The following is a 115,343-nucleotide window of genomic DNA, read 5'->3' on the forward strand; positions in this document are numbered from 1 at the left end:
ATCGGAAGATTGTCGGTCAGGGGATGATCGGTGACTCGAGTCGCCTCGTCGCGCTCGAGATCGTAGACCCAGACGTCTTGGGCGCGACCGCCGTGGGTCCGCTTCCAGGTTCGCCATTCACGCGAGATAGGCGTATAGACGATCTTGGTACCGTCCGGTGAGAACATGCCGCCGCCGGATTCGGGAATCGCCAGCGGTTGCTCCAATCCGCCGTCCACCGGAACCGTGTAGAACCGGCCCATGCGTACGCCCCAAGGCAGTCGATTGGCACGAAACAGAATGTGCTTGCCGTCCGGCGACCAATCCATCACCTGGTTGTCGAAACCGCCGCGCGGCGGCATGGGACCGACATCATTATAAAAGGTTAGTTGGCGCGGGACCCCGCCTTCGCTGGGCATGACGTAAACTTGCCGCGTGCCGTTGTATTCGGCACTGAAGGCGATCATGCTTCCGTCCGGTGAAAATTTGGGGAAGAGCTCCCGTCCCTCGTGAGACGTCAAACGACGTGCGACACCACCCGCACTGGGCACCACGTAGAGGTCTCCGGCGGAGACAAACACGATTTTATCCTTGTAGATATCGGGAAAACGCAAGAGGCGCGCATCACCCTCGGCCGCAAACGCAACCAGACTCGAGCATGCGGCAAGAAAACAGCATAACAAGCGCAATAGAGATCCTCCTCTAAATCTTTCCAGGCGATCGGCGATCGTTTCATCACTTCTCGAGTGCCACCGTCACCCGCAACTTCGACCCATAACTTTGACCTGTACATGCACGGCCGGCTCGGAGATAGCATTCGGAACATCCGTCCACATCGAACGAGCCATCGCGAAAAACAGCCGGTATCTCGGGCTCTCCCAAAAGACCGAATCGCGCCGGACGGACACTTTGTGAACCGAAACCGGCATCGCGTCGACACCCCCTCGATCAATCGCCGCATTCGATGCGGCCACCTCGGATTCCCAGGTGTCGCGACGCCCGTCGAAGGGACGAACCAAAGGGCTTGTTTAGCACATCCCCAGTTCGCGGTTCAAGCGTCGACGCGGACGAGCCAAGACCCCGCTCACGCCATCTAGACGCGTGGAACGGAGCCCAAACGGATCAAAAAAGATGTGGCAAAAACCGAGTTCCCCTCCGGACACACGCCAGCCGAGGTCCTGTCTTGGACCACCATCGGAGGCTTTTGGGCGATCCGCCGGGCAGGACCCCGCCCTTGCCTGGAAATGGCTTGGCCTGGCAACCGCGCGGTGCTAGATTGGGTTGAATCGACAACCACCGCATTTCCAGGAGTCTCCAGATGAAATTGTACGGCAGCTACACATCTCCCTTTGTCCGCCATTGCCGCATCGCCCTCATGGAAAACCAGGTTCCTTTCGAATTCGAACCTACCGATTACAGCCAAAGCGCCGCGAATTCTCCCACCAAACGGGTGCCCTTTCTACGCGACGGCGAGCTCTTTTTCACCGATTCTTCCGCCATTCTGCACCACGTGCGGTCCAAAGCGGACAAGTCCTTCCTGGCCACACCCGGCGAAACGGAACTCTACGCCCTGGCCAACACCGCCCTGGACACCGCGATCAACGTAGTCCTCCTGGAAAAGGACGGCATCACGGAGGAACGATCCGCGTATGTGGCGCGCCAGAAGTCCCGCATCACCACCTGTCTCGAGGCCCTGAATCGATCGGACTTCGGCTTCGAAGGGCGACCCAGCGACGCACAGTGGCGCGTGGCCTGCCTGCTTGCCTGGGCGACCTACCGCAACCGTTTCGACTACGGCCGGTACAACGAGCTCTGCGGATTCCTGGCCAGGGTACAGGGCATCGCCGAGTTCCAAGAGACCGCCCCGCCGCCCGCATAACCGCATCGTTCCATCAGCTCCCCCCTCACAACACCCGGTTTTTGGGGGGAAACATTCCGCGCTATCGCTTGACTGCCGTCACGGCATAGTACCCGAACAGGTGGCGCGACATACCCAGGATCAGACCCAAGGTCGGCGCCAGGGCGTTGCCCCAACGCTCCTTCGAGAGCGCGGCACGCTTGCCATGACGCAGCCGCTCGACGGCCATTTGGGCCAGGAACCGCGCCGTCACCGCGGGAATGTGAAGCGCCGAGGGCGCCACGCGCCAGGATAGGTCCTCGACTTGGATGATCTCGAACCCGGTCGCGGCCATGCGTTCGAGAAAAGCGTCTTTCACCGCGAATGTCTCCAGCGCCCAGCGGCGGTGACATCCTCGCAGGCACCATTTCAGAAACGCCGAGCGCGGCGCCCGTTTGAGCATGCCGTCGAAGACGACCAGGCGACCGCCAGGCTTCAACAGGCGGTAGGCCTCGGCTAAAAAGTCCGCCTTGTCGCGCCCCGAAGCGTGGCAGGCGCTTTCCAAGGCATAGGCGCCGTCGAAACCGGCGTCCCGCAAGCCGCTGGCCGTGTAATCGGTGCAACGGAACCGAACCCGGTCGGCGAGGCCGGCCTCACGGGTCATGCGCTGTGCTTCGCGAACCTGCCAGGGCACGATCGTGAGTCCCGTGATCCGCAGATCGGCCGATGCACGGGCCGCGAACCGCGCGGTGGCGCCCAGCCCACACCCCAGATCCGCCACCCGTCCGCCGGTCACGCCAACCCGAGCCAGGACCTCGCCGTTCATGCGCTCCAACATGGATTCCCGGCGGAACGGATTCATTCCCGCGGCATACCAGCCGAAGTGCATGTTGTACCCCGCACTCCAGGCCCGGTAATCGCGTGTCGCCTCGGTATAGAAGGATCGAAGGGACTCGAGGAAATCGTCCCGTTCCCCGTGGAATCCGGTGGCCTCGTCAAAGGCCTTCGCCTCGTCGCCGAATGCTTCTCCAGATTTGAGCTCGGGGCCGATAGGGGCGCCGGCTCGATGCGGTCGCCGGACAACCTTCAAAGCCCTAACGTGGGCGGGCGGCCGCAGGTCCGGGACCGTGCTCGGACTCGAAGCAGGATTGAGTACGGGAGCATCCAAACCGTCGGGCAATGCGGGAGCGGGTGCAGACGAAACCATAGGCCACCTCCAGAGCGAACACGTTCAATCCACTCGTAAAAAACATCTTATTTTTTTGAACATGTTCAATATAGTCCAAGGGTAGATCCTGGACAAGCGTTTTTTGAACATGTTCAACATTTTTGAGATGACACCCTTCCCAAAGCCCGGAACCACTTCGGCCAGACCCCCTCGGTCGGCGATAACCGATCGCTCGAGTTCCGCCCAAATCCAAGGGGTATTCCTGATAGGTTCCTGCTCTATAATGAGATCGATCCCCTCAGTACAGCTCGATTCGTCAACAGGTCGGAGGATGTATGTGTTCGTCTCATCGCGTCAGAATGCCGTGGATGCTCTTAATGGCACTCCTGATGGTTGGCTCGCCCGTTCAGGCCCAGTCGGGCGGTGAATTCTTCATCGAGACCAAACTCAATTTTCGGGACAGCGAAGAAGCCGTCTTCCCGATTCCGTTTCCCTTTCCTGGCAACTTTCTCCCGCCGGGCGCCGAGCGCGGCACGGTGGAGACGGTCGACCCGGGCGAACACGGCGAGGTCTCGCGAATCACGCTGAGCTGGTTCCAGCAGGTCAACCCGAATCTCGCGGTGCGCTTGAAACTGGATACCATCGACAAATACGATCGCAACCCCACCTCGGAGGACACCCAAATCGACCTGGACGAGGCCTGGCTGCGCTACGGCCAGGAGCCGCCGGACGACGTCCTGCCGGAAGGTACGAGTTGGTACGCCAAACTGGGGAAATTCGGAAAATTCGAGCGCCAGGACGACCGCAACCTGGAGAGCTACGGCTTGCTCAGCACGGCATTCAACCGGTTCGAGGATGCAGGCCTGGAGCTCGGCGCCCATTTCGGCCGCCATTTCTACGTGCGCGCCAGCTACATGGTCGGCAACCCGGTCTTTTTTCGCGATGTGAACACGCTGGCCGGTGACAACGGAACCGAGGACCGCGATCCCGACATTCGGGACAACCCCGAACCCGAACTCCAGAGCGGTTTCCCGATTTTCTACGACGCGGAGCTTGAGGATCTCGATTTCGAAGAGGCGGAAACCGGATTCGCCGTCGGCGCCCGATTCGGCGACGAGGTGGGCGACAAGGTCGTTCACTTCATGGTTTTCGGATACAACCGCGACCTGCGCGACTCGGTGAACATGACCGGTTCGTTCTACGGCGGCGACCTGGACTTGTTGGACGGAGTGGTCGAGTTGGATGCCAGCTTGAGCGGCGGCCTTCCCATCTCCGGCCGCAAGAAATCCGAATACGGCGCGAACCTCTGGCTGTACCTGAACCAGTTCACCTTCTTCGGCCAGTACGTGGACCAGGAAATGGCCGAGTTACCGCGCGACGGCTACGAGATCGAGGCGTCTTATTCCTTCGAGTTACCGCTGATCGGCTCGATCGGCGGCAAGCCGATCCTGCCTTGGATCAAGCCGGCCGCGCGCTATTCGGAGATCGACAACGATTTCACCGGGATCGGCTCCCTCTACCCCGCGCCCACGACCTGGTGGGATTGGAAGAAGTTCGACTTCGGCTTGAACGCATTGCTCTACCCCGGACTGTTGATGACGGTGGAGTACGCCGACAACCAATTCCTGCGCGGAGGCGTCTGGGAGCACGCCGACGAGTTTCTGGTCACCCTGAGCTGGAAGTGGCGCCGCAGTTGGGGCGATCTCGCTTCGGAGTGAGGCGGGCGGAGGCATAATGTCTCTCTAATGCCTGGGTTCCAGCGGGAGCTTGAGCCAGACAACGAGTAGCTTGATAGTCGTTTGAATCAAATATACCTCTTGGCAGTTTCACTGTCCCGAGCTTCCCCAGTCACAAGTTTGTAATTCAGTCTGGAAGGCTCTCTTCGGGCGTCCTTCATATGGGTCTACCAATACACACTCGCCTCAAGCGACCACTACCCGATGAGTTGTCTTTGGTGTTGCCGAATATGTCGACGACGATTCCAAAGTATGATTTTCTTTACGAAACATAAGTTTGTAGTCGTCCAGGCGCCTATGTGCCCAGGTCTTCAATCCCTTGCGACCGAAGAAGTACCAATTGTGTCTATCGTTTTCGCCTTGAAGACATGACTTTCGAGTGACCATCTTAAAAAAATGCGGAAAGCAAGTGAGCAACAACATTAACTTACTCCTCAACAATTTGGTTTTATTATATTAATAAATAAAAGCGTTTCACCAGGAAGCCATGGTAGTTAAGTCGAATTGCACCGCACTCACCTAGGTTCGGTCGAGCACGAAGAACAAAACATAGATTTCACGAACACCATCAAGGGTGTCGGAACCTAAATTTCACCGATCTGAACTGAAAGAAGCGAGACTATGATTAACCCAGCGAATCACCGAAAAACCGATCTTCGAGCCAAGTCTCCAAAAAAGTAGCGATACAGTTCTCAGATACAAATGGATGAGCTTAAATAGGTCCTTTCGTCAGTTTCAGATTGAACGGGGGGCCATTGAGGGAGTTCGCTTTTACTTTTTGGAACTCAAGGTCTATTTTTTAGAGTCAAGACCTCTTCGAATTTCGCATTCAGTAATAGGGGGACATCCTCGCCAAGTGAGTTCCAATTCAAAGGAAGGGGCACTCGCCGGACATGGTAACCCTCTTTGTCAACCTCATCCGGGCCAGGTGTGAAGAACACCTCAAGAAGCCACGCCATACACCAACACACCCCCCAAAGAAAAAACACCCATTTTGTAAACTCTGCACAGCGAGCCAACAAACCTCACTCACACCATAAAACAACGAGATGACTCTGGATTATGTCTGATATTCATATATCTCCACAAACGAACCTTAGAAACGACACCGAACATTCCTATTCTTGGTGGAATCGTTTGCTCACACAGCACTTTTTCCAGGAAAAACAAGCAGGGCGTTCCGTTTATCTCACCATTTCTCCCTCACTCTTAGAAAGGTTGTATCGACTACATACACAGAATGAAATCCCTCAAGGTGAGGAACGAGGGTATCGATCCTTTCTAAGAGCTATGAGAGCTCGAATCTCGGAGAAAGGTTGGGATACTAATCAATCTTTCCCCCCAGAACCTCCAGAAGGATTGGCTCTTGCGTGTTTACAGATATTGGCTGCTTTCCACATGAAGGCTGATGAAAAGAAATCGGCAAGAGCCTATTGGATAAGATTAAAAGAGATTCTCGAAGACCCTAAAAAGGGTTATATGACTGTTGGATTGAACCCTGTCATTCACCAGAATCTATGGCAAAACTTGGAGCACTGGCTTAATTCTCAGAAAGGGCGTGTAGGCAAATTGCCACCGGTGTGTCGTGGCCATAAGCATATCGCTAGGCCCCTGACCCACACCTTTCTCAGGGAAACAGACCTAGAAGCGATACCTACTTTTTTGGATAAACATAAGATCAATCTAGAAAATAGGCAACGTGCGTTCCGTCAAATAGATTCTACTCTCATCATAATATCAAAACGCTCTCATAATTTATTTTCAAAACACTTACAACAAATACTCAAACATAATCAATTAAGAAGTATCGTTGTCAAACAAATCCTAGATTTCGGTATTGAGTGGGCCACCAGTCATCCCTCCGGAACCTGTCAAGATCTCGTACCGCGAAAACAGGCGAAATTTCGGCACTCAATTTGGTTGCGCTTTTTTCGATACGGTCAGTGGTTTTTCGACGCAGGCCCTTCCGGAAAAAATGAGGGTGAAACGGGTTGGAAGAACCTCAATATCTATCTTGAACAAGCATTTGAGCCCTGCCATCGAGATTGTGCTTTTCTGATTCTACCCTGGAGCGCCAATACTGGGCGGTTCATCTCTCGCAGCTATGCCTATCCCGACAGTCTGGTTTTGGTGTTGGTTCCTTCGGCTTACCTGATGGGGTGGCTTTCTCTCCCACCAAATGCACAACTCATTCATATCTTTGGCAGCGGCATCAACCAAATCGAACTGCAAGGTTGGCCAAGAAGATGGTCTGGCCTCGTGGTCCAACTCCCACCCACCCTTGAAAGCCTTCCAACAAACTGGAGACAGGTCCTTCGGTATCGCAAGGCCTTCAGTTGCAAGGGAGGATTGCGTTTAGAGCCAGGGGTCTGGATGCAAGGAGCCGGTCCACGAATTTGTCAGAAACCTATAGGCATTGGTGCTCAGCTCACCATAGATGGTCACATCTTTTCATCCAATCAATTGGAAACAGGTAGGCTACCTATCTGGCAAGAAACGGGGTGTCATTATGTTGAGCACTTGGGACACAGACAAGAGGTCCGCATTCGTACCACACAAATCACTCCCAGCAATGAGACCCTCATCGGTTGGTCATTTAGAGAAGGAGCCTGGCCAGAGCCCAACACTGTAGGACAAGTACCCAATCCATCAGCGATCCACGGTGGACGATATCCCCAAGCCAAGCCGCTCACCAATAGCGGACCGATCACTAACCATCCTACTCCACAAAATACAGATTCGATGCATTGGATCCAAAAAGCTTTGCTCCTTCGTGGCAAAAAATCATGCTTACTCATGTCTCCATTGGGCACACCCATTTCTCCCTTGCTCAGCTGGCTAGATCAAATAGGATCCCGCCGCTTTCTACCTATGAAAAAGGAACTTCGATGACAACATCCCCCATCTATTTCGGTCACATTTGGAAGACCTGGGATCAATATGCGCAAATCGATGTGCTCGCAAAAAAACAAACCCGGGACACAGAGTGGGCGATCCTCGATACTTACGAAGTGACAAAGGAGGTAGGTGAGACAAAATCCGTCTTTTTGCCCAAAGTAAATCTAAATCATTTTAGCCTTCACTCTCTCGTTCAATTTGAAATTGAACCTATCCCCCGAAAACTCAAGGAAAACCAGGATTCTTTCCAAGTTAAATTGGTAAACTGGGAACCTCAAATTAGCCGCCAGGGTGCCTTCATACTCGAATCATTCGAGAATGCACTAGTCCGCGATGAACTCCACGAGATTCTTCAAGACTTTGTCTGTAGGAACGGGATCCCCAACAACAGTAAAATTTATGTGGCATGTACCCATTCAGGTGAGCAATCACTCGCAGGACCCTTCCTCATCGCCGATGGCAAATGGAAGGCCAAGACCCCTTGTCGACCATTTGTTTTTCCTTTAAGAAATATCTCACTCCAATCAGTCAAGTCGACCTACTTCTCCATTCCTTTTTTTCCTGAAGAGCCTAGCCAAAAGCTCGGCTCCATTTTAGACCTGGACTCTCCCGCAGAAAAAGGGAGGTGGATAATTCTCCGATTCAAAAGAGCAGGATTATCGCAGGCACTCCAGGTATTGGACCAGCAGATTCCCGACTGGCGTGATGCATTGAGAATGGAGCTGGAGCGCAACAACGTTACAGAACAGGCACTATGGCAACAACGTTGGAACGATTTTAAAAACCTTTTCACATACCTCGTGCAAGAACAAAAACTGATTGAGGAGTTGCTGCAAACGCCACAGGTACAAGCTTGGCGCCAGCAATTTCTCGCGAGACAAGAGAAGGTTGTTCGGGACGAAGCAAAATCCAACCAAAATTCCTATTTAGAGAAACTCAAGGAGCAAATGGAAGCAGATAAAACAGTGTTAGAGGCCCAAATCCAGAAGGAACAACACAACCAAAGGAAGAAACTTCAGCAACTGGAACAGGCCTGTCGCAAAGCTCAAGAAATGAGAGAAATAATTGAACGCCAAATCCAGGATCGACAGGAGGACCTGCACGCCCTAGCAGAACTCCAACACGAGAGTCGAGATCATTGGCAAGCAGCCAAAAAACGCCTTTTTCAAGATTTCCAAGCTTTTCTCATTTGCCAGGGATCGGAGATTAGAGAAAACCCACTCACACCTACCACGACAGGTTGGCATCCATCTCCCTTCAACCCTTCCACCGACGATTCCTGCGTCGATGAGAAAGAATTCGTGAATCGAATGCTATTTGATAATTTCGCAGCCTGTTGGCCAGGCGTAAAGCAATCCCAGGCTCAATCGCTGCACGCCGCAATTCTCAACTGCCGTTTTACCTGTCTCGGCTCGCTAGCATGGATAAAGGCGTATGCTCAAGCCATCGGTCCCGCCTCTCATTTAGAGATTGTCACTGTTCCGCCAGATTGGCTTTGCTTTGAAGATGCTTGGCAAGCCCGTTTGGGCCCGTTTTTCCAGGGTTTGGTCAATCACGAAGATCGGCTTTTCTTTCTCGTATTTCAGGACTTTAATCGTTCCCTGCCGGAATGCTGGGCTCGTCCCTTGATGGACCTGGCCAGTGACCTTCTGCCGGGTTTGCCTAAACTGGACTATGCCCACTGGCCAGCAAATTTACGGATTATCGTTATCCCAGCAAAAGACCAAGCCGCACTGCCTTTTTCCGAACCGGTCAAAGCCTATATGGCTCAGATCCCCGAAAGGGCATTCGGCACTACCTTGAAACCTCTACCCAAAGGCCCACAACCCTGGGTTTCGGCAAGCACCTGGTTGGGTTGGACAAACCGCGCATCGGTATCTCCAATCGATTGGCGAGAGGTACTGTTTGAGCCAGTCGACCTCCTGCATCGAGCCCGTACCGAAACGGAACGCCTATGGGCTTGTCTGTGCCGGCTAAACCAGAGTGGTGATAACCCCACTATTGAAAACTTAAGACGCAAGGCTCTAAAAATGAGGGGGTTTAAGCTTCCATGCGACCGCAATTTAACCCTTGGATGATGTTGTTATTCTGGGTAAGTGAACGGGTTTCGGTCTCTCATAGTCAAGCTGAAGAAGCCTGCCTCTATTTGGCTCGTAGTAACGGTAAATTGGGTCAGAACCATAGTAAACGCTACTGGTTGATCACTTTCATGGGCGAACTGTACCGATGGGGTCATGTGGAAACCGACGGGATTCGCTGGCAAGTTACAAACCCAACCTGGGTCAGACTCGAGCATCCGAGTGCAGATGGAGCGCCACGCTTTCTCTTGGTTGGAGCGAGAGATCCAGGCCAAACATCCGCCTTCCGAAACAAGTGGGGAGATGATTTCAAGGTCCAGGAATCCCCTGAGCACTGCGCTGCCTGGATAAAAACGGGTGTGTGTCAAGGCTTTCCGCACAATCCAACCTGCCACTGGATTAAAAGGTTACCCTCCATCACCGCTGGCTTGGATAAACTGCCCGACCAAAATCTTCCACGATCGTCGAACCATTGGGAGATTTTGGAGGTTCGCAACAGATTCCGCCCGACCTGGATACCTCTTGAAAAAGAGATTCCTCGCTCATCCGGGCTATTCCGGGAGGGCTTTCAACAATTCCTGGGTTTGGAAACTATCGGCAAACCCTTCCAGTGGCGCTACCTCCGGCACGATGAACATCGCAATTTGGGCGCCTGTTACTTTTTGCAGCGTGAGGGGCGCATACGGGTTCGCTTCGCATCCGCTTCAAGCACCTGTTTCATTTCCCGCCACGAGCCATTGAAAATCCCCATACTCTTGGACCGACTACTCAGGTTCAGTAGTGGTCAACCGCCTCGTTTTTCGAAGTTTGGTGAAAACGAACACTACTACGAATTCGAATCCGTCACGCGCTCCACAGCCCAAGAGGTCGCCCGCATTCTAGAAGTCGAATTAGAGGAACAATAATGATAGACAGCCCTATTCAAATCGCCAGAGATCTAAAAAACATATACCTCAAATACCTAAAATCGTCATTTCCTTTGCGCCATCCTCTGTTGGAGCGTGAACGACATACCCTGCTGGCAGAGACGGGGGTGTTGGCACAGCCTCCCATGATGGAGCCTATAAAAAAATACCAGGGCGATACTACACTGACGGAAATGGGTTCACTGTATCGTGACCTGGATGGTTTGACACGGCAAGGCTTGTTTTGGAATGAAAGTGGCCAACCCAGAGCATTGTTTCCCCACCAAGTCCGTGCTCTGAAAGCGGTTGTGGAAGAAAAAAAGCACATGGTGGTCACTACCGGCACCGGTTCGGGCAAAACCGAATGCCTGTTTTTGCCAATCCTTCAGCATCTCCTTGCTGAGAAACGCGGCGAAGATCTTCGGAAGGAAAGACACCAACCAGCTGTACGCGCCCTGTTTCTATACCCCTTGAATGCATTGGCCGAAGATCAGATGGTACGCCTGCGCAAAGCATTAAATACTCAGGCAGTTCGTCATTGGTTAGACTTCCATATGGAGCCCAACTTTCGCATTCGTTTCGGGCGTTACATCGGGCAAACCCCAGTTTCGGGTGACCGGTCGGAGACTAAAAAGAGCGAATTGAGAAAAGCGCGCAAAAAGGAACAGACAGACCGCCAAAAGTTATCGGCATTCAAAGATAAAGATCTCTACAGATTCGAGGCGTTATCGTTGCGTTCTTGCGACCTGGATCCAGGCAGTGCAGAACTTTTCAGCCGTTGGGATATGCAAGATAGGCCCCCCGATCTTTTAATCACCAACCACAGCATGCTCAACATCATGCTGATGCGCGCGATCGAAGCCGATAGCATTATCGCCAAAACCCGCGACTGGTTGGCCGGTGATCGTAGCCGGCTGTTCCATCTGGTAATCGACGAGTTACATATGCATCGCGGAACACCGGGAAGCGAAGTCGCTTACCTCCTTAGGCTATTGCTTCATCGACTGGGATTGCAGCCCAATTCTCCCCAGATCCGAATTTTGGCATCTAGTGCCTCCTTGGTGGAAAGCGATTTAGAGTGCCGCCAGTATATCAATGAAATGTTTGCTCTGGGCCTGGATGCTACCGATCGCGAAGCCTTTGTCCAAAAAGTCTGCTTGATCGGCGATGAAGCCACCACCTTTTCGGGAACACCCCAGCCTTTCACACGGCAACAGGCTCTAGCCTTTCAAAGCCTTGCAGCTGTTTCGGAGGGGTCACAAACTGTTAACGAGTTTTTGAAACGGGTGAGTCAAAACAGTCGAGATGCCGACTCAAAAATCGAGAACATGGCAACCGCCATCCGCCATTGGAAAGTGCCACAACATTTCCTCCAGCTTTGTCAAAAAGGTCCTACAACCCTGGAAAATATTGCCGCCAAGCTGTTTGGTCCCTTGAAGCTAAACGATGCCCTCCTGGCCGCCGAGGGCTTTGTAAACAGCCTGCTCCTAAGCAAAGACGACAAAGACAAATTTCAAACCAATCTGATGCCCCTGCGCTTTCATTTGTTTTTTCGGAGCCTCAATGGGTTGTGGGCCTGCACCAACCCGAACTGCGATCTGGTGGTTGATCCCCTGCAGGGTCAACGCCCCTTCGGCAAACTGTATACCAAGCCACGAATGGTCTGTGGCTGTGGCTCCCGAGTATTAGATGTCCTGACCTGTCGTAGTTGTGGCGAAGTTTTCCTGGGCGGATACAAATATCAGGAGGGCGAGCAAGCAGATCCTTGCCTGGAAAGGAGTTACAAACTAGTCCACGATCAACCCAATTACGAGAGAGCCCAACCCCTAAGTGGATTCCAGCGGGCTTATGCCAGTTACGCCGTGTTTTGGCCCAGTCAAAAGCCACCGCATAAAAAAACGTGGAAACGCAGGAGTAGAAAACACTCTTGGGAGCGCTCGAGCCTGCTTCCCCGCAACGGAGCACTGGAAATAGGACTCAAAAACGGACCTAATCTAGATTGGCAATCAGGATGGGCTTTCCAAATTGACGAGATCAACAAGCCCGATCCAGACGGGAACGTTGCCCCGCCATCAGCGTTTCCAGCCTGTTGCCCCAACTGTGAGGAGCAATGGATACCACCTCGCCTTCAAAAAGATCGCCCTTGGCAACAGGATCCTTCACCGATTGGCTTCCACTTTACACCGGCGCAACGTCTCAACCAAATATTGGCCGATGAACTCCTGCGCCATTGGGGCGAAAACCGCAAACTCATTACTTTCACTGACAGCCGCCAAGAAGCGGCCAAGCTCTCGGCTGGCTTGGAACAGTTTCACGCCTGGGATTTGGTGAGGCACTTTCTTGTCCGTAGCCTCGATCAGGTCACCAGTGAATTCGATGCATTCCTCAAATACTTTGAACTCGGCCCTAGAGCATTGAACACACAAGAAAAGCAACATTATCGCAACTACCAACGACACAATCCCAACAATGCTCTTCTTTTGCGAGATTATTTTGAAGAGATGCTGGAACCGGGCTCGAAAGAAGAGCGAAACGCCAAAGAGCTGATATCCAAAAGCCAAGGACCCTTCGCGATGGGGCCCATTTCCCAAATGGTGGGAAGCAAATTGCTGGCGTTGGGCATTTGTCCGGGGGGACCCAAATCTAGTTTCGCCGAGCACAAATGGTGGGAGCTTTACCAGTTTGAAGTCGATAGTGTGCATAAACGGGACGATCTGACACCACAGCAAAAAATCTTGTCCGATAATATTTCCAAAACCCTTTTGGAAGAATGCGTCAAAACCCTATTCGACCAAAAAAGACGTTCCTGGGAGATGTTGGGCCTTGGCCGGGTAACCATCGACCCACAACTCCTGCAAATGTTCAATCCCTCCGGGCTAGAAATTGTGAAATGGAGAGGTTTGATCGATCTCGCTATTCGCATTTTGGGAGAACACAGGAGGATTCTGTTTTCGACAATAGAGAAATACCCCCAAACTGGATTTCTCCGCGAAGCCTTTCCCAAGCGTGTCAAACACATCATCCGAAGTCTGGAAAAGGAAAATGGCCTGGTGAATCTGGCCGACACCCTGCGTAGCTTCATGGCAACCCATGGCCTGATTGACAACCGCGAAATCTTGCTCAAACCGCAGAACCTTTTTCTGATACCGGCCGTGCCGAACCAACAGACATGGCTTTGCGCCAATTGTCACACTTTACACTTGGTTCGCGATTTGGCCTGGTGCAGCAATTGCCTTCAAATGCTGCCGGAGCAGGGTCAGAAGCTCGGCAATCTGCTTGCCGAGCAGGACGATTACTACCGCTATCTGGCGTATGCGCAACAAAACCCCTTTCGCCTTCACTGCGAAGAACTCACTGGCCAGACCGACAAAGCCGACACTCTCGATCGCCAACGTTGGTTCCAGAATCTTTCACTGAATGATCGACATGAGCCAAGCCAGGTCTTCGATATTGACTTGCTGAGTGTTACCACAACCATGGAAGCCGGCGTCGATATTGGCGGCCTAAAGGGAGTGCATCTAGCCAACATGCCGCCCAGGCGCTTCAATTACCAACAACGAGTAGGCCGCGCCGGCCGGCGCGGCAGTGCATACTCCCTCGCTCTAGTAGTGGCGAGAGGACGCACTCATGACGAGTTCCATTACGCTCAACCTCGCAATATGACGGCAATGAAGCCACGATCCCCCTATTTGGACATGAAGCGCCACCAAATATTGCGGCGAGTCTTGGTCAAGGAAATTCTGTTTCAAGCTTCTCGTGATGCTGGCTTTTCGAAAAGTATCGGTTATTTCGAACCACCTCATGGATCTTTTGGGAATGCCAATCATTGGCGATCCCACTTTCGGGAGATCGTAGAGTACTACCTTAAAAATCAGCGTTCGGAAATGGAACAAATCTTCACAGCGTTGGCACCCTACCCCGAACCCAGCATCGATAGGGACACCATCCTGGAAGATATTCTCGCGAATCTCCTAGCGGATATCGACAGAGTGGCAGATGATGACAATCGCTATCCCCAGGAACAGCTCAGCGAGCGGCTGGCCAATGCCGGTATTCTTCCTATGTTTGGGTTTCCCACACGTACCCGACGCCTTTACACAAACAGGCCTGTAAGTTCGCTTGACCAACACGCCATTGATCGCCCCATGGAAATGGCAATCGTCGAGTTCGCTCCGGGCCGCCAGCTGGTCAAGGACAAAGCGGTATACACGGCGGTAGGCCTGGCGGCCTACGAACGCAGTTTTAGAGGGATATGCGAAAAAGGTGGCGTCCCCGGATTAATTCAACTCCTATCAGATTGTCCCGCTTGCAGATATGTTTTCATTACCGAAACCTCTCAACTACCATATGGCTTCAAAGTCGAACCCAATAGGAAATCCCTTGAACCGCCATTTGGTTTTTGTCCTAATTGCAACTATGCGCAGTTAATCCAAGCAAAATCAATTCAGCCCGCCGGGTTCGTTTCGGAGCCGGGGACTCAGCTCGATTATGATGCCAAACTTGATTTTTTTCCTGGATCAGCTGAATTGCGCATCTCAGGCAACTCTTGTTCAGAATTGTTGCCAGATAGGATCCAAAACCTAAATATTCGTTCGGAAGAAGGTCAGGCTGTTGTCACCAGCTTAGATACCTCTCTGGAATTCAAGTTCAAAACTCTGAAGAAACAAAACATCTGGGTGGCTGTCGATTTCTTGACCCCGCAAAGCATTTGGCGCGACCAGATCCCGGAAAAAGACGAAGGAACTGCACTTCGGCTGGCCGCTGTTCATTCAACTGATACACTGTTGTTGCATTTCCATCGAATTCCCAAGACCTTGGATCTGACCTTAGTGGGTCCGAAGTCAACACTCGCCGCACACGCAGCATTCCAGTCTTGGGGCGATCTCATTTGTCGGGTTGCCGGTAAATTCCTGGATGTGGACCCTTCCGAAATTACCGCCAATTACCGAGCCATCAAGCATCAGGGTATCATGACCGGAGAAATCGGATTGGCGGATACTCTGGAAAACGGGGCGGGCTATTGTCCCCACCTCCATCGCCACCTACACGAAGCTTTGATCGAGCCATTACAACCCGGCAAAGAGCAATACCAAACTCTGTTGGTCGGTTCCGGCCTAGCAATATCGGGAAGAAGTGGCGGCCACGCGTCCCAGTGCAAGGGCTCCTGCTATGATTGCCTACGCGGCTACGACAATATTCGTCATCATCCAATCTTGGACTGGCGTTTGGCAATCGACTTGGCTCACCTCGCCAACGATAGAAAAGCGGCTATCGACTTGGCCCAACCTCATTGGGAAGGAATGGACGAACTAGCGGCTAAAAGCATCGCAGCTGTGGATCCCGACTGGAAAGCAGAGAAGGCTGGATCGGTTTGGATTGTCAATACCGGCAATCGAGAGCGTGGTCCCTTCCTCCCCAAACACCCGCTGTGGTCTGAATACCATCAACAACTGATTGACTGGAAAAAAGAATTCGGTCTCAGATCCAATTTCTTCTCTATCTTCGAAGCTCTTCGTCGCCCTGGCCGTGAGGGGCTGCGCCTCCAATAGGCTTAATGAACAACAGTTATGGGCATGATCCAAAACCTGTACCAGGATACTCTCGACAAAGATGGCAGCTTTTTGTCGCGGCCTTTACCTCAACCCGGGCATGATGGGTCGAATTTGAAATCAGCCAACTCGACGCAGGTGTAACAATCAATCAAAACGTTTGAATCAAAATCTTTAAGAGTAAGATACTTTCTCTTGAAAATGGAACCTCCATATTGGAATTCCTAAGAGATATTCATCCGGCGACAGGACGCCCCCGGATGAATCACCCTAAATCACTCCGATTCGAACACGAAGCGATCTACGTTGAAGTTGTTGCGCGGTGCCTCATCGACCGCGAAGGTCATGACGTAGGTGCCCCGCTCGAAGTAGAAGCTCGACGCCACCTCGAAAGAGGTGTAACGGGAATGGCTGCCCGTCTTGGGTACCTCCACCACCTCGGTGTCGCCCGCCCCCTCGAACTCGAGATGGAAGCGGCCGGCGGGCTTGTAGGGCGAGGCCACCTCGGCCGTGATGCGGTAGTAACCCTCACGCGGAAAAGTCACCGCGTAGCGAACCCACTCGGGGTACCGAATCCAGGCCAGCCCGAAACCGCCAGGCTCGCCCGTGGCCTTAATGTCCACCCCCTCGCCGGGACGGTAATCGCCCCCGCGATTGACCGCGTCCACGTCGTGGTAGGCGAAGCCCTCACCGCCGTGCAGGCAATCTTCGGCCTCGACCACCAGGGTCACCGGATCCAGCGCGTCGCGCTCATCGAGGTACGCCACCAACTCTCGCGGCCGATCGGTTTGAATCATGTTGAAGCCCTTGTCCAGGTGCCACCCCCAGCCGGAATCCGGACCCTGCATGGAACGATGGTCTGTCCGCCCGCCGCAGATACTCGACCACAGTGTGCTGACCCACAACCGGCTTCTCCCGCGGATCGAGTCCAACACAGCAGGGTCGACGACGAAACTGGTCTCGCTCGAGAACGCGAGGATGATCACTTCGGACGCTACCTGATCGAGCATGTCCGGCACGGAATCCAAGTTCCCGCCGCCCACGCGATGCATGTACAGTGGACGTGGCTCTTTACCTTCTACGAACGCCGCGACCTGGCTAACCGATGCGTCGCTCTTGAACAGGCAGTGATCCACCATGTCGTGAGCCACCAACAGGTCGTACACCTGGTCGCGATAGCTCCACGACTTGTCCGGGTACAGCAACGCACGACCCCGCACCGCCTCCAGCGCCTCTTCCAAGGTCGGCACGCGGTAGTCGGTAATGCCGGCGGAAGCACCACCAGCCCCTCCTTCAAGCGAAGGGCGCGCACCTCGGCCAGGGTTTTGGAACCAACCGTTCTTTCCCCATCCGTGGTGCGGTTGACCTGGTAATCGTGCATCAGCACCAGGTGACCATCGCTGGTTTTCTTGAGGCCGACCTCGACGATGTCCACACCGAGCGCGATGGCGTTCTCGATCGCGGGAATCGAGTTCTAGGGAAAGGCTCGCCAATGACCGCGATGGGCGATCGACATGTTCCTCGCCTCGCGCGAGCGATCGAGCAGGTCTTCGTGAATCTCGGCGAAGGATCGCGTCGCGGCTTCGGCGGAAACACAGAAAAACGAAAGCAAACTGAAACAGGCCGACACTAAGAACAATTGAAAACAAGTCATGAATATCCCTTGCTGAAATGAATTGAAGATGGTGTCGCGGTCACGGATCACCGCCAGGGCGGAGCATAGGCAACGGCGAAGACCGCGTTTCGCGCGCATGAAATGTTCTGTTGGATATCAAAAAAGATCGCCATCGGGAATCCGCCACACCGGTACATCCGAGGCCGCCCGGCTGGTTGGGTAGAGCATTAAATGTAAAGCCTGGTTGACATTTCGACAACGAGACCTTACACTTAACAGAGTCAAGCTTGCTTTACTTTTTATCAAGGAGATTCAACACATGAAACAACCCGGCCCCGCGACCGATTCCTATTGCCAAAGTCCCCAACGCGATCGCCACAACAAATTCCGCTTGAACGGCTGGGGACTCGCCTGGGTCGCCTCCTGGCTGTTGTCCCTTTACGGCATCAAATTCCAATGGCTGTCGTCTTCCGCCCTCGCGATCACCGCTATCGCCGTCACCACCGCCCTCGGCATCGCGATGATGTTCGCCTACCGCCGCTACCTCCGCGAAACCGACGAGCTGCGCCGCAAGATCGAGCTGGATGCCCTGGCCCTCGCCGTGGGCGTGGCCCTGGTCGGTAGCGTCGCCTACTCCCTGCTCGTGCGCGCCGGCATCATGCTCGAAACCGGCATCTCGGTGTTCGTCATCCTGATCGCCGCAACCTACGTCGCGGGCGTACTCCTGGGCTATCGGCGGTACGCATGAAGAACCGCCTCAAAATTCTCCGCGCGGAACGGGACTGGACCCAGGCTCACCTGGCGCAGCACCTCGACGTCTCGCGCCAGACCGTCAACGCCATCGAAAAGGGAAAGTACGACCCCAGTTTGCCGCTCGCCTTCCGCATCGCGCGCCTGTTCGGCACCACCATCGAGGACGTGTTCCAGTACGAGGAAGGCCAGACCTGAACGCATCGGGGAAGAACGGCTCGGGTGGTTCGGAAAGGCCATGGATCCCCATGCGGGATCAAGAACCCGTGTCCAGGCCGTCACCCTGCAAGGAGAAATGAGTATTCATTCATACACTTGCGGGCTTCGAAAAAATCGGGATAACCCACACAACATCGGTACTGACGGGACTTACAGTCTACACCCGGTTTTCCGTCTCTTCCGCGTCCTCGTTTTTTATTTCGAACACTCCATTTCTCGGCACTCACTAAAATTGACATCCGCTCCACATCGGGCTATGCTCTGGGTCTTAGAATTCACACATCAAACCGTGAAAGTCCCTTCCAGCTCTGCCGTTTGGAGCTGTATGCGATCGAATTTAGGAGTGTTTCGTCATGAAAATACCTTCAATGCTCCTCAAGAGGATGTATACCTTTGCCTCTCTGAGAAATGACGCGGAAGGATGCCGTTTCAGCATCAAGAATCGTTTGGCAGACGCCGTTCTGTACAAACTGATCGAAGTCAAGATCGATGGTCAGGCAATCGATCTGGAAACGATCACCATTCAGCTCGAAGATTCCACGCGAATCATGGCCCCCAAGGTCACCAGAGACAACCCGATCGATTTTCCCATCCGCAAAGTGCTGCACGTTCGGATGGGGGGGCTGAAGGTTGCCACGGGCAAACACAAGATCAGCCTGAATTTCGAGTCCTCTTACGGCGCCCTGTCCTTCGCGGTCGAAGACAGCATCGCCGACCGTCCCCTGGATCGCGTGACGGTTCCCTACGACAAGGAAAATGACTACGCTCCCAAAGCGATCGCCGAACGGCGCAAGTTCATCGAAGAATTCGGAAACGGCACGCTGGAACACGTATCGCAATACAGCTTCGACCCCGAACTCCTGCGCGGCAATATCGAGAACTTCACGGGTGTGGCCCAGATCCCCATCGGGTTCGCCGGCCCGATCAAAATCAACGGCGAGCACGCCCAGGGCGAGTTCGTGGTGCCCCTGGCCACGACGGAAGGCACCCTGGTGGCGTCCTACAATCGCGGCATCAAGGTGCTGAACCTCTCCGGCGGCGTCAAGTGTACCGTCGCCGCGGACTGCATGCAGCGCGCGCCGGTGTTCATCTTCGAAGATGCCCGAGCCGCCCGCGAATTCAAGATCTGGGTGGACGAAAACATCGAGCCGATTACGGAAGCCGCCGAATCCACCTCGCGCGTCGCCAAGCTGCAGTACATCGACACCTACCTCGCCGGCAAGTTCGCCTACCTGCGTTTCAACTACGAAACCGGTGACGCCGCCGGACAGAACATGGTCGGTCGCGCTACCTTCGCCGCCTGCTCCTGGATTCTGGATCACGCCACGAACATCAAGAAGTTCTACCTCGAGTCCAACCTGGCCACGGACAAGAAACACTCCCAGGTCAACATCATGCGCACGCGCGGCAAACGCGTCATCGCCGAAGCGGTCGTCAAGCGCGAGGTACTGATCCAGCAGATGCGCGTCGATCCGGAAGGGCTCTATTACCACTCGAACATCTCCAACGTGGGTGCCATGCTCTCCGGCGCCAACAACAACGGCGCCCACTCGCCGAACGGCATCACCGCGATGTTCATCGCCACCGGGCAGGACGTCGCCAACGTAGCGGAAAGCTCGGCCGCCATCATCTACTCGGAACTGACCGCCGAAAAGGACCTCTACATCTCCATCACGATTCCCTCGTTGATCGTGGCGACCTACGGCGGCGGCACCGGTTTGCCGACCCAGCGCGAGTGCCTCGAGTCGATGGATTGCTTCGGCCGCGGCAAGGTCAAAAAACTGGCGGAGATCATCGCGGCGGTCACGCTCGCCGGCGAAATCTCGCTCGGTTCGGCCATTTCGTCCCTGGATTGGGTGTCTTCGCACGAGACATACGGCCGCAATCGTTGATCGATCCGGCTGAGGCGAACCGGCGCGGCGTTACGGAACCGCGCCGATCCGCCATTTGAATTCAGCCGGTTAAACCAAAACTTCAGCTATATAATAGGGGGGCACCGGGCGCACAGGCGAGCTCGGTGCCCTTTTCGTTTTCCCCATTCGATTTTGTGATCAAGGATGGCCTATGCAGGGCCCCGATTCGGTGGACAGTGCCGGGCACCCACCGGAATCTCCAGACGACGAACCATTCGAACTGCTCGAAGAGAAGGCGGTTCCCGGGCTGCTGCGCCGGTTCCTCACCACGCACCACCACCTGCTGGGCCTGCTGTTCGGCGGATTCGCGGCCTTTGTCCGAATGGGTAAGAAAAACGAACGCAAGGGTTGCCTGTTCTGGGTCATTCGCCTGATCTACTGGTGTGGCTACCCCTTTCTGAACAAGAAGATCACCACGCTGCCCTTCCCGGTCCAGCTCCGCCGACGCCTGGAACTGCTGGGACCGACCTACGTCAAACTGGGCCAGGTGCTCAGCCTGCGCGAAGACATCCTGCCCCGCTCGATCACGGACGAGCTGAAAAACCTGTTGGATCGGCTGCCGGCGGTTTCCTTCGAGCGCTATCGCGAGTTGATCGAAGAAGGACTGGGTCGCAAAAGCGAGGACATGTTCGTCTGGATCTCGCCCCGTACCCTTGGTTCGGCCTCGATCGCGCAAACCCACAAAGCGCGAACGGTGCGCGGTGAGGAAGTCATTCTCAAGGTCGTCAAGCCAGGCATCAAAAAGACGCTGAAGACCGACGCCACCCTGATCGCCTTCCTGGGCTCGTTCCTCCAGATCATCCTGCCCCAATTCCAACCCAAGAAAGTGCTCAACGAATTCACGGACTACACCCTGCGCGAGGTCGACCTGCGCCTGGAGGCCAACAACGCCGAGACCTTCGCCGCCAACTTTCGCGACCTGCCCGACGTGCGCTTCCCCAGAATCTACCGCGAGTACAGTTGTGAAAGCGTGCTGTGCATGGAGTTCTTCGACGGCGTCAAGCCCGACTCGGCGGCAGCCCGCGAACTTCCCGAACGCGATCGCTACCACCTGATCGAAATGGGTGCGGCGGCCATCATCCGCATGCTGTACAAAGACGGGTTCTTCCACGCGGATCTGCATCCCGGCAACCTACTGATCCTCAAGGGGCACCTGTGCGGCTTCATCGACCTGGGGATGGTGGGTCGCTTCGAAGACAACCTGCGCCGCACCATGCTCTACTATTATTACTGCCTCGTCACGGGCGACGCGGAAAACGCGGCCCGCTACCTGACCTCCGTGGCCCAGCCGGCCCACAACGGAAAACCCCGCGAGTTTCAACGCGCGGTCGAGGACATTTCGCGGCGTTGGCAGCGAGCTTCCAACTTCCAGGACTTCTCCCTGGCCCAATTGATCATGGAATCGGTCAACATGGGCGGCAAATACCGCATGTACTTCCCGATGGAAATGGTGCTGATGGTCAAGGCGCTGATCACGTTCGAAGGCGTCGGCAACCTGCTGATGCCCGGATTCGACGTGGCCGAGGTATCCAAGAAAGAGATCAGCAAAATCTTCATCGGCCAGTTCCACCCGGTACGCCTGCTGAAGGAGAGTTTGCGCGGCGCCCCCGAAGTGGTCGACGCCCTGGTCAAGGCGCCCCTGCTGATCACCCAGACCCTGCGCTTCATGGAACACGCGACCCAGACCCGCGAGGACGCACCCCTCGCCGGTGCACGCGGCACCCTGTTCGCCGGGTTCTGCCTGTTGTCGGGCACCGTGGTGTTCGTCGGTGCACCCAACTTTTGGCCACTGGGCACGGTGCTCTTCCTGAAAGCCGCCTGGCTGGTCTTCCGCCGAACCTGAGCGCGCCCCCACCTCTCGGGCACCACACCAATCGCGGCGAAATCGCACATTTCGTGTAAGATGGCCTCTCGAGTCCGTTTGACGATCGGAGGTTCCGTGACCGCTTCACCCGCCAGTCCCCTCTACCGACTGCTCGGCTATGCCACCCCCTGGCGTCGCCGCATCCAACTCGCCTCCCTGTGTTCGATCCTCAACAAGGTATTCGACCTGGCACCGCCGCTCCTGATCGGGGCCGCCGTCGACATCGTGGTCCAACGCGAACAGTCCTGGTTCGCCTCGATCGGCGTGGTCTCCCTCGATGCCCAGCTCCTGCTGCTGACGATCCTCACCATCCTGATCTGGGGTTTGGAATCGGCCTTCGAATACGCGTACAAGGTCATGTGGCGCAACCTGAGCCAGGAATTGCAACACGCGACCCGCATGGATGCCTGGAAGCATCTCCAGGAATTGGAGATGGCCTACTTCGAGCGCAACCACACCGGCCAGATCATGGCCGTGCTCAACGACGACGTGAACCAGTTGGAGCGGTTCCTGGACGGCGGCGCCAACGAACTGATTCAGGTCACCACGACGGTCATCGTCATCGGCGCCATCTTCTTTGCCGCATCGCCCCTGATCGCGGTACTCGCCATGCTGCCGATGCCGCTGGTCGTCTACGGCGCCTTCCGTTTTCAGCACCGCCTGGCCCCGCTCTACGCCGACGTACGCGAACGCGTCTCGCAACTCAGCGGCCGGCTGGCCAACAGTCTCGGCGGCATCGCCACGGTGAAGAGCTACGTGGCCGAATCCTTCGAGGTCCGCCAGCTCGAAACCGAATCCAACGCCTACAAAACCGCCAACGCCGCCGCCATCCGAACCAGTTCGGCGTTCGTCCCCGTCATCCGCATGGTGATCCTGATGGGATTCACGGCGACCCTGTTCCTCGGCGGCAAGCTGACCCTCGACGGGCACCTGGACGTGGGCATCTACAGCGTCCTGGTGTTTTTGACCCAACGACTGCTGTGGCCTTTGACCGGCCTGGCCGAAACGGTGGATCTCTACCAGCGCGCCATGGCTTCCACCAAACGCATCATGGACCTGCTGGACACCCCGATCGGCATTCAATCCGGCGGACAGCCCCTGAACATCCACCACGGTGGCGGCACCATCGAATTCCAGAAGGTGCGCTTCGAGTACCTCGACGGGCAGCGCGTGCTCCACGACCTCGACTTCACGATCGCCGCCGGCCAGACGATCGGGGTCGTGGGCGCCACCGGCTCGGGCAAGTCGACCCTGGTCAAGCTGATGCTGCGGTTCTACGATCCCAGTGCCGGCACGATTCGGGTGGAAGGCAGGGACTTGCGCGAGGTCCAATTGAAGGAGTTGCGCCATGCGGTCGGCCTGGTAAGCCAGGACGTGTTCCTGTTCGGCGGCACGGTTCGCGACAACATCGCCTACGGCACCTTCGACGCCACCGACGAAGCCATCGAGGCCGCGGCCCGCATGGCCGAGGCCCACGAGTTCATCAGCGAGCTTGCCCAGGGCTACGACACCATGGTGGGCGAACGGGGCCAACGTCTGTCCGGCGGCCAGCGCCAACGGCTTTCAATCGCCCGGGCCATTCTCAAAAACCCGCCGATCCTGATCCTCGACGAGGCTACCTCGGCGGTCGACAACGAGACCGAGGCCGCGATCCAACGCAGCTTGGAGCGGGTCGCACACGACCGAACGACGGTCGTCATCGCCCACCGCCTGTCCACCGTGCGCAACGCGGACCGCATCCTGGTCCTCGAGCGCGGCCGCCTGGTAGAGCAGGGCACACACCAAGCGTTGCTGGACCGCGACGGCGTCTACGCCGGACTGTGGAAAGTGCAGACGGGTGACCGGCACGCCGCCGGTATCCAGACGTCGTGTATGGACCGGGGCGACTGAGCGGCGGGCCACCCAGCCATGCGGCGGGTGGCCTCCACAGGATTCTCGATACCGCACTCCCGCGACAGCCGTTCGGGACACCCAAACCCAGGGGAGCCTTGATGCCCGGTGCCGCATCCCCCCAGATGAATCCAACGCCCCCTTCTCCCCGGGGGAATGGACGATGCCGAGACCGGCACACCGGCCTTTAGAATCACACTTGCCCTGTCGACAGGAGTTCTAGAGTTCCTGCTTGGAAATGACGTAAATTGGATGGGAATGACACCATCGCGACTCAGGATTTATTCACCATATTACGGGTGGGTTCATGATTTTCCCCGGCGACGGCTCGGTCAACTCTCAGAGAATTCGCGATTGGATCCTGTGTTTGGCGATGCTACCGGCGTTGGCCTCGCCGTTCGACCTTTTCGGCCAGGGCGAGTACCTGCGGTTCGACCGGATCGGCGATGAGGAGGGCCTCTCCCAGACCTTCGTCATTCATATTTTTCAAGACACCAAAGGATTCATGTGGTTTGGCACGGAGAGTGGCCTGAACCGCTACGATGGTTATAAAATCAAGGTATTTACCAACGACCCGTTAGATCCCGCCTCCCTCACGGATGACAATATCCGCACCATTCACGAAGACCGGGAGGGCGCGCTTTGGATCGGCACCAACCACGGGTTGAATCGATTCGATCCAGAGACCGAACAATTTCGGCGATATTTTCATGACCCGACCGACCACCGAAGCTTGAGCGACGACTCCATCTATTCCCTTGCAGAGGATCCCGAGGGCGCGCTTTGGATCGGTACGGGCAACGGGTTGCATCGGTTCGATCGGGCACATGGCCACTTCGATCGGTACGTCGATGACGCGGTCATCCCACACTTCTCGGGCCTGAACAAAATTCTATGCATCCTTACGGATCGCAGCAATCGGAAAGCGCTCTGGATCGCGACGCCAAGCGGGTTACGCCACTTCGAGCCGGATCAGTCCCATCCGGGCGATGCATCGGGCGACTCCCCTCGCGGTCGTTACGTGACCTACCGGCACGATCCCGGCAACCCCCGCAGCTTGAGCCACGACATGGTTTATTCGATCCACCAGGATCGAGACGGCCATCTTTGGATCGCGACCGGTGACGGATTGAACAAGTTCGATCCCGACTCACCGGAAGCCGGCTTTCTCCATTACCGCCGGGATCCGGGCGACCCGGGCAGTATCGGTAACGATTGGATCCGGTGGATCCATGAAGACCGATCCAGGCACCTTTGGATCGGGACCAACGACGGATTGGATCGCTTCGATCCCGAAACCGGCGAATTCGTTCACTATCGGCATCACCCGAGCACGCCACACGGGTTGAGCCACAACACGATATACCACATCTACGAAGACCGGACGGGCGTGCTTTGGTTCGGAACCGGCGGCGGCGTGAACCGGCTCGATCTGGCGCGCGAGCGCTTCAAACACTACCGCCACGACCCGACCGATCTCGACAGTCTTTCCCAAAACCATGTCATGCACATTTGGGAGGACCGAAAAGGAGTGCTCTGGGCCGGGACATCCGGTGGCCTGAACCGGATCGACCGAACCAACCGAACCGTAAAGCACTACCGCCACGAGCCTGGCAATCCCTCCAGCCTGAGCCACGACCAGGTCTGGGGTGTGCTCGAAGACAAGAGCGGCACGCTGTGGGTCGGCACCGACGATGGCCTCAATCGGCTCGATCCCGACTCGGACACTTTCGTGATTTATCGTCATGATCCTGCCGATCCCCAAAGCTTGAGTCACAACGAGATCTGGTTTCTCTACGAAGATCGTTCGGAAACACTGTGGATCGGGACCAACGAGGGCGGACTCAATCGGCTCGATCCCGACCGAAAGCACTTCCGGAGCTACCGACACGAACCAGGCAACCCGGCGAGCCTGAGCCGCGACATCGTGAACGCGATCTACGAGGACCGAGACGGCGTACTCTGGGTCGGCACCTGGGGCGGCGGCCTGAACCGATTCAACCGGGAAACCGAACACTTCGACGTGTTTCGGCCCGAGGCCGGTGATCCCCATAGTTTCAGCAACTCCCGGGTCAACGTGTTTCACGAGGCTCGCGACGAAAACGGTGGCGCTCTCTGGATCGGCACGGACAATGGGCTCAACAAGCTGGATCGCGCATCCGAGCGGTTCGAAATCTTTTGGAAAAAGGACGGCCTTCCTTCCAATGTGATCTACGGGATCCTCGGCGATGACCACGACGGATTATGGGTGAGTACCACCAGGGGCCTCGCCCGGCTCGACACCACCACGAACAAATTCAAGACCTATCTACCCCAGGATGGCCTGCAAGGATATGAATTCTACTCCGGGTCATGTTACCGAAACCCCTCCGGTGAGATGTTTTTTGGCGGCACCAACGGCTTGACCAGCTTTTTCCCGGAACGGGTGAAGGGCGAGGATCCGTTCCCGCCCCCCGTGGTAATTACGGATTTTCTCCTCTTCAATCGGTCCGTCCCGCTTCGAAGAACGGCGGCGCGTTCGCCCTTGGCCAAGCCGATCCAGGAAACCCGCGAGTTGGAGCTTTCCTACCGCGACGATTTGATTTCCTTCGAATTCGCAGCTCTTCACTACGCTGGCCCGGAAAGAAACCAATACGCCTACAAGTTGGAAGGTTTCAGTGAAGACTGGGTCCATACCGGTGCCCATAAGCGTTTTGCCACCTTCACCGACCTGGATCCGGGCACTTACCTATTCAGGGTGAAGGCCAGCAATAAGGATGGGTTGTGGAACGAAGAGGGTACCTCCCTCAGATTGACCGTGTCGCCTCCCCCTTGGCGAACGTGGTGGGCTTACGGCCTCTACGTGTCGGCTCTGTGTGGGATGCTCCTCATGGCCGCTCACCTGGTCCATCGAAAGAAAAAAATGGCCGCGCTGATGCGACGAACCCTGGAACGGAAAGTCGCGCAACGGACCAACCAATTGGCCGAGGCCAAGGAGGCGGCGGAGGCGGCCAACCAGGCAAAGAGCCGGTTTCTCGCCAACATGAGCCACGAAATCCGCACCCCCATGAATGCGGTGATCGGTATGAACGAGCTGCTGCTAGCCACCGAACTGGATCCCGCACAACAAGAGTACGCGGAGATCGCGCGGGAGAGCGGGATCTCCCTGCTCCACCTGATCAATGAGATTCTGGACTTTTCGAAGATCGAGGCGAATAAGCTGGTCTTGGAAGAAAAGCCCTTCAATCTGTTGGAGTGTGTGGAAGGTGCATTGGATGTGGTCACCCCCGAAGCGACCAAAAAGGATCTGGAATTCGTCTTCCATCCCGAATCGATGATGCCGCAACGGTTGATCGGTGATAGCGCCCGATTGCGGCAAGTCTTGGTCAATCTGTTGAGCAATGCCGTGAAATTCACCGAAAAAGGCGAGGTCGTCTTGACCATGGCGGCGCGGCGCGACAAAGCGCCGCAAATCAGGGCGGAACTCGAACCCGAGGGGGGTCCAGGCGAGTTGAACCGTTTTTGCCATTTGGAATTTTCGATCCGGGATACGGGGATCGGCATTCCGAAAAGTTACCTCCCCAACTTGTTCAAACCATTCAGCCAAGCGGATGCCACCAATGCCCGAAAATACGAGGGCACGGGTTTGGGGCTCACCATCAGCAAGCTCTTGAGTGAAAAGATGGGCGGTGAGATGTGGGTTCGTAGCGAGGAGGGGGAGGGATCGGTTTTTTCCTTCAGCATTCGAGGACGCACTGTTCCCGGACAAACCGCGGATCGTCGGGAAGAAACAGCGGGCCTTTTCGAGGAAAAGCGCCTCCTGGTCATCGAACACCACGACCTCAATCGCGAACTGTTGACCCGCCTAGCCCGCGACTGGGGAATGCGGGTCGGTCAGGCTGCCTCGCAGGAAGGGGCGTTCGCGTGTATCGAACGGGAAAATCCCGATATCGTGCTCTTGGATATACAGTTGTCGGCAACCGATCCCTTGCGGTTGGCCGAGGACATCAAAAACCGGCGACCAGAGATCGCTCTTCTCCGATTGACTCCCCTGCTCCGGCAAAGAGAGGGCATCGAAAACGATCTTTTCTCGGGGACGGTCGGTAAACCCGTCAAGCCGGCCCAATACCGCCAGGCACTGTGCGAAGCGTTGCGTGGTACGAGCGTGATTCACGAGGAACGAACGGCTCCGGCTTCCCGGTTTGACAACACGCTGGGTGAACGTTTCCCATTGGACATTTTGCTGGTGGAAGACAACGCCATCAACCGGAAACTGACGACCGCCCTGCTCGAACGAATGGGTTACCGGGCAGACTGGGCCGGCAACGGATTGGAAGCGCTGGAAGCCATGCAAAAACGTCGTTACGACTTGGTGTTGATGGATATCCAGATGCCAAAGATGGACGGCCTCCAGGCCACGCGCGAAATCAGGGCGCTTGGAGAACAGGCGCATCAACCCCGAATCGTCGCGCTAACGGCGAACGCCATGCAAAAGGACCGCGAGGCCTGCCTGGAAGCCGGCATGGACGACTACCTCACGAAGCCCATCGATATCGATGATTTGACCGCCGTTTTGAAAGGTGGCACCAACGGCCGTTCCCCGCTCGAAAACCGTCACCGTTAGGCTCATCCGCACCCTTCACGGGATGTTCGACCGAATGGTGATTTCGAACCGTGCATGGATGGTCACCGTGCCGACGCCCCCTCCTCATCGAAGCGATCAAGGCTGCGCAGATACGAAACGCCAAAGAGCGAAACATCGATAGAAACAGAGATTTCGAAATGTGTTGCGTGCAGGGCCGGTGTGGCACGGCCGGTGTGGCACGGCCGTTGTGCCACGCCAGTTTGGGTCGAACCGGAAAGGCCACTGGCTGTACCAATCTGCTTCGCTCTTTTATCACTCTATAATGCGAAGCCTGGACCATTTCGAAATGTCGGGCCAGCGACCCAACCTGCCGGGCATGGCGCATCTCTCGGCATTCGGGCACGCCAATCGGATTCGCTCCCGCAGGAAGGAAGCCAGGCCCGATAGCCCGAGTCGTACCGCGAAGTTCGACCCGGGCCATGTCGGGTATCGATCAACCGCTGCTGGGCTTGGCTACCAGCACGATGCGCTCGCGCGCGGAAACCACAACGCCGCCGGGACGTTCGACGGTGATCGCATAGAGTTGTGGATCGAGCACGTCCAGCGGTGCCCGGATCGGAATGATCACTTCATCCTGACCGGCGGGCACGTCGAAGACTCCGCCGTCGATGGGATAGCGCTCGTCCCGATCCTTGTCGAAGATCCACAGTTGGTATTGAACTTGGCTGGGATCGTTGGCGGCCAACCCACGAATCCGCATGAAGCCCGTCTGATCGTCGGCCGACCACACCACGTCGCCACTGGCTCCCTTGGCCGCGTCGTCTTCGGTGGCACTCCAGGGCAATGGCGTCAGGGACGGCCGCGAACGCAGTAGGTCTTCGCGAGAGGTCGCTACGATTTGCTCGGTTGTGGGTTCCGGCGTCACCACCGGCTCCGTGGTTCGGTCCTCCGGCAGAAAGGCGATGGCCGCCAGCACCGCGGCGACCAGCCATCCGGTCACGGCCACCATCGGCGAAAGGCCACGACGCCGCTCGCGCTCTTCGGGGCCGGGAAATGGCGTGACGGAAGCCGGTTCCGTCGCATCTCTCGGTGGCGCGGCCGGACGCTCGTCGGTGGCCTGACCGAAGAAGAGGTCCGCATCGGCAACCAGTGCATCGCGCAGCTCGTTCGGCAGTTCGGCCGCTGTTTCGTCTTCGAAGCACAGCATGGCGGCGGCGACGGCCAGCTCGGCCGCCTCGGCCTCGCCACTGCCCTGCTGGGTCAGCAAGCCTTCGAACGCGATGCGTCCGGCACGATCGAGATCGCCCGTTGCCTGGTCGGCAATGAGTTCCTGTAAGTATTGAGGGTTCGTTCCAGTCATCGTGCAACCCTCCTTTCCGTTTCCTTGCCCATCATGCTCAGCTTCTCCCGGATGGTGACGAGACCGCGACGAATATGCGACTTCACGGTGCCGAGTGCGGTGCCCGTCACTTCGGCGATTTCGGCGTGACTCATGCCGGCGTGCAACGACAACCACAAAATGCGGCGCTGGTCCGGATTCATTTCGTTGATGGCGCGGGAGGCGATCGCCACATCGGTGGCCTCCTCCATACCGGGAGGTCGGCTGAGCTCCGGCGTATCCGCCAGACCGACCTGCTCCGGTCGCCGGCCCGCGTGACGCACTCGATCGATGAGTCGTCGCCGGGCGATCATGGCCACGAAGGTTTTCTCGGAGGATTTTTCCGGGTCGAAGCGGTTCGCGTTTTTCCAGATATCGATGAAGATCTCTTGAACGGCATCCTCGGCATCGGCAGGACAGAGCCGCCTGGCCAGGGACCAGATCAACCCGCCGTAGCGCTCGATGCAGAGCTTCACCGCCGCCTGATCGCCGTGCGCGATCCGCGGTAGCAGGGGTGGTATCGCGGTCATGGATACTCCAATGGAAGATGTTGAAACTGTGGCGCCGAAAGCGGGCGGCACGGACCGGGACAGCTTTTCGTCCCGAGGGAGTGGTCCGGGAGCATCCAAGAACTCGACCTGGGGGCACGTGCTCTGGGCGCAAACCGATTTCGGGTCCGGGGCTTGTCGGTCTTGTGAAGGGGAGAACGATCGAATTCGGGTAACGCCGCCATTATAGCGATAAATCCTCGCCGACTCAGCAACGGAACCCATTTGGGCAGGATGGAACGACACATATATCGAACAACCGGGATCCGCAGGGCCACCGCTCAGGCCGGGAACCCCGACGGGAACGCCAAGGCGATGCCTCGACCGCGAACCGCGGAATCCCGCCGAGAGATCTCGGCGGGGTTCCTCACTGGGATTCGTTGGGAAAACTCTCACCCGATGACGAAACCAGATTCACCTCGCCGGGCTCGGATCGCCCCCAGGGAAGGAAGAGACCGGCCAGGAGTTTCTGGGCTTTGACAAAGCTGTTGGGGTACCCGATCAGCGATTGTTCGGCCATGTCGGAAGGATGAAACATCTTCCGTTTCACGGCAAAGGCCTTCAGGTCTGCGACCGCCTGGTAGTAGTTGAATACCCGGTCGGCCTGGAGAAAAATCGGCGTCTGGAAATCCACGAACTTGCGGCAGGCCGACTGGGTCATGGCGTAGGCGTGTCCGCCCACCAGTTTGCCGATCTCGTACAGTTCCGAACTGTAAGGCCGCATCAACAGCCGTTCCAGGAACCTGCGATTCACCTTGTGCCAATTGAACAGGCCCAACTTGTGGTAGGTCAGGTAGACCTGTTCCTGAAAGCGGGTCTTCGCGGTGGGGTACTTCTCGCTGTAATAGCCCAGCATCAGCAGTTCCCAATCGTCGGGCAATTGGCCCACCGTCTCCGAAAACGCCGCAAGGTTGGCGATGTCCGGCGCCACGTCGTCCTCGAAAATCAGGATGCGCCGGTAGCCGTTGTCGATGGCGTCCTGATAGATCGCGCGGTGAGACATGGCGCAGGCGATTTCGCCGAGGCTCATGGGACGCGAGGTTCGCTTGGTGTGGCGGTGCCGCTTGTCGTCGTAAAGGCCATCCCGAATCAGTGCGTCGACGTCCAAATCGAATTTGTCGACGCCTCGGAAAAAGTGCCAATCGAACCCTTTCAGCACTCGGGCGATTTCTGTTTGGCGCTGGATCGCGCGATCCAGCGTCAATACGTAAATGTGGTCGAAAAAGGCATTGAACGAACGAAGGTCGGGAGAGGTCGGTTCGGTCAACGATCCACCCCCCTCCCCCGCTGCCGGACAGCCTCGACGAGGTTGCCGTTCCGCCCTTGTCGGGGGCGCACAGAGGTCAGGGGCCGACATCCGGATACAGTTATCCTGTGCAGGCCATTAGCTGAATTCATAACACATTCTCCATCTCGCATGTTTTTGCGCCGTCACAAATTCATCCTGCACATCCATCCTTAAGATTGGATGAAGAGAAACGGAATTGTGAGTTCAAGGCGATCAAAAAAAGAAAAAGACGTGACCTCATCGATAAAAACGAAGGAATGAGAAAGGCACGTATCGAAGCTCGCCACAGCCAAATACATCAATGCCGCAAGCGATCTCAGCGCTATTTCAATACAAACGAGGTGAAATACACAAATAATTTCCATCTAAATTCGCGCGAACCCATGATTTAGGAAATGATCGAAAAAAGGTCAATCGGCTTCGGGTCTCGAAAAAAATAACCGACCGAAACGGTGAAACAGGCGAGAGATCACCGTTCGCGCCGATTTGGGCATCGGGCCCGTGGGCGCTTCTCTCCGGTGCCGTCGTTGCTGTCCGTTCGGGGCCTGGGCCCGAAACTGCACCTTCACGTCTGCTTGGGCCTCGCGGATTTGCGCACTGGTCACCCGCCCGATCGAAAGACACCGATCGGCCAGGGAGATCGCATCGCGACAGGTCACCCCGGTCTCGACCGAATGCTCGCCGGCTCGGTAGACCTGGCCCCCACTCCAATGGAAAAAGGTCGTCCGAGGGCCTCGTTTCTCGTGAAGGGATTTCGGAAGCGCCAAGACGCGCTGGAAGTGTTCGATCGCCGCTCGGGACTCGCCCAGATGATGGTGGGCCCAACCCGCGTTACCGAGGGTTTGGGCCATCTTTTATCCAGCTTGCTCGTGTTTTTCGAAAAGAGTTGGGGCCGCCATGGCGGCCCCAGCCTTCAGAGGTAACCCAGCTTCTCGAACACCAGTGCCATCAGGTCCCAGTATTCGTAGGCGACCTGGTTACTGGTCCCGATCACGTACAGGTCCCGCTCCAACCAGTAGATCATGAACGACCCGGTGAAGCCGTCGTGGCCCAGCAAGGTCAATCCGTTGCCGACGGCGAACAGGTTGAGGCCCAATCCGTAGTAACCGTCTTCACCGGCATCGATGTAGGTGGTCATCATATCCATCGATTCGGAGTCCTGAAAGAGACCGCCGTTGTTCAGCGCCTTCATGAACAAGGCCAGATCATTCGTGGTACTGATCAGGTTGCCACCGGCACCGGCAATCGACCACGAGTGGTGACCGGTAAAGTCGGTTTCGCCGATCAGGCAATGGGCAACCGGCAAGGCACTCCGCCCCGGTTCGGCGAACTCCAGCCAGGTGTTTTCCATGCCCAGTTCGTCGAAGATCCGCTCGCGCAGCATGCGGTGGAGTGATTCGCCGCCAGCCCCCTCCAGCACCGCGCCAAGCAACACGTATCCGAAATTGGAATAGTGGTAACCCGCCCCTGGCAAGCCGACCGCCGAGCCGTTTTCTTTCACATAGGCCAACAGCTTGTCAAACGTCCACAGCTCCTCGGGCTGGGCGAACACCCGCTCGAAGAGGTCGCCCACATCGTTGCCATCGTTGTCGATGTCGAAGGCCGCATAAGGAAGACCACTGCTGTGGTTGAGCAACTGCTTGACGGTGATCCGATCGCTGTAGTCCTGACCCTCGATGACGAGCAGGCCGTCGAGTTTCCCCGCGGGCAGGTAATCCGCCGCCGGTCGATCGATGTCCAACAGGTCTTCCTCCGCCAGCAGCAACGCCAGCGAGGCCACGACGGTCTTGGTGACACTGGCGAGGCGAAACGGATGCTGGGCACTGAGCGGCGCGTCCTGAAGGGGATCGACGAGGCCCGACGCGCCGTGCCATGACAGTCCCGAAGAAGGCGATTCCACTCGGAGAGTCAGGCCGGGAATCATTTCGTTTTCGCGAAGCACCCCGTCGATCAGGGCCTGCAGCGCTTCTCCCACCGCCTCGTTACCCTCTCCGGGCTGCCACGACTTGGCCGGCACGGCCACGATCTGCTGGTTACTGCCACTGAAGGAAAGGGCGATGCCGCCAATCTCGGCAGCCGCACTGACGCGCACCACCGCAACCTGTTCCGGGGGCGCCTCGAAAAAGTCCGCCACCATGGTGACCTGTTTGGCGTGCGCGGCCAAGGTTAGTGTCTCGACCGCGACACGTTCGCCAGCCGCGTTCAGGGCTTCCAAAACGAGGGGGTTGGGTTCATCAGTCAGATTGGTAATCGCGAATCCGTGGTGCCAATTCGGGCGATGATCCAAACCGGGAAAGACCAGGTGTCGCTGGCCTTCCAAGATGAGCGGCAAGCTGGTGGCGCCACCGCCAGAGATCGAGGTGAAGCATACCAGCCCCGTGATTTGGGGAGAATCGGATCGGATCTCGAGCCAGCCACGTTCGGGATTCTCGCCGGAAAACAGTTCGGTGATCGAGACCGCGTGTGTCGCGGAAGCGGCCAGCGCCAGCGAGACGTCGCCGCCTGGCCGACCTTCGTGGTCGTAGGCCAGAATGCGGAGGTTGCGCGCGGTCAACGTCGGATTGTGAAGACTGACATGGGTTTCCCAAACGCCTGCTCGATTCGTGAAGTGAGGAAGGAAGGTGCGGTGGTCTTGGCCGCACAATGGCCAAGCGAGGAGCATCATCACAGGTAGCCAATAAAAGCGATTCATACGGGTCTTTTTCCTTTTCGGTGAAATTTGAAGTTGGGAGCGAGGGGAAGGCGCTCGGTCCAAGTGGCGGACCTCTCCCAAGTCGCGACATTCCCAAGAGGCACATTACAATCCAATCTTCAAACCACTGATATAAATAGCCTTACTCTCACTACCGCCAAAAACCAGGCCAAAATCGTCAGAAAAAGGTTACGGCCGTCGAAAGCAATTCCTGACAGGATCCCCGGCTCCGCAACGCACCAAGGTTGGCGCCGTCCTCCAGCTTCAAGCGAACATGATTCATCGGGAAGTTTCGAAAGCGATCCAATTAATCGCCGACGTAGCCAGTTTCGAATAGTATTCCTGAGATGGATCGGTTTGGTCTGCCGGCTTCGATCAATAACCAGAATCAAAACTACGATTGAAAGAACCAGAGGCAATCGGCATGAAACAATTTCGGGAACCAACACTTGAAAGGTAGATAGGCATACTTTGATTAGATTACTGCCACTCCTTAAATTACCAGAAGGGAATTGGTGCGCCCGGCTCTCGCCCAAACCCCAAAAATTCACACCCTCACGAAAAAACACGTCTCACAACTTGACGATTAGTCCTAATCGACTTACGAATACTACATCGCATCAAAACTCGAGAGGACAACTGGCTCCAATGGATATCTTAAAAGTAGGGAGACAACCATGTCGTTGAAACCAGAAGATTTAATCTCGAAAGCAGAACCAGAGATCACAGCCTTCAAGCAAAATTTCAAAATCGCCGATGCCACCGATCTGGTGGTCGAATACAACGGAGAAAAACTCGGGTTCATTGATTTGGTGATGGAAGGCGGCGGGGTCAAAGGGATCGCCACCGCAGGTAGCGTTTATGCGCTGGAGCGACTCGGCTTTCGCTTTCGCAAGGTGGCGGGCACCTCAGCCGGGGCCATCAACGCGATTCTACTCGCAGCCGCCGGCAATCATGCCCTTGAGGTGAAATCCGATGCCGTCATCAAACATTTGACCAGCTTGGACTTCTATGAATTTGTCGATGGCGGCAGCGATGCACGGGCCTTGCTCAACTCTCTCAACGTGGATAGCGGTAACTTCTTCGGAAGGTTCTTCAAACGCGGCAAACGAGCACTGGCCCTCACTAGAAACATCAATGATCTTTTCGGCAGCCTTGGTATCAATCCTGGCGAGTCTTTTAGAGAAAAAATTTCGGATATTCTCTTTGAATTGAACAAGCACCAACACTTCACATGCCAAGAGCTGGAAAAACAACTAAAAGCGCACATTGATGTGTTACCGGATACGGTTCAAATCAAGCAAGATTTAATTTGTGAATTTCAACTCATCGTAGCCGATATTTCCAAACAAAGAAAAGCCGTATTCCCCAGGGATTTGCATATGTACTTCAAAAATCCCGATGGCATCCACGTAAGCGACCTGGTACGGGCAACCATGTCGATACCCATCTTTTTCGAGCCGTTCACACTGGAAGATTTCCACACGAGAGCTTCGAATTGGAAATCGGATACGAACATTACCTTCGTAGATGGCGGTGTCGTCTCAAATTTCCCCCTTTCCCTGTACGACACCAAAGGAAACGTGAGACCCAAATGCCCGACGTTCGGACTGTTGATCGACGAGACCAAAGGCGCCACAAATAACTACAGTCGAAAGGACAACGAGATCGACAATTTAGCCGAGTTGGTGATGGCCATGCACCAAACCATGCAGGTGTATGGTGATAAAGCATACATCGACAATCATCCTGGCGCCGAGGCACGCATCATTCGCCTCAGCAATTGGGTGGATCTTAACGGGAAAAAATATCCCATTAAAACTACTGATTTCGACATCACGTCAGATGAAAAAATTCATCTCTTTCTCAACGGAGTCAAAGCGACGCTCGAGAAATTAAAAACATGGAATTTCAAACAATATATCCAAAAATACCGCAAACCATAAATCACACACTACCAGGCTGCTTTTGCTCAACAATCGTCCGCGTCCATCCAGGACGAAAAAGCGGCCTGTCGTGTTTTTCGTAGACCTTCTCTAGAACAACGAAAAGACACGGCAAAGAGAAGACCCAACGGGATCGGTTCCTCCCCGCGGTGGCTCGCGATCGACATTTTCTGTTTGTCCACGAATCACCCGGATTGACACGAATGGACAGGAACCATGCATGGCGCACGACAGGTGCCTCGAGAGGGTATCGAATTTAAGATAAAAAATATCAATTACTTATGAATACTTTGTCATTTTGAGTCATGTGGGTTTGTGTTCGGTTCCGGGAATGACGTAATGGGCCTCGAATGGAATGACTGTATGCGCATTCGTGTGGGTCCGTGTGATTCGTGGACAATTTTTCAAATACCGCATGCGACGCGCGCCCCACAGGAACCAAACCATTCGACCTTTCAGGCAATGTTCTTATTCTGGGAGCCAACAGACTGATAAACACCAGAATGCGTTCCGGGAACCCATCGATGATGGCGATCCGATCACTGGGCAGGCCATGCTGGAAGTTTCCTTTTCGTGTTTTTTCGTGGTTTTAGTGGACAGCGTCGGTCGCTCCCCTGCTTGTCCGCAGCTTTCGTGGACAGAAGCTCCGCCCGTTTCGAGCCAGATGCTAACCTCGCTGGTTCAATCTGCCGAACAGCATACCAACACTTCCGATCCGCTTTCTTCAAAAGCCAACCACCACCGATTGCCAGGCTCGGCACGCGCTGCGACCGATCGCGGCGCGCCCACCGGCCACTTCGCGGAGGTTCTTCATGATCGCTGTACTTTTCGGTTTCGTTTTCTTTTGGCTCGGTCCCACCGAAACGACCCCTTCCGCGGATGTCGCCGCCCAGCTCCAGAGCGAGGACGACACCTGCCTGATCCTGCGCGACGGCCGCTTCGAAGCGCGCCTCGAATGGCAGGGTTCCCGGAACGAAGAGCCACGCCAGGCGCAAGGCGTCTCCCTGCGCGATGAAACCGGGTTCGACGAAACGGGCTACTTCTTTTTCGACGATCCCGAAAAAATCGAGGCGGTGGTCCGCGTCTTCGACGGCTGCCAGTTCAACGACAATTTCTGGGTCTTTGCCGGTGGCCTGACGAACGTCGCCTTCACGCTCACGGTGACCGACACCCAAAGCGGCGAAGCCAAAGAGTACACGAATCCTCTCGGCAAACCATTTGCGCCGATTCAGGATACCAACGCTTTTTCCACCTGCCCCGCAAAGCAGGCCGATGACCCAAGCACAATCGAGCGGTGGGTCCGCAAGGAGGAAACGCTGACCTTGCACGAGGGCCGCTTCACCGTCGACATCGACTTCGAGATCCCCGACAATCGGTCGGGCAAGGGAACCGTGGGTGTGGCCAAGGAAAAGTCCGGTGCCTTCTGGTTCCTGGACCAGTCCGATTTCAACGTCTACGTGACCATTACCGACGGGCGACCCATCAATGGTCATTTCTGGTTGAGTTTCACCTCGTTCACCGGCGCCATCTACAGCCTCAACGTCACCGATACGGTCACCGGCGTGGTGAAATCCTATCGAAACGAACTTCAAGAGACATCTTTCGGCACGGATTACTTCCTCACCAGCGCCGACACCGATGGTTTGCTGTACCCTTGGGTTTCGGACAACGACAGCTTCAACAGCGTGATCACCTTGAACAACAACAATTGCATCGAGGCCGATGTGACTCTGGAAGCGAATCGCGGCGATGGGCAAACCCAAACCGTGACCCGCACCATTCCCCCGAACGGGTTTCTGGAAGAAGCGGCCAACGATTTGTTCCCCGAGCTGAGCGGCGGCTCGGGATACTCGGTACTGACGACCAGTTCCACTCCTGGCCTCTTGGGACGGTGGGTGACCAACAACCTGCGAACACCTTCCCAAAGCTCTCCATCCCAAGGTGTTGCCGTCCAAATCCCCAACCTGATCACCAAGCCGCTGCCACCCAACGCCCGAGTGGGACAGAGCCTTCAATTCGGCTTCCTCCCGCTGCAGCCCGACTTCTTCGCCGGATCGGTCGTGGTCAACGTGGGTGACGCACCCACCGACGTGACGCTGTATTTCTATGCCAAAAACGGTGAGCTGATCACGACTGACGACCAGACGATTCGCGGCCTGGAGCCGTTCAGACCTTTTGCCGCCATCTCGCAAGACCTGGTCCCCAACCGGTCCGAAAACATCGCCATGATCGCCCACAGCGAGAGCCAGCCCTTGACGGGCGTGAGCTTCATCTTCAATCAGGACGGGGAACCGTCCATCGGCAATGCCGAGGCCCTCGATTTTGTCCCGCCACCGCAATGAGACCGCCATTTCGATACAAGTCGGAAAGGGAACCAACGAATCTTTCTGCAACTCACGGGTGACCTCGACCGAATATCCTGTGAGAATCTACACTATTAGGCATTGAATAAAAGAGCTGGTGCGGACGGTTTTCGCAAGATGTCCCTCGCCCGCAATTCCCGTGAAGTTTCCTCTTCAGAGCTGGAAGTCCACGAGACAGGCGGGCTCGAATCGTTCCGTTTCCCGACGCTCGAAATACCATTTCGTGCTCATCCCGCCAGGCCCACCACGACGTTGGGAGGGGTTTTTTTGGAGACGAGCATTTGGGAGGAAACACATGCGCATGCTGGTTTGGATGATCTGGTGTTCGTCTGCCCTGATGGCGGGCACGGCCGATTGGCCGCAATGGCGCGGTCCCGCACGCGACGGAACGGCCCCGGGGTTCCAGGTCCCGACGAAATGGCCCGAGGCGCTGCGAAAACAGTGGTCCGTTCCGGTGGGCCAGGGCTACGGATCACCGGTGACGGCGGGCGATCGTGCCTTTCTAATCACCTCGAGCGGCGAGAAGGAGCGCGTGCTCTGCGTGGATTTGACCACGGGCAAAGAAGTCTGGTCCCATGCCTACGAGATCGACTTCAAGGAGAACAGCTACGCCTTGAAATTCGGCAAAGGCCCCTTTTCCACGCCCCTTTGGCAGCAGGGCCGACTCTACACGGTGGGCATCACCGGCCAGGTGTTCTGCTTCGAGGCAAAGACCGGTAACATTCTGTGGCACAAGGCCTTTGACGGCGTGCTCAACGACCAACGTCACTACTTTTGCGGGAACTCGGTATCGCCGATCGCGTTCGAGGACCTGATCATCGTACACGTCGGCAACGAGACGCAAGGTCTCCTGACCGCCTACCACGGCAAAACCGGTAAACAGGTATGGCAGTGGCGCGGCGACATTCCGGGCTACGCCTCCCCGATCCTCGCGAAACTGCACGGAACGCCTCAATTGGTCACGCTGACGCAAAACCAGGTTGCGGGCCTGAACCCGAAGACGGGCGCGTTGCTTTGGCAACACGCGTTCCAGTCGAACTGGCGCGAGAACATCGTCTCTCCCGTGGTCTTCGGCGACACGGTGATCGTTTCCGGTGTGGAACGCGAGACCACGGCATTGCAGGTTCGGCCGCACGACGGCGCCTGGCAGGTGAACGTCAAGTGGCGAAACAAGGACGTGGTGATGTACATGAGTACGCCGGTATTGATCGATGGAACCCTGTACGGCCTGTCCCACAAGAGCAAGGGTCAATTTTTCGCGATGGACGCCCGAACGGGCGAGACCCAGTGGTTGAGTGACGGCCGCATGGGCATGAACGCGGCCCTGGTATCCTTCGGGCCCCAAATCGCCGGCGTGACGACTCATGCTCGGTTGCATCTGTTCAAGGCCGTCGGCGACAACTACACGCCCTTGAAAGACTACAAGCTGGCGGATTCACCGATCTGGGCCCAGCCCGTGTTTTTCAAGGACAAGGTCCTCGTCAAGGATCGGGACCATCTGGTCTTGTGGCAGTTCCCCTGACCCCGCGAATCATCGCCTGAACGCACCCGCCGAACGGGTGCCACGACCGATAGTCCCCACAGTTGAAATCGCCGGAAGAACCGGGTCACGCCCGGTCTTTCCGGCGCGGTTCGGCGGATGTTCAGTCACGGTAATCCCGCCCCACCAGGTCCAAGGCCTGGTGAACGGTGCGCCGCACGTGTTTCTGTTTGATCGGCGCCTCGAAGAAGCGGCGCAGCGCCGCGAACAGACGCCGTTGGGTGTCCTCTCCCAACAGCGGCGCCATGCGTCGGCAAGCCACCGCGGTCTTGCCGAGGTGGCAGGAAAGGATCGGCAGGCCCAGCCCGTGGTCGGCCAGCTCGGTACTGCAGGCTTGCCACGCTTGTTCCGCATCCACGGAATCCACGGCGGGCGGTGTCTCGGTATCCGCGAGGAACGCCTGGTTGCGACCGACGAAACACGCGAGCTGAAGCAGGCCGGCGGGCCACAGTTCGGGCTGCCGCCGAGCGTGGGCCACCAGGGCTTCGGCAAAGGTCAATGAGTGGGTGAAGTCGAGCCACGACACATTTTGACGAACGGGCACCCGCCACGAGAAATGGAGCTGGGTATCGAAGGCCAACATGTTGTTGGCGGCCTGATGAACCAACGCACGGAATACCGCCTCGGGCGGGTGCTCGGCCAGGGACTCGACCGTCCAGGACATGGCCGGGTTGGTGCGTAGGGCGAAGGGCATGACCAACGCGTCGGGCGAGGCTTTCGCGACCGAAGGCGGAACCAGTTCCAAATAATGAGCGTAGCGACGAAAATCGGGCACCCGATCCTCGCGCACGGCAAAACACAGGTAGCGCGCGAGCGGCCGCGCCACATGGGGCAGCACCGATTCGCCGAGGCGCTCGACGATACCGCCGACCGCATGGGTGTAGATCAGGGCGTGTCCGAACCCCATGTAATGGGACAGGGCGGCTCGTGCGAACACCGGCATCAAGGCCGACCAGCCGAGACCGCGATCGAGTGCCTCGTTGAGGGTGGCCACCGCCGCGTTCTCGTCCTCGCGACCCACGGCTCGGCAAAAGTCCGTTTCGTTCCAGGGCACGCGTTCTTCCGTGTAGGTGAAGGCGGGTTGGCGCAGGCTGTCGTCGGCGAGATGGTCGATGATTTCGCTGACATAGGCGATCTTGCGATCCGTGTCCTCACCGGCCTGATCCGCGAGTTCCAGCCAGGAAGGAATGGCGCCCAGGGCATGCGTCATACCGTATTCGAACCGATCCCAACTCCACCCGATGGCCGCGCGAATCGGTTCGTCCAAACCCAGTTCTTCGAAGTGAAAGCGTGCGAGGAGACGGGTCATGCGCCCGAAATCGCGATCGCGGAAGGCACCCTCGAGGTTCCCGAGCAGTTCGGCCTGAACCTCGTCTTTGGGTCGGGGAGCGACGTCGATCCAGATCCAGTCCGATTCCGTTTTGGTCGGGAAGGTCCTCAGGTTGTCCCCGTCGTAGAGATTGTTCCCGTCGTGCAGGTTGAACTTCCAATTGTGCCAGTGACAGGTGAGCACGCAGTTTTCATCGGCATGGCCGTCGGCCAGCGGATAGCCCTCGTGGGGACAGCGATTGGCGAAGGCGAAGACGCGCTCTCCCAAGCGGAGCACGGCAATTTGCAAGGGGCCGTGGCGGATGACCTTGGGTTTCCCCGCCGAAAGCCGATCGTGTTCTATCGCGCGAATCCAGTCCATGGTGACCCCCGTTTTTACTTTGAACCTACACCCAACGGCGGTCGGCTTGGGGTGGTTTTTAGTTTTTTTTACCACAGAGGTCGCAGAGTTCACGGAGAGCACACTGTTTTTCACAATCCTAAAGCTACCTGTGGAGGAGTGGAGTACATCTATGGCGAACGGTTTAGGGGGGTTTTGTTTTTTACCACAGAGGTCGCAGAGTTCACGGAGAGCACACTGTTTTTCACAACCCTAAAGCTATATAGTTCCACACAATACATCTCAAGTTGAAACCACACACTTATAACATTTTTACTAATCTAATAGAAAAATCACCTACCAAAAACATAAAAAAATCATTCACCAATACATATTTTACAAATCTAAAAAAATCATCAGTCAAATTCGACTCCATTATTACAGAAGCATACATTTTCACCAAACCAAAAAACAAGTTCACCACTGCAAAACTTCACACCCAACACACATTCAACAAAAAATAACTCAACCACTTTCAAGAATAATAAATTACAAAGGGTCCGTATATTCATAAACTCATTCTCCGAAAACCAATTTACGTGTAGTAAAACAGCAGAGAACAAGCGATCAACTTTAGTAAGTTATCAACTCCGTGTTCTTCGTGGCCTCTGTGGTAAAAAAAATCCCTCCCTCTAACCAAAACAAAAAAACAAAGGATGAGCGGCCAGCCTCAAAAATGACCGACTCCGTGTTCTTCGTGGCCTCTTATGTGACAAAACCTGTAAAGCTCGAACATAGGGCAGAAATCCCGATTTGGAGCATTGGTCAAAAGTCGGCCCGGCGGGCCAACCTACCGCGACGACGCCCCTCTCACAAATGCGGGAACTCCCAAACGATTCGCTTCGATTAGTTACCCACTTGAAACCCGGTGGTCCGACAATCCGGCCCCCGGCCTGGGCGGCGACTCTGTGGTAAAAAAAATCCCTCCCCCAACCCACGGACCCGGGTGTAGGATAGAGGCATCGTACCTGTACAACTCAAATCAAGAAGCATCGAGGAGGGTGTCGTGCGTTTTCTCCTTGCATCGTTCGTTGGGAAAACCCTGTGTTGGATGGTCTGCCTGGCCTGTACCGGCCTCGCCGGTTTCGCCGGTGAGAAGGTTTATTTTGTCGGCGGGGACAAGGAGGCCGGCAAGGCCGCCGCCGCAACCGCAGGCGCCAAATGGGTGAAAAGTCTGACCAAAGGGTTGGCCAAGGCCGCCGCGGACCTGAACGGCGGCAAAAACCAGGTGACGCTCAAGGTGGCCGCGGGCGCGTTCAAAGGGGATTTGGGCTCGGGGGCCTACCAACTGCCCCAGTTCAACAACCCCGCCGGGACGCTCACGCTGATCGGCGGCTACGACGCGCAGTTCGCGAAACGCGATCCGTTTGGAACGCCGTCCACCATCGAGACGATCGCCGACCGCAGCGCACCACTCTGGACCTTTGCCCGCAACTCCAAGCTGAAGGGCCTCGTCGTGGACGGCCTGGTCTGGGACACGACCGCCTCCAACCGTTACGACGCAAAAACCAACAGCCTCTTGAAGGGCACCTCTTCCACCCATGTCTTCATCAAGTTCAACTACTTCGAGACCGATCATCTCGAGTTTCGCAACAGTGTGTTCCTCAACGCGGCCCATCGCGTGATGGAACCCTTGATCCGAGCCGCGAGCCCCAAGGCCGTCGTCCGCTTCCACAACTCTATATTCCTGAACTGCGTGATTCCCTTGAAGTTGGAATCGGCTCACTTTCGCAACAAGCCCGCGCTGGTGGAAGTGGATCACTGTTCGTTCCTGTTGAATTGGGCCTACAATCCCGATCCCAATACCGGCAACCCCGCCGCACTGGAGATCGGCAACAAGAGCGCCGCACAGGAAATCAAGATCACGAACAACCTGTTCTACGCCAACTTCGGCGGCGCCATCCTGGCGCTCAACCTGCAAATGCCGGCACTGACCATCAACAACAACAATTTCGTGGGCAACGGCATGCTGCACGGCCAAAGCGAGCCCGAAGCCGTCGCCATGATCGTCTCCGCGGGCGGCCGCAAACAGCCGATTCCGGTGGACGCCATCGAGGATGTCCCGGCGGTGGACGAAGCCGAAGACAACGTCTCGATCGCACCGGGCATTCCCCTTTCCCTGGGCGAGGTGAAAACGGTGGATGCCAGCAAGGTCAAGGTCGAGAAGACCTGGATGAACGAGGTCAATCGGCTCCTGGGCCGCAATTTGTCGGGCGGCAAGGTGGCGATCAGCGACTACGCCCCGAAGAAAAGTTACGACCCCGCTCGGCCCCCCTTTGCCTCGAAGGACGAAGCCAAGGCCTACGGCGCATCGCCGTCGCTGGTGCGCTAACCCACGTTTCTCACGAGGTTTCGTCGCGAAGCAAGTGAGCTATTCCGTCGAGAGTCGAACCCCGGATGCATCCCGAGATCTCGGCATCGGTCGCGACCGACCGGGCCGCGATCCTCGGGGTCGCACCTCATTGGGACTCGGCCACCTCGAGCACCGCAAGGACATCGTCGAGCGAAGAACCGGCAAATGCGAGCCAGAACGCGTTGGGATCCGGTTTCCCCGCAAGGGTTTCGTAAGCATGGATCAGCTCGCGCCGAGCTTCGACGTAACAGGCCTGGTGCATCAGAAACACCCCCAACTTGGTGCGCACGATGGCGATTTCCAAGTGATCCGGTGGCAGCACTTTCGCGTAGGAGGCCAGGGCTTCGCGGGCATGTCGCTCCGCCAGCCCGTACTTGCCCTGGCGGTAGTACAGCGAGCCGAGGTTCGACAGGCCGGTGCCGATCCAATCGGGTCGGGGCCGTTCGGCTCCGCGATACACGACCAGGGTCTCCTTGTACATGGCCTCGGCGGTGGCGTAATCACCGCGGTTGAGCGCCACATTGGCCAGGCCGTTGAGCGTCACCGCGACGCGCGAGTGATGGGGGCCCAGTAGCCGCTTGCGGATGGCCAGCGCCTTCCCCAGATGTAGCGTGGCCTCGTCATATTTTTTAAGGTGTTCCAGGACCCCGCCGAGCAGTGCCCGGTTGGAAGCGGTGACCAGATGCTGGTCGCCGTGGTAGTGAAGGTTGATTTCGAGGGCTTGCCGATAGAGCCGTTCGGCCTTGTCGAAATGCCCCTGCATGCGATGGTTCCAAGCTTGGTTGATCAGGGTATCGGCGTAATTGGGGTGCTTCGTGGTGAACAACGACTCGTTGAGTGCCAGCAGCCGTTCGTTGATGGCTTCGGACAGGGCGTACTCCCCGTTGAGCGCCCGAGCGTTGGCCAATCGTTCGAGTGCCAGCGCATACACCGGCCTCTCCCCCTTGCGCGCCAAAACGGCCACCGCGCCTTCCAACAACCCAATCGCCTCTTCGAACTTGCGCGCGTCGGCGAGCACGAACCCCAGTGCGGACATGCCCTCGGCCACGCGCGGGTGATCCTTGGAAAAATGACGACGCAAAACCTCCAGAGCCTGACGGGTCAGGTCTTCGGCCTCGCCCGGTTTGTCCTGGGCCTGCCGCAACAGTCCCAGACTGGTCAAGCTGGAGGCGGTATCGGGATGATCCACACCCAATCGGGCCTTGCGCATCGCAAGCGTGCGCGCGATCAGTTGTTCGGCCTGTTCGAGCTTTCCCAGGGACCGGTAGATCTCGCCCAGAGTCTGGTAGAGCGACGATTGAATCTCGGGATCGGCATCGAAGGCATCGGCCTTGGCCACGCTCCGATCCATCAGTTCGGCGACGGTCAGGCTGCGCTCCGGTCCGGCGCCTTCGCCATCCTCGAAAAGATCCAGCATGAAGCGGTGGATGCGTGCGGATTTGTGCGCCTCTGCCAATGCGGCATCGCGGGCGAGACGAAGCCGCCAGGTGTAGAAAGCGGTCAAGCCGGCCAGGACAATCGCGACCAGCGCGACGGCCACCACGTCGCGGGTGTGCCGCTTCAAAAATTTCCCGAGCCGGTAGGACGTCGAATCGGGCCGCGCCATCAGCGGCTCGTGCTGGAAAAACCGATCCAAATCCTGGAGCAACACCTCGACCGAGGCGTAACGGCGCTTCAGGTCCCGATGCATCGCCGTCAGGCAGATCGCGTCCAGGTCCTGCCAATCCTGGTTCCCAGGCACCAGGACCGGCTTCAATCCACCTTCCTCGCCTCGCAGCGCCCGAATCGAAGGCTTTTCGGGTTCGGCCGTCAGCAGGCAGGCCTCGGCCTGGCCGGGCGAGAGCCGGGACAGATCGAACGGCATCCGACCCGTCAACAATTCGTAGAGAATGACGCCCAGCGAGTAGACATCGGTGGCCACGCCGATCTGCTCTCCGCGAATCTGTTCGGGCGACGCGTAGGCCGGTGTCATCAAGCGCAGTTCGGCCTCGGTTTGGGTCACGTCGGTGGTGGGATCGCGCAACTCCTTGGCGATCCCGAAATCGAGCAGCTTGATCCGCGCGGTTCCCGAGGCCTCCTCACGCGTCACCATGATGTTGGAGGGCTTCAGGTCGCGATGGATCACCGCGTGGCGATGGGCTTCCAGCACGCCGCGGCACACTTGGCGGAACAGGTCGAGACGCTCGTACAGATCGGCCCCGGTCGCGCGGCAGTGATCGACGAGGGTCGTGCCCTCGACCAATTCCATCACGAAATACGGCGTGCCGTCCTCCAGGGTGTTGGCTTCGTAGAGCCGCGCGATCGCGGGATGATTCAGACGGGTCAGGATTTGTTGCTCCCGCTGAAACCGCTCTTGGCGAGCCGGCGAGAGAAAGGGGTCCCGCAGGACCTTGATGGCCACGCGGGCATCGGGATCGCGGCGCACCGCCCGATAGACGACGCCCATGCCGCCCCGACCCAATATCGATTCGGTGCGATAGGGCCCGAATTGTGCGATGCGCGGCGCCGTGCCCTCGAGTACCGAACCGGCGGCTGCGGCAAGGCCGCGATCCATGACCGACGCCTCGCCGGCATCGACCGCCAACATGCCGCGCAAATTGGCGAGTACCAGGGGGGCCTCCTCGGTCAGACGCTCCAGAAACGCGGCACGCTCGTCTTCCGGAAGCGATAGGGCTTCGTGGAACAGCGATTGAATCCGCGCCCAGGCCGCCGCATCCAGCGTGCCCTTCTCGTTCATGGCCCCTGTCCCAGTTGAAAGGTCAGCCAGGCCCGCGCGGCACGCCATTGGCGGTCCACCGTGGAGCGCGACGTCCCCAGCATGTCGGCGGTCTCGGCAATGGTAAACCCGCCGAAGAAATGAAACTCGACCACCTTGCCTTGCTGGGGATCCAAACTGTTCAGGCGAACGAGCGCCTGGTCCAGCGCCAGCAGGTCGTCGGCGCCGGCGAAAGAGCGATCCCATCCGCCGCTCTCCCGATCGCTGAAACTCAGAATCGGCTGGTCGCCACCCCGCTTCTGGGCCGAGCGGTGACGGGCCGCATCCACCAAGATCTGGCGCATCGCGCGCGCAGCCATGCGCTTGAAGTGCAGCACCGACTCAGGCGATTTCTCCAACGTACCGGCCAAGCGGGCATAGACCTCGTTCACCAGGGCCGTGGGGTTGAGGGTCTGGCCGGCGTCCCCCTTTTTGACGTTGGCGGCCAGGCGCCGAAGGTGCTCGTAGGTCATGCTGAAAAGGTGATCGAGATCTGGAGTGGCTTCGCCGGTCATGTGCTGTTCCCGATATTGCGGACCTGATCCTAACGGTGATGTAGGGCGTCATGAGGGGATTGAGCGCATCATAGCACGAAGCGACCACCCCGCATCAGCGAGGCGAAAGCGACTGCAAATGCAATATTTCCACAAGATCGGATGCTGAAAAAAGTCCGAGACGTCGATCGGTCGCGGTATCGGCCCGACCGGCGCCGTGAAGAAATGGGATTTTCTTGACGTGACAGAACCCGCTTTTCCGCAGAGGAGGGTAAGCGCAAAGGATTCGGCTGCGCTCGCAGGCGGCGTCCGGACGCGGTCTCACACGCCCGACGCCGCCCATTCCCATCTTCGAAGAGCCCGGGAGGCTATGTTCATGACACGCGTATTCACTAGAAATCTGATCTTCATTATATGTGTATGGGTCGGCTTCGGCTCGTTCGGCCTGCTCGCCCAGGTGGATTTGGCCATTTCGGTTTCACCCAGCCCGGCACGGGTCGGGGAAATGCTGGACTTGGAGTTCACCGTGGTGAACGGCGGTGCGTTCGACCGTCAGGATCTCACGCTCGTGTTCGATCATCCGCAGGGGCTCGAATCCATCTCGGAAAGCTTGATCGACGGCGACTGCCCCAGCACCACTTGCGAACCAGGTGAGCAAATGTCGTTTCAAATCAGCTCTTTGCCGGCGGGTGAGGGCATCACCTTCTCTGTGCCGATGCGTGCGGCGGACAGTGCCGACGGCACCCAGATCACCTTGGAAGCCGAAGTCCTGGACGACGAAACCGTTCAGGCGACCGCCACGGCGACCCTGAACGTGGCTGACCGATTCCTCGAATTGGCCCTGACCGAAAACCGGGACCCGGTGGCTCCGGGCGGGACCATCGACTACACCCTGACCTACGGCCTCGTGGACACGAGCCTCGGGGCCGCCGGGGTCGTCCTGGATTTCGAGATTCCGGAGGGCACCCAGGTGCTCTCGGCGGACGGCGGGCAACAGACGGTGGGTCACGTGACCTGGCAGTTGGGGAACCTTAACCCGGGCCAGAGCGGCGAACGCCTGGTGAGGCTTCAAATCGACGAGGGCCAGGGACTGGGCACGATCCTGACCGCGCGGGCCTCGCTGGAGGACGGCGGCGGCGGTGCCGTCACGTACACCGCGGATACCCGCGTTGCGGCCGCGACACCACTGCAGGTGGTCGTAACCGCGAGCCCCGATCCCGTGCGTCCGGGCGAAACCCTGGATTTGGAACTGACCGCCACCAACACCGGCGATACCGCCGTGAGCGGGGTCTCCCTGGTGTTGGAGATTCCGTCCCACTTCGCCTCCCTGGCGGAGTCCCTGTTCGACGGCGATTGCCACAGCACGACCTGCGAGACCCGCGAGCGGGCGATCTTCGCCATCGGTGAATTGGCCGCGGGTGAAGGGGTCCAGTTCTCGATTCCGGCCCGAGTGGACTCGGACACGGACGATGGCTCCGTGACGCTGTTCGAGGTCGAGCTCCACGCCAACAACGGGGTTCAAATGGAGACCGGTGCGGCGATTCGCGTCCAAAACGACAGGGTGCTCGAACTGGCGCTCGTCGAGGATCGCGACCCCGTCCAGCCTGGCGAAGTGTTCACCTATTCCCTGACCTACGGAATCCTGGAAACCAGCGCCGGTTCCCCGGACACGGTCCTCACGCTGTACCCGCCGCCGGAGGTCTCGGTGTTGTCGACCCCCGAGGGTGCGACCCTGGACGGAAACAGGGTCAGCTTCGATTTGGGTAACCTGAACCTGGGCAGCAGCGGCCAATTGGATGTCCTCGTGCAGGTCGATCAGGGCACGCCGGCGGGGCAAAGCCTGATGGCGGTCGCCGAATTGGTCAACGGGGACGGCGATCACAACGAGGTCCGCATCGAGACGGCCTCGCGGGTGCGAGAGCGTTTCCCGCTGGCGCTGGGCATCGTGGCCAGTCCCGACCCGATTCGTCGCGGCGAAACCATGGATCTGGAAATCACCGTGACCAACAACGACGACCGCGAGCGAACCGGGATCACCGTCACCCTGGAAGTGCCGGACCACATCGCCTCGCTATCGGAATCTCTGTTCGACGGCGATTGCCACAGCACGACCTGCGAAACCCGCGAGCGCGCCACCTTTTCGGTCGGAACCCTGCCCGCAGGAAAAGGCTTCACCTACTCGGTGCCCATGCGAATCGTGGACACCGCCCTGAACGGCACCGTCACGACCTTCGAAGCCGAACTCGTCGACAGCACGGGCGTCCAACGGGAAAGCGCCACCTCGCTCCGGGTGGACCAACGACGCACGCTCGAAATGGCCCTGGTCGCCGATCGCGATCCGGCAGCCCCCGGCGATCGGATCACTTACACGGTGACCTACGGCCTGCTCTCCAGCGGAAATGGCGTCGCCGGCAACACGCTGACGCTCGCGATCCCCGAGGGTACCCAGTTCGTTTCCGCATCGCACGGCGGCCGATTCAACGAGGGCCGCGTGACCTGGACCCCGGGCACCATGAACCCGGGCGACTCGGCCGAGGTTCGAGCGACCGTCGAAGTGAACGACGAGGTGACCCTCGGCTCGCAACTCTGGGCCCAAGCCGAGCTCAGTGGTCCCAATTCCGTGCCGCCACAACTCCGTCACGAAACCCTCACGCGCGTGGAACCGGTGCTGCCCTTGGAACTACGCTTGACCGCCAGCCCGGATCCCCTGGCACCCAACGAATACGCCGACGTCCTACTGACCGTCACCAATACCGGCGCCTTCGATCGTAGCGGCCTCGTCGCCAGCCTGACCTGGCCCGACCACCTGGCATCGCTCTCCGAAAATCACTTCGCGGGCGACTGTGCCAGCACCAGTTGCGAGACTCGGGAACGGGCCCTGTTCGACATCGGCACCCTACCCGCCGGCGAAGGCGTCGTGTTCTCGCTGCCGCCCCAAATCGCCGACGGCACCCTGGATGGCACGGTTCTGACCCTGGATGCGGAAGTGGGCGACACCAGCGGCGACCTGCGCCGAACCGGCGCCAACGTGGCGGTCAAGAGTGATCGAGCCCTGGACATCGGTCTGGTGAGCATGGGTGATCCGGTGCAGGCCGGCACCATGCTGACCTATCAACTCCGATTCGGCAGCTTCCAAAACGCGGATCCGTTGGCCGGTGGCTCGATCGAATTCGATCTTCCGGATGGCACCGAACTGGTGGAAGCGGTGAACGGCGCCATGGGTTGTAACCAAGTGACTTGGCAGAGTTGCGACCTGGATCCAGGCGATACAAGTGCCCATCTGGTGACCGTGGCGGTGGCGCCGGACCTGCCGCTCGGCACCTTGTTGGAAGCCAGCGTCAGTGTCGGCGAAGCCACCGACCCCTTTTCCCAGGTCCGTGCGCGTGCCGTGACCCGCGTGGGCGAGGTGGCGCCGCTCCAGTTGACCCTCGACGCGGTTCCGGATCGCGTGGATCCGGGCGACCTCCTGAGCCTGTCCTTCTCGGTCACCAACACCACCGCCTTCAACCGCAGCGGGGTCTTGGCTTGGATCGAATACCCTCCGCAGCTCGCGTCGATTGCCGAGAGCCAGACCGGCGGCGACTGCATCTCGACCACCTGTGAGGTTCCCGAACGGGTTTTCTACGACTTGGACGTACTGCAGGGCGGTGAAACGCAACAGTTCGACTTCGACCCGACCGTGCTGGAGACGGTCACACCGGGCACCATCCTGCACATCAACCTCTTCGTGGAGGACAGCACCGGGTTCAAGGCCGCGTCCAACCACCTGGTACAAATCGGTGGCGACGCCATCGCCTGCGATCCGCCGGACGACTCGGGCATCGATATGGACGACTTCCGCGGCGCCCTGTCGGATTGGCTGCGAACGGGGGCACCCAACTTCGTGTTCGCGGACCATGACGGCAGCGGCAACGTGGATGTCTTGGACTACACCGCCTTGGCCGACGAGCTGCCTCCGATTTGTCCCTGAATCGATAGACTGTCCTTCCTCCAGGGCTCGGGGCGGATCTTCGCCGGGCACGGCACGCGCGTGTGCGCCGTCGCTCGGGGGGACCCGCCCCTTTCTCGTCAGGAGATCCATCCCGCCGGGCCTCGACCGATCCCGTGGGAACCTAAAAAAGAACGTTCTCAACAAAAGCCAACAATGGTGTGGACGGTCGCAGATACTAGGACGAGCGGCTTTGGAAACGGGACAACGTCTCGGTTGGGCGCGCCTATCCGGTGCGGATGGGGCGCGACCGAGCCAAGGTCACCAGTTACGACGAGGAAACCAACAGCCTGTTCATCGCCAAACCGGAAGGCAGCGAGATCGTGATCGAAGTCTACGACTCGGACGGCTGAGGCAGTGACGACTTCATGGTCAGCATCGCCTTCACGCGCTACGCGGGAGAAAGCCGTGACGAGCATCGGGCGCTGACATCGAACGGCGACGCCCGGATCTCTTTCACGGTGGATTGCGTCCAGTAACCCGCCACATTCGACATCAACGTTCCCAGAGGCCCACCGCGTTCACCACCGGTGGGCCTTTCTGGTTTTGTTCACTGCCGAAAGCAGGTGGTCCATCGACGCCAGCGACGCTCGAAAGGCCGGAGCTCGCGCCATATCACCGTGGATCCACGACGACAAGGGAAGTCCGGGACCGGAGCGACAGACGGTAAGTGCGTTTCGACTGCACCTCAACCCGTTGCGATGACTGGACTTCTCATCATTGGAATCCGACGGTTGGGTTTTTTCCTATATAATGGGAGCTGTCCTGTCCCGGAGGGTTCCATCAGCTCATGACTCGAATCCGTTTGCCTCATGCCCCTTTCGATATCCTCGGTCCTTTTTTGCACACAGTTATTCGCTCGGCAAACCGTGATCCGCGTCACATTTTCTCCTTTTACTTCTCGAAAATGGAACTCCCTTTCACCTCGTCACCCTTTCTCCACTTTTTCTCCAATTTTGGCGGAGATATTGGGTTCAGGAGTCGGCGTTCCGCATCCAGCCACTCAGGCGGCGCCACTCGAGGTGAACTATGGCCGAGTCGATCAAATACTCGAATGCCCGAATGAAGGTCCTCGATGACCTGGGCTTGAAGGTAGAACCACACTGGCGTGAACGGAAAGGCGAACAAGCCGGCTCTGACGATACGGAGACCACCCTGAAAGGCACTGCACCCCAAAGCCCATCGGGCCAAGAACCGGAACCCAGACGACCTCGCCGCACAGACGAAGACCCCGAAGGGTATCGCGGTAAGATGGTCGGCCCCTATCGACTCGAACGCGAACTGGGTCGAGGCGGCATGGGTACCGTCTATTTGGCGATTCGCGACGACGAAGGCTTCAAAATGAAGGTGGCGGTCAAACTAATCCGCCAGGAACGCGGTTCGGAAAAAATCATTCAACGCTTCCTCCACGAGCGACGCATCCTCGCCGATCTGCAGCACGCCAACATCGCGACCCTGATCGACGGTGGCACCACCGAAGAGGGCCTGCCCTACCTGGTCATGGAGTACGTGGAAGGCGAACCGATCGACAGTTATTGCCGCAATCAGCGACTCACCATTCGCAAACGTCTGGAATTGTTCATCAAAGTATGCCGCGCGGTGGAATTCACCCACCGCAACGGCGTAATCCACCGCGACCTGAAACCCAGCAACATCATGGTCACGGACGATGGCGAACCGATCCTCCTGGACTTCGGCATCGCCAAGATCTTGGATACGCCCCACGAAGAGCGCCTCACCCAGCCCGGCGACTTCATCATGACGCCCGAATACGCCAGCCCGGAACAGGTCATGGGCCAAACACCCGACGAGAAAACCGATCTGTACGCGCTGGGTGTGTTGCTTTACGAGTTACTGACCGACGCGCCCCCTTATTCTTTCGAAAATCGCTCGATCGGCGAGATCCAAAGCAAAATCTGCTATACCGATCCGGTCAAACCGAGTGTGAGAATTCGCGAGCTGGAAAAGAAAGGCACGATCCGCTTCGATTCCACCACCTGGAGCGAGGACACGAAACAGCGGGAACGCCTGCTCGCCGGCGATTTGGACTCCATCGTCCTGAAGGCGCTGCGCAAGGAACCCGAACACCGCTACCAATCACTGAACGTCCTGTCCGACGACCTGCAACGCTACCTGGCCGGCTTCCCCGTCAAGGCTCGTGGCACCGCCTGGAGCTACCGCGCCGGTAAATTCGCCCGGCGCCATCGCTGGTGGATCACCGCCGCCTCGGTGTTCGCCGTGTTGCTCGTGGGCTTCTATACCTACGTCAACTACCGAGAATGGGAACTCGCCGCCACGAAGCAGGCGGAACAACAACAGCGCGAGGAGGCGGAGCAGGCCAAAGCGGAAGCGCGACTGCTGGCGGCCAAGGCCGAGCGAGAACGCCAACAGGCCCGCGAGGCCTCGGCTGAAAAGGCACGTGCCGAGCAGGAAAAAGAGCTCGCCGAGCAAGAACACGAAGAAGAACGCAAGGCGCTGAAAGAGGAACGGGATCGAGCGCGGTTGGCATGGGCGGAAGCACAAAAGGCCCGCGCCGAGGCGGAAGCCGAACAGGCCGCGGCCGAAGAGGCTCGCCAAGCCGAAGCGGAACTGCGTCGCAAGGCCGCCGAGGAACGCGAACGGGCCAAGCAAGCGATGGAAGAGGCGATGGCCGCCCGCAAGGAAGCGGAACGCCAGAAGCTGCTGGCGGAACAGGAACTGGGTTCTTCTCGCCAAATGGTCAAGATCATGGATTCGCTGTTCCAGGAAGCGGGTACGTCACCGGTCTCGGTGAACCGGATTCTCGCCAAAAGTTCGGCCATCGGCAGCGCGGAAACCACCGAGGTTCAGCAGATCCAGGCGCGCCTGATGAACCTGACCGGTGTGGTCTATCTCTCTCGCGGTCGTTATGACGCGGCCGACCCCCTGCTGTTCAAGAGCTTGGAATTGCGTCAAAGCGTGGAAGCGCCGAACGACGAGGAAACGGCCACCAGCCTCTCCAACATGGGCTACCTGCGCTACCTCCAGGGACGCTTCCAGGAATCGGAAATGTACTACGGCCAAGCGCTGAGCATGCGGCGCCAGCTTTTCGGCGACAACCACATCAAAATCGCGGGCATTCTCAGCAAGATGGCGATGCTCTCCCGCCGCCAAGGTCAGTACAAGACGGCTTGGAACCTGTTCAAGCAGTCGCTGACCATGCAGCGCGGCATCCTGGGCGACAAAGACCCCTCGGTCGCGGAGACCTTGGCCAACATGGCGGCCCTCCACTTCGAAGTGGGTCACAACGACAAAGCTGTCGAAATGCAGCAGATGAGTGTTCAGGTGCTGACATCGGCCTACGGCATCGAAAGTGCCGAGGTCGCCGGCGCCCTCTCGAAAATTCAAGTGTACTGCTGCCAGAACGCCGCGGATGTCGCCTCCGAGCGAATCATGCCCCGGGACATCCGCAACCAATTGCTGGCCGGTGAAGACGAGGCGATCCTGAACCGAATCAACAATTACGCGGCCGCTCTCGGCGATCCGAACGGCGTCCCGTTACCGGCGGAACTGACGACCCAGCCCCCGCCGGGCGGCGGCGCACCGCCCCCGCCAGGTCCGGACGGTGGCGCCCCACCGCCCCCTCAGCCCAACAACCAGGCCCAGGGCGGAAACGGCGGTAACGGTGGCGGCGGTGGCAACCAGGCCTCCAACAACAACCGGGACCAGGGATCGCGTGGCGGCGATCGCGGGCCACGAGACGGCAAGGGCCAACCCGGAAAGGGCAACAAGTCCGGCGATGCCTCGAAGAACATGGACCGCCAGAAGAACTTCAATCCCATGGGCAACACCCCCCAAAAGAACGGTGGGCAGCTCGGTGGTGGCCAGTTGGGTGGCGGCGCTCCGAAGGGCGGCGGTCCCCGCGGCGGTGGCGGCGGCGGTGGTGGGCGCAAGCATTGAGCCCACCAAAGGCACGAATACACACGAAAGTACCTTGAACCACCCCGGAACCATTTCTCCGACTTCCCGGTTTAACCTACCGAGAAACAAGAAATTGAATCTCCAAGGCCTTCCCATGAGCGATCGCCTCACTGGGCAGGCCATGGTGGGCATTGCCTTTTCGTGTCCTTTCGTGTTTTTCGTGGACAGAAAAGGCCCTACCCACCTGAATCGAAGTCAAGGTTCGGGGACGAATTCGATCCCCGTCACGTTGCCGATCGCCGGTTCCTGGGCACCGTTGAAGACGAATACCACGCCCGTCAGATCCGCCCCATCGGCAGACTGGGCCACCAAGTAGACGTCCTGATCGCTGCTGGTCAGCAGATCGTTGGCCGAGCGCGCGAAGGGAAGTTTGGTGGCCAGACCCTGCAACGTCGTGGTGTCGCGCAACAGGAGGTTCCCGGCCTGATCGTAGAAGTAGAGGATCACGTTGGTCGAGACGTCGTTGAGGTTCACGACCACCGGGGCGGAGATGAACCCGTTGCTGACGGGCAGGAACCCGAACAGGATCTCTTCGCCCTTCAGCGAGGTCTCGTTTTCCAGGTCCACGGCCACCCCCTGACTGGGGGATTTGCCGACCGCGGTATTGAAGGTCACCCAAAGACCGTTCACCTTGCTGCTGGACGCCGTCAGTTCCACCGAGTAGCCCGGCCCGGTTCCCAATTGGCCGAACAGGGCGCCGGCTTCCTTCTTCAGGAAACCCTTGGCGGGAATGGTCTCCTGCACCGTTTGCGTCTCTCCGTTTTCTCGACGCGCCGTGAGACTGACGGTCACCGCCTGGTCACCGATGTTGGATGCGACGACCACGCTCTCGAACAGGCCGACGTTGTTGGAGACCCAGGGATAGAGCAGGTTGCGGCTGCCGCTGTCCGCGCCGGCCAGATCCACGGCTCTGGCATTGCCGATCGCCGACTCGCGTGCATCGTTGAAGACGAAGTTGACACCCGTCAACGGCTGGTCCGGCGAAGAGGCGATCATGTAGGCGTCGCGCACCGTGGTGATCACGTCGCTGGCGACCCGAGCCACAGGCGAGAAGGGCGCCGCCCCGGCGACCACCTCCATGCCGATCTGGGTCCCGGCTTCGTCGTAGAAGGTCAAGGTGATGTCGGTCGCCGCCGAACCGACGTTGACGACAACCGGTGCGGAAATGAAGCCATCCGTCGAGGGAAGGAAACCGAACACGAGCTCGCGTCCTATCGTTTCGTCTTCGGCCTGGCCGTCGGGGGGAATCGAAACCGCCACGCCCTGAGACGGACTCTGGCCCGAACCGCTGGTGCTCTGCAGGTTGTTGGTCACCCATCGCCCGCGCACGTCCTCGCTGGGAGAGCGCAACAGCACCGTATACCCCGGACCCGGACCGAGCTCGGGAAACAGTTGGGCCGCCGACTCACGCAAGAACCCGCGTCCGGGAATGGTCCGCGTCACGGTTTGCGTGGTTCCGTCCGAACGCAAGGCCTTCAAGCTGACCTCGACCGCTTCGTCGGCCGGGTTATTGGCGATCAGGACACTTTCGAACAGATCGTTGTTGGATATCCAAGAGTACAACAATCGGAATGCGTCGTCCCCACCGTCACCGCCATCGCCGCCGTCCCCACCGTCACCGCCGTCACCGCCATCGGTGCCGACCGCCTCGAAGTCGGCACACCAATCGTTCACCGTGGCAAACTGGCCGGTGGTCACATTGACCGTGTTGGGATAGGTTTCCGCGACTTGGTTGAACAGCTCCACAAAGGTCAGGCGCTCCAACTCGTTGATATCGGTATCGAAGTCGAAAGGAAAACGGAAGGAAGCGGCCTTGAGGGTGTAACTTCCGAAGGCGAGGCCACCGATTTGGAACTGCCCGCCGAATCCGACCGTGGCCGAGACCAACCGTTCGCCTTGGAATGCCGCGACAAAGGTATTTTGGACGGGGCAGTCACAGGCGGCGCTCTGAATCGACCCGGCGATGCCGCCACCCCCGCGGACCTCGATATTCAGATTGGAGACCGAACCGGCGGCGCTCAGCGGGACGCGGGTAGCCCCACTGGCCGTGGCGCTGTTGGGGTGATACGAGGTGGACAGGTTCTGACATCCGGCCAGGCTGGTGTTGAGCACGATTTCAGAGACGGCGTCGTAGGACTGCTCCTCCGTGATTTCGGGATTGACGGCAATGAGGTAGGACCCTGCCGGCAACCCGGCCACCGAATACGATCCGGTCAGGACATTGTAATTGCCGCGATAGATTTCACCCGTTTGGTCTTCCACGGCCGTGACCAGGACCAGGGTGCCGCCGATCGGCTGTCCGCCGGAGACCAGCGCGCCGCTCAAGGTCCCCCCGGGCGCGAGGGTGAAATCCACGTTGGACACCGTCTGGCCGCCGTTGAGGTTGATGACCTGAGCCGCGCCCGCCGAATCGGCCCCGGGGAAGTACTGACGCGAAAAGGCGCCGAGTCCGAAGACGAGCAGGCTGTCGGAAGGCGTGACCCGCACGACGTAACTGCCGTCCGGGATGCCGCTGAACTCGAAGGCCGTGCTGCCCCCCGGGGTCGGCGTGAACGACATCGACTCGAACTCGCCGAAACCTTCACCACCGAGCAACTGCACTTCCCCGGTCAGGCCGAAGGTACTGGACTGATCGGTGATCGTCCCGCGAATGACGTTGCCCGTCTGCGGCGTGATGGTGGCCGTGGTCGTCCCGCCGGCCGTGATCGTGTAGGTTCGATCGGTGACCGAACTCAGATAGGTGGTGCCGAAAGTCACGGCCAGCCGGTAGGTTCCGGGCGGCAGCAGGACGTTGGTCGTGCCCGACTCGCTGGCCGAACTGTCGAAAAAGTTGTCGTCTTGATCGACCATCGAAAGGAAGGGACTGGTCCCGGCCAGGCTGCCGTTGATCTGCACTTGGAGTGTGCCGAGGTTGGCCACATCGAGGCCGAAATCCAGTCCGGTGCGCGCCTGCCCTTCGGAAAGCGATACCAGCGTGGCATTCTGCGGCGTCAGCGAGTCGCGGTAGTAGGCTTTGGGACTCTGGTCGTCCAAGTCGTTGGGGTCGTATGCCAGTCCGATCAGGTAACAGCCGGCTTCCAGATTGGCGACCCGATAGGTGCCGTCCGACCCGAATGAGGAACCGTCGCCATCGTTGGAAGAAAACAGGTTGAAGATGCGCAGACGGGTCACGGGATCGACCACCACCAGGCCCGCATTGGCAAAAGAGCCACCTGCCAGCGAGACCCGACCGCTGAGACTCGCGCCGCGCCGCGCCGTGACATTGAATTGCGTCGTTCCCGAAACCGCGATCACGGCGGCCGTCGCCAGATCGCGATCACCGGTATTGCCGACGTACCGGCTCAGCACTTCCTCACCGGCATAGAACAGGTAGTAGTTACCGTCTGGCACGTTCTCGATTTCGTAGTTGCCGCTTTCGTTCGAGAAAGCGAATCCCGCGGTGCACAGGAACTGGGTTTCATAAAGCACCAGAGAGACGTTGGCGAGCGGTTGACCGTCGCTATCCGCGACTCTTCCAGTCACGGTAGCAGCCCAAAGCGGGGCGAACCCACAGAGAAACAGGACCATCCATTTGGTCACGGCATCACTCCTCATCGCCGGCGAAGCGTCGGCATGCTGGATTTTGGAAATGGAGGAAAGAGCCCAATTATAACAGGGCGCCCTCTTTTTTAGATGCACCGATTTTTTCGACACCCAAGAAAGAACAAAAACATCCGACCCTGCGCAGGTAGGGCGCGAGCAGCGTTCGCATCATAGATGACTACAGGCAGGGCGGCTTGCCCCACCCTTTCTTCCCCTCGCCCGGCTCAGGGGTGTTCGGTTCGCCGGTACCGCCCCGTGGTGAGCTGAACCGCGCCGCGCGCGCCACCGCCGTGGAAGGTATAGATCACGTCTTCGTGAGTCGCCATCACCAGAAGGTCGTCCGCATAGGCGCCGACGACCGTCGCCTGCTTGGACCAGCCGGCTTCGGCCAAGGTGCCGTAACCGTTGCTCGTGGTCGTTTCTTCGGTAGCCTGGTACGAAATGGGCAGCGCCGGTGTCATGATCCCGCTCAAGCTGTAGGCCGCGGTCAGCAGTTGGCTGTTGTGACGTCCCGGGTGCACCAAATGGATGACGCCGTCCAGCGTGGCCGCGGCCAGAGGGCCGTTGCCCAGATAGGGGCGCAACAGTGGCTCGTTCTCCCCCGGGGTGGTGGCGTTGGGGCCATGCGCGAAATGCGCCACGGGATAGGCGCTCTTGGCCCAGGCATCCTTGACCGTGTTGTCGTAGGGGCCGCTGTACGGGCTCCCCTCGGGATAGGTGACCACGTTGTAGTCGGCCGTGTTGTAGGAGACCACCTGCATCTCTCCGCAACCTCCTGGCTTTTGAAAGACGAGCAGCAGGGTCGCGCCGAGGGTGGCCAACGCGACCGCGCCGTCCGTGGTGAAGCCCACGTCGACCGGATCCTCCCAGCAGCCCTTGGCGTACCGCCGGCTGTAGATGCGGTCGTTTGGATCCACGTAGGCCAGCATCAGGTTGCCGCCGTCCCAACCGGTGAGGGCGAACCGGGACACCGATTGCGGGACCAGCACCTGTTTGTCGGACCAATTGGTCTGAAGACCGTAGTGGCTCCAGGCCAGGGAGCCGTTCTCCTCCTTGACCACCAGCACGAGGCGGTCTCCCGCGGCTCGGGCAACGGGTTCGAACCCCGAAAACGGGAGGGGTCGGGCCTCCAGCCAGGTTCCGCCGGCGTAGACGCGCGTCGTCAGCGCGCCCCGGTCTCCGCTTTCGATGACCTGAAGGGTCTCCGCGAAACTGGCCGCGGCAAGTCCCGACGGGGCCGAGAGCGGCGTGGCTTGGGGAATTTTCCATTCGAAGGACTCGCGCCACAGGAACCGAAAACAGTTGGCATGGGTGTCGTTCTTGCCCAAGTCGCCGAGCTGGAAATTGCGCTCGATGGTCTTGATCAGGCTGTAGTGGTTGTAACCCTGATCGACCCTGCCGGGCTTCAGGTGATCGCCCAGCAGGACGGTATAGATCTGGTTCGGTCCGTCATAGGTGTACTTCTTGCCGGCATCGTACTTGGCCTCGAAATCGGCTTCGTCGAAGGTCACCACCACCAACGTGTTGGGCGGAAGGTGTGAATCCGGTCCGGGGAACCGCAGCTTGGCGAAGAAACCCTCCAACCAGGTCGCGAGCTGGTCCACGAGTAGCGGTGCCCGTTCCGGTGGAGACTTCTGGGTGCCGTCCAGGTAGTGGCCGTCGTTCCACATGTTCGGCGTGAACCAGGCGTAGTTGGGAAAGGTCCCGTTGAGCAGGTCGGACCAGAAATCCGCCTCGGTCTGGATCCGCTGCCAGCGTCGTTCGTCGCGAACGATGTTTTCGAAAGAGGTGAACGGGTCGTGCTTGATGACGTAGGGATACTGATCCTTCGGCACCAGCTCCGGGGACCAGGGTGTATTGCCCGGATTGTAGCTGTCCATATAGGCCTTCCACTGCAGGTCCTCGGGCGAGGCCTCGATCAGGTCCACGATGGTTCGCTGGGTGAGCAGGGAGGGCGGCGGCTCGTCGTTGGTCATGTTGCACAGCTCGGCCGCCACGGAGGCGATGTAATTGGTTTGGGAGGGATGCATGCAGCCGAAGTAGTTGGCCATCTCGATGCCCTGCGCGGCGAGCCGACGCATGTAGTGGTTTTCCATGACATAACTGCGGTACTGATTCTCGAACATGATGATCAGGACGTGATCGAAGACGCGCGCGCAACCAGACGACATAGCTCCTCCACGAACAATGTTGATTTTCTGAAAATTGGTGTTTTTACAAATATAGCACAAGACCAACAAAACCATCCACCAACCCAGCTTTGTTGATTTCTCCCAGGTGACGTCCCTTTTTGTCCACTAAAAACACGAAAAAGCACGAAAACCCTTCTGCAAAGAGAATTCCTTGGCCAAACATGGCTCGGTTGAGTGACAGGGCTTAAAAGCTCTTTGTCTTTGAGCGTTGGCAGCTTTTGGTTGCGAGCGTTCTTCAGGGAAATTTTATAGTTTGGTTATTTATCAATTGAACAATTTCGATCTCAAGATTATTTTTTGGTTATTTTTCCTAGAAAGACATTTTTATGAGTGGATTGCGCTTTAAAGATGCGTGTTTCGCCATCCAGGGAGCGATTTTCGAGGTCTATCGCGAGATGGGCTATGGCTTCCTGGAGGCCGTGTATCAGGAATGCCTGGAACGGGAGCTGAGCAGACGCGGCATTCCCTTCCAGTCACAGCCGGCCTTGGCTTTGTCCTACAAGGGGTTGCCTCTTCGACAAACCTACAGACCCGATCTGATTTGCTACGACACCATCGTGGTCGAGCTCAAGGCATTGGGAGAAATCACCGGTGAGCATCGAGCCCAGGTGCTGAACTACCTGAGAGCGACCGGCCTCGGACTCGGTTTGCTGGTCAATTTCGGGTGTTACCCAAAGGCCACCGTCGAACGGCTGGTCTTCTAGTTCATTCCCACCCAGAAACGGATTGGTCGCAACCGCCAAGTCAAATCACCTGTATGGCCACAGCAGCGACTCCCATTAAGATATTTATCACCAGCAAATTAATTAAATCCTGACAACTGACTGATCGTACCGGTCAGCATGGAATACCTGACCAATCCCGGGAAACGGTTTCAAAACCCTGTTTCGGATGGGAACTGGTTACCCATCCAGAACAGAACATTGCAGCTATCGAAGCAGCCTGATTGGATGAGCCCGGTTTCAGTCCTACTCCGGAGGTCCTGGGGAGGGTCCTGGGGGACGGGCTCCAACGGGGGGGTCCTGGGGGACAGGCTCCAACAAACTACTTATTTAAAACTAGTTAGATTGAACATGTACGCCAAACCGGGGATGAGCCCGGTTTCAGTCCTGAGACATTCCCGGGAGGACATTCCTGGGGGGACAGTCCTGGTAGTCTTGGGGCAGTCCTGGGGGACAGGCTTCAACAAGCTGATTATTTAAAGCTAGTTAGATAAAACACGCACCCCAAACTCAGAATTCCAGCGATTCAGAGGACATTTTTTGGACCGAGATCCGGGATGGGCACAAGCGCATGAGCTGCCCAAAGGCATAAAAATTATTTCGCCTGATATTGCCACCTCGACACCGAATCTTTTCCACGCTCCTGCAAAGGCACGGGCTCCGGGGGGATCCCAGGGAACAGGCTTCAACAAGCTGATTATTTAAAGTTAGTTAGATAAAACATGCACCCCAAACCCAGAATTCCAGCGATTCAGAGGGCATTTTTTGGACCGAGATCCGGGATGGGCGCAAGCGCACGAGCTGCCCATAGGCATAAAAAAATAATGTCGCCTGATATTGCCCCCTCGACACCGAGTCTTTTCTACACTCCTGCACAGGCACAGGTACAGACACAGGCTTCGGGGGGGTCCTGGGGGGTCCTGGGGTCCTGGGGGACAGGTCTCAAGGGGATCCTGGGGGACAGGCTCCAACAAACTGTTTATTTAAAACTAGTTAGATTAAACACGCATCCCAGCCGAGAACCCGGTGATTCAGAGGGCATTTTTTGGACCGAGATCCGGGATGGGCGCAAGCGCACGAGCTGCCCATAGGCATAAAAAATTATGTCGCCTGATATTGCCACCTCGACACCGAATCTTTGCCACGCTCCTGCAAAGGCACGGGCTCCGGTAGAGGGTTTTGCCTACAAGTAGTTTTTTTAACCCTGCTCCGGAATAAGCACCCAAGTCCGTGATCACCGTTCAGTTGGTTTTCGTGTTTTTTCGTGTTTTTAGTGGACAGTGCTCTCCCACCCTCCCCAACCATCGCGTGATTTCCGTGGACCCCGTTGGTGGAACTTCGCGGATGCCAGGTCTATATGACCCCGGTCATGCACCCCGGCTCCCTTTTCTTTCTAGGCTATGCGGGCACTTTCCTATTTCGAGAGGAGACCGTCATGGCAGAACGTCACCACCAGAAAGATCAAACCGATGAACTCGCCGACCAGGGGCGGCGCACCTTCCTGAAGGGATCCGCCGCCATGATTGGCGCGGCCGCGCTGGGCGCTTGCTCCACCAACCAGCAAGGCACCCCACATGAAGGCTTCACCCCGCCGGCACCCGCCCCGGCCACCCACAACAAACACGAAGTGAAGCCCGGCCAACTTGACGATTACTACGGCTTTTGGAGCGGCGGTCAATCCGGGGAGATCCGCATCCTCGGGGTCCCCTCCATGCGTGAATTGAAACGGATCCCGGTATTCAACCGAGACTCGGCGACCGGCTGGGGCGGCACCGATTTCTCGAAGGACCTGCTGGGGAACAGAATGTCGGGCGACACGCACCACGTCCACCTGTCCTACGAGAACGGCACCTACGACGGCCGCTACGTCTACGTGAACGACAAGGCGGGCGCCCGCCTGGCCCGCGTCCGCATCGCCACCATGGAAGTGGACAAGATCGTCGACATCCCCAACTCCCAGGGCACCCACGGCATCTTCCCGCAACGCCACAAAACCGGCTACGTCATGTGCAACAGCGAGTTCCGCACGCCCCAGGTCAACGACGGCCGCGATCTGGACACGCCCGCGAACTACGCGGCCATGCACACCGCCATCGACGGCGAAACCATGGAGGTCAAGTGGCAGGTCATGGTCGAAGGCAACATGGACCTGGCCGCCACCGATTACAAGGGCCTCTACTCTTTCGCCACCTGTTACAACTCCGAGGGTGCCGATACCCTGGAAGGCATGATGGCCGCCGATCGGGACCGTCTCTACGTGTTCAACATCCCGGAAATCGAGAAGGCGGTTCAAGCCGGCAACACCATCAAGGTCGGTGATTCGGACGTGCCGGTGGTCGACGCCCGCGGCGAGAACTCGGCCTACGTGCTGCGCGTCCCGGTGCCCAAGAGCCCCCACGGCGTCAACATCGATCCCACCGGCAACTACGCCGTGGCCTCGGGCAAACTGTCCCCGACCGTCACGGTGGTGGATATCAACAAGCTGGCCGATGCCTTCGCCGGCAAGATCCAACCACGCGACTGCGTCGTGGCCGAACCCGAAGTGGGCCTGGGCCCCCTGCACACCTGCTTCGACGACAGAGGCAATGCCTACACGTCGATCTTCATCGACTCGGTCATCACGAAATGGAACATCCAAAAGGCGATCGCCCAGTACAGTGACGCCTCGGTCAATCCCATCGTCCAGAAACTGGACGTCCACTACCAGGTCGGCCATACCAACGCCAGCATGAGCGAAACCAAGGAAGCCGACGGCAAGTGGCTGATCGCACTGTGCAAGTTCTCCAAGGACCGATTCCTCAACGTGGGCATGCTGCACCCGGAAAACGACCAGTTGGTGGACATCTCGGGCGAACGCATGCACCTCGTGCACGACGGCCCCACCTACTCCGAACCCCACGATTGCGTGGTCGTCCGCAAGGATCTGATCCACCCGCTGAAGGTCCAGGACCGCAAGGACGCGCGCTTCGCGATATACGAAGCATGGGCCAAGGAAGACGGTGTCGACCTGCTGACCACCAACAAGATGATCCGCAAGGGCAAGAATTTCGTGCGCGTGTACATGACCTCGGTCGCGCCTGCCTTCTTCCTGAAAAAGTTCACGGTCAAGAAGGGCGACAGGGTCCAGGTCATCCTGACCAACCTGGACAACGTGGAGGATTTGTCCCACGGGTTCTGCATGAGCAACCACGACGTGAACTTCATCGTGAATCCCCAAGACACGCAAAGCTACACCTTCACCGCCGACAAGGCCGGTGTCTACTGGTACTACTGCCCATGGTTCTGCCACGCCCTGCACCTCGAGATGCGCGGCCGCATGCTGGTGGAAGGATAAGACCCGATGACCGGATTCGTCCTCGCGGCCATGTGGGCCGTGACGCTGGGTTTCGGCACACCCGCCGATGTGCCGGACCCCGTCGGCCCCATGGCCTTTCCCGATCAATGTCGCGCCGTCCTACCTGCGGCGGCGACGTTCGAGCCGATTACCGGCACCCGCTACTGCCGTGGCCTGGATGCCTCGGGAGAGCCGGTGGGCTGGGTGATCCTGTCGACGGATGTCACCGACCTGAAGGGTTACTCGGGCAAACCCCTGGAAACCCTGGTCGGCCTGGATCCGAACGGCATCATCACCGGCGCGCGAATCGTGCGTCACAACGAACCGATCCTGTTGGTGGGGATCCCCGAGGAGGAACTCCACCAATTCACGGACTTCTACCGCGGCAAACACGCCACGACCAAGGTCGTGGTGGGCCGGACCGGTGACCCGGAGGCAGCCCAGGTCGACGGCATTTCGGGAGCCACGGTGACCGCGCTGGCCCAGAACCGAACCATTCTCGATTCGGCACGGGCTCTTGGCGCGGCCGTGGGCATCATCGAGGGCCGAACCCGCCTGCCCGGCACCTTCGTGTCCGAAGACCGAGTGCTTACCTGGCGCGACATGGAGCGCGCCGGTGTGTTCGGCAGACTGACCGTCTCGCAAGCCGACATGGGGGCGCCCCCGGCGGCGGAACCCTTCATGGACCTGTGGTTCACCATCGCCGATGCGCCCCAGGTGGGCAAGGCGCTGATGGCCGAAGGCGACTACCGCTACCTGATGAAGAAGCTGGCCCCGGACGAGCACCTGTTGGTGGTGCTGGGCCGGGGAACCAGCTCGTTCAAGGGATCCGGCTTCGTGCGCGGCGGCCTGTTCGACCGGGTTCGCCTGCAACAGGGCCTGAGCTCGATGTTCTTTCGCGACCGCGACTATTTCAACCTCTCCCACGTGGCGGCGCCGGACGCTCCGACCTTCAAGGAAGGCGCCGTGTTCATCACACGCGACGGTAAGCTGGACCCGGGAGAAGCCTTCGAGTTGGTGTACCTTGGCAGCCAATACGACGGCAAGGGCGGATTCAGCCGCGACTTCGTCGAGTTCAAGGGCGCCTTTCGGCTGCCCGATTCGATCTACCAAGTGGAAGATCGGCCGTTCGAATGGGGCATCTGGGTTCAGGCCTGGAAGAACAAGGCGGAGGGCATCGCGTTCCTGAGCCTGTACCTCGCGGCCCTGACGTGGCTGTTTCTGCGTCGCCCCTGGCTGACCGCCTCCATGCGGCGCCTGGAACGAATCCACGCCCTGTTCCTGGTGATCGCCTTCTTCGGACTGGGTCTGGCGATTCACGCCCAACCCTCGGTCACGCAAATCCTGACCTTCGTCGGCAGTCTCGCCGGGGATTGGGAATGGGGCCTGTTTCTCAGTGAACCGTTGCTGTTCCTGTCCTGGGTCTGGATCCTGGTGGCGTCCCTGATCTGGGGTCGCGGCCTCTTCTGCGGTTGGGTCTGCCCCTATGGCGCCCTCAACGAACTGCTGTTCAAACTGGGCCAAAAACTGGGTGTCAAACCCTTCGAATTCTCGGACGCGGTGCACCACAAGCTGCGCTACTTGCGCTATGGCATTCTGCTGGTGCTGATCGCCATCTTCCTCTACTCGCCCGAGGCCGGCGAACGCGCGGCCGAGGTGGAACCCTTCAAGACGACCTTCTTCGTCATTCCCTGGCAGCGTCAGGCCGGCTACCTGATCTGGTGGTTGGTCCTACTGGTCGCGGCCCTGTTCATGTTCCGTCCGTTTTGCCGTTACCTGTGCCCGCTGGGCGGGGGCTTGGCTATCTTGAGTTCGTTTCGGACCTCTCCCCCGCGACGACGGAGCTTCTGCAGCAGTTGTAAGATCTGCACCAAGGGATGCGAACCCAGGGCGATTCGACCGAACGGCACCATCGATGCGCGCGAGTGCCTGAACTGTATGGAATGCGAAGCCAACTTCCACGACGAAGCGGTGTGCCCGCCCCTCGTGGGTATCGCCAAGATCCAGGGCAAGCCGTGCATGAGCGCCCAGGATCGGGAAAAACTGGAGAAACTCCAACAGCAGGCTTTCGAGGTGTAACGTGTGGCAGACCTTTCCACTCGCCTTGCTGCTTTGGTTCGGGGGCTCGGCACTGGCGGGCCCCGCCCGAATCGTGGTGGGCACCGATGCGCCGACTCCGGCCGACGCCCTGACCATGGCCAACGACGGCGACACCGTGGTGATCCCCGCCGGTGATTGGCACGGTCCCCTGGTGGTCCGCACCGCCATCGTGCTCCAAGGCGAGCCGGGTGCCGTGGTGAAGGGCACCGGTCGCGGCACCGTCCTGCGCATCGAGGCACCGAACGTCACCGTCGAAGGTCTCGTCATTCGCGACGGCGGCAACGACCTGGACGGGCCCGACTGCGGCATCTACGTGGCGCCCACGGCCACCAAAGCGATCTTGCGCCACAACGAAATCCACGCGCCGGCCTTCGGTATCTGGATCCACCAGACCGAGGGAGCCGAGATCGTGGGCAACCACATCTTCGGCAGTCGCACGGGCCATCCATCCAATCGCGGCAACGGCATCCACCTCTTCGACGCCACGGGCCTGATCATTCGCAAGAACTGGGTGGTGGGCGGCCGCGACGGTATCTACGTCTCCGCCACCGAGCACAGCCTGATCGAGAACAACCGCACCGAAAAACTGCGCTACGGCATTCACTACATGTACTCCTACGACAACCGCGTGACCCGCAACCAAAGTATCGACAACGTGATCGGCTTCGCCCTGATGCAGAGCCGCAACCTGGTCGTCGAGAAAAACCAGGCGATCGGCAATCAACGCGACGGGTTGTTGTTCCGCGATGCCCAGTATTGCCAAATCCGCCACAACCTGTTGCGGGAGAACGGACAGGGCATGTTCTTCTACTCCAGCACCGACAACACCATTCGCGAAAACCGGTTGGAGGAGAACCAGGTCGGTGTCAAGATTTGGGCGGGCAGCCTACGCAATCGGGTCACCGGCAATGTGTTTCGCGGCAATGCCAAACAGGTCTTCTACGTGGGGACCGCCGACCTGGCCTGGGGCGAGGAGGACGCCGGCAATTACTGGGACGACTACCTGGGTTGGGACATGGACGGCGACGGCCTGGGCGACCGTCCCTACCGCATCAACAGCTTTTCCAGCCATTTGGTGCACCGCTATCCGGCAGCGAACCTGTTGTTGCGAAGCCCGGCACTGGAGCTGTTGACCCACCTGGAGCAGAAGTTACCCCTCTTTCAAGTGCCGACCCTGATCGATCGCGCGCCGCTATTGGAGGAAACCGACCATGGAAACCATTGAACTGGACCACCTGACCGTGGACTATCGCGCGGTGAGGGCCCTCGACGATGTGGGTTTCCCCATCGAGAAGGGCGGGATCACCATGCTCGCCGGCCCCAACGGTGCGGGCAAGTCCACCGTGATCCGGGTGTTGCTGGGCCTGGTGCGGCCAGCCCGGGGGCGCCTGGTCGTGGACGGCAAACCGGCCGGGGTTACCAATGCCTGGAAGGAACGGTTGGGCTACCTGCCGGAAGCGGTCGCCTTCGCCGAAAACCTCAGTGGCCGCCAGGTGTTGGCCTTTTTCGCACGGGCCCGAGGCGTTCCCAAACAGCGCATCGAGGTCGTGCTCGATCGAATCGGTTTGTCGGAGGCCGCCACCCGCAAGGTCCGCGGCTATTCGCGCGGCATGCGCCAACGGCTCGGATTGGGCATCGCGATTTTGGCCGATCCCGAATTCCTGATTCTCGACGAACCCACGGGCGGCCTGGACCAGGAAGGGCTGACCGTGCTTTGGGACATCCTGCGCGAGTGGCGTGAAAAGGACCGTTTCGTGTTGTTGTCTAGCCACGACCTGACGCTCATGGAACAGCGCGTCTCCCGAATCTGCCTGCTGAAGCAGGGCCAGCTCTGCGCCTTGGGCACGCCCGAGGAATTGCGATTCATGACCCGGTTACCGATTCGGGTCAAATTCCAATTGGACGCCGCGAGCGAGGAGGCCCCGATCTTCGTGGACGACGTCCACAACTGGGGCCAGGTCATCTGCCTCGACCATCGCGACAATCATCTCTCGGTGGAAATCGAGCCGGACGACCTGCTGAGCCTGATGGACATCCGCAACCGCAACGCAGCCGCGGTGAAACGCATTCGGGTGGAAGAACCCGGATTGGACCTGGTCTACGATTCATTATTGAAGAAGGCGGGATGATGTTACGGGTAGCCAATGCCTTGATGCTCAACGAGTGGTTGGAGCGGATACGCGATCGCTGGGTCCTGGTGATCAGCGGCCTGTTCGCCCTGCTGGCCTGCGGGGTGACCCTGTATGGAAGCGGGCTCAGTTCCCAATCGACCCTGCTGATCGGGCCGAGCCTGGTGACCCTGGCCGCCCTGTTCGTGCCCTTGGTGGCGCTCACCCTGGGACACGACGCCATCGTCGGCGAGCGTGAACGCAACACCCTGGGTTTGCTGCTGTCGCTGCCGATCGGGCCGGGCGGTTTGGTCTTCGCCAAATTCACGGGTCGCTTCATGGTGCTGGCGTGTGCCCTGGTCGTCGGCCTGGGCGGCACCGTGTTCTTCTCGATGGGGCGCGGCTGGTCGATCGTGCCCCGCCTGTTGTTGGATACGTTGATGATGGGCGCCGGCTTCCTTTCGGTGGGCATGCTGCTCTCGGTGATCGCCAAGCGCCAGATCACGGCGGCCAGCCTCGCGATCACGGTGTGGTTCCTGTTCGTGTTCTTCTACGATCTGGGCTTGTTGGGCCTGATGGTCGTCACCGACGGGGCCGTCTCGAGCGAGGTGATCGCCTACCTGGTGCTGTTGAACCCCGCGGGGCTGTTCCGCGTGCGCATGATGACCTATTTCGGCGGCAGCGGATTGATGGAGGGTCTGGGCCTCACCGAGATTCCGGTCCCGCTGCTGACCTGGGTGGTTTGGGGCCTGTGGATCCTGCTGCCGATCATCGCGAGTGGCTTGTTGTTGTTTCGAGGGAGGGCCGAATGATTCGCGTTTCACACATCGCAACCGTGCTTTTGAGCGGCGTCCTGCTGGCCACATTGTTGGGCTGTACGGTCGCCGAATCCACGGCGGCCACCGTCGAGGCCTCGGCCGAGGCGATCGGTCCCGCCGAATGCGCCGCCTGTGGCATGGTCGTGCGCGAGCAGCCGGCGCCGCGCGGCCAGGTGGTGCACCGCGACGGCACCCGCAAACATTTCTGCGCGGTCGGCGATTTGGTGATTTACCTGGAGGAGCCGTCCCCCCACGGCTCGGTGACCCACATTTTCTTCGAATATTTCGAACCACAAACGCCCATCGCCGAGATGGGCACGGCGCCACGCCCCTGGCTGAAGGCCGACGAAGGCGCCTACATCATCGCACCGGATCGCCAGGGCATCATGGGCACGCCGGTGCTGGTCTACCGTGGGGTCGATGGACATGCCACGAACGAAAAACGGCTCACCTGGCCGGAGCTGCGCCGCCGCCTGCTTTCGGGAATGTAATCGGATAAGCGGTTATCTGGGGACACCCACCCGAAGCGACTCACGACCGCAGTACCCGCATGAAGTGATCCATGCGAGGAGTTCCCGCATGCTTTGAGAGTCGGCGCGGCTGTAGGTTGGCCGGCCCGGCCGACACCTCGAAGCAGCCCATGCCTCGCAAGGTCGAGCGGTAAAAGAGCGAAGCAGATAAGTCGAGCCTCTAGATCTCTCGATGATCGTTTTTTATCCATGCTAGGTCGCTTCGATTGGTGGAGCAGGCTGGCCTGAGCGGCCCTCTCCACCTACAGGCACCACGCCTCTCTAGAGATGCGGGAACACCGATGCCCCGCCGCTTCGATGAGCATCCCTTCTGCGGAACACTCGACTTCGCCTCTTGGCCCAGCCATCCGTAGAGGCTGACGTCGCTTCGATGGGTGTGGCAGGATCGCCCGGGCCGATGAACCTCGCCTCTCTCGGTCTGCGGGCACTTCGAGTGGTCACACCAAGGCGTTTCAATTCAACGGATTGTAATCTTTTTTGTAATTTAAGTTGACACTTACGAAAGAACAAACTTAAATAAGTGGCATGTTACAGAAGATTCAAGCCATCAGCGACCCCACGCGCTTCGCGATTTTGGAACTGGTTCGAGATCGAGAGTTGCCCGCCGGCGAAATCGCCGGGCACTTCTCCATGTCGCGACCGGCCATTTCGCAACACCTGCGCGTCCTCAAAGAAAACGAGTTGATCCGAGAGCGACGAGAAGGCACCCGGCGCTTTTATCGCATTCGCTCCGAAGGCTTTCGGGACATCCAAAAATTTCTGGAGAGCTTCTGGGCACCGCGTCTGGACAAACTGAAAGAACTGACCGAACAAGCGGAAAGAGAGAAGAAATGAGCACCGAAATCACGCGAGAGATCTTTATCGAAGCCAGCCCCGAAACCGTCTACCCCTACCTGACCGAACAGGACAAGGCGTCCCAGTGGTTCGGCACCATTACCGAAATGGAAGGTCGTCCCGGCGGTCGCTTCCGGGTCGGCGCCCACGAAGACCTGATGGTCACCGGCGAATTCGTGGAAACGGTGCCCAATCGCAAGGTGGTCTTCACCTGGGGCGGCATCGAAGGCCTGGCCGGCGGCGAGTCCACGGTGGAAATCACCCTGCGGGCAACGGACGGCGGCACCCATCTCACCTTGCGCCATTACGATCTCCCCAACGAAAAAGCCGCCGAAAATTTCGGTCAAGGCTGGGTCGTGCATGCCTTCCCGCTGCTCAAACTGGTCGCCGAGGGCGGCAGCACCGAAGAGCGCTGCTTTCGCAGGGTTCCGACTCCCAGGAACCCTTCCGGCAACGGCCAGGTCGCTTGACCGGTCGACACGATTCCCTTCACGCATCACACCGACATCACCACATTGGTTGGCTAGAACGCGCCCATCCAGAAACGAAAGGAATGCCACGCCCAAAGTGGTTCGGCTGGATGGGCACGGGATCGGGTCTCAGGTGTCAGGTATCGGCAAGATCATTGTTCACAGGGTAATGAGCTGATACCTGACTGCTGATACCCGTTTGCATCGAGAACCTGTCGGTTCCGAGGAACCATTTCAAGAAACCGCTGTTTGCGGATGGCACAAGAAAGGAGGCCACATGACCACCCGAAACCCGATCGTGAGCCACGAAGCATGGATCACGGCGCGTAAAGAGCTCCTGGCAAAGGAAAAAGAATTCGTTCGGCTGCGCGACCAACTGACGCGACAGGTTCGCGAGCTGCCCTGGGAACCGGTCGACAAGGATTACCGCTTCGAAGGGCCGAACGGGCCGGTCACGCTGAACGACCTGTTCGGCTCGAAAAACCAACTCATCGTCTACCACTTCATGTTCGGTCCGGACTGGGAGGAAGGCTGTAAATCCTGTTCGTTCCTGATGGACCACGTGGCGCCCTCGGCCGTGCACATGGCCGATCGCGGAGTCGCCCTGGCCCTGGTTTCACGGGCACCCATGGCCAAGTTGACGGCCTTCCAACGGCGCATGGGTTGGCAGGTGAACTGGGTGTCGTCCTTCGGCACCGATTTCAATGGGGACTATCAGGTCACGGCCACCGAGGCGAAGGTCGCTTCCGGTGACTACCAATACAACTACCGACCCAATACCTCGGAAGCGAACACGGAACTGCCTGGCTTGAGCGTGTTCGCCAAAGACGAGGACGGCCGGATCTACCACACCTATTCAACCTATGCCCGCGGTCTCGACTCGTTCATCGGCGCCTATCGCCTGCTCGACGTGGTCCCCCAAGGCCGTAACGAAGCAGGCCTGTCCTACCCCATGGAGTGGATACGCCATCGCGACAAATACGCGAATGCACCCGACGCGAACGCCAAGGTGTGCCACTGACCGACCCGGATTCGGAAACGACGGTTTGCGCCCGTTTCCAGCGATCCCAGCCATTGGATGATCACGAGTGGGTTCAGGTACCTTTCGCCGGCCAACGCGACCTCGCCGCGCGCATGTCCTCACCACGGAACCCCAAGAGCCGCCCTTCCCGAGCACGTTTCCCGGAAGCGGGGATCGCCGTGCCTCCGGAAGGGCGCCCCAAAGGGGGTCACGATGTCACGCCACGGAAACGCTTGTGCGCGCTGCGCACCGAAAGCGGGTTCGCGCATTTCGGTCGCATCCGCCCTGCTCTTCGCGTTGCTGCCCAAGTGCCCGGCCTGCCTGGCCGCCTACGCCACCTTCCTGGCGGCGCTCGGCATGAGCGCCACCCTGCTTACCGGCCTACGCATCTGCCTGAGTCTGCTCCTGATCGTTTCGGCACTGTACCTCGTACGCGGTTCCTTGCGTGCACGGCGTCCCTGGCGGGCGACCTGGATCGCCACCGGCACCGTGCTGGTCCTGGCCGGCTGGCTGACGTCGATCCCCGCGCTACTGAACGCCATCGCCGTCGCCTGCATCGCCATCGGCGCCCTGCCCGGCGTGCGGTCGAACGTCGCATCTCCCTCCAAGCATGCATTACCACTCGAAGGAGAAACCCATGCCTGAATTGAAACTGACCTACTTCGATTTCCACGGAGGTCGAGGAGAGGCCCCGCGTCTCGCGCTCTCCCTTGGCGGCGTTCCGTTCGAGGATCGCCGCATCCCCGTGTCATCCTGGGCCGACCTGCGCGAAGAGATGCCGTTTCACGCGGTCCCGATCCTCGAGATCGACGGCGAGGTCATCAGTCAATCCAACACCATTTGCCGCTACGTGGGGAAATTGACCGGTCTCTATCCGAAGGACCCACTCCCGGCGGCGCGATGCGACGAGGTCATGGACGCGGTCGAGGATATCTCCACCCAGGTGGTGTCCACCTTCGGCACCCAGGACGACGCAGAGAAACGGGCGGTGCGGGAACGCTTGTGTGAAGGTCCCATCCGCCTGTACCTGGAACGGATTCAGGAGATGCTCGTCATTCGCGGGGGCGAATACTTCGCCGAGGATCGCCTGACGGTCGCCGACCTGAAGGTCTTCGTCTGGGTCCGCACCATCAGATCCGGCAGGTTGGATTACGTGCCCGAGGATCTGGCCGACAACTACGCGCCCCGACTGGTCGCCCACAACGACCGCATCAAGGCTCATCCGGGCATCGTATCCTATTACGCCGGTCACTGATCGGAACTGCTGCCGCGCCCGATCCCTCCTCCGGGAAACGGGCACGGCACATCCCCGGGAGGGCGCGCTTCTCAAATGAAGCCACGGGCTTGGACACCACCTGGCGATGGTTGACTTGCAAGCGCCCGTCACCCGATATCGCACCTATCCAGACGAACCCGCTTGGCGGTGACGTTCTTTCCCTTTCTGGATGGGCGCCACCTATTGTTTGATGCACTCGGCGAAAAGGTTGATGCCCTGATCCTCGAAGCGAATCCGCGAGCAGGGCGTGCCGAAGGCGGAACTGCGGTACAAGCGGTCCATGTCCTCCTCGGTGCGGTGGATCAGTTGCCACTCCAGGATGTGATCCATCAGCGCCTTGCCCGTGTTGCGCGGGTGGAAGTTTCCGAGAATGACCTTGCCGCCCGGTTTGAGCAGGCCGTGCACGTAATCGAGCAGCGAGATCACGAACTTGTCGCTGAAATAGTCGATCAGGCCGATACTGTAGACCAAATCCTGGGGTGGTAGCTTGAGTTCCTGGCGGCCGGTGGCCAGGTAGACCAGGTTGCCGTTGACCAGCTTGATTTGGCGCTTCAGCTTGCGCTGATCGGCCTTGTCGGAGACGAAGGCCAGGGCCTGCAGATCGATGTCGATCAGGGTCGCTTGAAGCTGTCCAGGTGAAGGAAGCATGGCGAACACATCGAAGATTTCGGCGGCGGGCCCCGATGCCATGCTGGTGATGTGCGCGGTCTCGTCCTGGCTCTCGGTCATGACGGACCGAATCTCCTCCACCAGAAGGCCCCGGCGATTCTTCACCGCGATGGCCGGCGGCTCGTCCAGGAAACAGCGGTCCAGCAAGGGCCCGATTCGGCCGACGCCCTCTTCCGCATCCCGGTAGATCATCTCGATGGTCAAAAAGTCGCCGGCATACCCGCGCGGCTTGGAGTAGATGCGCTCGCCTATACGCGTCAACAGCATGTAGGGCAGAAACTCGCGCTGAAGCCGGCGCCCGATTTCGGTTTTGACGTGCTCGTTGATCTGGGCCTCCTCGCCCAGCGTTTGGTTGATCATCAAGCTGAATTGGCGAAAACCCTTGCGAATGTCGGTGGCGATGTTCTCGGGAATTTCGTCGTTGTTCTTGAGGGACTCGCGCTCGGCCTCCTGCAGCAGTTCCTTGAACTGATTGGCATAGGCGTCGATTTTGTCCCACATATCGAGCTTGGCGGGTTCCTGTTGGGCCTTGTCTTGGAACATGTTGGCCAATTTCCACTGCTGGGACCGCACTCGTTTGAGGCTGAGCAACGCGAATCCGCGATAGAGGCGTGCGGCAAACCCGGTATCCTCCTCGAGCTTGCGATCCAGGTCATCCTTGGCAATCGCCAGAATGAGGGAATTTTCCGCCGCGGCCACGGTGGCCGAGGGCGTTTCGCCCGAAAGAAAGGAGTACTCGCCCACCAGTTCGCCCGGGCCGATATCGCCGATCTTGCGTCCCTCGAGAATCGAGAGCGTGGCACTCAACAAGCCTTCGAGCACCAAAAAAACGTGCTCGCTGGGCTGGCCTTCGGTGATCAAGACCTTGCCGGAAATGACCTGTTCCTCGACCCCCGTGTTCAAAAACCAATCGATGTCACTTTGTTCCAGCTCGTTGAGCAACGCCAACGCATTGTACATGCTTGCACCTCAATTCTAGATTTGGGACTTTATGGGATTTGATCGGCAGGATTTTCGGCTCCGATAAGGGAAGCCACGGAGTTATCGAACGGAAAAACGGCCGACTCCAGAACCCGGCAGATCGACCGAATCCCTGTCGCCGCCCGCCCACGCCCCGCCCGTTCACCCGGAACCCGGCGACCCCTTGGAGAGGCCTTCTTCGAGCTTGGTCCGGGCGTAGCTGTAGCCCAATTCCACCGCGCGATCCAGCACCCGCCAATCGAGCAGGGAAATGCCGTCGATGGGCGGTCGCAGGTACCCGGTCAGTTGGTTCTTGACCCGATCGATGCCGGTGACGCTGGACAGGGACACGGATCGCAGCAGAATCGTGAGGATGCTGGGTAGGTCGGGATTCTTGGCGAAGGGATTGATGCGACGCCAGAAAACCGGCCATGGTGAGGGAAACTCGGAATTGGACGCCTGAAGCGAGACGTCCTCGGTCGGGCTGACGTCGACGGCGAAGATCGGACCCCGCCCCAGGCCCAGCATGACGTCGACGGGGAGGTTGTTGAGTACACCACCATCGACCAACGTCTTGTTTCTCAAAAAGATAGGCGGAAGCAAGCCAGGAACGGCGGTACTGGCCCGCAGGCGATTCTCGATGGGGCCGTCGAAGTGCGCGATGGCCTCGGCATGGGTGAGATCGGTCGTCATGCAGAAAAAGCGAATGGGTAGATCCTCGATCAAACGGTTCCCGAACATGTCCAGGCCCATCTTCTTGAATCGGCGGCCGGCAAGCAGGGCGAAAAGCGGCATGGTGTAGTCGAGGACCGAACCGGACTCCACGAAGGCGCGGCGGTTCTCGCGGATCATGGTTTCCGTGTCCCACCCCATGGCGAACTGCGCGCCGATCATGGCCCCCATGCTGGTCCCGCCAATCAGGTCGATGGGGATCCCCAGCTCATCGAAGGCGCGCAGCACCCCGATATGGGCGAAGCAGCGGGCACCGCCGCCGCCTAACACGAGGCCGGTCGCGCGGTGGGTCAGCAACCGCACCAGGCGCCCCATGTCCGAATCGTTGCCGATGCGCAGATGGTGGTGGAAGGCGTGAGGGAAGCGCTGCAACCAGGTTCGGGTACCCGTTGGCGGCTCGTCCCCCTCCTGGCACAAGACGAGTTCGATGCGGGGTCCGTCGGGCGCGGAAACCCAGCGTTCCAGGTATTCGGGCAGGTTGGGCAGGTTTTCGCCCAGCATGCCGACAAGCAGGATGCAGTCTGCCTGGCGCAAGCACAGGTCGGTCCACAACCGACATCCTGGCTCGCACTGGTAGACCAGGTAGTCCTGATCCTGTTCACGCATGCTCAGCCACTTCAGCAGGGCGTAGTCGTAGGCCCTCTGATCGTGGGGATCGAAATCTCCGCCGCGTAGACTGGCGATTCGGTCGGAAGAGAGGAACATCGCCTTGTCGCGGTGGTTCATGGCTTTGGCCAGGCGCTCGGAGAATCGGGAGGAGATGGAACCGAAGGGAATCACGGCGAAATTGACGGGGTGGTTGGGCGCCGAGCCGTGGGTCTGGGCCCGGTCCAGGCGGCGAATGATGGTACTGGCCAGCGCCAGCATGGTTTTCGGATAACGCAGGATCCACTGGTCGAAATCTTCTCGGGTGATGACGGCCAGGCCGGAGTCCCGGATGGCACAGACCTTGGCCGAACGGGTTTCGCCGGTCAGGAGCGACATTTCACCGACGCATTCGCCCATGCCGATCTCGCCGATGACGCGCTCGCCTCGAGGCGTCGGCTTGAAGGCCCTCAGGCGCCCGCTCACCACCACGAACATGCGATCTCCCGGTGCATCGTAGTCGCAGAGCTGCGCGCCGCTCGGCAGAAACTTCCAACCGGAGGATTGGGCCAGTGCCTGGAGCGCCTCCGGTTCCAAGTGGGAGAAGGGCTCGATTTGGGAGAAGAGGGTCAGCAGCTCTTCGACATCGGGTTTTTGAGACAATTGCTCCATGAGAACTCACTGCCTACGAAGCGGTGGCCAGGTTCACGCCGGCGTGTGATCCGGTGGATGTCAACCACGGACGACGCCATGGGAAGAGATCGAATCCGGGACACAGGGACGCGAAATGACGACCATTCCCCAAGCACGGAAGAACGGCGTTCGGCCGCGGCCTGAAGGAAAGGAGGGTATTCAATTGCGGGAGTGTTCTCGACTATTCTCTCGCGCCAAGGTCTTGGGGGCAAGGTCTATTCGGTTGGGTTGGAGGGTTGTCGTGGGTCCGGGATGGGTTTGAGGGAGGGAATTTTTGTTACCACAAAGTCGCCGCCCAGGCCGGGACCCGGGTTTCAGGTGGGTAACTAATCGAAGCGAATCGTTTGGGAGTTCCCGCATTTGTGAGAGGGGCGTCGTTGCAGTAAGTTGGCCCGCCGGGCCGACATTTTTCGACGAACTCCCTGCACATCCGCCTTTTTAGGTTTTTATCTTTATCTTCGAGCTTTACAGAGTTTGTTACATAAGAGCACACGGAGATCGCAGAGGCCGGCCCAGGCGCCAGGCATCTTCCTGAAGAAGGATCGGAGGAGAACCGCCCTGGTTTTGCGCCGGAGGTAGAACCGTTCTTGGCTGCAGGCCGTGTCAATGCTTGCTCTGGCTTCTGAATTTTCGGAGTTCCCGATTTCTTTTCGACGACGGCAAGACCGATCCCGGGTCGAAAGCACCACGGTGTGTCACGAGAGCACGCTCCCCGTCCACTTCCAAGTAACCACTCCATTCTTGCTCACCTTTGATAATAAGAAACTACCAAAAAGTCGCACGGGTTAAACTGAAATTAAAACTATTTTCAAACCATACTTATCATGATTTTTATAAATGATCATTCTCTATTTTTTTAAACCCAAAATATTCAACCCAAATCACTACCCAAAAACCTTTTCGTTAAAATTGAAAACGAATCAGGGTATTTTCAAAATTTTCACATTACTCTTCAGCGCGATTCAATACTAAACATATTAATCTACTCCATCTCTGTCTCGGTGAACTCTGCGAACTCTGTGGTAGAAAAAAAACACATATTAACGACCCTGCATCTATGGAGACGTCCCTCCCAGAAACTCTCAATACTTGATTCGGATGTGCTCGCTCGCTGCCACGCCTTGGCAGGTCAGGATGGCACCGGCTTCGCGCTCCTTTTCGCTCAACGCCATCGATCGCTTCATCTCCGCCCGACCCGATACCAACCGGGCCTTGCAGGTCCCGCACACACCCGCCTCGCAAGAGTAGGGCACCTCGTAACCCGCGTCCAACAAGGCCCGCAGCAAGGTGGTTCCCGGCGCGACGGTCACCTCCGCCGCTTCGCCACACGCCAGGTCCGCACGCAACCGAGCGGTAACCGTCGCCTCTTTAGACCCGCCTCCGGCCGCACCCTCGGGTACCACACCATCGGGTGCCGCACCGTCGGGTGCCGCACCGTATCGTTCGAAGAGAATGTCGCGGTCCGGAACATCGAGCGAGAGAAGGGTCGCGCGCACCTCGTCGATCATAGTCCCCGGCCCGCAAATCAAGTAGCGCACGGTCTGCAAGGGCGGCGGATAGGCCGTGATCCACTCGCGAACCCGGTTCCCGTCGATGCGACCCACCAGGCCCTTCCAGGGCTCCGCTCCCTTCAGCCAGGAGAACATGCCGGTGGATTTGGGCCGACTGAGGGTCGTGATCAAGGTGAAGCGCTGGGGGTGACGCGCCGCCCACTCCTGCAGCTCCGCCTCGAACAGGACGTTGGATTCGTCGCGACATCCATAGAACAGGAAGACCACACTGTGCCGCTCCAAGGTCAGGACCGTCTTCAGAATCGAAAACACGGGCGTGATGCCGCTACCGGCGGCAAAACACAGGTAGGTCCGCGCGTGCATGGGATCGATATCCGGGCAGAACCGACCGCGCGGCGGCACCACCCTCAGGCGATCGCCCTCGCGCAATCGCTCGTGAAGCCAACACGACACCCGGCCGCCGAGAACCCGTTTCACCGTGATTTGCAGCGGATCGGCCAATGCCGGCGAACCGTGAAGCGAATAGGCACGGCGATAGGTGGTGCCCTCGATCTCCACCTCGATCGTGAGGAACTGGCCGGCGCGATAGTCGAACGCGGCGCGGCAGCTCGGTGGCAGCGCAAAGGTGATGGTCAGGGTGTCCGGCGTCGTGCGCGCAAGGCGACACACTTCCAGTTCGAAATCGACCTTTCCAGCCATGACCTACACCTCCGTCGCTGCAGAGGGTACCGCCGTGACATGGGCGTGAACGTGCTCCTGGAATTGAACCACCGCGGCCTCCAGGTTCTTCGCGGTGGCACCCACCGAGAACAACGGCGATGCGAGCGACTTTTGCTGCTGTTCGCAGGCGTAGATGTCCTCGTCGATGAAATTACCGCTGGCCAGAGGGTCGTCCCCGGAAGTCTCCGAGCTCGGATAGTACTGGGCCGACTTGAGATATTGCCGGTAAAAGGCGAGCTCCGAGACGGGCATCACCCGAGTCCGCGTCACGACGCGGGTTCGGTCCGGGGCGAGGGGTATCACGTGGAAGATGGACCACATGGTTTCGTTGGCCGCGATGCCCAGGTTGGGGAACAGCATCGGCACATAGGCACCCACCGGCTTCTCGGGTGTGAAGTGATCGATCAGGGGCATGGGCGCCATCTTCTCCAGATTGGCCTCGTATTCGGGCGACAGGGGTTCGTAGAACACGAAATGGGGACCGATGAAACGGCTTTCCTGGCGCGCGTGCCAGTACATGTTCAGCGTGTCGGCATGGAGATGGGCGAGATGGTAACCGTCGATGTAGTTCTCCACCACGATTTTCCAATTGGCGGCGATCTCGTGATCGGTGGCGCCTTCCGGGTACGGCACCAACTCTTCGGGGCGATGGGGTCCGATGTGGTCGGGCACGTCCCGCAGCCAATGCATCAAGCCCGGTGCATCGGGTTTCGGATGTACCCAGATCATCCCCAGCCAAGTTTCGACCGAGGCCCGATGCAGACAGAACTTTTTCAAATCCAAATCGGGGAATTCCCGCTGGCGTTCCGGCACACTCAGAAGCTCGCCGTTCAACGAATAGGTCCACCGGTGGTAGGGACAAGTGATGGCCTTTTCCGACTTCCCCGTGGCCCGCAAGAGCTGGGTCCCGCGGTGACGACACAGGTTGTGGAAGGCACGCAGCCGATGATCCCGGCCCTTGACCACCAGCAGATTGTGGCGCCCCACCTGAACGGTCAGCCAGTCGCCCGGATCGGCCAGGTCTTCCACAAAACCACAGAATTGCCAAGTATTTGAAAATAGGGTTCGCATTTCGCGGTCGTACCAATCGCACGAGGTGTAGGCTGATTTGGGCAAATGAATCACGAAACACTCCCGAATACCTTCGCCAAAAGCGGTTCGGCCAGCATGAAGGAACTCAAGGCCAGCAGGGTGATCACCAGGAACCAAAACAACAAGGGATGTCGGTCCGCATCGATTTCCTCGATGAAGTGGGTGCGGCGGAGGGCGAGGTCGGGGAGGATCCAATAGAGGTACAAGACGCCCCACATCCAGTCCCAGTTCGCGATCACCGCCGCATAGATCATCACCAGACCGAAGATGGTTCGCCATTTTTCCGGCATGCGTCTGTGTTCCAAGGATCCTCCTTGCTCAGCGAATCACGGGCTGGGCGGCCTGAATCATGGAGGCCGCGTCGGGCGGCGGCTCGGTACAGCCGGCGGCCCGTAGCCAGGATGCACGCGAAGTTTCGAGTAGGGAGCCGAGGTCCTTCGGATCGTCGGGAATGATCGTCAGGTAGAACTCGGCCATCTCGTCATCCGAAGCCCAACCCCAGGCGACCGGCTTGGGCGGCCGGCTCGGGTTCGCAGGATTTTGCTCGCTGTTGTCGAAAGTGAACCAGCCGTCGAGGCGGGTACCCGCGGGAAGATGAATCGGTTGGAGATATACATAGATATTCTGCCAGTTCAGGTCCCATTCGTCGACGTAGATCAGGGGTATGACGGTCCCGTCCGGCAGCGTCGCGTTGAGTTGGGCCCGTTTCCCCAGGTAGTGCATGTGCGGCATGATGTCGATCAGGGTCATCGAGCGCGTCACTTCCATATGGATCTGACGACAGTATTGGCCCTCTCCGGCCGGGATTTGCAATTCCTGGGTCCCGATCACCAGGCCGCTGATGTACCGGTCCACCGGTTGGTCGGCGAAGTACAGCGCGATGGTGCTTTGGTCGGACGTTCGGCGCCCGCTCAGATGGTAGTGGATTTCGATGACCAGATCGCCGCCCGGATAGAGCTCGATGCCCAGGCCTTCGGGGAGCCGGTAGGGATCGGCGCCCGGTGCCCAACCGCCGATCGCCGCGGCCCCGTCGTACTCCATGAAACTACCGCCACCGAAGACGGAAAACCCGGGTTCCTCGTCTTTCTCGTCTTCCTGACGCGCCTTGCCGTAGTAGTCCATGAAAAAGTTGGCGTGGTGGACCACCGTCGGATCGCCGGGCGCAAAGTCGATCGCCACCAGGTCTCGCTTCTGCAACATGCCCGAGGGCAGCACGAAGTACCGATAGATATCCTGGCCCTGGGCCGGAAGCTCGTAGGGTTCGCGCATCTGGAGTTCCAGATCCGGTTCGCCCAATCGCCAACCGGAATCCTCGGACTCGGGTTGCGGAAGGCGATCGGCTGCCTCGCCCAACGGCGTCTCCTGGGTCACCCACTTCTTGAGCACCTCGATTTGTCGCGCGCTCAGGACGCGCCGATCGCGGAATTTGCCGATGTCGGCGTGGGGCCGCCAGGGCGGCATGATTCCGGCGCCGGCCACGTAGGCCGCCATTTCGGCGCTCCGCTTCGCCTGATCGAAGGAATCCAGGGAAAACGGCGCGATGCCGCCCTCGCGATGGCACTCCACACAATTGGCCCGCATCAGGGGCTCGATGTGACGGAGATAGGTCACATGAGAGGGGGCCTGCTTCCAGGACGCGAACAGGCACCCGACCGGAGTGGTGTCGGCCGAAGCCGGGCGCCGTCCCGCGGCCAGGGCTTCGATGGCGTCCCGCAGGTAGAACTCGGTCACCAAGGTCCTTTTCTTGCCGACGGCCGCGAAACGGTTGTCGACCTTGCCGCGGTAGACGACGCCGCCGGTCGAATCGATCAGGAACACCTCGGGCACGGCCCTCGGCTGCAGGCGCAGGCCGATATCGCCCAGCGTGTCCAGAATCAGGGGAAAACGTAGCTCGAAACGGTCGCGGTAGGCACGGGCCTGTTCGTGGGTCAGCGTGGGATCGGAGATCACGCCATAGAAGGCGAATCCCTTTTGTTCGGCCAACTTGGCGAGCTGGTTGAGGTCGGGCACGGTTCGATTGGAAATCGGGCAGGCCGCATCGACAAACGCCACGACCATGGGAACCACTTTGTCGACGATGCCCATACGGTGGAGCTTGCCGTCCACATCGGTGACTCGGTATCCGTAGAAGGGCGCGAGCTCGGGTCGTTTTTGCGTTTGGGGTGGTTGGGGAGCGGCCAAAGCGGCGGGCAGGACCAGGGGCGTGAGAATCAGGAGATGCAGAATGCGTCGGACGGACATGGTTGCCTCCATTACATGCGAAGTTGGGATGGTTGAGACGTGCCGGCATCGGCGGGCAGTGCCCGGAGCGCGGGGGCCAGGAGATGCAGGAAGAGCCGGACGGGCATGGATGCCTCCTTAAAATTGTCACTCTCGACAAACTAAATTCAAACACATAAATTGTCAAGTAAGACAATCTAAAAAAGTGCCTCCGTTCCCGGCTGCATCTCCGTGCTATCATCCGGAGCCGACCGCTACGACGGATCCACTGAGGGAGCGACGACCTGATGGGACGCAAGAACCTGAGTGAAGAACGAACCACCATGATTCTGGACGCCTTCGAGCGCTGCATCGTCACCCACGGCCTGGATGGCACCTCGCTGGAGAAGGTGGCGGCGGAGGTCGGCTTCCGGCGCGGTTTGGTGCGGCATTACCTGGGCAATCGCGAGGAGATGATCCATATGTTGGCGCGTCGTGCGGTCACCCGCTACGCCCAACAGGTGGACGAGCTGTTTTCATGGCTGCCGGCATCGGATCCCGAGACCGCCCTGCTCGACATGTTCTTCCCCGAGACGGCCCAGACCGAGACCGCGGATTTGTTAGTCATGGAGCAATTGATCGCGGCGGCGGGCCGTTACCCGCAAATCAAGGAATGGATCTCGACCTGGCTGGAAGGCTTCGTCGTGAAACTCGGCGCGCTCCTCGGCCAGGCCTACCCGAACGCCGACGCCAAGCGCTGCTGGGCGGTGGCCTACGGCATCATCTCGATCTACTTCAACCAGGAATCGATGGGTCCCCTGGACCTGGCCGATACGTATCGCGAGGCCGCCCGTGCCAACTCGGCTCGGCTGTTGGACTCTCTCTCGGCAACGTAGTCGGTTGGGGTAGGCCCGTCTCGACCCACCGCGCCGAGGCGTCGTCATCAGGCGAGCGTTGGGGTGCCCGACCGATTCGGGCATGTCGAGCGGGGTCCGAACCGAGCGATGAGTTCAGGCACCGCGGTTCGAAAACCGCTTTGTCATTCGCCCAATCGGGCAGAGAGCAGGACCATGCCCCGCGCGGCGGCGCCCGCCTCGGCCGGCATGCCCATCTCCGTCAGCCGTGCAGCCAGGAGAGACGGGTCCAGACGTAGTTTCGGGTAGGCACTGACCGAGGTCTCCCAACCGGAAGGGCCCCGCTGCTGCAGGATGTCGTGAACCATGACGTGTTGCTCGCCATACTCCAGAAAGGCCGTCAGAATGCGGTGGTCGTCACTGCGAACGGGAATGAAGCGGCTGGTTCCCTGAAGTGGGGCGGTACAGTAGTCACGGAAGGTGGCGATGAACCGTCCGCCAGGCGCCAGGCAGGATTTGATGTCGCCGAACAGCTTTTCGACGGCCTCCGGCGTGGCCAGATGGGTCAAGGTATCGCCCATGCACAGCACGAGGTCTACTGGCGCGGGGCAGGCCGCGGGGAAATCGGCGGCATCGCTCAGAACGGTTTCGATCGGGCGGTTGTCGCGAGCCGCTTCCAACTCCTGAAGCAGCGCGGGACAGCTATCGACGGCGATCACCCGATAGCCCAGGTCGGCGAGGGCGACGGCATGGGGGCCGAAGCCGCAGCCCAAATCCACGGCGCGGCGATCACGGACGGCGACGACGCCGAGCGTGGCGAGTTCCTCGCGGGCGCGCTCGATGGCGGCGGGAACACCGCCGGTCATCCAACTGTAAATTGGGCCCAAATGTTGATCGTAGTGGCTTTTCACTTTGCTCATGGCGCGACCTCCGATGAATCTCAGGGCGATGGGAATCGAGTGGGGAGAACCGTTCCACGAAAACACGAATGGCCCTAGACGTCCACTAAAATCACGAAAATACCCGAAAAGGCGGTGCCCACCATGGCCTGCCCAGTGAGGCGATCGCCGTCTATAATGGACTCCCGGAACCAAAACGTTGCCCAAAAGACCGACGGGTTCGGTTCCTGTGCGGCGACGCGTCACCCGTGGCATTTGATGACTTGTCCACGAATCACACCGATCTACACGAATAGGAACACAGTCTTTCCATTCGAGGCCTATTGCGTTTTCCCCGAACCGAACACAAATCCATATGACTCAAAATGACAGACAAATTTTCATAAGAAATTGGTATTGTTAATCTTAAGATCTAGGTTTCTCAAGGCACCAGCCGTGTGCCACGCATGGTCCTGTCCATTCATGTCAATCCGGGTGATTCGTGGACAAACAGAAACTGTCGATCGCGATCCACCGCCTGGAGGAACCGACCCCGTTGGATCTTTTCTGTCCACGAAAAACACGAAAAAACACGAAATGGATACTCCCGACATTGCCCGCCCAGTGAACCGCGCGCTTCCACGATCAATTCTCAAGCATACACCTTGTTATTTACCAGTGTGTTAGACATAGCAACCTGAGAGTTGTTCATCAGCTCCCACCAACCGACCTGCCGGCCAGGGAACGCGAGCGTCACGAAGGGTTTTTCGTGTATTTTCGTGGATTTAGTGGACAAAAACGAGAAAAAGCCCTCTCAGCTTCGCACATCCTTCCCTGCTGGAACCCTTCGACGTTGGTAGATCACGGAAGCCTGCCCTGGGGTCGGATTGGGGAACAGTTACCCACAACACTCTATAAACAAAACCTAAACTACTAGATGCAAACCACATATATTAAAAATCCATATTAAATCGAGTTCTTTAAAAAAAACACCGTTTTTGGCGGCTTTTAGTCGTGTTTGGGACTTTCTTTGATGTGTGGGGAGAGGCGTTCGTTTGAAAAGCGCCAACAGGGCTTTTCTGATGTTTGTTTTCCTACCCTGCTGGATTTCATTCTTTCTCGATGGCGATTGGCAAAAATTGCAAAGGAGTTCGTTTATGATGGAGCGATTTTTTCAAGTACTGATGGTTTTGAGTTTGTTTTGCGGAGTTGGTGCCTCGCAAATGATGGCGCAGTCAAAAATGAAAGGCGTTTATCGCGGCATGTATTACGGCAATGGCACACAAAATGGGGGGAATGGGCAAACGGACGTGGAGTTTGCCGGTTGCCCCAATGGCGGCGACCCATATGGATTGGATTTGGATTGTCTGATTAAGCGGATTAAAGAAAGTCATGCTAATACCTATTTCTACTTTTTCAGCGGTGCCACGAACGCCCACTGGAATCAGTTCGATTCCTTTTTGACAAAGCTCGCGACCGAAGCGCCTGGCGTTCAGGTATACGCCTATTTTGTCACCGCATATTCGGTCGCACCGTTCGGTTGGGATTTTGAAACTTGGGCCGATGAACTCGTGAACCTTCGTAATCTCGGTCATTCGAATTTGGTTGGAATGGGATTTGATGATTTTGACGTTGCGCGCGTTGAAAATTTTGCCCACTATTTCAACCCGAATTCGATGGCCGAACTCCATACGACGCTTCGCGAGGGTGGACTTGAACTATTAATTACCGCTTATCATCGTCCAACCAACAGTGAACACAACTTTTTGCTCAATCCTACCGAATTGGCAAAATATCGCTACACCGATACAACGGGTGTAGTGCGAACGTCCTTCGATGGTGTAGTTTATCCGGTCCTTTATGACAGTAATGGTGGCTGGTTGCTCGGTCTCAGGGACGACCGAATCAACGATTTCCCTCGTCAGATTTCCAATCTCAACTCGTCTTTTTCGCAATCAATCGGTAGTACGAAAATTTATACTTTGTTGTATGCCACCGGTTACCCCGCCCAAAATGGCGCTGGCAATACTTCGCTGTATTATTTGCAGGATGTTGCCCGCATGGCCTACGGCTTTACGGATGGTGTGGTGATGTATCACCTGCAGACGGACTACATGAGCCGTTATGTACCAGTAAACCATATGACGATGGAAAAACGCGCGGTTATCAGTCACCTGTTTGCCCGTATTTCCAGTACCTCGCCATACCTATCCTTGTCTCATTACCTGAATACCTGTGCACCGAACGGTAGTAGTCTCAACTTTGCCTGGTCTTCCAATTTGGCACCGCAAACCATGGTCAAAATCACTCTCTATGCACCGGGTCCGAAATCGCAAATATGGTCTACTTGGACCGTACCCAATACCGGTCATTTTGACACCGGTTACTACGTTAACCCCGGGGCCGGTTTTCCCCTTAGGGCAAAAATTGAATTCGAGGAAAACCCCAATGCTTTCAGCGAGGTCAACCGCGTTCCCAATACGACGTGCGGTGTCATCTCCAAACAGTAATCCGGCAGTTTAGCCCGATTGAGTCGCGCTGGAAACCGACGAGTTCTGAAACCGGATGGGCTTGATCCTTACCGTAGCCATGCCTGCTTTGCTGGGTTCGGTCCTTGTCCATTGGAGTGACGGTTTCCAGCGCGATTGTCCGCGTGGTTGCATGATGGGTGTTGAAGATTGGCGGGACCGTCACCCACAGATGGGGGGACAGTCACCCACAACACACTCAAATCCAACACTTTATGGCTCACGAAAGGGAACGGGCTTCTGACACCCATCGCAAAGCGGCCGTATCACTGGGCAGGCTATGCTGGGAGTTGCCCTTTCGTGTTTTTGTCCAGGAAAGACACGAAAAGACACGAACGAGCAGATCCCTGCAGAGTCGGTTCCTTCCCGCGGTGGACCGCGAACGACCTATGTTTTTTGTCCACGAATCACACGGACTGACACGAATAAACAGGACCCATGGGGGCACACGACAGATACTCTGAGAAGGGTCTGAACTCAAGGGGGGTTTGGGGGGACAGTCACCCACAACACACTCAAATTCAACGCTTTACGGTTCACGAAAAGGAACGGGCTCCTGACACCCATCGAAAGGCGACCGTACACTGGGCAGGCTATGCCGAGAGTTGCTCTTTCGTGTTTTTTCGTGTTTTTAGTGGACCAAACAGGGTGACGTTCGTGGACTAGACGCGATGCCGTTCGTGGACGAAGGAAAGCGGCAGCTCCTTCATCGCCCGTAACCCCACGTTGTCCTGCCACGACAACGGCTGGCCCGTCAATGCCAACCCGGGTAGCCGATCGAACAAGGCCCCGAAGGCGACTTGCGCCTCCAACCGGCCGAGCGCCGCACCGACGCAATAGTGCATGCCCGAGCCGAACGAAAGATGGCGGTTGTCACGGCGCCCCACGTCGAAACGATCCGGCTCGGGAAATTGGGCGGCATCGCGATTGGCCGAGCCGATCAGCAGGAACACCCGCTCGCCCTTGCGGATCGAATGGCCCCGGAATTCGAGGTCCTCCGTGCAGGTGCGCGAAAGTCGCTGAATCGGCGAATCGAAACGCAGCATCTCTTCCACCGCGCTCTCCATCAACTCGGGCCGCGCCAAGAGCCGATCACGCTCCGCCGGGTGCATCAGCAGGGCGCGCATGCCGTTGGCGATCAAATGGGTCGTGGTTTCGTGCCCGGCAAAAACGAGCATGACACAGGTCGCCAACAGGGTCTCGTCGGAGAGCGCGGCACCCGCCTCCTGGGCCATCACCAACTCGCCCATCAAATCGCCCGACCCTGGGTCGTAGGTTCCCCGCGCAACGGCTTCCCGTCGAGCCTGCATCAACGGGCGAAAGTAGTCGGTCAAGGCCACCAGGCTTTCCTGGGCGCGGGCCACACGCGCCACATCGAGGTGCGGCATGCCCAAAAAGGCCGCCAAATCGTCGCTCCACCGCTTGATGCGGTCGCGATCGGCACGCAGGGCGCCCATCATTTCGGCGATCACGATCGCAGGCAGCGGGTAGGCCAAATCGCCAATGAGATCCAGGTGCCCACGCGCGATCGCGTCATCCAACAATTCGTCCACCAAGGCCCGAATCCGAGGCCGCATCGCCTTGATCAGGCGCGGCGTGAATGCCTTGGCGATCAATTGGCGCCGCGAGGTGTGCTCCGGTGGATCGAGCAACAGAATCCACAGGGCCAGGGCATCGAACAAAGGCCGGAAGCGATACTGTAAATCTTCGGGAAGCCGTGCGAACAAGGGTTTCAACCGCCCCGCGGAAAATCGAGAATCCTTGAGAATCGCATCGATGTCGGCATAGCGACTGACCACCACACCCTTGACCATCGGATGACGGCAAATGGGGTGGTGCTCGCGCAACTGGGCGTAAAAGGGATAGGGATCGGCGAAATATTCCGGGCCCCCGAGGGGGATCTCGGTCAATTCGGTCATGGAATACTCCAAAACGGGGCTGGCGACATCATAGCAACACCCCTTCACGAAAAATAGATCCTCAATGCAAAACATAGCCTCTTAGAAAAAACGCGTCCACCTGACAAGAACCCATCGACATCGCGCATCGTTGACAAAAAGTTGAACTGGTATTCATAATATCACCCAGGAACTTCACGCGACTTTCTTTTTCCACCCTTTCGGGTTTCCGGCGGAACCACCCACCCGACCGACAGCGGGAGGCACACGTGGCGCACACGGCAACACGCGTAACCGATGTTTTGACACGCGAGGAAATTCGCGACCTGGTCACCCCCACGGATTGGGAGGGCCTGGCTTCGCTGGCGGTCTCCTGGGGTCTGATCGCCGCGACCTTCTGGATGGCGGCGGCCTTTCCACACCCACTCACCTGGCTGGTCGCGATCGTCTTGCTGGGCGGCCGGCAACTGGGATTGGCGATCTTGATGCACGAAACCTCGCATCGCTCCCTGTTTCGCTCGCGGTTCCTCAACGAGTTCGCCGGTGAATGGCTGTGTGCCGCGCCCACCTGGAACCACATGCGGGCGTACCGCACCCACCACCTGGCCCATCACGCCCACACCAACACGGACAAAGACACGGACCTGGGCCTGGTGGCCCCCTTCCCCGTCTCCCGCGCATCGCTGTACCGCAAGCTGTTGCGCGACCTGGTGGGTTTGACCGGGCTCAAGCGCATCGTGGGCCTGTTGATGATGGATTTCGGGTTCGTCACCTACACGGCTTCGGTCAACGCCGTGGCCATCGACCAAAGGGGTCGCTCCATAGGTCAGGTCCTCTCTCACGGATTCCGTCAGGCAGGCCCGGTTCTGCTGACCAACGGCATCCTGTTCGCGATACTGTTCCTCGCCGGCCACGGCTGGCTGTACCTGTTGTGGGTGGCGGCCTGGCTGACCACCTACAGCCTGTTCATGCGCGTGCGCGCCATCGCCGAACACGCCTGCACCAGCTCCTCCACGAATCCGTTCGAGAATACGCGCACGACCTACGCGAACCTGTTGGCGCGATGCACCGTGGCCCCCCACCACGTGAATTACCATCTGGAGCATCACCTCTTGATGACCGTGCCCCATTACCGCCTTCCCAAAATGCACCGCATGCTGAAGCAACGCGGCGCACTGACCGAATCGCCGGTCGCTTCCGGCTACCTGGAGGTGTTGAGGATGGCGAGCACCGGTTGACTATGGTGTTGAAAATGAAGGACTTTTTTACCAAAGAGGTCGCGGAGTTCACGGAGAGAATACAAACACAGGTCGTTGGAGATTCGATTGCCTGACCAGCATGGGTTCGAGTTTTGGAGGGAGATCGAGTGGTGGTGCATGCCGCAAGAACTTCTCCGTTTCCTTTTCGGGCATCCAAGAGACCACGCCTCAGGCTCACCCTTGGTTATTAGGAGTTGGTCCAAGCTTTACCCAGATTGACACGAACCCGGAAACCCTCCGCGGATCCCGTACATGAAGGCATTCCAAAAATCGGTTACTTCCCCAGCAAGGGCTATGGATATCAAACTCTTCGATTCAAACGCCCTACCAAATGACATCCAGGGAACCCTGGCTCACACCAAAGTCGAACAGAAATACGCATTTAGGTTTTTTTCAGAAGGGCTCCCCCCCCAACCACTTCGTACCTGTCTCCAAAACGCAGTGAACCCTTTTGAAACAAAGTGGTGCAATCAACCTGAGCTGGGTCTTGCCGTCGCCAAATCTTGATCAGGAAGGCTGGAATGATCGAAGCCAGAAAAGCCAGGACCATAATATGTCACCAATGCCGATCCTTTCCCGGTTTCCGATCTTCACGAATTCCTGCTTATTTTTTTGAATGAATGACCCATGGCTCTTCGCCAGAAACCAGGTAGGGTGTTTCTTTCTCGAAATCGAGCGGGTATGCCCGCTGGTGCGTGGCTCCGCGGTTGCAAATAGTCTCGCCTCCCATGCCAGTGCGGTGGGTTTCGAGAACTCATTCAACCAAAAGGTTAAATTTCAAGAATGAAGAGTCCAGAATAAAAAAGATCTCCCGGGGCTCAACCAGACGTATAATCTCTATAATTTGAACAGATTAAGCAACCTACGACCGCAATCCCACTCCAGACGTCACGCGCGCCCCAGGTATTTTTTTGCACTTTTTTATTGACTGATCGTTCCGTTAAACGTATCTTGATTTTGTTTCAAGACTGATCAGTCCCAAAATATATCGCCCGGAGGATTCCATGGCTCCCGCCCCCGTGCCTACTCCCGTGCCTACCCCCGTGCCTACCCCCGTGCCCGATACGGGTATCGCCCGTTATGCCCGCGGCCTGATCAAATACCGCTGGCCCGTCTTGATCGCCTGTTTCGCGCTCGTCGGTTTCATCGCTTCCCAGGCTCGGTTCCTGGTCATCAACGACGACTACCGCTACTTCTTCAAGGATGACGACCCCCAACTCCTGGCGTTCAACGAGTTACAGGACACCTACAACAAGAACGACAACATCCTGTTCGTGGTGGCGCCCAAAGACGGCCAGGTTTTTTCCAAAGACGCGCTGCCCGCCATCGAGGAACTGACCCGCCAGGCCTGGCAGATCCCCTTTTCCACCCGGGTCGATTCCATCACCAATTTCCAGCACACCTATGCCGAGGCCGACGACCTGATCGTGGAGGATCTGGTCACGGACAGTGCGGGACTCTCGTCCGAGACCGTCGCGCACGCGCGTCGGGTCGCACTGGCCGAACCGTTGCTGCGCAATCGATTGATCCCCGAGGATACGGCGGTCACCGGGGTCAACGTCACCCTGGAATTGCCGGGTAAGGAAACCGGAGAGCAGCGTCCCGCAGTGGCCCACGCCAGGAAACTGGTGGAGGACATGCGCACGCAGTACCCCGATCTCGATTTTTTCCTCACCGGCTTCGTGATGCTCAACAACGCGTTCGAAGAGGCCTCCACCCACGACATGACAACCCTGGTACCCCTGATGTACCTGGTCATCGCGGTGATGATGGCCTTACTGCTGCGTTCGGTGAGCGGCACGGTGGCCACGCTTTTGGTCATCGCGATGTCGGTGATGGTGACGATGGGCGCCACCGCGTGGATCGGCATCCCCCTGAGCCCACCCTCGGCCATCGCTCCCACGCTGGTCATGACCCTCGCCGTGGCCGACAGTATCCACATCCTGGTGACCCTGATCCAGGAGATGCGACGCGGACGCGGCAAACACGAGGCCATCGTAGAGAGCCTGCGGCTGAACATGCAGCCGGTCTTCCTCACCAGCCTCACGACCGTGATCGGCTTCTCGAGCCTCAACTTCGCCGAAGTCACCTCGCTGAACGACCTGGGCAACATCACCACCATCGGCGTCACTGCCGCTTTCGTCCTCTCGGTCACGCTGCTGCCGGCACTGGCGGCGGTGCTGCCGCTGCGGGTCAAGCCAGCCGAGACGACCGCGACCGGCATGGATCGGTTGGCCGACTTCATCATCGCGCGGCGCAAACCGGTCCTCGCGCTATCGGCCCTCCTGGTCGCGGGCCTGGCCGCGCTGGTACCCACCAACATGCTCAACGACCAGTTCATTCACTACTTCGACGAGGCGCTCGACTTCCGCCGCGACACCGATTTCGCCACGACCAACCTGACCGGCATCTACCAGATCGAGTTCTCCCTACCCGCCGGCTCGCCCGGTGCCATTTCGGAACCCGAGTTCCTGAATACCATCGACCAATTCGCCCAGTGGTACCGCAGCCAGGAGAACGTGCTGCACGTGGACGTGCTGAGCGACACCATGAAACGACTCAACAAAAACATGCACGGCGACGACCCCGGCTACTACCGCATTCCCGAGAGCCGGGAGATGTCCGCCCAATACTTGCTGCTCTACGAAATGTCGCTGCCCTACGGGCTCGACCTGAACAACCGGATCAACGTGGACAAATCGGCCACCCGCATGGTGGTCACGCTCGAGGACGTGGCCACCGACCGCATGCGCGGCCTGACCGAACAGGGCGAGGACTGGCTGAAAACCCATGCCCCCACCTACATGCACGTGGCGGGTTCGGGCCCGCCGGTCATGTTTTCCTACCTGACGGTACGCAACAGCATCGGCATGTTCCAAGGGACGCTGCTGGCCTTCCTGATGATCACCTTCACCCTGATCTTCGCGCTTCGCAGCCTGAAATACGGACTGATCAGTCTCATCCCCAACCTGGTGCCTTCGATCGCGGCCTTCGGCTTGTGGGCACTCATGGATGGGCAGATCAATTTCGGATTGACCGTCGTTTCGGCGCTGAGCATCGGCGTGGTGGTTGACGACACGGTGCATTTCCTCAGCAAATACGTGCGGGCCCGTCGTGAAAAGGGACTCGATACGGAGGCCGCGATTCGCTACGCGTTTTCGACCGTCGGTCGGGCCATGACCGTGACGACCCTGGTCTTGATCTTGGGCTTCATGATCATGATGATGTCCAACTTCGACATGAACGAGGGCATGGGCAAATTGACGGCCATGACCCTGGCGCTGGCGCTGATCACCGATTTCCTCATGCTGCCGGCGCTGTTGCTGAGTCTCGCACCCAAACAGGAAGCACTGGCCGGGTTGCCGACCCAACCGGCGGTACCCGTGTCCTGATCCACTCAACCGAAATCGGACCGCGGTGGGGCCGCGAAGTGACGACCCCGCCGCAAACGGCGAGATCTTTGGCGGCATCGCACCGCCGCGACTTTTGAACGCGAATCTAAGGAGTGTTCCCATGAAAGTGTTTTGGATTCTCAGTGGGCTGATGGCCGCCACGATGGCCTTCGCCCTGACCCCGGAGGCGCGGCGCGGCCTGGAGATCGCGCGTGAAGCGGACACGCGCGATCTGGGGTTCGGCGATTTCACGGCCGACATGGAGATGATCCTCACCAACCGGCAAGGCAAATCGAGCACGCGCATCCTGCGCAACCGCACCCTGGAACAGGAAAACGACGGCGACAAACTGCTGGTGCTGTTCGACAATCCCCGCGACGTCAAGGGCACCGCCTTCCTGGCGTTCACCCACCGTCAGGGTCCGGACGACCAATGGCTCTACCTGCCCTCGCTGAAACGGGTCAAACGCATCTCTTCCGGCAACAAGTCGGGCCCGTTCATGGGCAGCGAATTCGCCTACGAGGACCTCACCTCCCAAGAAGTGGACAAATACAGGTACCGCTTCCTGGGAACCGAGAACCTGAACGGGATCGAGGCCTTCAAGCTGGAGCGCCGTCCGGTCGACCCCAAATCCGGCTACACGCGGCAACTGGTGTGGTACGACCAAAAGGAGTACCGGATCTACAAAATCGAGTTCTACGACCGCAAAGACGCCCTACTGAAAACGCTCACCTACGAGGGCTACCAGCAATACCTGGGCAAGTACTGGCGCGCCGACCGCATGTTCATGCAGAACCACCAGACGGGCAAAAGTACCGAGTTGCGGTGGAAGAAATACGATTTCCGCACCGGTCTCAGCGATCGCAACTTCGATCGCAACGCGTTGAAACGGGCACGCTGAAGCGATGTCGACCACGAGAATCGCCCTCATGGGGGCCCTGTGGTTCCTGCTCGCCGCGGGTGGGGTCGCCCGGCCCGGGGAATGGTCCGGCCAGGCGACCCTGGAGAACTTCGGGTTCGCCCAAAACGGCCAGAGCGAGCGCCAGGAAAGCCACGTCGTCTCCTTCACCGTCCAGCCGGAGTATTACGTGGAGTGGGACGGCGGTCGTCAATCGTTCACCTTCGAACCCTTTTGGCGCTACGACCACGAAGATTCGGAACGGTCGCACCTGGACATCCGCGAGCTGACCTGGCTGAAGGCGGCCGACCGCTGGGAACTCCGGTTGGGTGTGCGCAAAGTGTTCTGGGGCGTGGCCGAGTCGGTGCACCTGGTGGACATCATCAACCAGACCGACCTGGTGGAGAACCTGGACGGGGAAGAAAAACTGGGTCAGCCCATGATCAACTTCGCCTGGATCGAATCTTGGGGAACCGCGGAAATCTTCCTACTCACGGGCTTCCGCGAACGCTCCTTCCCCGGCCATGACGGGCGGCTGCGCACGCCAATCATCGTGGACGACGACCTGGCCCGCTACGAATCGGGCGCGGAAGAGGAGCGGCTCGACTGGGCCCTGCGCTACGGGCATACGGTGGGAGCCTGGGACTTCGGCGCCTCCTATTTTTCGGGAACCTCGCGCGAGCCCCTGCTGCAGCCGGATCGCAACGCCGCGGGTGAGACCGTCCTGGCGCCGTTCTACCCCGTGATCGACCAACTGGGGTTGGACGTTCAGGGCACCTTCGGCTCCTGGTTACTGAAATGGGAGAGCACCTATCGCCGGGATTTCGGCGATCGGGATTTCCTGGCCGCGGTCGGCGGCTTCGAATACACCTTCTTCGACCTGCGCGGGACCGGAATCGATATCGGCCTGCTGGGAGAATACCTCTACGACGAGCGTGGCGAGGACGCCACCAACCCGTTCGATGACGACGTCTTCGTCGGCACCCGTCTGGCCCTCAACGATACCTGGAGCACCGAACTGCTGGCCGGCGTGGTCATCGACGGCTCGGGCGGGGGGAACTTCGTCAACGTCGAGGGACAACGACGCATCACCGACCATTTGACCCTCTCGTTGGAATACCGGGCCTTCACGGGAACCGAGGCGGAAGACCCGCTCCATGCCTTCCGCGACGACGACCATTTCCGCCTGGAGGCGGGCTGGTACTGGTGAGGCGTCGCCGACGGCGATTGCCGATCACACGAGGTGGGTTACAATGGACGACAAGCATTTCGAGTTTTCGGAGTCAAGGAGACACATGGGCAGAGGAAGACCCAAGGGGTTCGATCGAGACGAGGCGTTGGACAAGGCCCTCACCCACTTCTACGCCCACGGCTATCAAGGCTCGGGCATGACCGACTTGTTGGAACAAATGGGCATCGCCAGGCAGAGTCTGTACTCGGCATTCGGTGACAAGAAGCGCCTGTTTCTGGAAGTCATCGATCGCTACGACTCCATGCAAATGGCGCAAATGACGGAGATCCTCCAGGCACCGGGCTCACCGCTGGAAAACGTGAAGAACCTACTGCGCTTCGCCGGCCAAATGGCCTTGGATCCGCGCTATCCGGGCTGCCTGGTGGGCAATACCGTGGCCGAGCTGGGCGCTTCGGAAGCCGACGTCACCGTGGCCCTGCAGGATCACTTCAAGTTCGCCGAATCGGAAATCGGCGGCACGCTCAAGCGTGCCAAGGACGCGGGGGAACTTCCCAAATCGGTCAATTGCCGCGCCCTGGCGCATACGCTGTGCTGCGTCGTTCAAGGCTTGTTCATCCGGACCAAGCTGAACCCCGATCCGCAATATATCCAAGACGTCGTGGAGACCGCCATCTCGCTGATCGACTGAGGATCGAGGCCGATCGGCCCCCGACGGGCTCTCCCATCGACGTGGCCCGCGATTCGGTACCGAAGACCACCCGCCACGGGGCCTTCCGTCATCACGATTGGGGCTCAGCCGAGATAGTACCGTTCAACGAGCAGACGGAACCCCTCGATCCAGTTGAGGCACACCATCAACACCACGAGTATTGCCAGGCGACGGTGCCATCGATCGCGCGGGTCCGCGATCCGGGCGGGGGCGGCACACCAGAGCAACAGCGCCGCGGGCATGAAGTAGCGACCCTGCCAGCCGCTGATCGCCGTTCCGCCGAGGGGAACCCAGGCACAGTACATCAGGAAGGCGATGGCCACGATGACGGCGAGGCCCGCACCCGCCAGTAGGCATCGCCCCTGGCGTGTGGGAACCACGCGATTGGGTTCCACGGCGGCGACCCACACCAGCAGGGCGACGTAGGCGTAAAGGTAGGTCGGAGGAATCTGTAACTCGAGCCAACCCAGGTTGCCGTAAAACTGGCGCGACAGCGGGTGTCTGTCATTGTAGAGCGAGACGGCAACGATTTTCAGGTAGCCCACAGGATTTTTGATCACGCCGACCATTTGTCGCTCGGTATCGACACCGCGATTGAGGGGCAGATGCGCGCGGTATTTGGGATTGTATTGCTCGTAGCCCAGGTGCATGGGCCGCACCTGTTCGGACCACAGCCAAAACGCGGCGACGCTGGTCACCAGGAACCCCAAGGCGAGAAGCACCCTCGCCCACCAGGCGAGGCCCAGTCGTTGCGGGGGAATCAGCAACACCAGACCGGCGATGGGCCCGAACGCACCCTTGCAGAGCGACAGCAGGATCACGAGCAGGAGGCCCATTCCGAGGTCGCGCCAATGGCGAAGTGGGCGGTCGGCCCAAGCCAGGCGCATGAACCAGGCGACACTCAGAAAGGCCAGGCCGTTGGTGACCGCGTCGGCGCTGTTGGAGGCCACCACGAACAGGTGCATCGGCACCAGGCCCAACAGGCACATCAACCATTTGGCGGTGGGCGCCAAGCGAATGGCGAGGTACACCAGCGTCAGCCACGTCAGGAAATTGAAGAGGCGGGCGGTGTAGAACAGCGCCAATGGGCCGAACCCGACCATGCGACCCAGCGCGATGCCGGCGGCGTGCGGTAGGTAGGGAACCGGGCTGTAGAGGGCCGATCCGGGAAAGTCGACGAATTGGCTGCGTTCGGGTTCGAGCGCACGGGCCCACTCGGCGCGGAAGAGTGCGGCGGTCACTTTTTCGTCGCGGCCAATCAGGAAGCGAGCGGGGGTCATCAGGATCGAGTGGGGAAGGACACCGCCAACCCGCCGATCGACGGTCTCGGGCAGCAGTTGACCGGTGGAGACCTGATAGGCTCGCTGGAAGTGGTTGGGCTCGTCGGGCACCTGGGAAGGCGGTGTCACGACGATCAGGGCCAGGCCGACCAGCGAAGCACAGAACAGAAAAACATGTTGAGGTGAAGCCATCATTTAGGAACTCCCTTTTTCACCTTCACCGGAGACGGAGAAGCGCGAGATAGATGCAACGACCGAAAAATGGCGCTCGATCGAACGAGTGCCACGGAGGTTCGGTCCATCACGACCATGGGTCAAGACCCATGCCCGGCTTCGCTGGCATCAGGTGGTGAAAAGGGGATGCGGAGTGGTCGGGTCCCGAAGCCCGAGGAGCTGCAAAACCACCGAGCGCACGGAGTTCGCGGTGAACGCGCGTTGGTCTTCAACCGAGCACGTGTCAACCTTTGAGGAGGGGCCAGTGGGCGGTAACGTGACGGTCAAGGCGTTTCGTTGATTTTGGTGGCCCGGCCTCGTCACCCCAAGCTCGAACCCGTTGTGTGACAGGCCTTCCATTGAAATCCCGAGCCACGAAACAGGCAGTGGCTCATCGGAAGGTTGCAGGGATCCGCACGCCACGATCGTTTGTTGCAATGACACCCCGCATCTTCGAGCTTCAGATTATGAGGAGGTCCACGTGACATTGGATGCTTTTGTCGGACTCTGGTTCGCCATCCTCGCGGCGATCGCCGCCGGCGACGAGCCCGCGGTGATCGCGCCGGGCGATTTAGATTTGCAGCGCATGGTCATGGGCAACGCGCACTTCGTGCAGTTTTTCAAAGGGGAGCGATCGGGCACCATGGACCTATCCATCGTGAAAAAGGACGGCAAGGTCGTCGTTCGCGACCTGACCCGCGTCCCGAAGTTCCGCATCGAGGAGGAGCTGGTAGTGACCCTGGACCACCGGAGTCTGGCGATCGACACCATCCGGGCCGGCGGACATTTCGGGGAGAAGAAGGTGGACGTCGAATTGGCCCGAATCGACGGTAACCTGACGGGTACCATCCAGTTGGGCGCCGCGTCGGACACGAAACACCTCGACGACGCGCTTGCGGCAAACGTGTTCTCCCGTGTGGGTCTTTTCGCCATGCTGCCGGCGTTCGACTTCAAAGATGGGGCGAGCTACGCGCTGACGATGTTCGATTCATTGGGCGGCAAAACCTACGACGTCCAGATCGCCGTCAGTCGGGTGACGAACAAGGACATCGCCCGAGGCATCCCCCTGTGGCGGGTGGAGGTCAACGGACATGTCGCCAGACAGGCGTTCTTCATCACCCAAACCGTGCCGCGCCGAACGGTGCGTATCGAGGTGTTGGATTCGCCTTGGACCTACGAGTTGGTGGAGGGAATTGGTGCGAGTGATCGGTGATTTTATTTGTGGTTTGGAGATTCTTTTTTTACCACAGAGATCACAGAGTTCTCGGAGATATTTTGAGGCGGCTCACGGGAGCGTTTTTCTTCATTTGTACACTCGCACTCAATTCAATATTTTTTGATAAGAATTTAAGCATCAAAACACATCGAAACCAATCAATTCCATTCATCTACAACGTGAAAATATCAATATACGTATATATTATTTAACATATGTTTGATTAGTTTTTTCCATTTACTAACTCAAGGCTCGTGTATATGTCCAGAGGTAGTTCCAAAAGGTGCTCATTGCTCCCGCTCTTGCTGCCTGGGCCATTTGGAACCACGGATTCATTCAACATCCAATTCATGTTTATGTTGAAGTCTATCGAACTTCGATCTTTCGGTGACCATTCTTTTCCTTTCTGGCTCATCTTTGGCTAAAAGTCTGTCCACGAATCACACGGATTGACACGAATTTAAGAATTACCGGTGGTTTCGCCAGGACAGCTCCCTGGCGGATTGCGGGGATTGCGGGGACAGTCCCACATAAAGTCTTTGATTTGTGCGAGTTGGAATTGCGGGGACAATCCCACATAAAGGCTTTGATTTGTGCGAATTGGGTCGACTCGCGGACAAAGGCCTCCTGTTCCTAGAAACCAATCAGGCATTTCTACCATTGCTAGGGTGACCATGTCTCTATAGTTATTTCGATAAATAGTCATCGCCCAATGTCAAGCATCAACAATGCCGATTTTTTCAAATAAACTTAGAAAATATATTTCATTTTTTGTTAATATTGAAAACTCTAGAACTCCAAACACACTATCTATGATCGAAGGGCATGATTGGAATTAGTTCTATCTCTCTCCGCGAACTCCGTGGACTCTATATGTAACAAACTATGTAAAGCTCGAAGATAAAGATAAAAACCTAAAAAGGCGGATGTGCAGGGAGTTCGTCGAAAAATGTCGGCCCGGCGGGCCAACTTACTGCAACGACGCCCCTCTCACAAATGCGGGAACTCCCAAACGATTCGCTTCGATTAGTTACCCACCTGAAACCCGGTGGTCCGGCAATCCGGCCCCCGGCCTGGGCGGCGACTCTGTGGTGAGAAAAAGACAACCCAATTCCCAAGTATCACCTCACCTACCCGACTTGGACCCAACCTCCAACACCATGGAAATGCTTCGAGTCGTGGGCAATACTGCTCTGCCCCGAGATGCCAAACAGGTGCTTCTACCATTACCAGAGAGACCTTGTCTCCTTAGCTATTTCACAATGAAAATCAATAGCCAGTATCAAACATCAATATTATCCACCCAATAAAACAAATCCCAATCAATACTAACAGTACAAACTCAAAAACTCCAAGTAATTCATCTATGATCGAAGGGTCTGAATTAGAAGATCTTTGTCATTCTCCGCGAACTCCGTGGACTCCGTGGTGAAAAAACACCAACCCAATCCCCAAGCACCTCCCCACCTACCCGACCCGGACCCCACCTCCAAATCCCCGGCTTGTCCCCCCTCCCAAAAAATGCTAGGTTGGCAAAAAATTGCTCAGATAATTTTGATCTCTCCTGTATATGGCTCCACTTCCATAGGGCATCGCTTTCACCACACCATCGTGCACGCTTCAAATTAGAGTCGGTGTGTCCGCTCCTAATCGCCGTTCGGTTTTTCCACGGGGCGCCCTTTCCGACCCATAGGACCTGACCATGCTGAACAAACTCCCCGTTTTCCGAGGGTTGTTGCCCCTCGCCGTCTCTCTGCTCTGCGCCGTCCCTCCCCTTTTCGCGGCCAATTTCGAAGTCACCAACCTCAACGCCTCCGGCGGCGGCAGCCTGACCGCGGCGGTCACCAGCGCCAACAACAACGCAGGCGCCGACACCATCTCCTTTCAAGCCGGGCTCAACGGCACCATCACCCCCAGCGCTACGCTGGTGATCAACGGTCCCGTGTCGATCAACGGCAATACCGACGGCAATGCCGCGACGCGGGAAATCACGATCAGTGGCGGCTCGGCCAGGACCATCTTCCGCGTCAACAACAACGGCGACGTGGAGATCACGGACCTGAACCTCGTCAACGGCAGCAGCAACCAGACGGATTTGTTCAACCCACTCAGCACCGGCGGCGCCATCACGGTCGACGGCGCCAACGGCTCACCCGTGGTGACGGTACGGCGGGTCAATTTCGAAAACAACCGTGCGGATTTTTCCGGCGCCATCTACGTGAACTTCGGTGGCCTGGTCGTTTCGGATTGCGTCTTTTTGAACAATATCTCCGATGGTTCCGCCAGCGGCGGCGGCGCAATCGGGATTTTCGACGACGTCTCGGCTTCGAGCGTCTCCTACACCATCGACGATTCGACCTTCATCGGCAATCAGATGAACGGCGGCGGGGTCCAGAACGCGGGCGGCGGCGGTCATATCTGGCTCGGCCTCAACAACGACACGATGACGGTCAGAAGATGCCACTTCGAGGACGGCTTCGCCAATAGCGGACCCGGCGGTGGCGCCATCTTGTGCACCCCGTTTCCCGTCGGTTCGGGCGGGTCCCAAACCGCGTTTCTCAACGTGCACGATTCACAGTTCATCAACAACCGCGCCATCAACGGTGCCTTCTTCACCGGAGGAGGTGCACTTTCCATTCGGGGTGGCGACCCCAGCGATTTCGTGACGTCCGTGATCACGGGCAACACGTTCAGCGGCAACTCGGCCACGGCGGCCGGCGGCGCGATCGAAATCTGGGGCGCGGGCACCACCTCGGGTGGTCCCATCACGAACCAGGTGACCGTGAACAACAACACCTTCCACAACAACACCGCCGAATCCGGTGGTGCCGTCGGCTTTGTCAACTCGGTGGTCACCTTCGACAGCAATACGGTCACCAACAACACGACCACCGGCATGGACGCCGGCACCAGCCACGGCAGTGTCTACCTGTTCGCCGGCAATCCGATCGGCACGTTCCAGATGCGGAACTCCATCCTGGACGGCAATTCGGAACCGCAGATTCGCTCGTTCGGCGGCGTGACCGGCACCTCGCAGGGCAACAACCTGATCAACGGGACCGTGCTGAACCTGACGGGATGGGCCAACCAGGCCTCGGACATCACCGGGACCGGCGCCAATCTGGCAGCCTTGGCCCCCAACGGTTTGCGGGTCGGCGCGTCGAACAACGGATTCACCGCCCAGACTCGGGTCCCCAATGGCGGCAGCTCGGTCATCAGCGCGGGCAATACGACACTGACGGTGGACCAGCGCGGCGTGGCACGCCCTATCGGAACGGACGACATCGGTGCCGTCGAGGTCAACCAGGATGACCCGACCCTCGACCTGGACGCCAACAACAGCTCCGGCGCCACCGGCAACAATTTCACGGGAAGTTTCACGCCAGGAGGCGGTGGCGTCGCCATCGCCGACACCGACACGGCGATCGGCGGCAGCACGGACCCGCAGATCCGCAACGCGACGATCACCCTCACCACCCGCCCGGACGGCGCAAGCGAAAGCCTGGCCCTGACCAGTGCAGGCAACACCGCCGCAATCGCCGCCGGTATCGTGATCACTCCGTACAATTCGGGAACCGGCGTGCTCTTTCTCTCGGGCAACGCCACCACGAGCGCCTACGAGGCGGCGATCGAGGCGATTCGCTACGACAACGCCCTCGGCAGCCCCACCCTCACCAACCGAACCATCACGGTCCAGGTGGACAACGACGAAGCCAGCAACCTGGCCACTGCCACGCTGACACTCGCCAGTGCCGGCGTCTCGGTCGTCGAAACCGGAACAACCGATGTCGTCGAGGGCGGCGCCACCGACACCTACACGATTCAGTTGGACAGCGTGCCCGCCGGCGCGGTGGAGATCACGGTCACCGCCGACAGCCAAACCGAGGTCAGCCTGAACGGGACCGACTTCGCCTCTTCCCAAGTCTTTTCCCGCTCGGATACGACGACGCAAACGATTACGGTCCGTGCCGTGGACGACATGGTCGATGAAGCCGCAACCCACACCGGTACGATCACCCAAGCGATCACCAACACGGGCGACGCCGCCGACTACCCGATCGGTCTCACCATCGATTCGGTCACGGTCAACGTCACCGACAACGACACCGCTGGAGTCGCCGTCGTCCAATCCGGCGGTACCACCGACATCGCCGAGGGCGGCGCCACCGACACCTACACCCTCGCACTCGCCACCGTTCCCTCCGGCGCCGTCCAGATCACCGTCACCGCCGACGCACAGACCGAGGTCAGCCTCGACGGCGTCAACTTCGCCGCTTCCCAGAACTTCAGCCGCAGCGATACCACTTCCCAAACCGTCACCGTCCGCGCCATCGACGATTTGGTCATCGAAAGCTCCCCCCACACCGGCACCCTCTCTCACGCCATCACCGCCAGCCCCGACGCAAACTATCCCACCAACCTCTCCATCAACCCCGTCAACGCCGCCATCACCGATAACGACACCGCAGCAGTCGCCGTCCTCCAATCCGGCGGCACCACCGACATCGCCGAGGGCGGTGCCACCGACACCTACACCCTCGCACTCGCCACCGTTCCCTCCGGCGCCGTCCAGATCACCGTTACCGCCGACGCACAGACCGAGGTCAGCCTCGACGGCGTCAACTTCGCCGCTTCCCAGAACTTCAACCGCAGCGATACCACTTCCCAAACCGTCACCGTCCGCGCCATCGACGATTTGGTCATCGAAAGCTCCCCCCACACCGGCACCCTGTCGCACGCCATCACCTCCAGCCCCGACGCAAACTATCCCACCAACCTCTCCATCAACCCCGTCAACGCCGCCATCACCGACAACGACACCGCTGGAGTCGCCGTCGTCCAATCCGGCGGCACCACCGACATCGCCGAGGGCGGCGCCACCGACACCTATACCCTCGCACTCGCCACCGTTCCCTCCGGCGCCGTCCAGATCACCGTCACCGCCGACGCGCAGACCGAGGTCAGCCTCGACGGCGTCAACTTCGCCGCTTCCCAGAACTTCAGCCGCAGCGATACCACGACCCAAACCGTCACCGTCCGCGCCATCGACGATTTGGTCATCGAAAGCTCTCCCCACACCGGTACTCTTTCTCACGCCATCACCGCCAGCCCCGACGCAAACTACCCCACCAACCTCTCCATCAACCCCGTCAACGCCGCCATCACCGATAACGACACCGCAGCAGTCGCCGTCGTCCAATCCGGCGGCACCACGGATATCGCCGAGGGCGGCGCCACCGATACCTACACCCTCGCACTCGCCACCGTTCCCTCCGGCGCCGTCCAGATCACCGTCACCGCCGACGCGCAGACCGAGGTCAGCCTCGACGGCGTCAACTTCGGCGCTTCCCAGAACTTCAGCCGCAGCGATACCACTTCCCAAACCGTCACCGTCCGCGCCATCGACGATTTGGTCATCGAAAGCTCCCCCCACACCGGCACCCTCTCTCACGCCATCACCGCCAGCCCCGACGCAAACTACCCCACCAACCTCTCCATCAACCCCGTCAACGCCGCCATCACCGACAACGACACCGCTGGAGTCGCCACCGTCCAATCCGGCGGCACCACCGACATCGCCGAGGGCGGTGCCACCGACACCTATACCCTCGCACTCGCCACCGTTCCCACCGGCGCCGTCCAGATCACCGTCACCGCCGACGCGCAGACCGAGGTCAGCCTCGATGGCGTCAACTTCGGCGCTTCCCAGAACTTCAGCCGCAGCGATACCACGACCCAAACCGTCACCGTCCGCGCCATCGACGATTTGGTCATCGAAAGCTCCCCCCACACCGGCACCCTGTCGCACGCCATCACCGCCAGCCCCGACGCAAACTATCCCACCAACCTCTCCATCAACCCCGTCAATGCCGCCATTACCGATAACGACACCGCTGGAGTCGCCATCGTCCAATCCGGCGGCACCACCGACATCGCCGAGGGCGGCGCCACCGATACCTACACCCTCGCACTCACCACCGTTCCCTCCGGCGCCGTCCAGATCACCGTCACCGCCGACGCACAGACCGAGGTCAGCCTCGACGGCGTCAACTTCGCCGCTTCCCAGAACTTCAGCCGCAGTGATACCACTTCCCAAACCGTCACCGTCCGCGCCATCGACGATCTCGTCGACGAGGCATCGCCCCACAACGGCATCCTTTCCCACGCGGTCACCGGCGCGGTCGCCGATCCCAACTACCCGACAACCCTGGTGATCGCCGACGTCACCGCTGTCATCACCGACGACGACACCGCAGGAGTCACGGTAACAGCCTCGGGGGGAGACACCTCGGTCGCGGAAGGCGGGGCCACCGACACTTACACCCTTCAGTTGGACTCGATGCCCACGGGAGCCGTGGAGATCACCGTCACTGCCGACACCCAAATCGAAGTCAGCATCGACGGTGTCAACTTCGCCGGCTCCCAGAGCTTTTCCCGCAGCGACACCAGCGCCCAAACCGTGACCGTCCGCGCCATCGACGATCTCGATATCGAGGCGAATCCCCACACCGGGCTTCTGACCCACGCCGTCACGGGTGCGGTCGTCGATCCCAACTACCCGACGACCACCGTCGTCGATCCCCTGACCGCCACCATCACCGACAACGACGTGGCAGGAGTCACCGTCACGGAATCCGGGGGCTCCACCGATGTCACCGAAGATGGTGCCACGGATACCTACAGCCTCGCCCTCGACACCCTGCCCACCGGGCCGGTGGAAATCACGGTTACCGCGGGAACCCAGACCGAAGTCAGCATCGACGGCGTCAATTTCGCCGCATCACAGACGTTCACGCGTGCTGACACGACACCACAAACCGTGACCGTGCGCGCCATCGACGATCTCGTCGACGAGACCAGCCCTCACCCCGGTTCCATCGGTCATGCCATCACCGGCGCAGTCGCCGACGCCAATTACCCCACCACCTTGCCCATCGGTTCCGTAGCGCCGCAAATCACCGACAACGACGCCGCCGGGGTGGCCGTGGTCGAATCCGGCAAGTCCACCGACATCGCCGAGGGCGGTGCCACCGACAGCTACACCCTCGCCCTCACGACCGTGCCGAGCGCGCCGGTGGAACTCACCGTCACCGCGGACGCCCAAACCGAGGTCAGCCTCGACGGCGTCAGCTTCGGGGCCTCGCAGGTCTTCTCCCGCACCGACACCAGCCCCCAAACGGTAACGGTCCGCGCGGTCGACGACTCGATCGACGAGCTGTCTCCCCATACCGGGCTCATCACCCAAGCCGTGACCGGCGGCACCGATCCCAACTACCCGGCCACGCTCTCGATCACCGACGTGGTCGCCGCCATTACCGACGACGACACCGCCGGCGTGACGGTCGTCGAATCGGCCGGCAGCACCGCCGTCACCGAGGACGGCACCCAAGACAGCTACACGATTCAGCTCGACTCCCTTCCCACCGGTCCCGTGGAACTCACCGTCAGTGCCGATACCCAAACCGAGATCAGCCTCGACGGGACTCAGTTCGCCGCCACCCAGACCTTCACCCGTGGGGACCAGACCCCCCAAACCATCACCGTCCGGGCCGTAGACGACCTGATCATCGAACTCGACCCCCATCCCGGAACCCTGACCCACGCGGTGACCGGCGCGGTGGCGGACCCCAACTATCCGCTGACCACGTCGATCGATCCCGTCGCGGTTTCCATTGCCGACAACGACGTCGCCGGGGTCACCGTCACCCAGTCGGGCGGTTCGACCGACGTGACGGAGGCCGGCACCACCGACACCTACACCCTCGCTTTGGACACCATCCCCACGGATCCGGTCGCGCTGACCGCCACGGCGGACGACCAGCTCGAACTCAGCCTGAACGGTACGGACTTCGCCCCATCGGTGACGGTGCCCCTGACGGACGTGACGCCCACGACCATCACAGTCCGAGCGATCGACGACGAACAGGACGAGGCGAAGCCGCATCTGGGCACCATCGACCACACCATCATCGGTCCGGTGCTAGACGGCAACTACCCCACGACACTGGCGATCGCCTCGGTGTCGGCCCAGATTCTCGACAATGACAGCGCGGGCGTCACCGTCATCGAATCGGATGGGTCGACCGAGGTCGATGAGGCCGGCACCAACGACAGCTACACCGTCGCGTTGGATACCGTGCCCACGGCGCCGGTGACCATTTCGATCGAGGCGGGCGATCAGGTGGAAATCAGCCTCGACGGCGCCGACTTCGCCTCCGCCCAGACCTTCACCCGCACCGATCAAACGCCCCAAACGGTCACGCTTCGCGCGGTCGACGACGGACTGGTCGAGCCCAATCCCCACTTCGAGGAACTGGTGCACCGGATCGAAGCGCCCGCGGGCGATCCCGACTATCCCACCGATCTTCCCATCGCCGGGGTCGATGTCACCATCGAGGACAACGATGTGCCCGGGCTCGGTATCTCCGTGGAGAGTCAGGTACTTACCGTAGATGGCCTGCCCACGAGGTATCAGGTTTTCTTGTCGGCGGCACCGGCATCACCGGTCACGGTGACCCTCGAATCCGACGATAACTGCCAGGTGACGCCAAGTGTGCTCACGTTCAACCCCGACGGTGCCGGCCCACCGCTGTGGAGTGAGCCCCAAACCGTGGAAGTCCGCGCACTCGGCGGCGTGGGCGCCCGGTGTTTCGTCGACCACATCGCCACGGGCAGCGGCTATGACCAAAACCCGGTGCAAACGGTGGAGTTCACCATTATCGGGGTCGTGCCGACCCTGCAAACCTGGGCCTTGATGGTGTTCGCGGCACTGCTCGGCGGGCTGGGCATCGCCTGGAACCGGAAATCACGCGGGTTGAAGGCGCGATGAGCGATTGGAACAGGTGCTCGAGCGGGTTATCATGGGCGTGACTCTTCCCCATCCATGCCTTCGCGCACCTGTCCCACCCCAACCGGGATGCTCCGATCCCCGCCCGGTCAGGAGTCGTTCATGAAGTTCGAGTGCCAGCCCGTCGATACCGCCTTCCTGGAAGAGGCGCCCCTGCGTTTCGTCAACGAAGCCGAGCTGCCCATGGCGGCCGAGCGCGTCTTCGCGATTCTCGAAGACGGCGAGGCCTGGCCGCGTTGGTTCAAGGACATCCGAAAGGTCACTTGGACCACGCCAAAACCCTTTGGGGTGGGCACGACGCGAACCGTGCGCCTGGCCACCCTCACCGTCTTCGAGTATTTCTTCATCTGGGAACAAGGCCACCGGTTTTCCTTCTACTTCACGGGGCACACGTTACCGATGGCGCGAGCCTTCGCCGAAGATTACCAGCTCCATTCGCTGGGACCCGACCGCTGCCGGTTTCTGTACACGGTGGCCTGCCGGCCGCAGCCCTGGATGATCCCTTTCCAGCCGATCATGCGGCTACAATTGGGGTCCATGTTCCGCAAGGCCACCGCAGGCCTGGTGGCCTACACCACCGATCTCGCCAAAGGTTGAATGGATTACCGGCGAAATCCTCCCGCTCTTGTTTTTCGGTTGGGACAATGGCCGCTCCGCTCTTCGACTCGGATTCCAGGCGCGACCCGGCTCACTTCGGCGCGTCGATCGGGCCGATCGACCTACCTGGCCCAGCGGCTCTTTCGGCATTCGGGCTCTTCGACCGCACACACTCCGAGAAGGCGGCCAGGGCGAAAGGGAAAGCTCCGCCCTCGAACCCAGGTCATCAACGCCAATCGGTTGGCATCGACGAGCCCGACGGGCAGGCCCGCCGCCCCAACCCAACCCGCTGCAATGGCAACCATTTCGAGAATGCGAGTGTTTCGATGAACGCCGCTTCGACATCGAGGGCCGAGCAGGGGTTTCCAGCCCGCCGGGCCGACGGGCTGGAAACTCATGAGTTGTCGAGAGGTGGGCGCTTTTACGGTCGGGTTTCGAGGATCCGGAGAGCGTGCCTTACCGAGGTTTGCCCACCGCGGTCAGGTGCCGTTGCCCCCGAATGAACAGGTAGCCGTCCGACATGGCCGGCGTGGCCAGCACGTGATCGTTCAACTCGTTTTTGGCGAGCAGCTTGTACTCCTTACCGGTTTGGATGACGAATGTCTGTCCGTATTCGCTGAAAAGGTACAGGCGCCCGTCGGCGGCCAACGCCGAAGCCGTGAACGCCACCCCGGGGCCCAGGCGCTTGCGGTATACACGGGTTCCATCGGCCATCGCGTAACAACTCAGGGTGCCGCGGTTGTCGACCACATACAGGTGGTCCTCGTAGGCGACCGGCGTCGGCAGGTAGGGGCCGCCGTTACGCTTGCTCCACACGACGTGGTCGTTCGAGGTTTGATCTTCACCGAGCGAAAGGTCGCCACGCCGACCGGGCTTGATGATGAAAATCGGCTGGATGGGGCGGTAGCCGTTGGTGACCACGATGTGCTCGCCATGGACGAAGGGTGTGGGCACCGCGATTTCGGAGTTGCCCTCGAGCCACCAGCGCAGCGAACCATTCGCGGGATCGTAGCCGCGCACGGCCACGGTGCCGTTGGTGACCAACTCGTCACCGCCAGGGCCTCGAACCACGGTCGGCGAGCCCCATGAGGGGATTTCGTCGCGGTCGACCTTCCAGGCCAAACTGCCGTCCGAAAGGCGGTAGGCCGCCAGAAACGAATCGCGCGATCGGTCGCATTGAACGATCACGGTGTCCTTGTAGAGAACCGGTGACGATCCGTGACCCCATTCGACCTTCTCGTCGAAGAACCAGCCACCCTCCAGCAAACCGAGTCCCGTCCGCCACTTGACGTTGCCGTCGTGATCGAAACAGAACAACCCTTCGGAGCCGAACAGCACCACCAAGTGCTTGTCGTCCACCACCGGGGTCGAATTGGCGTGCGTGGACTTGGAGTGGCGATCGTTCTTGGGTTTGCCGGCCGTGGCCACCTTGGACCACTCGAGTTCGCCGCTGTGCTTGTCGAGTGCCATGACCACCCACTGCTGCGGGCCCAGATCGCCGATGGACGCCACGTCGCCGAACAGGCCGACACGCAACAGGGGATCCTTTTTCTCGTTCACGGCCGTGGCGACGTAGACCGTGTCGCCCCACACGACCGGGGAAGCGTGCGCCAGTCCCGGAATCCGCACCTTCCAGGCGATGTTGCGGTCCTCGCCCCACTCGGTGGGCACGTTCTGGCCGTCGGCGACCCCTCGGGCGCCGGGTCCGCGGAACTGCGGCCAGTTGCCGGGTTTGGCGACCTTGGAAGAAGTGGCGGACTGGGTGGTGGATTCCTTCGAAACGGCGACTGCCACCTCTCCCTTGGCGACTTCCTTCCGGGAATCGCTCGAGGTTTCTGCGGCATCTTCACCACGGGTCAGGGTGACCTCGTAATCCGATGTTTTGAGTACCACTTCGCCGGGCTGGGCCTCATCCGAAAAGGTGAAGAACGAACCCAACCCCTCGGGATTGACGAATCGGCGTTCGCTCAAAGGTCGCAGTGGCTTCCGCTTTTCCCCGGGTGGATAATAGAACAGCCGTCCTTCGCGAACCTCGAATCGAACCAAAGTCCCACGTTTGGTATAGAACGACCCGGCACAGGCGGCCAACGCCTTCGGCGCCGGTGTCACCGGTTTGGGGTCGGGCGCGCCGGCCTTTTTCAACAGAGCCGCGATTTCACGGTGCCCCTGGAAATGCGCGTTGGCCAGCGCGGGAACCAAGGCCTCCGGCTTCAGTTTCCCCGAATCCAGAACCACGCGCACCATCTCGAGATGGCCCTGACCCGCCGCGGCTTGAAGCACCACTTCCAGCTCGGGAACCTCGTGGGCCAGAAGTGCCTTCAAGGTGGCGTGGTGATTCAATTTCACCATGTCGGACATCGACCCCAAGGTGAGGGCGATGCCCTTGCCGCGCAGGTACCCCACCATGTGTGGGTGCTCTCTGGTTTCGAGCAACAACGCGGTCAGCACATCGGCATGGTAGAGCGTGTCGGTCACGTCGATCTTGGCACCCTTGCCGACGAGGTACTCGACGATGTCCAGGTGCCCGCGACGGGCTGCCAAATAGAACGGCGTCATGCCGTACCGGTTGCCGGACTCGATATCGACGCCCGACGCCACGAGCTGTTTGACGGTTTCCAGGTCGCCGTCGGTCGCGGCGCGCAACAGGCGCTCGACGGCATCACGCTGCTCGGGTGAGGGCGCTTCTGGCGCTTGCGCCAAAAGGGCGAGCCACAAAATCAGGATCATCGATTCCCCCAAAAATACATGTTTCAAATAGGTTCGGCACGAAAGAGCCGGTGAGTTGCCACGTGCGGCACAATGGGCAGGAGAGACAAGTACCTTATTCTCCCGAGTTTTCGCCGACGGAGCAAGGGATCCACACAATTCTCACCGAAAGGGTTGACGTGCAAGGCTCTTGCGTCCGAAATCCACGCTGCGTTCTCTTGCAGAATGGGGCGGCATCGATTTCCGCGACGGTACCCACTCGCCCCCTTCCGTTTCCCAACGCCGCCAAGGAGATTTTCCGGGCCCCGCAACCGTTCGCAGCCATTGACATTCGGGCCGAAAAAGTGACGGGTGATTGGAAATTTGTCTTGATCGCCAGGGGGACCGATAGAATCATTGAACCATCCTCGTGGCCTTGTTTGCGGAGTCCTGAATGCATGCCGATCGTCCTGCCCTCAGATTGCCCTTCCCACGGCACGCATTCACGAGACGCTTGTTTCAATTCGGTCTCCTTTTGTCGACCGCGGCGTTCTTCCCCCATTTCGCCCAGGATCGCTACCTGCGGTTCGAGCATGTCGGCACCAACCAGGGCCTCTCGCACCCCACGATCCACCACATGGCCCAGGATCGTTTCGGGTACCTGTGGTTCGCCACCCAGGACGGGCTGAACCGCTACGACGGATATCACTTCAAGGTCTACCGCCACGATCCCAACCGGTCCGATTCCTTACCGGACAGCTACGTCTATCGAATCTACGAGGACCGAGAAGGGTACCTGTGGCTGGCGACGAAATACTCGGGTCTTTGCCGGATGGATCCGGTCACCGAGCGATACATCACCTATCGCCACGATCCGCGCGATCCGGCCAGTCTGATATCGAACAGGCTGCTTCTGGTGGCGGGCGACAATCAAGGCAGGATTTGGGTCGGCAGCGACGGTGCCGGCATCTCTCGCCTGCTGCCCGATGGTTCGGGATTCCGCAACTACCGCGACGAAGCCTCATCCGGAGGCCTCGCCGGCAACAAAGTGCGCACCATGTACCAAGACAGCCAGGACCGCCTGTGGTTCGGCGCAGGCAGTGGCCTCTACCGATATCTCCCCGATGAAGATCGCTTCACCCGCATCACGCTGACACGCGGGGACCGGGTGTGGCAGTTCTCGGTCTACGCGATCGTCGGCGATCGCCAGGGATTTCTGTGGCTCGGAACCGGTTCCGACGGCCTGATTCGGTACGATCCCTTGACGGAGAGCTACGAGTCGTGGCACCACGATCCCGAAGATCCCCATTCCCTGCCAAACGACGGTGTAGGCGCCCTGTGGCGAAACCCGGACGGGACCCTGTGGGCGGGAACCGACAAGGGGCTCGGCCTGTACGATCCCGGCCGCAACCGATTCCTGAATTTCGGCAAGAGCCAGGGCGATGGGGTGGGTCTCAGCCACCATGTCATTCAAAGCCTGCTCCAGGACCGAAGCGGCACACTCTGGGCGGGCACCTGGTACAACGGCCTCAACAGGTTCACCTCGGAATCGCTGCAATTCCACAATTACCGCAACGACCCCAAGGATCCCGGCAGCCTGACCGGAAGCCTCGTCAACGATATGTGCCGGGACCGCGAGGGCCAACTGTGGATGGCCACCAGAACGGGTCTCTCGCGTTACGATTCGGCCGACGACTCGTTTGTCAGCTACCGCGCCGACCCCGCCGATCCCCACAAACTTCCCGCCGACAACGTCTACCGTTTGCTGTCCGACGCATCCGCCCGGCTGTGGGTCGGTACGTCGCGCGGTCTGTGCCTGTACGACCAGGCGGCCGACCGCTTCAAGCGCATCAGGCTGCGACCGGAGCGAAAGAGGGATCCGTTCGTGGGCTCCCTGGTCTCCCACAAGGGGGACCTGTGGGTCGGCGTCTACGGCTCCTTGATCAAGGTGGACCCCATCACCCACGACATCGAACCCTACCGCCCGACCCCCGAGGAGGTGCGGCACGTGGGCACGATCGACGTGCTGTTCATCGTGCCCGCCGAGGATGACACCCTGTGGTTGGGTACCAATCGCGGCGTGTACCGAACCAACCCTGAAAACAGGATACTCGAAGCGGTGCCGATGGGTCCGGCGGGCGAAGAGCAGGTGAGACCCAACGAAATGTTCTGCTCCCTAAAAGATCGCGACGGCACCATTTGGTTCGGCAGCGATGTGGGGCTACACCGCGTCGATCCCAAAACCGGATCGGCGTCCTCGTTCACCAACCGCATGGCCGACAAGCGTTCCTTGAGCCACAATTCGGTTACCCACCTGTTCCGCGACCGGAAGGAAAATTTATGGATCGGGACCCAGGGCGGCGGATTGAACATGCTGCCCGCGGGCGCCTCGCCCGAGAACGACGGATTTCGGCGCTTCAGTTCCCGCGACGGCCTGGGCGCCAACGCCGTCGGCGCCATCATCGAGGACGAGACCGGCAGACTCTGGATCAGTACCACCGCCGGCATCACGGTCTACGATCCCGCCATGCGGCGATTCAAAAATTACGGCGGCACCGAGGGCGCCCTGGTCAGTTACGTCATCAACTCGGGCTGGACCTTCGACGACCAAATCTATTTCGGTTCCTTCGAAGGTTTGACTTCCTTTCACCCCAATGACATTTCCAAAAACCAGACCCCTCCGCGGACCGCCGTGAGCGAATTCCTGCTGTTCAACCAACCGGTTCCGCTCAGCAGCCCCGACCGGCCGACGCCGTTGATCCGCCACCTGGACTTCGGCTCCCATCTCACG

At 59.1% G+C, this 115,343-nt stretch carries 66 protein-coding genes (2 of these 66 running past the window's edge); 42 read left to right on the forward strand and 24 right to left on the reverse strand.

Annotated features, from left to right (window positions below; all coding sequences use genetic code 11):
* A protein-coding gene (locus tag J3U87_RS32880) for a S41 family peptidase (protein WP_237380091.1) crosses the window boundary here: on the reverse strand, positions 1 to 668 show its beginning. Its footprint begins 2,632 nt before the window's first position; only the first 668 of its 3,300 coding nucleotides appear in the window; the start codon lies at positions 666 to 668; its stop codon lies off the left edge, out of view.
* 629 nt (positions 669 to 1,297) lie between these two features.
* Here J3U87_RS32880 and J3U87_RS32885 point away from each other — a divergent pair.
* Entirely contained in the window at positions 1,298 to 1,858 is a 561-nt protein-coding gene (locus tag J3U87_RS32885; RefSeq protein WP_237380093.1) for a glutathione S-transferase family protein, read from the forward strand.
* A 61-nt stretch (positions 1,859 to 1,919) separates the two neighbouring features.
* Here the strand turns inward: J3U87_RS32885 and J3U87_RS32890 are convergent, their stop codons facing one another.
* Complete coding sequence (locus tag J3U87_RS32890; RefSeq protein WP_237380095.1) at positions 1,920 to 3,023, reverse strand: SAM-dependent methyltransferase; 1,104 nt, start codon at positions 3,021 to 3,023, stop codon at positions 1,920 to 1,922.
* A gap of 338 nt (positions 3,024 to 3,361) precedes the next feature.
* Here J3U87_RS32890 and J3U87_RS32895 point away from each other — a divergent pair, with 338 nt between their 5' ends.
* The 5 genes from J3U87_RS32895 to J3U87_RS32915 all read left to right on the forward strand — a co-directional run bounded on the left by J3U87_RS32895 (position 3,362) and on the right by J3U87_RS32915 (position 16,150).
* On the forward strand, positions 3,362 to 4,702 hold the full coding sequence (locus tag J3U87_RS32895; protein ID WP_237380097.1) for a hypothetical protein: 1,341 nt from the start codon (positions 3,362 to 3,364) through the stop codon (positions 4,700 to 4,702).
* Positions 4,703 to 5,782: 1,080 nt separating this feature from the next.
* Positions 5,783 to 7,612 (forward strand): hypothetical protein, encoded by a 1,830-nt coding sequence (locus J3U87_RS32900; RefSeq protein WP_237380099.1) that lies wholly within the window; start codon positions 5,783 to 5,785, stop codon positions 7,610 to 7,612.
* A complete protein-coding gene (locus J3U87_RS32905; protein ID WP_237380101.1) occupies positions 7,609 to 9,696 on the forward strand; it encodes a hypothetical protein in 2,088 nt (695 codons plus the stop codon). The genes J3U87_RS32900 and J3U87_RS32905 overlap by 4 nt, the downstream gene beginning before the upstream one ends.
* Positions 9,669 to 10,601 carry a hypothetical protein gene (locus J3U87_RS32910; protein ID WP_237380103.1) on the forward strand — a complete coding sequence of 311 codons (933 nt, stop codon included), beginning with the start codon at positions 9,669 to 9,671 and terminating at the stop codon, positions 10,599 to 10,601. The genes J3U87_RS32905 and J3U87_RS32910 overlap by 28 nt, the downstream gene beginning before the upstream one ends.
* Complete coding sequence (locus J3U87_RS32915) at positions 10,601 to 16,150, forward strand: DEAD/DEAH box helicase (protein WP_237380105.1); 5,550 nt, start codon at positions 10,601 to 10,603, stop codon at positions 16,148 to 16,150. Before J3U87_RS32910 ends, J3U87_RS32915 begins: the two co-directional genes overlap by 1 nt.
* A gap of 275 nt (positions 16,151 to 16,425) precedes the next feature.
* On the opposite strand, the gene J3U87_RS32920 is transcribed toward J3U87_RS32915, so the two are convergent.
* Together J3U87_RS32920 and J3U87_RS35465 are read right to left on the reverse strand one after the other, a co-directional pair.
* Positions 16,426 to 17,289 (reverse strand): carbohydrate-binding protein, encoded by an 864-nt coding sequence (locus J3U87_RS32920; protein WP_420038238.1) that lies wholly within the window; start codon positions 17,287 to 17,289, stop codon positions 16,426 to 16,428.
* The gene (locus J3U87_RS35465; RefSeq protein WP_420038239.1) at positions 17,229 to 17,585 is read right to left on the reverse strand and encodes a glycerophosphodiester phosphodiesterase family protein; all 357 of its coding nucleotides are present in this window, start codon (positions 17,583 to 17,585) and stop codon (positions 17,229 to 17,231) included. The genes J3U87_RS32920 and J3U87_RS35465 overlap by 61 nt, the downstream gene beginning before the upstream one ends.
* Between J3U87_RS35465 and J3U87_RS32925 the strand changes: the two genes are divergently transcribed.
* The 7 genes from J3U87_RS32925 to J3U87_RS32955 all read left to right on the forward strand — a co-directional run bounded on the left by J3U87_RS32925 (position 17,526) and on the right by J3U87_RS32955 (position 29,004).
* On the forward strand, positions 17,526 to 17,783 hold the full coding sequence (locus J3U87_RS32925) for a hypothetical protein (RefSeq protein ID WP_237380108.1): 258 nt from the start codon (positions 17,526 to 17,528) through the stop codon (positions 17,781 to 17,783). The genes J3U87_RS35465 and J3U87_RS32925 overlap by 60 nt on opposite strands.
* Positions 17,784 to 18,084: 301 nt before the next feature.
* Positions 18,085 to 18,513 (forward strand): hypothetical protein, encoded by a 429-nt coding sequence (locus J3U87_RS32930; RefSeq protein ID WP_237380110.1) that lies wholly within the window; start codon positions 18,085 to 18,087, stop codon positions 18,511 to 18,513.
* A complete protein-coding gene (locus J3U87_RS32935; RefSeq protein WP_237380111.1) occupies positions 18,510 to 18,713 on the forward strand; it encodes a helix-turn-helix transcriptional regulator in 204 nt (67 codons plus the stop codon). The genes J3U87_RS32930 and J3U87_RS32935 overlap by 4 nt, the downstream gene beginning before the upstream one ends.
* Positions 18,714 to 19,087: 374 nt before the next feature.
* Positions 19,088 to 20,626, forward strand: a complete 1,539-nt coding sequence (locus J3U87_RS32940) for a hydroxymethylglutaryl-CoA reductase (protein WP_237380113.1) — start codon at positions 19,088 to 19,090, stop codon at positions 20,624 to 20,626.
* Between the two features lie 172 nt (positions 20,627 to 20,798).
* On the forward strand, positions 20,799 to 22,490 hold the full coding sequence (locus tag J3U87_RS32945; RefSeq protein ID WP_237380114.1) for an ABC1 kinase family protein: 1,692 nt from the start codon (positions 20,799 to 20,801) through the stop codon (positions 22,488 to 22,490).
* Between the two features lie 60 nt (positions 22,491 to 22,550).
* Positions 22,551 to 24,401: an ABC transporter ATP-binding protein gene (locus J3U87_RS32950; protein WP_420038240.1), complete on the forward strand. Its 1,851-nt coding sequence runs from the start codon at positions 22,551 to 22,553 to the stop codon at positions 24,399 to 24,401.
* Positions 24,402 to 24,708: 307 nt separating this feature from the next.
* On the forward strand, positions 24,709 to 29,004 hold the full coding sequence (locus J3U87_RS32955) for a hybrid sensor histidine kinase/response regulator (RefSeq protein ID WP_237380117.1): 4,296 nt from the start codon (positions 24,709 to 24,711) through the stop codon (positions 29,002 to 29,004).
* Between the two features lie 454 nt (positions 29,005 to 29,458).
* Here the strand turns inward: J3U87_RS32955 and J3U87_RS32960 are convergent, their stop codons facing one another.
* The 5 genes from J3U87_RS32960 to J3U87_RS32980 all read right to left on the reverse strand — a co-directional run bounded on the left by J3U87_RS32960 (position 29,459) and on the right by J3U87_RS32980 (position 34,871).
* Positions 29,459 to 30,325: an anti-sigma factor gene (locus tag J3U87_RS32960; protein WP_237380119.1), complete on the reverse strand. Its 867-nt coding sequence runs from the start codon at positions 30,323 to 30,325 to the stop codon at positions 29,459 to 29,461.
* Positions 30,322 to 30,873, reverse strand: a complete 552-nt coding sequence (locus J3U87_RS32965) for an RNA polymerase sigma factor (RefSeq protein ID WP_237380121.1) — start codon at positions 30,871 to 30,873, stop codon at positions 30,322 to 30,324. Before J3U87_RS32965 ends, J3U87_RS32960 begins: the two co-directional genes overlap by 4 nt.
* Positions 30,874 to 31,258: 385 nt before the next feature.
* Positions 31,259 to 32,158, reverse strand: a complete 900-nt coding sequence (locus tag J3U87_RS32970; protein ID WP_237380123.1) for a glycosyltransferase family 25 protein — start codon at positions 32,156 to 32,158, stop codon at positions 31,259 to 31,261.
* Positions 32,159 to 32,589: 431 nt separating this feature from the next.
* Complete coding sequence (locus J3U87_RS32975) at positions 32,590 to 33,030, reverse strand: tetratricopeptide repeat protein (RefSeq protein ID WP_237380124.1); 441 nt, start codon at positions 33,028 to 33,030, stop codon at positions 32,590 to 32,592.
* Positions 33,031 to 33,092: 62 nt separating this feature from the next.
* The gene (locus J3U87_RS32980) at positions 33,093 to 34,871 is read right to left on the reverse strand and encodes a serine hydrolase domain-containing protein (protein ID WP_237380126.1); all 1,779 of its coding nucleotides are present in this window, start codon (positions 34,869 to 34,871) and stop codon (positions 33,093 to 33,095) included.
* Between the two features lie 677 nt (positions 34,872 to 35,548).
* Here J3U87_RS32980 and J3U87_RS32985 point away from each other — a divergent pair.
* The 3 genes from J3U87_RS32985 to J3U87_RS32995 all read left to right on the forward strand — a co-directional run bounded on the left by J3U87_RS32985 (position 35,549) and on the right by J3U87_RS32995 (position 40,702).
* On the forward strand, positions 35,549 to 36,817 hold the full coding sequence (locus J3U87_RS32985; RefSeq protein WP_237380128.1) for a patatin-like phospholipase family protein: 1,269 nt from the start codon (positions 35,549 to 35,551) through the stop codon (positions 36,815 to 36,817).
* Between the two features lie 812 nt (positions 36,818 to 37,629).
* Positions 37,630 to 39,159 carry a hypothetical protein gene (locus J3U87_RS32990; protein WP_237380130.1) on the forward strand — a complete coding sequence of 510 codons (1,530 nt, stop codon included), beginning with the start codon at positions 37,630 to 37,632 and terminating at the stop codon, positions 39,157 to 39,159.
* 316 nt (positions 39,160 to 39,475) lie between these two features.
* Positions 39,476 to 40,702: a PQQ-binding-like beta-propeller repeat protein gene (locus J3U87_RS32995; RefSeq protein ID WP_237380132.1), complete on the forward strand. Its 1,227-nt coding sequence runs from the start codon at positions 39,476 to 39,478 to the stop codon at positions 40,700 to 40,702.
* A gap of 121 nt (positions 40,703 to 40,823) precedes the next feature.
* On the opposite strand, the gene J3U87_RS33000 is transcribed toward J3U87_RS32995, so the two are convergent.
* Positions 40,824 to 42,410: a Rieske (2Fe-2S) protein gene (locus tag J3U87_RS33000; RefSeq protein WP_237380134.1), complete on the reverse strand. Its 1,587-nt coding sequence runs from the start codon at positions 42,408 to 42,410 to the stop codon at positions 40,824 to 40,826.
* A 1,024-nt stretch (positions 42,411 to 43,434) separates the two neighbouring features.
* Here J3U87_RS33000 and J3U87_RS33005 point away from each other — a divergent pair.
* Positions 43,435 to 44,760 carry a hypothetical protein gene (locus tag J3U87_RS33005; protein WP_237380136.1) on the forward strand — a complete coding sequence of 442 codons (1,326 nt, stop codon included), beginning with the start codon at positions 43,435 to 43,437 and terminating at the stop codon, positions 44,758 to 44,760.
* A gap of 127 nt (positions 44,761 to 44,887) precedes the next feature.
* On the opposite strand, the gene J3U87_RS33010 is transcribed toward J3U87_RS33005, so the two are convergent.
* Both J3U87_RS33010 and J3U87_RS33015 read right to left on the reverse strand, forming a co-directional pair.
* Positions 44,888 to 47,518 carry a serine/threonine-protein kinase gene (locus J3U87_RS33010; RefSeq protein ID WP_237380138.1) on the reverse strand — a complete coding sequence of 877 codons (2,631 nt, stop codon included), beginning with the start codon at positions 47,516 to 47,518 and terminating at the stop codon, positions 44,888 to 44,890.
* Positions 47,515 to 48,051 carry an ECF-type sigma factor gene (locus tag J3U87_RS33015; RefSeq protein WP_237380140.1) on the reverse strand — a complete coding sequence of 179 codons (537 nt, stop codon included), beginning with the start codon at positions 48,049 to 48,051 and terminating at the stop codon, positions 47,515 to 47,517. The genes J3U87_RS33010 and J3U87_RS33015 overlap by 4 nt, the downstream gene beginning before the upstream one ends.
* 355 nt (positions 48,052 to 48,406) lie before the next feature.
* On the opposite strand from J3U87_RS33015, the gene J3U87_RS33020 reads away from it, so the two are divergent.
* Positions 48,407 to 52,000: a COG1361 family protein gene (locus tag J3U87_RS33020; RefSeq protein WP_237380142.1), complete on the forward strand. Its 3,594-nt coding sequence runs from the start codon at positions 48,407 to 48,409 to the stop codon at positions 51,998 to 52,000.
* Positions 52,001 to 53,080: 1,080 nt separating this feature from the next.
* Positions 53,081 to 55,936 carry a serine/threonine-protein kinase gene (locus tag J3U87_RS33025; protein WP_237380143.1) on the forward strand — a complete coding sequence of 952 codons (2,856 nt, stop codon included), beginning with the start codon at positions 53,081 to 53,083 and terminating at the stop codon, positions 55,934 to 55,936.
* 216 nt (positions 55,937 to 56,152) lie between these two features.
* On the opposite strand, the gene J3U87_RS33030 is transcribed toward J3U87_RS33025, so the two are convergent.
* Together J3U87_RS33030 and J3U87_RS33035 are read right to left on the reverse strand one after the other, a co-directional pair.
* Entirely contained in the window at positions 56,153 to 59,536 is a 3,384-nt protein-coding gene (locus J3U87_RS33030) for a carboxypeptidase-like regulatory domain-containing protein (RefSeq protein ID WP_237380145.1), read from the reverse strand.
* 227 nt (positions 59,537 to 59,763) lie between these two features.
* On the reverse strand, positions 59,764 to 61,710 hold the full coding sequence (locus tag J3U87_RS33035; protein WP_237380146.1) for an alkaline phosphatase family protein: 1,947 nt from the start codon (positions 61,708 to 61,710) through the stop codon (positions 59,764 to 59,766).
* Positions 61,711 to 62,057: 347 nt separating this feature from the next.
* On the opposite strand from J3U87_RS33035, the gene J3U87_RS33040 reads away from it, so the two are divergent.
* From J3U87_RS33040 to J3U87_RS33095, 12 genes are all read left to right on the forward strand, one after another.
* Positions 62,058 to 62,435, forward strand: coding sequence for a GxxExxY protein (locus tag J3U87_RS33040; RefSeq protein WP_237380147.1), 378 nt, complete (start codon positions 62,058 to 62,060; stop codon positions 62,433 to 62,435).
* Positions 62,436 to 63,888: 1,453 nt separating this feature from the next.
* On the forward strand, positions 63,889 to 65,787 hold the full coding sequence (gene nosZ, locus J3U87_RS33045; RefSeq protein ID WP_237380149.1) for a TAT-dependent nitrous-oxide reductase: 1,899 nt from the start codon (positions 63,889 to 63,891) through the stop codon (positions 65,785 to 65,787).
* A 6-nt stretch (positions 65,788 to 65,793) separates the two neighbouring features.
* Positions 65,794 to 67,866 (forward strand): 4Fe-4S binding protein, encoded by a 2,073-nt coding sequence (locus tag J3U87_RS33050; RefSeq protein ID WP_237380151.1) that lies wholly within the window; start codon positions 65,794 to 65,796, stop codon positions 67,864 to 67,866.
* Position 67,867: 1 nt separating this feature from the next.
* Positions 67,868 to 69,112, forward strand: a complete 1,245-nt coding sequence (gene nosD / locus J3U87_RS33055; protein WP_237380153.1) for a nitrous oxide reductase family maturation protein NosD — start codon at positions 67,868 to 67,870, stop codon at positions 69,110 to 69,112.
* Entirely contained in the window at positions 69,099 to 70,016 is a 918-nt protein-coding gene (locus tag J3U87_RS33060; RefSeq protein WP_237380154.1) for an ABC transporter ATP-binding protein, read from the forward strand. The genes nosD and J3U87_RS33060 overlap by 14 nt, the downstream gene beginning before the upstream one ends.
* Positions 70,013 to 70,807 carry an ABC transporter permease gene (locus J3U87_RS33065; RefSeq protein ID WP_237380156.1) on the forward strand — a complete coding sequence of 265 codons (795 nt, stop codon included), beginning with the start codon at positions 70,013 to 70,015 and terminating at the stop codon, positions 70,805 to 70,807. Before J3U87_RS33060 ends, J3U87_RS33065 begins: the two co-directional genes overlap by 4 nt.
* Entirely contained in the window at positions 70,804 to 71,304 is a 501-nt protein-coding gene (locus J3U87_RS33070; protein WP_237380158.1) for a nitrous oxide reductase accessory protein NosL, read from the forward strand. Before J3U87_RS33065 ends, J3U87_RS33070 begins: the two co-directional genes overlap by 4 nt.
* Before the next feature lie 564 nt (positions 71,305 to 71,868).
* The gene (locus J3U87_RS33075; protein ID WP_237380160.1) at positions 71,869 to 72,177 is read left to right on the forward strand and encodes a metalloregulator ArsR/SmtB family transcription factor; all 309 of its coding nucleotides are present in this window, start codon (positions 71,869 to 71,871) and stop codon (positions 72,175 to 72,177) included.
* Entirely contained in the window at positions 72,174 to 72,647 is a 474-nt protein-coding gene (locus tag J3U87_RS33080; RefSeq protein WP_237380162.1) for an SRPBCC family protein, read from the forward strand. Before J3U87_RS33075 ends, J3U87_RS33080 begins: the two co-directional genes overlap by 4 nt.
* 277 nt (positions 72,648 to 72,924) lie before the next feature.
* Positions 72,925 to 73,668 (forward strand): DUF899 domain-containing protein, encoded by a 744-nt coding sequence (locus J3U87_RS33085; RefSeq protein ID WP_237380164.1) that lies wholly within the window; start codon positions 72,925 to 72,927, stop codon positions 73,666 to 73,668.
* A gap of 213 nt (positions 73,669 to 73,881) precedes the next feature.
* Entirely contained in the window at positions 73,882 to 74,313 is a 432-nt protein-coding gene (locus tag J3U87_RS33090; protein ID WP_237380166.1) for a hypothetical protein, read from the forward strand.
* Positions 74,306 to 74,923, forward strand: coding sequence for a glutathione S-transferase family protein (locus J3U87_RS33095; protein ID WP_237380167.1), 618 nt, complete (start codon positions 74,306 to 74,308; stop codon positions 74,921 to 74,923). The genes J3U87_RS33090 and J3U87_RS33095 overlap by 8 nt, the downstream gene beginning before the upstream one ends.
* Before the next feature lie 201 nt (positions 74,924 to 75,124).
* Here J3U87_RS33095 and J3U87_RS33100 read toward each other — a convergent pair whose 3' ends face one another.
* From J3U87_RS33100 to J3U87_RS33125, 6 genes are all read right to left on the reverse strand, one after another.
* Complete coding sequence (locus J3U87_RS33100; protein WP_237380168.1) at positions 75,125 to 76,573, reverse strand: cyclic nucleotide-binding domain-containing protein; 1,449 nt, start codon at positions 76,571 to 76,573, stop codon at positions 75,125 to 75,127.
* Positions 76,574 to 76,735: 162 nt separating this feature from the next.
* Positions 76,736 to 78,562 carry a patatin-like phospholipase family protein gene (locus tag J3U87_RS33105; RefSeq protein ID WP_237380170.1) on the reverse strand — a complete coding sequence of 609 codons (1,827 nt, stop codon included), beginning with the start codon at positions 78,560 to 78,562 and terminating at the stop codon, positions 76,736 to 76,738.
* 1,103 nt (positions 78,563 to 79,665) lie between these two features.
* Complete coding sequence (locus J3U87_RS33110; protein WP_237380172.1) at positions 79,666 to 80,793, reverse strand: ferredoxin--NADP reductase; 1,128 nt, start codon at positions 80,791 to 80,793, stop codon at positions 79,666 to 79,668.
* 3 nt (positions 80,794 to 80,796) lie between these two features.
* Positions 80,797 to 81,939: an aromatic ring-hydroxylating oxygenase subunit alpha gene (locus tag J3U87_RS33115; RefSeq protein ID WP_237380174.1), complete on the reverse strand. Its 1,143-nt coding sequence runs from the start codon at positions 81,937 to 81,939 to the stop codon at positions 80,797 to 80,799.
* The gene (locus J3U87_RS33120) at positions 81,936 to 82,211 is read right to left on the reverse strand and encodes a hypothetical protein (RefSeq protein ID WP_237380176.1); all 276 of its coding nucleotides are present in this window, start codon (positions 82,209 to 82,211) and stop codon (positions 81,936 to 81,938) included. Before J3U87_RS33120 ends, J3U87_RS33115 begins: the two co-directional genes overlap by 4 nt.
* A gap of 13 nt (positions 82,212 to 82,224) precedes the next feature.
* Complete coding sequence (locus tag J3U87_RS33125) at positions 82,225 to 84,147, reverse strand: redoxin family protein (protein WP_237380178.1); 1,923 nt, start codon at positions 84,145 to 84,147, stop codon at positions 82,225 to 82,227.
* Positions 84,148 to 84,413: 266 nt separating this feature from the next.
* On the opposite strand from J3U87_RS33125, the gene J3U87_RS33130 reads away from it, so the two are divergent.
* Positions 84,414 to 85,001, forward strand: a complete 588-nt coding sequence (locus J3U87_RS33130) for a TetR/AcrR family transcriptional regulator (RefSeq protein ID WP_237380179.1) — start codon at positions 84,414 to 84,416, stop codon at positions 84,999 to 85,001.
* A gap of 143 nt (positions 85,002 to 85,144) precedes the next feature.
* Here J3U87_RS33130 and J3U87_RS33135 read toward each other — a convergent pair whose 3' ends face one another.
* Positions 85,145 to 85,879, reverse strand: coding sequence for a class I SAM-dependent methyltransferase (locus J3U87_RS33135; protein WP_237380181.1), 735 nt, complete (start codon positions 85,877 to 85,879; stop codon positions 85,145 to 85,147).
* A gap of 1,013 nt (positions 85,880 to 86,892) precedes the next feature.
* Here J3U87_RS33135 and J3U87_RS33140 point away from each other — a divergent pair.
* The gene (locus J3U87_RS33140) at positions 86,893 to 88,347 is read left to right on the forward strand and encodes a hypothetical protein (protein ID WP_237380183.1); all 1,455 of its coding nucleotides are present in this window, start codon (positions 86,893 to 86,895) and stop codon (positions 88,345 to 88,347) included.
* Positions 88,348 to 89,027: 680 nt separating this feature from the next.
* Here the strand turns inward: J3U87_RS33140 and J3U87_RS33145 are convergent.
* The gene (locus tag J3U87_RS33145; RefSeq protein ID WP_237380185.1) at positions 89,028 to 90,284 is read right to left on the reverse strand and encodes a cytochrome P450; all 1,257 of its coding nucleotides are present in this window, start codon (positions 90,282 to 90,284) and stop codon (positions 89,028 to 89,030) included.
* Between the two features lie 248 nt (positions 90,285 to 90,532).
* Here J3U87_RS33145 and J3U87_RS33150 point away from each other — a divergent pair, with 248 nt between their 5' ends.
* From J3U87_RS33150 to J3U87_RS33170, 5 genes are all read left to right on the forward strand, one after another.
* Positions 90,533 to 91,501 carry a fatty acid desaturase family protein gene (locus J3U87_RS33150; RefSeq protein WP_237380187.1) on the forward strand — a complete coding sequence of 323 codons (969 nt, stop codon included), beginning with the start codon at positions 90,533 to 90,535 and terminating at the stop codon, positions 91,499 to 91,501.
* A 1,025-nt stretch (positions 91,502 to 92,526) separates the two neighbouring features.
* A complete protein-coding gene (locus tag J3U87_RS33155) occupies positions 92,527 to 94,914 on the forward strand; it encodes an efflux RND transporter permease subunit (RefSeq protein WP_237380189.1) in 2,388 nt (795 codons plus the stop codon).
* A gap of 121 nt (positions 94,915 to 95,035) precedes the next feature.
* Positions 95,036 to 95,815, forward strand: a complete 780-nt coding sequence (locus tag J3U87_RS33160; RefSeq protein WP_237380191.1) for an outer membrane lipoprotein-sorting protein — start codon at positions 95,036 to 95,038, stop codon at positions 95,813 to 95,815.
* Positions 95,816 to 95,819: 4 nt separating this feature from the next.
* The gene (locus tag J3U87_RS33165) at positions 95,820 to 97,022 is read left to right on the forward strand and encodes a hypothetical protein (RefSeq protein WP_237380193.1); all 1,203 of its coding nucleotides are present in this window, start codon (positions 95,820 to 95,822) and stop codon (positions 97,020 to 97,022) included.
* An 85-nt stretch (positions 97,023 to 97,107) separates the two neighbouring features.
* Positions 97,108 to 97,692, forward strand: coding sequence for a TetR/AcrR family transcriptional regulator (locus tag J3U87_RS33170; RefSeq protein ID WP_237380195.1), 585 nt, complete (start codon positions 97,108 to 97,110; stop codon positions 97,690 to 97,692).
* A gap of 104 nt (positions 97,693 to 97,796) precedes the next feature.
* On the opposite strand, the gene J3U87_RS33175 is transcribed toward J3U87_RS33170, so the two are convergent.
* A complete protein-coding gene (locus J3U87_RS33175; protein ID WP_237380197.1) occupies positions 97,797 to 99,188 on the reverse strand; it encodes a DUF2142 domain-containing protein in 1,392 nt (463 codons plus the stop codon).
* A gap of 499 nt (positions 99,189 to 99,687) precedes the next feature.
* Between J3U87_RS33175 and J3U87_RS33180 the strand changes: the two genes are divergently transcribed.
* From J3U87_RS33180 to J3U87_RS33190, 3 genes are all read left to right on the forward strand, one after another.
* Entirely contained in the window at positions 99,688 to 100,419 is a 732-nt protein-coding gene (locus J3U87_RS33180) for a DUF3108 domain-containing protein (RefSeq protein WP_237380199.1), read from the forward strand.
* 1,705 nt (positions 100,420 to 102,124) lie between these two features.
* Positions 102,125 to 109,252 carry a choice-of-anchor Q domain-containing protein gene (locus tag J3U87_RS33185; RefSeq protein ID WP_237380201.1) on the forward strand — a complete coding sequence of 2,376 codons (7,128 nt, stop codon included), beginning with the start codon at positions 102,125 to 102,127 and terminating at the stop codon, positions 109,250 to 109,252.
* 120 nt (positions 109,253 to 109,372) lie between these two features.
* Positions 109,373 to 109,867, forward strand: a complete 495-nt coding sequence (locus tag J3U87_RS33190) for an SRPBCC family protein (protein ID WP_237380202.1) — start codon at positions 109,373 to 109,375, stop codon at positions 109,865 to 109,867.
* Positions 109,868 to 110,323: 456 nt separating this feature from the next.
* Here the strand turns inward: J3U87_RS33190 and J3U87_RS33195 are convergent, their stop codons facing one another.
* Positions 110,324 to 112,594 carry an outer membrane protein assembly factor BamB family protein gene (locus tag J3U87_RS33195; RefSeq protein WP_237380204.1) on the reverse strand — a complete coding sequence of 757 codons (2,271 nt, stop codon included), beginning with the start codon at positions 112,592 to 112,594 and terminating at the stop codon, positions 110,324 to 110,326.
* Positions 112,595 to 113,066: 472 nt separating this feature from the next.
* On the opposite strand from J3U87_RS33195, the gene J3U87_RS33200 reads away from it, so the two are divergent.
* Positions 113,067 to 115,343: the 5' end (the start) of a two-component regulator propeller domain-containing protein gene (locus J3U87_RS33200; RefSeq protein WP_237380206.1), read on the forward strand. It continues 2,505 nt past the right edge of the window; 2,277 of the gene's 4,782 nt are visible here — the first part of the coding sequence; the start codon lies at positions 113,067 to 113,069; its stop codon lies beyond the right edge, outside the window.

Source organism: Sulfidibacter corallicola, assembly GCF_017498545.1.
GTDB classification, from domain to species: domain Bacteria; phylum Acidobacteriota; class Holophagae; order Acanthopleuribacterales; family Acanthopleuribacteraceae; genus Sulfidibacter; species Sulfidibacter corallicola.

Coding starts and splice junctions, on each gene's coding strand:
- J3U87_RS33100 (WP_237380168.1), bottom strand. CDS start 76,573: ATGTACAATGCGTTGGCGTTGCTCAACGAGCTGGAACAAAGTGACATC.
- J3U87_RS33185 (WP_237380201.1), top strand. CDS start 102,125: ATGCTGAACAAACTCCCCGTTTTCCGAGGGTTGTTGCCCCTCGCCGTC.
- J3U87_RS33065 (WP_237380156.1), top strand. CDS start 70,013: ATGATGTTACGGGTAGCCAATGCCTTGATGCTCAACGAGTGGTTGGAG.
- J3U87_RS32915 (WP_237380105.1), top strand. CDS start 10,601: ATGATAGACAGCCCTATTCAAATCGCCAGAGATCTAAAAAACATATAC.
- J3U87_RS33000 (WP_237380134.1), bottom strand. CDS start 42,410: ATGGACTGGATTCGCGCGATAGAACACGATCGGCTTTCGGCGGGGAAA.
- J3U87_RS33170 (WP_237380195.1), top strand. CDS start 97,108: ATGGGCAGAGGAAGACCCAAGGGGTTCGATCGAGACGAGGCGTTGGAC.
- J3U87_RS32920 (WP_420038238.1), bottom strand. CDS start 17,289: ATGGTGGATCACTGCCTGTTCAAGAGCGACGCATCGGTTAGCCAGGTC.
- J3U87_RS32935 (WP_237380111.1), top strand. CDS start 18,510: ATGAAGAACCGCCTCAAAATTCTCCGCGCGGAACGGGACTGGACCCAG.
- J3U87_RS33195 (WP_237380204.1), bottom strand. CDS start 112,594: ATGATCCTGATTTTGTGGCTCGCCCTTTTGGCGCAAGCGCCAGAAGCG.
- J3U87_RS33035 (WP_237380146.1), bottom strand. CDS start 61,710: ATGTCGTCTGGTTGCGCGCGCGTCTTCGATCACGTCCTGATCATCATG.
- J3U87_RS33075 (WP_237380160.1), top strand. CDS start 71,869: ATGTTACAGAAGATTCAAGCCATCAGCGACCCCACGCGCTTCGCGATT.
- J3U87_RS32960 (WP_237380119.1), bottom strand. CDS start 30,325: ATGACTGGAACGAACCCTCAATACTTACAGGAACTCATTGCCGACCAG.
- J3U87_RS32945 (WP_237380114.1), top strand. CDS start 20,799: ATGCAGGGCCCCGATTCGGTGGACAGTGCCGGGCACCCACCGGAATCT.
- J3U87_RS33025 (WP_237380143.1), top strand. CDS start 53,081: ATGAAGGTCCTCGATGACCTGGGCTTGAAGGTAGAACCACACTGGCGT.
- J3U87_RS33135 (WP_237380181.1), bottom strand. CDS start 85,879: ATGAGCAAAGTGAAAAGCCACTACGATCAACATTTGGGCCCAATTTAC.
- J3U87_RS32995 (WP_237380132.1), top strand. CDS start 39,476: ATGCGCATGCTGGTTTGGATGATCTGGTGTTCGTCTGCCCTGATGGCG.
- J3U87_RS32905 (WP_237380101.1), top strand. CDS start 7,609: ATGACAACATCCCCCATCTATTTCGGTCACATTTGGAAGACCTGGGAT.
- J3U87_RS33095 (WP_237380167.1), top strand. CDS start 74,306: ATGCCTGAATTGAAACTGACCTACTTCGATTTCCACGGAGGTCGAGGA.
- J3U87_RS32910 (WP_237380103.1), top strand. CDS start 9,669: ATGCGACCGCAATTTAACCCTTGGATGATGTTGTTATTCTGGGTAAGT.
- J3U87_RS33015 (WP_237380140.1), bottom strand. CDS start 48,051: ATGACCGGCGAAGCCACTCCAGATCTCGATCACCTTTTCAGCATGACC.
- J3U87_RS33175 (WP_237380197.1), bottom strand. CDS start 99,188: ATGATGGCTTCACCTCAACATGTTTTTCTGTTCTGTGCTTCGCTGGTC.
- J3U87_RS32980 (WP_237380126.1), bottom strand. CDS start 34,871: ATGAATCGCTTTTATTGGCTACCTGTGATGATGCTCCTCGCTTGGCCA.
- J3U87_RS33165 (WP_237380193.1), top strand. CDS start 95,820: ATGTCGACCACGAGAATCGCCCTCATGGGGGCCCTGTGGTTCCTGCTC.
- nosZ (WP_237380149.1), top strand. CDS start 63,889: ATGGCAGAACGTCACCACCAGAAAGATCAAACCGATGAACTCGCCGAC.
- J3U87_RS33125 (WP_237380178.1), bottom strand. CDS start 84,147: ATGTCCGTCCGACGCATTCTGCATCTCCTGATTCTCACGCCCCTGGTC.
- J3U87_RS32990 (WP_237380130.1), top strand. CDS start 37,630: ATGATCGCTGTACTTTTCGGTTTCGTTTTCTTTTGGCTCGGTCCCACC.
- J3U87_RS33130 (WP_237380179.1), top strand. CDS start 84,414: ATGGGACGCAAGAACCTGAGTGAAGAACGAACCACCATGATTCTGGAC.
- J3U87_RS33040 (WP_237380147.1), top strand. CDS start 62,058: ATGAGTGGATTGCGCTTTAAAGATGCGTGTTTCGCCATCCAGGGAGCG.
- J3U87_RS32965 (WP_237380121.1), bottom strand. CDS start 30,873: ATGACCGCGATACCACCCCTGCTACCGCGGATCGCGCACGGCGATCAG.
- J3U87_RS33060 (WP_237380154.1), top strand. CDS start 69,099: ATGGAAACCATTGAACTGGACCACCTGACCGTGGACTATCGCGCGGTG.
- J3U87_RS33050 (WP_237380151.1), top strand. CDS start 65,794: ATGACCGGATTCGTCCTCGCGGCCATGTGGGCCGTGACGCTGGGTTTC.
- J3U87_RS32890 (WP_237380095.1), bottom strand. CDS start 3,023: ATGGTTTCGTCTGCACCCGCTCCCGCATTGCCCGACGGTTTGGATGCT.
- J3U87_RS33020 (WP_237380142.1), top strand. CDS start 48,407: ATGACACGCGTATTCACTAGAAATCTGATCTTCATTATATGTGTATGG.
- J3U87_RS33080 (WP_237380162.1), top strand. CDS start 72,174: ATGAGCACCGAAATCACGCGAGAGATCTTTATCGAAGCCAGCCCCGAA.
- J3U87_RS32955 (WP_237380117.1), top strand. CDS start 24,709: ATGATTTTCCCCGGCGACGGCTCGGTCAACTCTCAGAGAATTCGCGAT.
- J3U87_RS32900 (WP_237380099.1), top strand. CDS start 5,783: ATGTCTGATATTCATATATCTCCACAAACGAACCTTAGAAACGACACC.
- J3U87_RS33105 (WP_237380170.1), bottom strand. CDS start 78,562: ATGGAGCAATTGTCTCAAAAACCCGATGTCGAAGAGCTGCTGACCCTC.
- J3U87_RS32885 (WP_237380093.1), top strand. CDS start 1,298: ATGAAATTGTACGGCAGCTACACATCTCCCTTTGTCCGCCATTGCCGC.
- J3U87_RS33010 (WP_237380138.1), bottom strand. CDS start 47,518: ATGAACGAGAAGGGCACGCTGGATGCGGCGGCCTGGGCGCGGATTCAA.
- J3U87_RS32985 (WP_237380128.1), top strand. CDS start 35,549: ATGTCGTTGAAACCAGAAGATTTAATCTCGAAAGCAGAACCAGAGATC.
- J3U87_RS32975 (WP_237380124.1), bottom strand. CDS start 33,030: ATGGCCCAAACCCTCGGTAACGCGGGTTGGGCCCACCATCATCTGGGC.
- J3U87_RS32895 (WP_237380097.1), top strand. CDS start 3,362: ATGGCACTCCTGATGGTTGGCTCGCCCGTTCAGGCCCAGTCGGGCGGT.
- J3U87_RS32950 (WP_420038240.1), top strand. CDS start 22,551: ATGGCCTCTCGAGTCCGTTTGACGATCGGAGGTTCCGTGACCGCTTCA.
- J3U87_RS33190 (WP_237380202.1), top strand. CDS start 109,373: ATGAAGTTCGAGTGCCAGCCCGTCGATACCGCCTTCCTGGAAGAGGCG.
- J3U87_RS32940 (WP_237380113.1), top strand. CDS start 19,088: ATGAAAATACCTTCAATGCTCCTCAAGAGGATGTATACCTTTGCCTCT.
- J3U87_RS33155 (WP_237380189.1), top strand. CDS start 92,527: ATGGCTCCCGCCCCCGTGCCTACTCCCGTGCCTACCCCCGTGCCTACC.
- J3U87_RS33085 (WP_237380164.1), top strand. CDS start 72,925: ATGACCACCCGAAACCCGATCGTGAGCCACGAAGCATGGATCACGGCG.
- J3U87_RS33070 (WP_237380158.1), top strand. CDS start 70,804: ATGATTCGCGTTTCACACATCGCAACCGTGCTTTTGAGCGGCGTCCTG.
- J3U87_RS33090 (WP_237380166.1), top strand. CDS start 73,882: ATGTCACGCCACGGAAACGCTTGTGCGCGCTGCGCACCGAAAGCGGGT.
- J3U87_RS33160 (WP_237380191.1), top strand. CDS start 95,036: ATGAAAGTGTTTTGGATTCTCAGTGGGCTGATGGCCGCCACGATGGCC.
- J3U87_RS33145 (WP_237380185.1), bottom strand. CDS start 90,284: ATGACCGAATTGACCGAGATCCCCCTCGGGGGCCCGGAATATTTCGCC.
- J3U87_RS32930 (WP_237380110.1), top strand. CDS start 18,085: ATGAAACAACCCGGCCCCGCGACCGATTCCTATTGCCAAAGTCCCCAA.
- J3U87_RS33110 (WP_237380172.1), bottom strand. CDS start 80,793: ATGGCTGGAAAGGTCGATTTCGAACTGGAAGTGTGTCGCCTTGCGCGC.